We start from the raw sequence: 115,343 nt of genomic DNA, 5'->3' as shown, positions 1-115,343 counted from the left end.
TGTTTTTTGGTCATGTTTTTTACAGGTTTTGTGCTCGCAGTGGTCATGTACTTATCCCTGTAAGGTCTGTAATTTTTCAGCTAATTCTGTCAGTTGCAGGCGTTTGCTGGCATCTTCACGAACCGAAAGCTGTTTTTCCAGCTTTTTAATTTGGGTGCGTAGTTTTGCCAGTTCAATCGTGGTTTTAGAATCTAGCGTAATCGGAGTATTCGCCGGCTTATTCACAACTTCAATCACAGGAAGCTGCTCATTTAAAGCAGAGAACTGGGCAAACAGGGCAGTATTGATTTCTGCACGGACGACTGGGCCCTTACGGTCAGTACGGCGTTTTTCTTCACGCTGGATATGCGCATAATAGCGCTGACGTAAATCGTCCTGTTCAGCAATACGCTGTGCTTCAGTCGGCAAAGGCTGTGGGTCTTCGACCAGATCGATACAGTCAACCGGACACGGTGGAATGCACAGTTCGCAACCAGTACACAAATCGGTCAGAATGGTATGCATCAGTTTGCCGGCGCCAATAATCGCATCGACCGGGCAGGCGCTAATACATTTGGTACAGCCAATACATTCATCTTCACGAATTACGGCTTTGATGCGCTGCGGGCGACCGTCGGCTTGAATGGGCCAGACACTTTCTTCTGCCACAAGTTCAGGACGATTTAATAATGCAGCCAAAGCATCGGCAACAGGCTGTCCGCCTGGTACACATTTATTGGCATTTTCACCCTCAGCAATCGACTGGGCATAAGGTAAACATCCGTCACGATGACCACAGAGTCCACATTGGGTTTGAGGGAGTAAAGCATCAATCGATTGGACCAGAGAAGTTGGCGAATTCATGAATAACCAGAGCTGCTCATGCTGAGCTTTGCAGTAAGTGAAACAAAATATGTCGAGTTATGCATTTTAACATATTTTTAAACTCCTAAGTCGTGCGCAATTAAAGGTCAAGTTATGCTTTATTATTAAGCATAAATCTGAATCTAAGCCTTGATTCAATTGGCATTTCCTAACATAGAAAAAATATTCATAATCAATATAAATATTTGTTATCAAATTAATTTTAAAGTATTTTCAAAAAAAGTATTGTAGATTAGTTACAAAAGATATTTAATATTTTGCGCCAAAATTTAACATTGATTGTAAATTTGACCAATTTTGATCCATTTTCTGCTGAGGATTAAGCGTTGAAATACAACACACTTAATGAGTTCCTAGATTACGTAAAATCACGTGATGCACACCAACCAGAATTTCTTCAAGCTGTCGAAGAAGTGATGACCAGTTTGTGGCCATTCATTCAAAAGAATCCACAATACGCAGCACATGGTTTGCTAGAACGTCTAGTTGAGCCAGAACGTGCGATCCAGTTCCGAGTTTCTTGGGTAGATGACCAAGGTCAAACTCAGGTAAACCGTGCGTTCCGCGTACAATACAACTCAGCGATCGGTCCATTTAAAGGTGGTATGCGTTTCCACCCTTCAGTGAATCTTTCAATCCTAAAATTCTTAGGCTTTGAGCAAACATTTAAAAATGCTTTAACCACACTTCCTATGGGTGGTGGTAAAGGCGGTTCTGATTTTGACCCTAAAGGCAAATCAGAAGGCGAAATCATGCGTTTCTGCCAAGCTTTAATGATCGAGCTATATCGTCACCTGGGTGCGAACACAGATATCCCTGCAGGTGATATTGGTGTGGGCGGTCGTGAAGTGGGCTATATGGCCGGCATGATGAAAAAATTAAGTAACGACACTGCATGTGTATTCACCGGTAAAGGTTTAACCTTCGGTGGTTCATTGGCGCGTCCGGAAGCAACGGGTTACGGTACTGTGTATTTCGCTGAGGAAATGCTCAAGTCTCGTGGCGAAAGCTTCAAAGACAAAGTTGTCGCAATTTCAGGTTCTGGTAACGTTGCGCAATATGCTGCTGACAAAGCGTTGTATCTGGGCGCGAAAGTGGTTTCACTTTCTGACTCTGCGGGTACGGTTCACGTCAAAGACGGTTTCACTGAAGCATTGCTTGCTGAAGTGATGGAACTTAAAAACGTAAAACGGGGTCGTATTTCAGAATTTGCCTCTAAACATGGTTTTGAATATCTGGAAGGACAACGTCCTTGGGGTATTCCATGTGATATCGCACTGCCATGCGCGACTCAAAACGAACTGGATGCGGAGGATGCTGAAAAGCTTCTCGCAAATGGCGTGATCTGTGTCGCTGAAGGTGCAAACATGCCTTCAACCTTGGCTGCTGTAGAGAAATTCATTGAAGCGAAAACGCTTTATGCGCCAGGTAAAGCATCAAATGCAGGTGGTGTTGCCACTTCTGGTCTGGAAATGTCGCAAAATGCATTGCGTTTAGGCTGGACCTTTGAGGAAGTTGATGAGCGTTTACATGCGATCATGAAAGAAATTCACCGTAACTGCGTAAAATTCGGTACCAAAGAAGACGGTACTGTGAACTATGTAGACGGTGCCAACATTGCAGGCTTCGTAAAAGTGGCTGATGCAATGCTTGCTCAAGGCGTATTCTAAGTCTGATTGAGTGTCGCTTTAAAAAAACCGAGGCCATAGCCTCGGTTTTTTTATGGATAGATATTTTATAATGAACCTTTCACGGCTTCGCGCTCGACTGCCATGTCATAAATATAAGCATATTTAGATTGATCTGCCGCAGGGTTCTTAATTTCAAAACGTTTTAGCCGAATAATCTGGCGTTCATTCGGTGAATGATGAAAACCTTCAATCTGGTCATAGAATAATGTCCAGTCCTTATCGACCTGGGTCTTCAGACCGTTTTGATCATATTTAACCTGTTTAACTTGCAAGCAGCTTTGCTGAGCCACACCGGTACATGATTTTGTATCTGGGGAAATTTCCAGAAAAATTGTTTCAGCTTGCCCCTGATATCTGGTTTCCGGAGTCATTTTCCCGGTAAATTCATATTTTTGACCATCGGCAGCGGAAAGCGTTAGGGTCGGCTGGTCAAGGTTCGTGGTATTGAGCGCAAAAGGAATTGCACGTTTTTGTAAAAGCTGGCTGACAAAGCGTTCCTGTTGCATCAGTGCGGTATCGCAGGCCATTTCGGTTCCTATGACTTCGCTGGTGCTGATAATATTATCTTTCACTGACCAGTTTGTACTGAGTCCATTACAGCCCGTCACGGCACTCAGGCGGCCTTGAGCATCGAAACTGAGCACGATTGGCCGTTCCAGCCCGCGATCTAGTTGCCAGTGGTAGGCAGAAAGAAGCTGATTTGCACTTTTTTGTTGTAGGGTAGCCACTGTACGATCTCCAGCCTGCTGGATATCACCCGACTGACAGGCTGCAAAAGTTAAAGGTAATAATGCCAGTACAATAAATTTTAATTTCATGGATTTATAATAAAGAACAAAGAATTGAAATGATAACGGATGCATTTCTAAAAGATATGGATACATATCGCAGATTTTGGTTGCAAAATGTATCCAAATTTAAAAGTTAAAATTTTGAGTTTTCAATCAAGATTAATCGAAGCGGTAGACATCCATGCCGAGAGAACCCATGCTAAAACTGCTATGCACCAGACTAAAGCGGCTTCCGGTCCCCATCGCAAAGAAGATCGGGGCAAAATGCTCCAGTGTTGGATGATTACGCGCCATGTGTGGAATATTGGACCAGTCCAGTATCGCATCATAATCGCTATGGGCCAGTTTATGGACGACAAAATTGCGGAAATCTGATGCCCATACCGGTACATCAGCCGCCGTTCCATCCCAAGACAGTTCACGTAGGTTATGCGTGATACTGCCTGAACCAATCAGCAGGATTTGCTGCTCACGTAGCGGTGCCAGACTTTGACCAATTTTATAGATTTCATCGGCACTCATCGACATGGGCAAGGAAATTTCAACCACTGGAATATCCGCATCCGGATACATATGCAGCAGCGGCATCCATACGCCATGATCACGTGGACGAGTACTATTGGCATGTGCAGCAAAACCGGCATTGGCCAGCAAACCCAAGATCTGCTCGGCCAGTTCAGGATTTCCTGGTGCAGGATAGCGTAATTGATACAGCTCTGGCGGAAAACCACGGAAATCATGCCAGGTCTCTGGTCGAATACCGCTACTGACTTCCAGTGCCTCACTTTCCCAGTGCGCTGACATGATAATAATCGCTTCCGGGCGTGGCAGGTTTTCGCTTAAACGATGCAAGGCAGGACCCACTTGCTCAGGATTCAGCGCCAGCATAGGAGAGCCATGAGAAATAAATAAGCCGGGCAACGTTTGTAAGTTCATAAGTCAAACCACATCTAGAAGATGTCTCAATAATGCATTAAAAATAGCGAAAAAAGCAGGAGGAATTATTCAACAAAACGTTGCATAAACAGAACGCTTCAGCAACGTCATTAACCTGCACGATGGTAGGGATGGTTATGGTTAATGGTCATTGCACGGTACAGTTGTTCAATCAGCATCACCCGAACCATGGGATGGGGAAGTGTGAGCTTAGACAGGGACCAATGCCATGCAGCAGCTTTACGTACTGCTTCCGAATGACCATCTGGCCCGCCAATCGCCAGTACCACATCATTGCCTTCCAGCATCCAGCCTTTCATGGTTTCAGCCAGTTTTTCGGTACTGAACTCACGTCCACCCACTTCTAGCGCAATCAGGATTTCGTTCTGCTTGAGTGCATTTAAAATGCTGTCACCCTCAATATTTCGATATTTCAGGATATCCGCTTCAGAATCGTTTTTGCCGCGCTTGGCCATGGGCAGTTCAATAATCTGGGTCTGTACAAAGGGCTGAATACGTTTGAAATAATCTTCAAAACCAGTCAGCACCCATGCTGGCATTTTTTGACCAATGGTCAGGATACGGATTTTCATACAGACAGATCAATAATTGGATACTTCATTATAACGATCAAACAACACGAAGTTGAGTCAGGAAACAAATTGAAATTGAAATGAAGGATTTAGTGCTGCTTTAATGTCCTGAGTTCAAGTCTCCGCTTGATAAAGGAATGGATAATAATAAATGCGGACTAAGGTCATCATAAAAGGATGTTGTACTTTGCTGCTGTTGGTCACCGGTCTAATCGGCTCAAGTCTCAGTACCGCCAATACCAACACACGCGCTCAAATTTCTCATCTGGAATTGTTTTTCAGCCAGATCATGAGTGTCGATGAATTTCGAAATTACAAGAATGTTAAAGAACTGAACCGAGTGTCTGCATGGATTAAAGGACAGATGCAGCGTTTTGGCATTCCCTGTCAGTTTCAGGTCTATGTAGTTAATAGCCTAAGCTATCGAAATGTCATTTGCCATTTAAATGCTCAGGCCAAAACCAAAATGGTCATGGGCACGCATTATGATGTCTTTAGTGATCGATATGGTGCTGACAATAATGCCTCGGGAGTGGCAGGTTTACTGGAAACCGCAAGATTATTGGCCTTGCAAAAATCCAAGCTCAAACATGAGATCGAATTTGCTTTTTATACCTTGGAAGAGCCGCCTTTTTTCAAGACAGAACATATGGGCAGCTATATTCATGCCAAGTCGCTCAAGAAAAAAAAGCAGAAGCTGAAAGGTGTGGTGATTCTGGATTCAATTGGCTATTTTGATGAAAATCTGGTGCAGACTTATCCGGTGGGGTTGAAATGGATTTATCCAGATCATGGGAACTTTATTGCTGCCATTGGTCATTTGGCCTCGACTGGCATGACCGGAGATTATTGTACTGCCATGCAAAGTCTTAACCGTCTGGAATGTCAACGTTTTATCAGCCCAACTTTTGCTCAGGACATGAATTTTTCTGGTTATCTGAATTATGCTAAATTCAATTATTCGACCATGTTAATTACCGATACGGCGCATTATCGTAACCCTTATTATAATACTGAGCTGGACACCTTGGATAAACTGGATCTGAGGAAGATGACCTATGTGATTGATGGGCTGGTAGCGATGGCCTTGCAACCTTAATCAATTTCTTTACACAATAAAAAACCCTGCCGGAGCAGGGTTTTGGCAAATCAGCTTATCTTAATGACGGGCTGCTTTCGCTTCTTCTTTGGTTTTTACAATCGGTGCTTTCACCAAGGCTTTTGGCAAAGAGATGAGGGCCAGCGGTAAAATCTCATCAATCGATTTCACGGCTTTAATCTCTAAACCATCTTTTACATTTTCAGGAATTTCCGCCAAATCACGTACGTTTTCCTGTGGAATGAAGACCAGCTTGATGCCACCACGATGGGCTGCAAGAAGTTTCTCTTTCAAACCGCCAATACGTAATGCACGACCACCCAGACTGGTTTCACCTGTCATCGCGATATCCGGACGAATCGGAATCCCGGTAAATGCAGATACCAATGCAGTGGTCAATGCCAAACCTGCGGATGGACCATCTTTCGGTGTCGCACCTTCCGGTAAATGCACGTGCACATCGGTTTCTTCAAAGCGGGACGCTTCGATGCCAAGCTCATCTGCACGGGTACGCACCACAGTCATGGCAGCGGTAATTGATTCTTTCATGACATCGCCAAGAGAACCGGTGGTAATGAACTTGCCTTTACCTGGAACGGCTGCAACCTCAATGGTCAGCAATTCGCCACCCACCGAAGTCCAAGCCAGACCATTGACACGGCCGATTTGTGCTTCTTCTTCCGCCATACCATAGTCAAATTTATGTGCGCCCAAGTAATCTGGAAGATTGCCTGCTGTCACTTCAATCTGAAGGTTTTTGGCTTTTTTGCTCACCGCTTCTTTGACCACTTTACGTGCAATTTTGGATACTTCACGCTCAAGGCTACGTACACCGGCTTCACGGGTATAACGGCGCACGATGTCACGAATCGCTTCTTCATGCACAGTTAACTCTTTAGCACGCAGGCCATTATTTTTAATGGCTTTTGGTACCAGATAACGATCTGCAATATTGACTTTTTCTTCTTCGGTATAACCCGGAAGACGAATCACTTCCATACGATCCAGCAAGGCTTCAGGAATGTTCATGCTGTTTGCGGTACAGATAAACATTACTTCAGACAGATCCAGATCCAGATCCAGGTAGTGATCACTGAACTTGTTGTTCTGTGATGGATCGAGGACTTCGAGCATCGCAGACGCCGGATCACCACGGTAATCTTGCGCCATCTTGTCGATTTCATCGAGCAAGAACAACGGGTTTTTCACCCCAACTTTAGTCAATGACTGCACGATTTTACCTGGCATCGCACCGATATAGGTACGACGATGACCACGAATCTCGGCTTCGTCACGTACACCACCCAGCGCCATACGTACAAATTCACGACCAGTTGCTTTGGCAATCGACTCACCCAGTGAGGTTTTACCAACACCCGGAGGGCCGACTAAACACAGAATCGGGCCACGCAATTTTTTCACACGCGACTGAACCGCAAGATATTCCACAATGCGATCTTTGACATCGTCCAGACCATAGTGGTCTGCATCCAGAATTTCCTGTGCTTTGTTCAGGTTAATGCTGACTTTGCTGGCTTTATTCCACGGTGTATCCAGAATCACTTCCAGATAGTTGCGAACAACTGCTGCTTCACTTGAGGCAGGCTGCATCGCTTTGAGTTTACGGAATTCGTTTTCAGCTTTCTTGCGTACATGCTCAGGCAGATCTGCTTCAGCAAGACGTTTTTCAATTTCAGCGACATCATCTTCCGCGCCGCCGTTCATGTCGGAAAGCTCGCGCTGAATGACTTTCATTTTTTCATTCAGGAAGTATTCGCGCTGGTTCTTTTCCATCTGACGTTTAACAGAGTCATGCAGGGTTTGCTCAATCTGCTGTTCTTCAGATTGTTGCAATAGATAAGTCATCAGCTCAGTTAAATGCGCTTCGAATTCATCATGTTCCAGGAATTTTTGTTTGACATCAATATTCAATGGAACACGGGTCGCCACGAAGAATAATAACTGTAACAGGTCTTCAATTTTGTTGGCTGCGGTAATCAGTTCACGCGCATTACGAAGTTTCGCTTCTGCATATTGAGCAAAAAGCGCACGTAATTCTTGCAAGCGCACGGCTTGAGTGTCTTCATCCACCGTAACGGTCATTGGGCTGAGTTCATGTTCTGCTGTCAGATACTCATTTTCGTCAATGATGGTTTTCAGTTTGGCACGGTGCAGACCTTCAATCAGGACTTTGATACAGTTTTCATCATTTTCGTGATTCACAACTTGCACAATCTTCGCGACAGTACCGTATTGATATAAATTGTCGTGATCAATTTCTTCTGTAAGCGAATCTTTTTGCGCAACTACAAATACTAGATTGTCACTGTTGCGAGCCACATCAACTGCATTGATCGATTTTTCACGACCGACAAACAGCGCAATTTGCATATGCGGATAAACCACCACATCACGCAGCGCCAAAAGGGGTAGTACACTTGGAACCTGAGGCTCTAAGGTTTCTTGATTCATAATAATTTCAGACATGAGCACTCCTAATGAGTGACAACGGTGTTGCCATGTTTTAATAGTGATGGGTAATTTAAAAAATACAAGGGGCGTTAAGATTAAATTGTATGAAAAATGACTAATTATGTGATTTTAAAGTAGTTCACAACAGGGAAATTGAGAAATTAGCGTTTGAAAGCTAAAAAAATTGTCGGGGTAATAAGAGCATCCAAGGGTTGGTCCCATTTTTCCCGTTTTAAGGACTGGCTAAGCAGTTGAAAGTCATGCGCCAGTCCCAGACGGAATGGAAGCCCGGGCGCAGAAGCCAGGGTTCGATCATAAAAACCGCCACCCATCCCAATGCGTGTCCCTGAATGATCACAGGCCAGCAGCGGCATGATCAATAAATCCAGCTTAGAAACATGAGTACCACGTGTCGTCATGGGCTCCCGCATTCCCAGCCGATGATAGGCAAAGCGCTTGTTGCGATATTGATGCTGGCTGATTCGGATCCAGACCAGCTGTTGATTCATGTCGCAAATCGCAGGCAGATAGACCTGTTTGCCCAGTTTAAAGCAGCGTTCAATAATGGTGTGGGTATGAATCTCACCAAAAGCATGCAGATAAATGCCGATGTGCTTGGCATGAATAAATTGCGGGCTACGTATAAGGCGATTTAAAACTTTTTGTGCAGCTTGCCTTTGCTCAAATTTAGAAAGATGACGACGTGTTTTACGCAGGTATCTTCTTAATTCTTGAATGGTCATAGGGCAAAAGCAGATCTGACAAAAGTGTGCTCTAGTCTAAGTGGGAATTCGGGAAAAGTAAAAAACAATTGTGATCTTGATTCTCATATGACGAGGTAGCAACTTGGTTAAGTTCAGCAAATTTCATAATGAATCTCATCTCTAAAAACTTGATTAAAATTGGTCAATTAAAGGCATTGAATTATTGGCTGCTTAAAATGTCATAATTTTTTTATTTTCTGTGAAGCATGCGTTTTTAAGTCATCATTTTGATGATCATGAAACAGATTTTGATTAATAAAGGTACAAATCTAAAATCGATTTTTTGTGTTTTTGAGTGAATTATAGATAAGGGATCAGATCTCTGATTAACCCAATAGATCTAACACATTGTGCCTAGGCAGAGCGCGTAAGACCTAAATCAATGGAGATTGAACATGATGAATATTGCGAAGAACACCATCTGCCTCTGGTATGATAATGACGCTGAAGCTGCTGCACGATTTTATGCCGAGACATTTCCTGACTCCTCAATTGGCGCGATCAACCTTGCACCCGGAGACTATCCTTCTGGAAAAGAAGGCGATGTCATCACCGTTGACTTTAGGGTGCTGGGTATTAGCTGCATTGGACTAAATGGTGGCCCGGCATTCCAGCATAACGAAGCATTCTCATTTCAGGTGGCAACTGAAGATCAGGAAGAAACCGACCGATACTGGAATGCAATTGTTGGCAATGGCGGTCAGGAAAGCGAGTGTGGCTGGTGTAAAGACAAGTGGGGCATTTCCTGGCAGATTACGCCAATTGTGCTTATTCAGGCAGTGACCAGTTCTGACCGTGCCGCCGCCAAACGCGCCTTTGATGCAATGATGACCATGAAGAAAATTGACATCTCCGCGATTGAAGCGGCATTTCGTGGTTGAGAGCCACGGATCTTATCTTTCATTCCAGTGGATCTGGCTGTGTAGCACAATCTTACCCAGCTGTTTGGAGGACTTCCCTTAATTGTTTTTTGAAGTATTTCAGACGAATATCCGACTCTCTTATTCATAGATTCTCTAGGTTTAGGATCATTCAGGTCTGATTTGCACGTAGAAGCTCATCAAAAGATGGGCTTTTATTTTGAACAGTATATGAAACCTTAAAACGGAGCTGTGCTTGGATGAACTACAACAATCCCTGAATCGAATGACTGATCAGAATTCTTTTAGCTCTTGTGCATCATGCTGCTACGACAAAAAAACAAATCTACTTCAAAACTGATAACCAATTCATAACCAGAAAAAACATCAAGCCACTAGTGGCATCTCTAATTGTTTTTTAAAGTAAGTCGATGACGATAAAAAATAACAAGAGATAAAAATGCCTATTCAGCCGGTTCACTTTTTTTTGCCTGGTGCAGGCTTGGCACTTCTGCTGGCGATGACGGCTTGTACTATGCCATCCAAGTCGCCAATTGCTGACAGTTATGGTTCCCAGCCACAGTTACCCAAACCAAAATCCAGCTTGCTGCCTACAGTCAATATTGCACCTGCCAAAGGTTGGCCTGAGGGCAAAATGCCCACTCCCGCTACAGGTTTAAAAGTTCAGGCATTTGCCAAAGGGTTGCAGCATCCGCGCTGGATCTATGTATTGCCAAATGGTGATGTGCTGGTGGCCGAAACCGATGCACCACCTAAGCCTGATGATAGCAAAGGAATTAAAGGCAAAATCATGAAATGGGTAATGCAGCGAGCCGGCTCATCGCATCCGAGTGCTAACCGCATTAGTCTGCTTCGTGACAATAATGGTGATGGAGTCGCTGAACAAAAAACTGTATTTTTACAGAATCTCAACTCTCCATTTGGCATGGTACTGGTCGGCAATATGTTGTATGTGGCCAATACTGATGCCCTGATGCGCTTTCCTTATCAAGCAGGTGCTACTCAAATTACTGCAACCGGCACCAAAGTACTGGATTTACCGGCGGGTCGTTTAAACCATCACTGGACCAAAAATGTCATTGCCAATCCTACGGGCAGCAAACTCTATATTACGGTAGGTTCCAACAGTAACGTAGCTGAAAATGGCTTGGATCAAGAAGAAGGTCGGGCACTGATCATGGAATTTGACCTGGCCAATACTCAAGCACGACCTTTTGCAACCGGACTTCGTAATCCGAATGGTATAGACTGGCAACCACAGAGTGGCAAACTCTGGACGGTAGTCAATGAGCGTGATGAGCTCGGCAATGATCTGGTTCCAGATTATCTCACCTCGGTTAAAGACGGTGCTTTTTATGGCTGGCCCTATAGTTATTATGGCCAACATGTAGATACACGGGTCAAGCCGCAAAACCCTGCACGGGTGGCACGGGCAATTCCACCAGACTATGCTTTGGGTAATCATACAGCATCATTGAGCTTAAGTTTTTATACAGCAGATCTAATGCCTCATTATCGAAATGGTGCACTGATTGGCCAGCATGGCTCATGGAACCGCAAACCGCATAGTGGCTATAAAGTGATTTTTGTTCCCTTTCAAAATGGCCAGCCTTTCGGTCAGCCTCAAGATGTCTTAACCGGATTTTTAAGCGAGCAGGGCAAAGCATTTGGGCGCCCTGTTGGTGTAACCGTAGATTCTGCAGGCGCTATTTTAGTGGCTGATGATGTCGGTGACGTGATTTGGCGGGTATCACCCTTGAATACGGCTGCCAAGTAGCAATCAGTTTTCACCTAAACAGCCCAAAGATGAGGGGTTTCAGTCGAGTGAAAAGCTGCTGGGCAGCGCGAGTGAAAGCAAGGTCTTTTTCATAAAAACGTCAAGACGATAATTGAAAATATAAGTTCGCTAAGCTGATTTAAAATAATTTTTAAGCTGCATTTAAGCTAACTTAATTAGGCTTTTGAGATGTTTTTTAGAATGATACAGCATGCATATTTTTTTTGATAACACTAAAAAGAGCGAACACAGAGTCCAGTAAAAACTGGATATTAAAATTGCAAACACGAACACAAGAGGGTATTTAAAATGAAGTTGATGATTGCCTTTATTTTCCCCTGGTCATTATTTATGACCATTCACAAACCGGTTGAAGCAACAATATGTCTCATGCTGCAGATTTCAATTTTAGGCTGGATTCCTGCCGCAATCTGGGCCATGTTTATTTTAGATCGAGATCAAATAACTTGAAAATTCAATGTGTATTTAAAAGAAAGTTAAAGCGATTTTCTTGTTAAGCATTTTATAGGCCTACCAGATAATGGCATGAATAAAATGAACTTTGAAAAATGACCGAGATAAATACTGAAATATAAAACTGAGAGAAAGTTTAGAAAGGATTTTAAGAGAATTACAAGTATATTTTAAGCAAAAAATTAAGTACTCCGAAGATGCCGCTGCATGTCGTTACCCTGAACCCGATGAGTTCAAGGTGGACGCGACGCATACTTGCTGGGTTTCCTGCACGAAGGCAGGCATACACTCTAAATATGCAGAACGCATCCGGAGATATAAGTATCGGCAGGGATATAGACCCGCTGGCGAACACCTCAGAGATAAGTTAATTATAAACGATAATGTCGGTGTGGCAACTCTATGCTGTTCATGAACTGTAAACAGTTCAGCCAAATGGCCGAAGTTTAAACAGAATATGAGATTATTCTGTTAGTTCCTCAACTTCTTCTAAAATGGTTTGTAACAAACGCTCGCAATGCGCATATTGTTGCAGTGATCTGTTCATGTTCAAGACTTCCTGCATCAGCTCAAGTGCCACCATGATAATCAGCTTGCTGGGTTCCATGCGTGGTGCTTTACGACGAAATTCATCGTATTTATCATTCAATAACTGTGCCGCGCGCTCTAATTCTTCCTGCTTGTCAGGAGTAGAGGCCAGACGGAAACTATGCCCCAATACTCTGAGATCAATTGCAATTTGTTCACTCATGATGAGGCTTCCTCAGTCACTTCAGTCGGATGGGCCAGTTGTTGGATTTCTTGTGCATGATGATCCTGCGCAGTACCGAGAATTGCCAGACGTTGAATAATCGCCTCAACTTTGGCTTTGGCATTTTCATTTTTCTGGGTTAAACGCTCAGATTCCTGATTGAGGCGCTGAATTTCCTGTTGGGCATGACGCTGCTCGATCAGCATCTTTTCCTTCAAAACCCGCAGTTCATTTCGTTCAGCCAGAATTTCCTGAAAACGGTTTTTCAGATCGGTACAGCTTTTTTCCAGACGGCCATAACGGTCTGCCAGTGCAGTTGCATCATTATTGAGCAGTTGAAACTGGGCACGAGAATCTGTCAGCTGTTCGGTCAGGTGTTCATTTTCTTGTTGTTTTTGCGCAATCACGCTGTTCTTTTGTTCAATTTGCTGTTGATGTTGCACCATGGAAGAGTCTTGCTCTTCGCGCAAACTGGAATTCTCACTTTCAAGCCGTGCGAGTCGCGTTTTTAACACGCCAATCTGCACTTGTAGACGCTGTAATTCTTCTAACATATCGAGGTCGCACAGTGTTGCAAACAGAGGTAATATATAAGCAGTATAGAGATTGGATAAACGAATGCAAGACGATATTTCAGGTTGGACCGAATGGCACCGCAATTTTTCTTCAATTGAGGAAATTTCTAGCCCGAGTGAACTGCATGGTTTGCTGACCGGGATTGTTTGTGTCACCCAGGCACCGAGCAGTGAAGAATGGTTACAGATTTTAGAAACACTGGATGTGCCTGAACTGGATGCCGAAGCATTAGAACTGTTGACTGGCGAAGCTGAAGATGTTTTCCATGCATTGTCTGAAGATGAACTGGATTATTTACCTTTGCTTCCAGATGATGAGCATGTGCTCTCAGAACGTGTGCAGGCATTGGCGGACTGGTGCGCAGGCGTGGTGTTAGGTTTTGGTCTGGCTTCTGGTCATATTCGTCAGGACGAAGTAGAACTGATTGAACATTTACAAGATGTTGCAGCGGTTGAATTTGAAGACTCAGACGATGATGCCGAAGGTGAAGAAAGCTATCAGGAATTGTATGAATTTGTGCGCCTGATTCCAGTGAGCCTGTCTTTGGGACGTAAAAAAGTAGAGGTTGAGGAAACGCCACTCTTGCAGCAATTGACACAAAAAGTGCAGCCTCAGGTTTCTGCTACAGAGGCGCAAAGCGTGGTCGAAATTTTCTCGCCTAAACGTCCAAGCTAACTAAATAGTTAGCTATGTCATCACACTGCTTGAAATCAGGCATATATTTTGCTGTTTCATTAGAATATATGTTCTGTTTTCAAGAGAATATTTCAATAAAAGCATGAATTGACAAGAAGTAAGGTGTAATGAAGAAATTAACACAAGCTGATTTTCAGGAACGTCGCAGTATTCTCGCAGGGGAAATTGGTTTACGCAGTATTGCGATTATCGCGACCAGTCCGGTGGCGATGCGTAACCGTGATGCAGATTATAAATACCGTGCGGACAGTAGTTTCTTCTATTTAACTGGATTTTCAGAACCTGAAGCTGTGGCTGTGATTGAAACCTTTGACACTGAAGAAGAAGGCTATAGCTATAGTTTATTCTGCCGGGAACGTAACCGGGAAATGGAAATCTGGAATGGCTATCGTGCAGGGATTGATGGGGCGATGCAGGATTATGATGCAGATGAAGCTTATGCGATTGATCTGCTAGATGAAGGAATTCTGGAAAAATTACAAAATAAAGACCAGTTATTTTATCGCATTGGCCACAACGCGGATTTTGATGCACGTGTAGCGAAATGGATTGCGACTGCAAGTGGTGAAAGCCGGCGTGGTACGTCTGCACCTGCTCAAGTGATTCAACTGGATCGTATTATTGACGAAATGCGTCTGCATAAAGATGACAATGAAATTGAACTGATGCAAATTGCTTCAGATATTTCGGCAGATGCACATACTCAAGCGATGCGAGCAGTACGTCCGGGCATGATGGAATATGCACTCGAAGCCGAGCTGAATTATATTTTCGGCAAGAATGGCGGTGTTCCGGCCTATAACAGTATTGTCGGTGGCGGTGAAAATGCCTGCATCCTGCACTACGTAGAAAATGATAAGGCACTGAAAGATGGTGATTTGGTACTGATTGATGCCGCGGCTGAATATCAGCTTTATGCTTCAGATATTACCCGTACCTTTCCAGTGAATGGTAAATTCAGTCCGGAACAGAAAGCCTTGTATAATGTGGTACTGGATGCTCAAATCGCTGCGATCAATGCTGTGCAAATTGGCAACTCCTATAAAGAACCGCACAATGTTGCTGTGCGCATCCTGGTGCAAGGTCTGCTTGATCTTGGCTTGATGCAAGGTGATATCGACGACATTATAGAAAAAGAAGCTTTCCGCCAGTTCTACATGCATGGCACGGGTCACTGGCTTGGTATGGATGTGCATGATGTTGGCGCGTATAAGGTCGATGGTGAATGGCGTCCGTATGAAGAAGGTATGGTGGTCACCGTTGAGCCGGGTTTATATATTGCACCTGATGATGAAACTGTGGATGCAAAATGGCGTGGCATTGGCATCCGGATTGAAGATGATGTCGTGGCCACTGCAAATGGCCCGCTGGTATTAACCGCGAAAGTCGTGAAAACGGTAGAAGACATTGAAGCATTAATGGCGAAAGCACAGGCTGCTTAATTTTAGAAGCATGAAAAGCCGATCCTTAGATCGGCTTTTTTTATGACTGCTTTAATAGATTTGAAGCCAGATCTTTTGAGAGATTGCGCAACGATAGTAAAAAAGATTGCAATTACATTTATCACGAACAAGTCAAATAAAACTCACCCAGTTAAAATTTGCAGCTTAAAAATTGACAGGAATTCAACACAGAAAATCGGTTTTTAGCATCAAAGCTACATATTAAATGCGCTTTGCTTCTCATACTTTCTCTGATCCTTAAATAAACTTAAAGAACAGCAGGAGAAGACTTATGAGACTAAATACGATTGACTGGATTGCTTATGCTTTAACAATTATTGGTGGCATCAATTGGGGTTTAATTGGTGCATTCGACTTTAATTTGGTTGCTGCAATCTTTGGTGATATGACTGCGCTTTCTCGAATTGTTTATGTACTGGTTGGTTTGTCGGCATTGTACCTGATCTATACTGGTACGAAATTAGGAAAAACAGTGCATCACACTGAGCCGAATAGCCGAGTGGTGCGTTAATACGCCAACGATTAATCTATATGACTTACATCCCTACAAGGTTGATTTTAAATAATTAAAATTCGGCTTGAGTGGATGGAATAGTTATCAATAAAACGGAGCTGAGGCTCCGTTTTATTATGATGATTTGAGCTAGATGACTGGCTGACAAAGACGGCATTTTGGGTGTTTGGATAGCCATAAAATAGCGGAGTTATGAGGAAAAAACGTCCATAAACAAATGAAGTTTTTTTACCTCCAAGCTGTAGATCTTAGTTCTCCTTAAAAGCTAAGCGACGATTTAAAAAAATAAATGTTGTGCCAATTTTAGTCATACAAAACTATAAATTTAGCTGAAAGTTACAGTTCTTATCTAAAATTTAAGTCTGCATTATTTACTATCATTCTGATTCATTGCATGATCTGAATGAGTCGAAAAATTAATCTTTAAAACTAAAAAAGCATATATCTGAATATCTTTGATTCTGAGTAAATAGCCCATGCTCTTAAACGCTCTACCGGTATTTAATCGAAATGTCGCGACTTTAATTGGTCTTTCTGCGGTCATCTTCTGGAGTACGAATGTTGGCTTAATTCGTAGTGTCAGTGAGAGTTTTGGAGCGGTCGCAGGTGCTGCCCTGATTTACAGTGTGGCATCCATTATTTTATTTTTTACCATCGGTCTACCCAAGCTTTCTACTATTCCAAAGCCTTATTTATGGTGGGGAAGTCTTTTATTTGTTGCTTATGAATTATGTTTTGCCCTTTCTATTGGTTATGCTCAAAATAGTCGGCAAGCCATTGAAGTCGGCATGATTAATTATCTATGGCCGACTTTTACCTTATTATTTGCAATCATTTTTAACAACGTTAAAGCCAATCTCTTAATTATTCCTGGTTGCCTATTGGCCTTGGTTGGGATTTGTTGGGTTTTAGGCGGAGATACCGGCTTTGATCTCTTACAAATATGGAGCAATTTGAAAGCTAATCCTCTTAGTTATGGTTTAGCTTTTGCTGCAGCGGTTTTGTGGGCTGCATATTGTTCCGTGACCGTAAAAACTTCTCAAGGTAAAAACTTGGTCACGATATTCTTTGCCCTTGCTGCGGTTGTGCTCTGGATCAAATATTTCCTGATGAATGGAGCAGCGCTTAATTTTACTTATGATAATACCGTCACTTTGATTATGGCAGCCGGAGCTTTAGGTTTGGGATATGGTGCCTGGAATATTGGAATTATTTCTGGAAACATGACATTAATGGCGGGTGCTTCCTATTTTACTCCGGTGTTATCTGCTTTATTTGCAGCATTATTGCTGAGTACGTCTTTGTCTTTTGGTTTTTGGCAGGGTGTGGCAATGGTTACGGCTGGAGCAATTCTGTGCTGGTTGGCCACCCGGAAACAATAAACATCAGAGGCGAGACACGCTATTTCATTATAAAAAAGAATTTTTTTGAGCTAATATAAAATCCATCATGATTATAAGTATCTATTGACTTAGATACGACATTGAAAGGATTACAGCATGCAACAAGAAGTCATCATTGTCGGTGGTGGTATGGTGGGCTTAAGCCTCGCACTGATGTTGGCGAAAACCAATATTGCAGTCAAACTTTTAGAAGCCATCAAATATCCAGATTATGATGATGAACATCTTGCCCCGTATCATTCCAGTTTTGATGCACGTAACAGTGCCTTGTCGCGCCGTAGTGTACAGATCTATCAGGAACTTGGCCTTTGGGATGCACTACAGCAACATGCCACACCAATTCTGGAAGTCAATATTACCGAACAAGGCAGCTTTGGTAAGGCATGCCTAAAAGCAGAACAGGAAAAAGTCGAAAGTTTCGGTCAGGTGATTGAAAATGCCTGGCTCGGCCGTGTGCTGCTGACCCAAGTGAAACAACAGCCGCTGATTGAACTGATTGATGGTGTACAAGTCACATTGCTGACCCAAGATGCCGATTGTGCTTATATTCAGGCGCAGCGTGGTGAATCTGAGCTGACTTTACAATCTAAACTGGTCATTGCCGCAGACGGTCGTGATTCTTTCTGCCGTAAAGCATTGGGCATTGGTACTTCAGAACACGATTATAATCAGGTCGCGATCGTGACTACAGTACAAACCTCGAAGCCCCATGGTCATGTCGGTTTTGAGCGTTTCAGTCATTTAGGCCCTTTGGCGTTATTGCCATTGCCGGGTGAATATCGCCGTTCCGTTGTCTGGCCGGTAAAAAAAGGCACAGAAGGTGAATGGTTGGGCGATGAAAATGATCAGCATTTTCTTGATGCCTTGCAGGACACTTATGGTGATCGTGCCGGAAAATTCCAGAAAACCGGTCGCCGTTTTAGCTTCCCACTCTCTCAAGTCCTGGCAGAAAAACAGGCCGTTGGCCGTGTGGTATTGATGGGCAATGCTGCCCATACCATCCATCCTGTCGCCGGACAGGGCTTTAACCTGTGTATGCGCGATGCTTATGTGCTTAATCGCTATTTGGCAGAGCAGCTTGAGCAGGGTGCTGATTTAGGCAATGCAGCCATGCTACAGGACTACGAAAAATCACGCCTGAAAGATCAGCAGCGGGTCATTAAATTCTGTGATTCAGTGGTACGCGGTTTTAGTAACCAGAATCCATTCCTCAAACTGATGCGTAACACAGGCTTAATCTGCTTTGAAAATATTCCAGGCATTAAACCTTTGGTTGCGAATTATGCCATGGGATTAAAAGCATGAGCTTAAATCAAAATAACGAAATCTTGGATGTGGTCATTATTGGCGGTGGACTGGTTGGTGGACTGACTGCACTTCTGCTGGCGCAAGGTGGTGTGCAGCCTACAGTTTTAGACGCTGCCCCAATTTTAGACGCAGATAAGACATTAGATGTGGCAAATCCACGTGTTTTGGCACTGAGTCAGGCAACCATTCATCTATTAAAAATAGTCGGCGTATGGAATAAACTGGCACGTCAGCAGCCTTATACCGGTATGCAGGTCTGGAATAAAAATGGCTATGGTGACATTAATTTCGGCCAGCCTTCAGAAAAAACACCCTCAGTAGAACAGGCCTTAGGCTCGATGGTAGAGCCGAGTATCCTGAATCTGGCTATTCAGCAAAAGATGCTTGACGATGTACAGGATTACCGTACTCAGGTTAAAGTCAGCCGGGTAGAACGTGGAGTCGGTGTCTGGATCATTCATCTGGCCGATGGCACACAGCTTAAAACCAAACTGGTGATTGGTGCAGATGGTGCCAACTCCTTTGTCCGTGAGCAAGCTTTCATTGATATTGATGTGCTGGATTACCAACAGGCCGGGATCAGCTGTGCGATTCAAACTGCACAGCCCCATCAGCATATGGCGCGCCAGATTTTTCTGGAAACCGGCCCTCTGGCTTTTTTACCGATGGCCAGCTTAAAAAAAGAAGAGCAGGGACATTGGCAATCCATCGTCTGGACTTTGCCGGATGATTATGCTGAAGAATATGCAGGGTTGTCAGATGCTGACTTTACACAGCTATTGACCCGTGAAAGTCATCATATGCTCGGTAAGGTCGTACAAGCGACACCACGTGCCACTTTTCCATTAAAAGCCCGCGCAGCCCAATACTATGTTCAAGATGGTCTGGCTTTGATTGGTGATGCTGCCCATGTGATTCATCCGCTGGCAGGTCAAGGGGTGAATATTGGCTGTCTGGATGCTGCCGTGCTTTGTGATGTATTGCTGCATGATCAGTCACGTGGTATTTGGGCACACGAGCAAAGCCTGAAGCGTTATGAGCACCGCCGTAAAGGACAAAACGATGCCATGATGCACAGCATGTCTGCGATTGGCTGGATGGAAACGACTTCATTTTTCCCGATGGTTTGGGCACGTAATTTCGGTCTGAAACAGGTGGAAAATCAGCCCATGTTAAAAGATGCATTTATGGCACAGGCCAATGGTCTGAGTTTACTTAAAGACACACGCTATGCAGCTTAACGTTGAAATGTAAATTTTTTAAACAAACATCCATAAAGAGTAACGATTTTGTTTAAAAAAAATACGATTTTTTAATATTTGGTACTAGGCGAATGCCACATAGATTGCTAAATTTCACTTAATTCGACACCTGGCTTTAAATACAAAGCGAGCGCTCATTTTGGGGGAGATGCAAATGACAGACATGAATGATTATGATGACGACGTTGAAGATTCAATCGTTGACGATGATGAAGCAAAAGCAGCTGAAAAAGGCGCAACAGAGAGTACAGAGGTCGTCAATGATAACGATCTTGCAGAAGCTGAAACTTTGACCGTGACTGCAAAGTTAAAGAAGCGTCAGGCACTTGAAGACGAAATTGCGGCTTTTCTCGCAAGTGGCGGCCGTATCGTTGAAGTACCGGCAGATGAGTCAGTAGCTAAAGAATAAGTCATTCCTTGACTTGGATTTATAAAAAAACACCACATCAGTTGTGGTGTTTTTTTGCAAAAATAAAAGTGATAGATAGCTAGAATATTAATCGTTGGCTGATGTCAGTTCTAAAGCACGTTGATAAGCCACTTTCTTTTTGATACCGGTTAAATCTGCTGCCAGTTGTGAAGCTGCTTTGACTGACAGATCCTGTAATAAGCGATTCAATAATTTATCCAGCTTTTCCTGATCCAGATCTTTTTCTTCGGTTGCTCCGCCAATCACCAGAACAATTTCACCTTTTTGCTGATTATGATCATTAGCAATGAATTCGACCAGTTCACCTAAAGTCATTTTCTTGATGGTTTCAAAAGTCTTGGTAATTTCACGCGCGAAGCCAACAGGACGGTCTGCTCCAAATATGCTCGCCATATCTTTAACGCATTCCAGAATCCGGTGCGGTGCTTCATAGAAAATCAGGGTTTGGGTTTCATCTTTGAGTTTTTCCAGATTCAGCAGGCGCTGACTTTGTCTGGATGGCAGAAAGCCTTCAAAACTGAAACGGTCACTTGGCAAGCCGACCGCACTTAAGGCCGCAATCGCAGCACAAGCACCGGGCACAGGAATAACACGGATATTATGCGCTTGAGCAGCCCGAACAAATTTAAAACCAGGATCGCTAATCAGGGGCGTGCCAGCATCACTGATCAGGGCCATATCTTCGCCGTTCAGTAGACGCTGGATCAGCTGCTCAATTTTGTTGCTTTCATTATGTTCATGACATGCAGTCAAAGGTGTTTGAATATTAAAGTGTTTAAGCAACTGTGCCGAAGTTCGTGTATCCTCAGCAGCAATCAGACTCACCGACTTCAACACCTGAATTGCACGATAACTAATATCATCTAAGTGCCCGATTGGAGTCGCAACAACAAATAACTGAGCACTCATAGGTTTCTCCATGTGGAATAAATTGAATAATAAAAAATGGAAGATTAACAATAAAATATTAGGCTTGTGTTTAGTCAGCTGCATCAGCAGCGTTCAAGCAGAAGTGTTGATCATTCTACCCGAATCCGGGCCTTTGGCGCGAGCTGCATCGAGTATCAAACAGGGTTTTCTCAGTGCCTATACCGCTTCAGGACACAAGATTCCGCTGAAATGGGTCAATGCCAATCAGAAAAACATCTCCCAGTTACTCAAACAGCATGTCAATAAAAAGACCAGAATGGTGGTGGGGCCGTTAGCACGTAGCGACGTGGAACAACTGCTGAACAGCAAACCCAAAGTACGTACCCTCAGCCTGAATGAAGTGGCTGATGCGTCTCCCAATGTCTGGCAGTTCAGCTTATCCAAGAAAGATGATGCCGCTGCCTTAAAAGCACTTTTATTCAAAGACGGGATTCGGCAACTGCTGATTTTACGCCAGCCGGGCAGTGAAGCAGAGCATGAACTGTTGTTGATGTCCTTGCTGAGCCAGAGTGATCTGAAATTCAAGATCGTAGATAAACCACCACGATTTTTAATGCCCAAGCAGGGATTATTGTTTCTGGGCAATGCAGAATGGATGGCTGTCATGCCTGAATTAAATCGTTCACGGATGTATACCGTAGCCAATGCCATGAGCGAACAGCACAAGCTGCCACAAGGGATCAAGTTTTGTGATGTTCCAGTGCTTTACTTAGCGGATTGGCCGGATGTGCTGCAAGCTTACGCCAAGGAACCGGTTAATCTGTCTTATCAGCGCCTGATTGCTTTTGGCGGCGATGCCTGGCATATCACCCAGCAGTATTTATCTCAACCGCGGCTGCAAGCGATTGAATTTCAGGGCAGAACCGGCCGGATTCAGATCACTGAACACGGTGTTCAGCGTACTCCGCAATGTTTTCAGTACAGTGGCACAGGTGTAAAGCTGCTCTAACAGGGAAAGAGAATAATGCGACAGCAATTAGGTACATGGGCAGAACAGCAAGCCGCCCAACTGATGCAACAGCAGGGATTTCAATTGCTTACAGCCAACTATCACAGCCGTTATGGTGAACTGGATCTGATTCTGGTACGTGAACAGGAGCTGATCTTTGTTGAAGTCAAAGCTCGTGCACACACCGGATATGCGCAAGCGATCGAGTCGGTGTCGAAAGCAAAACAGGGCAAGATGCTCAAGACGGCAATGTGCTTTATTCAGAAAAATCCACAATTTGCACACTATTACTATCGTTTTGACGTGATTTGTTTTGATTTTAAACAGCAATTTGCAAAAACCCTACAGCATGACTTTTCGCAATACCCTTATGATCTGGAATGGATTGAAAATGCTTTTACTTTTGATCAAGAGTTTATTAATCTGTGAATAAAATAAGGTCTAAAGATGCTTATATTTGCCTCAAGATCATTGTAAAGTTCAAGCAGAGTTGCCATGATCTGAGCTTAAAGACAGATTATTAGATTGAAAAAGACGTAATAAAATGAAGGAGTCTTGCTGAGTGGTTAAGCGTATTGCAATAACAATGCTGTGTGTCGCAAGTTTATCAGGTTGTGCCAGTTTTATTTCTAGCGGCACAGGTACGGCTCCTGTAGGAACTGAGAGTGGGGCGCGTACCTTGGGGCAGGTGTTTATTGATTCCTCGATTGTCCGTACTGCAAAAATTAATCTTTATAAACTAGATTCGCGCTTCAAACAGGCTCGGGTCAATATTGAAAGTTTTCATGGCAATGTCTTGCTGACCGGTCAGGTGCCCGATGCACATCTCAAGCAGCTGGCAGAAGACAATGTCAAATCTATGAGCGATGTCAAAGCGGTACATAATTTTATTACTGTAGGCAACCAGATCAGCTATAGCACCATCATGCAGGATACTGCGGTCACAGCGAATACTCGCGGCCTGATCATGAAAGCCACTGTGGTTGCGGACAGTAAAGTACATGTACATACTGAAGATGGCGTCCTGTATGTGATGGGACGTTTGAACAGCGCAGAAATTGCTGACCTGAATCAGGTATTGCAGCAAGTGGGCAATGTCACCAAAATTGTGACCCTGATTGACAATGTTGAACAGTCTTCAAATCTGAGCAGTCAGAACTTTGCAGCACCTGCTTATGCACAGCCCGGTATTGAACAGACGCCGGTTGCGATAGATCCTGATACGGTTGAACCAACCGATGCTCCATAAGGTCGGTCATTTTAAAAACCAATTGTCGAATCAGATTCTGGAAGTCCAGCAACGCTATAAAGCATTTAGACTCTATGATTTTGGCAGTTATGCGTTGAATCGTTTAACGCCTAAACAGGGTTACACGATCGAAACTCAGTTGGCTTATGGTCTAAAATCACGGCAACGCTTTGATCTGTTCCGTAGCCAGCAGCCTTTGCCCCATCGCCCCCTGATTGTTTTTGTACATGGCGGCGCGTGGTTGCATGGCGATAAAAAGGATTATCAGTTCATTGGTGAGGCCTTTGCCAAAGAAGGCTATGATGTGGTGGTGATGAATTATCATCTGGCACCACAACATATTTTCCCAGCCTATATTCATGATCTGCATTTATTATTGAACCACTTGCAGCAGTCTGCCGGCCGGTTAGATATCTGTGCTGAAAACCTGGTTTTGATGGGACATTCGGCTGGGGCATTCAATGTCATGTCTGCACTGTATCATCCGCAATCTGCCAGCATTGACCACAGTCTAATCCGTGCGATTATTGGTCTGGCGGGGCCTTATCATTTTGATTATAAAAATGATCCGATTTGTGCTGATGCTTTTGATCAGACGGTGCCATATCAGCAGGTCATGCCTTATTATTTTGTTAAAAATAGCCCAACCCGACATTATCTGTTTATTGCCGAAAAGGACAACATCGTTGACCATTTTAATAGTCAGGATCTAGATCGGGTATTGCGAGAAAAGGGCAATCATAGCCATTTGATTCATATTCCGAAACTTGGCCATATTACAATCGTAGGTTCATTATCTAGTTTGTTCAGTCGCTATTTCCAGACCAAAGCGCAGGTGCTTTGGGCACTCGAGGATGCATTTAGATCTCGAGACTGATAGCGGGATTTAACCCAGTAGTAAGGCATAAAAAAGAATCCAGGAGATTATCTCCCTTGGATTCTTTTTTTATTGGTTCAGCCAAACTTGAGCTCAATAAGAGCTAGAGCCAGGTCTTGGTATCGTCTGCGACAGCCGTACCTTGAGTCACATGCATAATCATGGCATGGGCAATACTGCCCTTGAACGGAATTTCAGGCAGCTGATCGAATTTAAAGAATCGCGCATCGCTAATTTCTTCTTGCTGTAATTCGATTTCACCCGCGGCATATTCAGCCTTGAAGGCAATCATCAGATTGCTTGGAAACGGCCAGGGCTGGCTAGCCAGATACTGAATATTCTTGAGCTCTAAACCGACTTCTTCCAGCGTTTCACGACGTACTGCCTCTTCCAACGTTTCGCCAACTTCAACAAAACCGGCAATCAGGCCATACATCTGGCTTTTGGTATTACGCGCGTTTTTGGCCAGTAAAATTTCGTCTTCACCCCGGGTAATGACAGTAATGACACAAGGCTGAACCCGTGGATACTGACGATAATTGCAGGATGGACAGAGCATCGCATGTTCAAGCGGATGTGCTTCGGTGGCCGTACCGCAATGACTACAAAATTTGTGATTCCGGCGCCATTCTAAAAGCTGTACCGCACGGCTGGCCTGTTCGAATTGCTGGGTATTCCAGAACTGTAATAACTGGCGGATGGGTACCAGTTGCAAGCCTGTAGGAATCGGCTCATCGGGAAGCAGGTCACGGGCAATCACTTGATCACCCGTGTGGAGTAACAAATCACTTGCGAGGGCTTCAACCTGTGGAAGCTGAAAATGTTGATCGACCAGCAGTTGCTGCTGCTGAAAAATATAAGCAAGTGATAATTTGGACATTAGGCAACTATTTTGAGTTTTTCACTACTGTCCAATGCTACCTTAAACATAGCCTGTAAAACAGGCTGTTTGTTCTTTAAGTTATCAATCATCATGTCAGCACTCGCCAGCGTATCCAGAGCACGATGAATCTCTTCCGGCGTTAATGCCATTGATAGATCAATACGGTTCTTGATGAATGCTGCAGTGGTGGTGAATGCAGTACGAACATGTTCTGCATTCAGGAACAGCATCGCCCCGCCAATTTCACAGAATTGTACTGGCACAGGTTCGAGTGCAGCCAAGTCCTGATCTTGCAGATAGTTGCTCAGAATCTGGCTGGAAAGCTCGATCAGGGCCTTGGTTTCAGTGAGTAAAGCAGCATGTGCTTCATCCAGGCGGTCCAGAGAAATATTCATGTTGTTGACACGCAGCTGCAAACGGCTCGAGGTGTGATGACGTTCCAGTACCCCAATCGAGTTCATGGCAGACAGAATCACATTCATCAACTGCTGGGCAAAACCCGGATCTTTCAGGATTTCAGTCTGGCTCAGTGAAGTAGCTTGACGGTTCAGGTCATGATAGGCTTCATTCAGGTTCAATACTTTGAAGATGTTGGCCAGATTATTGAGCTGTGCCTGCAATTCCTGAGTTTTTTCAGGACTCATGTTCTGATAGTTAAACTCGATGTCATTACGAATCTGCGCCATTTCTGTGGTCACCAGTTCGCTAATGGTATGCATGGTTTCAAAGTCTGGACCATACAGGTGGCGACTAAAGACCTGTAACTGCATATCGGTCAGCAGGTCTTCACCAATATTGAGCTGACTGCGGATATGTTGTGCAGTATCATCTTCCTGGCTGATACACAGACTCAGGACATTGGCCAGGTCTGCAAGTGAAGCCTTGAAGCTGTCCGGCGCGCCAAAATATTGTGCCATGTTGCGCTCGATACTCACCAGAGTGCGCAGACGTGGCTCATTAATCAGCAAGTGATCAATATTGCTGAATGCAACGAAAACCAGATTCCAGTACTGTTTGCTGGTGTGCGATTGAGCGAGCCCAGCCAGATAAGCCCCCACCAGTTTAATCGCCTGCAGATCCAGTTCACTTTCTTCCTGCTTAAGCAGCTTGTTCAGGGACAGCTTGTACAGGCGCTGAACATATTTGGATTTTTCCAGACCGGGTGCTTGTGGTAACTGAAAGTCAGGCGTGATCAGATCGAGCAGGGATTCAATATGCTGACCTTCACTGGTGAGCGGTTTACCCAGCGCAATTTCCAGACGGTTCAGGGTGTCGAGCAGGAACTGTGGAATTTTTACTTCACGCAGGCAGATAAATTCGATATAGCGTTTCAGCATGGTGGTGCCTTCACTCAAGGCAATGACGTCCTGCGTATTGACCTGTGCCGGGTTCCCCATAATCTTGCGCATCAGTTCTGCTGAATAATGAGCGACTTTTGCCAGGCTGGACATGTCGATGAGTGCCAGAACTTGGGCACATTGTTCGAACTGATTTAATGCATCATCAATGCCAAAAGGTAAAGTCTGATCTTCTACCAAGGTGCTTACTGCTGATTCGACTAACTTGATCGAGTTATCAACCTCATTTTTTATTATCAGTAAGGCTGTTGGATCAAAATGTATAGAGGTTTGGTAAGACATGGATCTGCACCTTTCCTGAAGTATTATCTATATATGAGCCCCGCTTAAAGCTGCGGAACCTCTTTGTATTTACTATAACTGAAGAACTGTAGTTTTTAACCTAAAGCATGCTCGGAAATGTAGATTTTATTTCGAGAAAAGGCAAGCAGTTCCATGTTTTTCTTCGAATTGTTTGATCCATTTCTCATGTTCCTGCAATTCTTGTTCTGAGGGGAGAATCACCGGCAGTTCAATTTCAACTCTGGCCATGCCTGAACGGTTGTTCTGATCGTCAGAATGAGACAAAGCATCGATATCAAAAGATACCTGTCCACCGGTCATCGCCAGATAAACATCAGACAGGATTTCCGCATCGAGCAAGGCACCGTGGAACGTACGGTCACGCTTTGGAATCTCGTAGCGGCGCACTAAGGCATCCAGCGAGTTTTTCTGCCCCGGATGCTTGGACTTGGCCATTGCCAGGGTATCGGTTACTTCACAAACTTCGGACAGGGCTTTAAAACCTGCCCGTTTGAATTCCATATCCAGGAAGTTCATATCGAAGCTGGCGTTATGCGCGATAATTTCGGCACCGTGCAAATAGTCAAACAATACTTGAGAGATTTCCTCAAATAACGGTTTGTCTTGCAGGAACTCATCGGTAATGCCGTGGACATTGACCGAGTCGCCGACCGGTGTTTTCGGATTGATATAGATATGAATCGAGCTGCCGGTCAGTTTGCGGTTGATCATTTCCAGCGCGCCAACTTCAATAATCCGGTCACCATCCTGATAATAAAAACCGGTGGTTTCGGTATCCAGAATCAATTGTCGCGGGCCATGCAATTGTAAGGTTGCGGGGGTAATCACAATCTGGGGATGTAGTTGCGAACTATTGGCAACGGTTGCATCCACCTCTTGAAGCGCTGGATCACTTTGCTCGGTGTCGGCAACTTCATTCAATTCAATGATTTCTTCTTCCTGCATATCGTCCAGCTCTTCTTCGCTCTCGGCCAGATCCAGACCAAAAGGATCATCTAGCAGCCAGTCGGGTTCAGATTTTTTTTTATCTTCAGATATTGAAGGGCTTTGCTTGGATTTTTTCAGGGTTTCATCGGCGCCCTGATTGGCCAGCTGATCGGCCATTTCATTGCCGGCATGCCCGGCGTGACCCTTGATCCAGTGCCACTCAATCTCTCGTCCCTGACAGACTGCATCCAGTTTTTGCCACAGGTCAGGGTTTTTGACGTCTTTCCAGTTTTTCTTTTTCCAGCCGTGAATCCATTCGGTAATGCCTTGTTTGACATAATTGGAATCGGTATAGATCACCAGCTTATCCTGTTTGTCACAGAACAGAATGCCTTCGATGGCAGCCGTCAGTTCCATGCGGTTATTGGTGGTATGGTCTTCACCGCCACAGATTTTGTGTTCTTGCTGGCCGTTAATAATGTACGCACCCCAACCGCCTAAACCCGGGTTGCCGCGACAAGCGCCATCAACATAAAGTGTGATAGTGTGTGACATAAATTAAAATCCGATCAAAAGAGAACACGCTGGAAGGCTTATTGTATAGCGCAAATGCAGTCGATCAATCTCTATGTCCCGGATTTTTTAATTTCTTGTAACATTTAACGTGAAATCACGGTAAATTATTGCCTTGTGTCTGCAACATGCTTCACTACAATGGCAGATCTAAAAAATAAATTTATATACGAGTTGTTTGGATTTCTTTATGTATAAACCAACCGCAATCTTGTGGCAGCCGACATTACCAACATTTTTAAAATTTTCTGTACTGGGAACTGCACTTGCTTCTCTGGGATTGACGGGCTGTTCATCTACGCAAAGTACATCCCAAACAGCAGCAAGCAAGCAAGTTGGATCGCAATATCTGGATGCAAGCGGTCTGGATGGACTGGAAGATCTGCTTTCTGCAACCGATATGCGTGCAGTCGAAGGCGACCGTTTACTGGTTCTGAAACATGGTGATGTCTGGAAGCGCATGACTGTGGGCTTCAAGATGGATTTAAGTGTGTGGAATCCGCGGATTGATGCGCAGCGCGGCTGGTTTATTTCACGTCAGCCTTATCTGGACCGTTTAAGTGCGCGTGCCTCACGTTATTTATATTACACGGTAAAAGAAGCAGAACGCCGTGGTATGCCGACCGAGCTGGCGCTATTACCGATTATTGAAAGTTCCTATGACCCGGCAGCGACCAGTAGTGCAGCAGCGGCAGGTTTATGGCAGTTTATTCCAAGCACAGGCCGTATTTATGGTTTAAAACAGACCCCTTTATACGACGGTCGTCGTGATGTGGTGGAATCGACTCGTGCAGCCTATGAGTTTTTAGGCAGTTTATATAACCAGTTTGGTTCTTGGGAGCTGGCGCTGGCGTCTTATAATGCCGGCCCGGGACGTATTCAGCAGGCGATTAACCGCAATAAAGCAGCAGGTCTGCCGACCGACTATTGGTCACTCAAATTGCCACAAGAAACCATGAGCTATGTGCCACGTTTCCTGGCAGTTGCACAAATTATTAAAACTCCAGGTCAGTATGGGGTGAGCCTGCCACCAATTGCCAACCGTCCGCATTTCCGTGAAGTGCCTGTAGGCGTGGCCAATTTAAATGAAATTGCAGCCATCACCGGTTTGAGCCGTGCGGAGCTGTATCAATTGAACCCGGGGCATCGTGGTGATCATATTGACCCTACCAGTCCGCGTCGTATTTTGATTCCTGCTGACCTCAGTCCTTCAGTCGATGAAAAGCTGAAAAAACTATCTGGTTCCGGCGGATTATCTGCGAGTAGTGCCAGCAACCTGCCGAAAAGTACCACCACAGTGGTGCCGACCAAAGCTGCGCCTCCCGTATTAAATGCGAAAGCGACTACGCCGGCAAAACAGACTCCACCCGTTCTTGCCAGTACTCGACCTGCAACGACTGCACCTGTGGTGACAACGGCAAATACAGTGGCACAGACCACGAAAAAGATTTCAACGCCTAGAGGCTCATCTGCCTTGGCCAGTTTTGCTGCCCAAAGTGATTTGCCGATTCCAAGTGCGCCACGTATTCCGGTCGCAGTGACACCGGCAGCGCCAGCGAAACAGATTCAGGTCGAACCACCGATTTCTGCAGCCGAGCGTCAGCAAGTTCAGCAGGTCATCACCGCGCAGGAAACTAACAAAACTGTGGATGAAGTTCTGCAGCCTGTTGCAACACCGGCAGAACAGGCTCAGGTAGTTGAAGAGCTGAAAGCATTGGCGCCGGCAGGCACAGAAATTGTCGATCCTTATGATGGTAAAATCAAGCTGACGGCTATTCAAACCAGCCTGTCTGTGGCTGAGCAGCAAGGCAAGGAACTTACCAAAGGCTTCTCTTATCCGAAAGAAGTTGCTGACAATACCACAGCGACTTCGGTCGAAGCCCAGTTGAACCAGGGTAAAAATTACGTCAAGACTGATTCTGAAGTGGTGGTGGTCGCGCCTAAGGGCAAGCGTAGTACCTATAAGGTTTTACCGGGGGATAATCTGGCACTGATTGCAGCAAAAAATGGGGTGAACTGGCGTGATGTAGCGAAATGGAACCAGATCGATCCAAACTCTACGCTATATGTAGGCACCACGATTTATTTGTATGATGCCAAGCCGGTGCAGGAACAAACCAAAGCCAAAGAAAAGCCGGAATCTTATGTGGTTCAGGCCAATGATTCTCTAACCAGTGTGGCAAGCCAGTTTGGTTTAAGTCTCAAACAGCTGGCTGATTTTAATGGTTTAAGTACCAACAGTGGTTTATTTGTCGGTCAGAAGCTGTCGCTGAAAGAAACGGCTGCAGCTAAAGCCAAAGTAGAAGATGCTAAAAAAGCTGAAGCTGCCAAAGTTCAAACCAAATCCTATACCGTCAAGCGCGGTGAATATCTGAAACTGATTGCCGATCGTTATGGACTGTCAAATGCTGAACTGGCGTCATTCACCTCAGGTTTAACTGCGGGTAGCAGTTTGATGGTGGGACAGAAAATCAATGTGCCACTTCAGGAAGTTGAAGCACTGACCGCATCGACCCAAAAGACTGAACAGACATTTGAAAATGTTAAAGTCGATCAGACAGCCACTGAAAATTATCAGGTCAAACGCGGTGAAACCCTGTATAGCATTGCCAGTCAAAGCAAGCTCAGTGTGTCTGAGCTGGCAGCTTTAAATGGTTTTGCTGCCAATAGCGGTTTACGTATAGGCCAGACCATCAAGATTCCAGCCGGCAGTCAGGTGCCTGAAACTTATACAGTTCAATCGGGTGATACCTTGACCGGCATTGCCGCAAAATACAATCTGTCGATGGATCAGGTGGCGAGTCTGAATGGTATTTCTCGTCATGCCGGCCTGCGCGTCGGTCAGCGTTTAAAGCTGACGGGTGAGGCAGCTGAACCCGTGCGTGAGTCTGTGGCTGAAACGGTGTCGAAACATGTGAAATCTGATTCGCATGTGGTGAAATCGGGTGAAACCTTAAGCTCTATTGCGCGTCAGTATCATCTTCAGGTCAAGTATCTGGCCGATTTAAATGGCCTGAATGCCAATGGCAACGTCCGTATTGGTCAGCGTTTAAAAATTGTGGGTGATGTTCCGACGGATAAAAAAGCAGAAGACGTGAAAGTGGCAGCTAAGCCTGTGTCTTCTAGAGCAACTGAATCTTATACCGTCAAGTCAGGCGAATCCCTGAATGCGATTGCCAGCCGTTTAGGAATTACGGTCACCGAACTGGCCGAGTTAAATAATCTCAGTCCACGTGCCGGATTGCGTGTCAGTCAAACCATCCAGATTCCAAAACTGGTGACTGATTATAAAGTCAAACGCGGCGATACCTTGATCGGTCTGGCCTCACGTTACGGCATGAACAGCAATCAACTGGCGGAAATGAATGATCTCAAACCGAATACACAATTACGTATTGGGGATGTGATTAAAGTGCCAAACTAATTCATTCATCGTGAGATTTTTTAGTTTATTTGTTTTAAGCATGGTTGTCCCGCTGGTAATGAATACCAGTTGGGCAGCCCTGATCACCACACCTTATATTGCGCTACATAGCCCACCGAAATATAGCCATCTGCAATCCTTACCTTATGCCAATTCGCAAGCCCCCAAAGGTGGTGCACTGATTTTGGCGGCCGATGGCAGCTTTGATAATTTAAATAGCATGAATGGCAAAGGCAATGTCACTGAAGGGATCAACTATATTTTTGACAGTTTGCTGTCGAAATCACTGGATGAGCCCGGGGTGTATTATCCCTTGCTGGCGGAAAAAGTCAGTTTTGACCCCAAGAAAACCACCTTTATCATTTTCCATTTAAATCCGAAAGCGCGCTTTAGCAATGGTCAGCCCGTAACTGCGGAAGATGTCAAATATAGCTTTGAGCTTTATCAGACCCAGTCTAATTTCGGTCTGCAAATGTATCTGGCAGATTTAAACAAGCTGGAAGTATTATCAGCTTTACAAGTCAAAATGCATTTTAAATCCGGGCATAATCCGGAAATGGCCATGATTGTCGCGCAGATGCCCATTTATTCTAAACGGCAATGGCAAGGGCGTGATTTTAAAGACCTGACGCTGAAACCGATTCTGGGTTCAGGGCCCTATGTGATTGAACGCATAGATCCCGGCCGCAGTATTTCGTATCAGCGCAATCCTCAATACTGGGGCAAAAATCTATTGGTGAATCGCGGTCGTTATAATTTTGACCGGATCCAGTATCGTTATTATCGTAGTCCGGAAATCAAGTTCGAAGCCTTTAAATCGGGCCAATTTACTTTGCATGAGGAAAAACAGGTCAATCGCTGGATCAGGGATTATCAATTTCCTGCGGTTCGGCAAGGACAAGTCAAACGTTATCGTTTTCGGCATCAAAATCCGGTCCCGACCCAGAGTCTGGTCTTTAATACCCGGCGTCAGCCCTTTGCCGATATTCGCTTCCGTCAGGCCTTAAGTTTTGCTTACGATTTTGAATGGCTGAATAAAGCCATGTTCTATGGTGAATATCAACGCCTGAACAGCTTTTTTTCCAATAGCGAGCTGGCTTCTCGTGGACGGCCGAGTACCCAAGAGCTGCAAATTTTAAAGCCTCATTTGCAGAAGCTTCATCCGGTTCAGCGTCAGGCTGTACTTCAGGACTGGCAATATCCTCAATCCGATGCCTCAGGGTTTAACCGGCAGAATTTATTAAAAGCCCGTCAATTGCTGTTAAAAGCCGGTTATCGTTATCAACAGGGGCAGTTGGTCAATGCTTCCGGTCAAGCGGTCAAGATTGAATTTTTGCTGCATCAGGTGGAACAGCAGCGTCATCTGATGCCTTATTTACGTCATTTAAAACGTTTGGGGGTTCAGGCGAATATTCGTATGGTCGAAACCGCGCAGTATTATGAACGGCTACGAAATTACCAGTTTGATATGATTGTCGACAGCATGCCACAGTCCTTGACACCGGGGCAGGAACAAAAACAGTTCTGGAGCAGTCAGGCTGCCAAGCAGGTCGGCAACTATAATTATGCCGGTATTCAGAATCCTGCTATTGATACGGTGATTAAGCAAGTAATTCAGGCGCAGAACCGGGAGCAGGTGATTGACAGTACCCGAGCTTTAGACCGTTTGCTGCGGGCAGGTTATTATCATATTCCGACTTATGGTACGGGTGAATACTGGTATGCTTACTGGAACATGTATCAGCAGCCCAAGCTTAAACCTAAGCTCTCCGCGGGCATTGATTACTGGTGGGTCGATGCGGCAAAGGCTCAACATGTGGCCAATTATTTCAAACAGCATTAAGCTCCAAGCCTATCAGGGAGTGCCATGAGCACTTATATACTCAAGCGTCTGTTGCTGATGATTCCAACCTTGCTGATCATTTTGCTGATTAACTTTATGGTGATCCAGCTGGCACCGGGTGGGCCGGTGGAACAAGCGATTTATCAGGCACAACAGGTCAATGGCTTGACACATACCGGATTACAGTATCAGGGGCAGCAAGGCCTCACCCCTGAGATGATCGAGCAGATCAATATTCAATATGGTTTTGATCAGCCTGCCCATATCCGCTTTTGGGACATGCTAAGGCGCTATGCCCAGTTTGATCTGGGCACTAGTTTTTTTAAAGACAAGGCTGTGACTGAGCTGATCTGGGAAAAACTACCGGTATCGCTGTCTTTAGGCCTGTGGAGTACCTTAATCATCTATCTGGTGTCTATCCCTTTAGGCATCGGCAAAGCCAGAAAACATGGCAGTGTTTTTGATCAGATCACCTCTTTAATGCTGGCTGTGGGCTATGCCATTCCAGCCTTTATTTTTGCGATTTTACTGATTGTATTTTTTGCCGGTGGATCTTTTCTGCAATGGTTTCCCTTACAGGGACTCAGCTCTGAAAATTTTGCCGAACTCTCATTTTTTGGGAAAATTCAGGATTATTTTTGGCATATGGCATTGCCATTGTTGGCCATGGTGCTGGGCGGATTTGCCAGTTTGACTTATCTGGTGAAATTTTCCTTTGTGGAAGAGTTGAGTAAGCAATATGTTCTGGCTGCGCGGGCCAAAGGTTTAAATGAAAACGCAGTGCTGTATCGGCATGTGTTCCGAAATGCGATGTTAGTGTTGATCGCAGGTCTGCCAGAAGTATTAATTGGGGTGTTTTTCGTCGGCAACCTGTTTATTGAGATTATATTTAATCTCGATGGTTTAGGTGTTTTGGGTTTTGAGGCGATCATCCAGCGCGACTATCCGGTGATTTTCGGTACTCTGTTTATCTTTACTTTGCTTGGTCTGATATTGCGATTATTAAGCGATTTGCTGTATCAACTGATCGACCCACGGATTCATTTCAGTTCACGTCGGGGATCCTCCTAATGTCGTCCTTGATGCAATTAGGCTGGCAACGCTTTAAGCAGCACAAGCTGGGATTTGGCTGTTTTATTATGTTTGGCCTTATTTTTATCATGTCCTTGGGCGCAGAACTGATTGCCAATGATAAGCCCTTGCTGGTGAAATATGATCATGCAGTGTATTTGCCTATCTTAAAATCTTATCCGGAAACGGCATTTGGCGGTGTATTTGAAACCGAAGCCGAGTATAAAGATCCTGCCGTTCAACAGTTAATTGCAGAAAAAGGCTGGGCGATCTGGCCAATCATTCCATTTTCATATCAAAGCCCGAATCTGGAACTGGCTGTTCCGGTGCCTTCGCCACCAAGTACACAAAACTGGCTCGGAACAGATGATCAGGGTCGTGATGTGCTGGCGCGGATTCTGTATGGCTTGAGGGTTTCACTCTTATTTGGTTTTGCACTGACTTTATTGTCGGCGGCGATTGGAGTTTTGCTGGGGGCTGTGCAGGGCTATTATGGCGGCTGGATCGACCTGATCGGGCAACGCCTGCTTGAAGTCTGGAGCAGTTTGCCGATGCTATTTATGGTCATGGTGCTGGTCAGTCTGTTTAGTCCCAATATTTACTGGCTATTTCTGATCATGCTGTTGTTTGGCTGGACCACTCTGGTGGGCATGGTACGGGCTGAATTTCTGCGTGCACGCAATCTGGAATACGTCTGGGCGGCACGAAGTATGGGTGCAGGAGATGGGCGAATCATGTTCAGGCATATATTGCCGAATGTCATCGGTTCAAGTCTGTCACAACTTCCCTTTATGCTGACTGCCAATATTACCGCACTGACGGCTCTGGATTTTTTAGGCTATGGGCTACCACCGGAAACAGCCTCTTTAGGAGAGCTGTTGCTGCAAGCCAAAAATAATTTAAATGCGCCGTGGCTGGCTTTATCAGGTTTTTTTAGTCTGGCCATTGTGCTGAGTTTGCTGATGTATATTGGCGAAGCAGTACGTGATGCTTTTGATCCAAGACAATAAATCACGGAACTTTTTAATCATCGTAAAAATAAGCAGATGAAAATTGTGTAAATTTGACAAGTTGAATTGTCAATTATCCTGACTTGCGTTATAAACGAGTACAAAATAAAAGTAATATCAGGACAGATCATGACCCAATTGGCCGATTCCATTCAAATTCGTCATACCAATTTCAAAAACCGTATTATTAAAGGCGCTATGAGTGAGGCGCTGGCCAATGATGCCGGCCAGCCCAATCAGGCACATTTCAAGTTGTATGAAGCCTGGGCCAAAGGTGGACTGGGCTGTGCCATTACCGGCAATGTCATGGTGGACTTTCGTGCCAAGAATGAGCCGGGCGTGGTGGTGGTAGAAACCGAGCGTGATCTGGAGCAGCTTAAAGTCTGGGCGGAAGTGGGCAAGCAGCAGGGTATGGTACAACTGGTGCAGTTGTCACATCCGGGTCGTCAGTGTCCCAAAGGCTTAAATAAAGAAACAGTTGCGCCGTCGGCCGTGCCTTTTAGTCCGGCATTGGCCGTCAGCTTCGGCACACCGCGTGCGCTGACTGAAACTGAAATTCTGGAGATTATCCAGCGCTTTGCCACTTCAGCGCAAATTTGTGAAAAGGCCGGTTTTGAAGGCGTCCAGTTGCATGGGGCACATGGTTATCTGATTAGCCAGTTTCTGTCACCGCTGACCAATAAGCGTCAGGATCAATGGGGTGGCAGTATTGAAAACCGTACCCGTTTTCTGCTGGAAACCTATCAGGCTGTCCGTGCTGCAAGCTCAGAAAATTTCATTATTTCAGTCAAACTGAATTCCGCTGACTTTCAGCGCGGTGGTATGAGTGAAGAAGATGTGATCTATGTCTTTAAGGCGATGGATGCAGCCGGGATTGATATCATTGAAGTATCCGGCGGTAGTTATGAAGCGCCTGCCATGGCTGGTGTAAAAGAAGACAAACGCAAAGCTTCAACCATTGCCCGTGAAGCCTATTTCCTCGATTTTGCCGAAAAGATCCGTCAGGAAGTCAATTGCCATATCATGGTGACCGGTGGCTTTAGAACCGTCGACGGCATGAATGCTGCACTCGACAGTGGTGCGTGTGATTTTGTTGGCATCGCCCGACCTTTTGCGGTAGAGCCGGATCTGGGTGATCGTTTGATTGCAGGGCAAGATGTACGTTATGCGGTTGAGAAAATTAAAACCGGTATTCCGCTGGTTGACAAAATGGCGATTATGGAAATTATCTGGTATGCCGCGCAGTTTAAGGAAATTGCCAAAGGCAAACAGCCGAATCCAAAACTGTCACCGTTAAAAGTCTTTTTGAACTACCTCAAAGGCAATGTTAAAGCCGTAATTAAAGGGCAGTTGAATTCGCGTAAATCGGCTTAAATTTATCATCTAAGCATAAAAAACCGGGCAATTAGAATGCCCGGTTTTTTATTCATCACATAGTTAAGAATAATGCATCGCCTGGGTCTGGAAAGGAAATAATAACTGTCCCAGTTGACGAGTGGCCCATAAACCCACTTCAGTATGATGCATATGCGGTGAAGTATAGGGAATCAGCAAGTCAATTTTCTGTTCCGCACCTTCACAGCGCATAAAGCGATTTTTTAACTGATTTAAACGTTGTTGATCCATACGGCTTAAAGCAGGTTCAACTTTCGCCTGAGACGGCGCTGCGCTGCGTGAAGACAGCCGAGTCGCTAAAGTTGCCCCCTGAATCCAGTCTTTAATGATCTGTTTTTCAGTCGCATTAAACACACCAAACATTTTACCTTCAGGATGATCAATCATTTTCCAGAAACGGCTCTGTTCAACAGGAGCATCTTTAATAATCCAGCCTTTCTCAATCAGTACATTCAGGAACTTGAAAATTTGTGCCGGATCTGATAACCAGTCATTGATAGTCTTGCCACTAAACTGACATTTCTGGTTATGAATATATTGGCCAATCAGTGCCTTGTTCTGGAATACTTTTAAGGCCATGCGCTCAATATCTAGCTCTTTCACAATCTGGGAAGAACTTTTACCGACGTCATTGAGCAGATAGCCTTGCTTGATCAAATCAAGATAGGTCTCTGGATCTTCCGTATTCTCATAATGCTGGATAAAGGCTTGCAGGGATTTTTGTGCATGGCCATTGTGGGCATTATCAATCGTAATATGCACATTGAAATAATGGGGATCAATCCCGAGTTCAGCCAATTCGTAATTGGTAATGAGCAGATGCAGCGGCAACTGTTCATAGCCGAGATTAAAACCAATCACCAGAGGCAAGTATTTGGCCGGCGCATAAGCCAGTGCTAACTGTACCGCGGCCTGCTCATAATAACTGGCATCCAGTTGTTCGGCATAACTGTTCAGCTCATAGTGACTTAACAGGTGCTGATACATGGTGACATGATTGGCACGTGGATGTCCCAGACCCAGTTCTTCCAGATAGATATAGATCAAATCTTTCAGCTCGGGTTGATTGCAGTTATGTACGGTGGAATATAACCAAGAACCATCGACCAGTTTAACCGGTGCAACCTTGGACAGAAATTCGAAAGCATGTGAAACCGTTGGGAAATACTCCCGGGCCTGATGTTGTTTACGCCGTCCCAGATAAGCCTGAAACTTGGCACAAATTTGATGATGTTGTTCTAAAAGATGCTGTTCAACCTGTAACGGTTGATCCAGCCATCCGAATGGCTCTATATTGAGGTTTTTAATCAGATCGCTCAAATAGGATTCAGCTTGTTCGGTTTTGGTATTCGTCGAGATTTCAGTATCTTGAAAAAAGTCGACCCAATCCTTAAAGCTTTTAAATTGATAATTATGATTATTATTTGGCGATAAAGGCAAACTTAACTCTGTGCTGACGAACATAATCTGATCCTTGCAGATATCTCTTCAGTTACCTTAACGTGCGACTTGACGTCTAGATGTTGAATTTTTGTTCTAATTTATTGGTGTATTGCTTTAAATGAAAATGAACGGATATTTATATGAATAGAAATGTTAAAAGAATGCAAATTGTAAAATATGAATTACATGGCAGCCTATGTAACGAAGAGCATATTTTAATGAGTGATAAAAAATTATATTTAAAATTCAGAATACAGAAAAGCCCGAATCGCAATGCCCGGGCTTTTTTGTTGAGATGTTGCCATCTCGAATATGGCGTCCCTACGGGGATTCGAACCCCGGTTACCGCCGTGAAAGGGCGATGTCCTAGGCCTCTAGACGATAGGGACAGTACAGAAGATAAATTTTAAAACCTTTACTTTTAGCTTGAAGTAATGGCGTCCCTACGGGGATTCGAACCCCGGTTACCGCCGTGAAAGGGCGATGTCCTAGGCCTCTAGACGATAGGGACTTAATAAAATGTACTTCTGAAAATTGGCGTCCCTACGGGGATTCGAACCCCGGTTACCGCCGTGAAAGGGCGATGTCCTAGGCCTCTAGACGATAGGGACGTTTCAGAGGTGGGCGTATAATAGGGTGAAAATAGGGGGGTGTCAAACGCATTTCTATAAAAATTTTTATTTTCTGAATTGAGTGCATAAATTTAAAACAATATTGTTGAAATAATGGAAAATGACTTAAATTAAGCTGAATTTTTAAGCAATTCCAGCATGGCAGCTAACACTTGGGGATGCTGTAAATAGCCCGCAATATCATGTGGACGTTGTACAAAGGTACGAATTTCCTGATTGATAATGGCAGGCTGAAAATTAAATGAAGCTGCTGAGAGTGGAAATGCGGTGAGAAAATCATCATGTGAATAGAAATTTATCCAATCGCCTGAAATTGCAGCAGGTCTTATCATCGGTTGCGGAAGATGCGCCTGAATGACACGAAATTCCAGCGGTGATCCGAGGGTAATAAAACGCTGGATATTCAGTTCTGGATGTTGAAGCAAATAGTTATAGGCGATCACGCTACCCAGCGAATGTGCCACCAGAATCTGTGGTTTGCTGCTATGCAGTTGATGATGAATGCGCCGATGAACTTCCTGCATAAAAGTCGGATTGGCCAAATAAAGATAGGTTTCCAGCAGGAACTTATGCAAAAAACTGGCGTGTAAACTGGGGAAATAATTAATGAGTACCGCAAAATCCCGCAAGGCAATATCTTTGCTTAATGCTGTAATAAAATTCAGCTTTTGATCAAAGTTGAATGTCTTATCTGGATTTAACTGGGGCACATCACAAACTTGATATTTGCACTGATTGGTTGGTGGTACGGCTTGCCGCTGTGCCGGATGTAGAAAAGGGAAATGCGGCCATTGCTGCGGCATTAAGGTGCTGGCATTGAGTAGATTATGCAAATGATGTCGAGAGAGTAAATCACCATAAAAAGGGATACGGATATGCCGTTTTAAATAGCTAAAACGGGCTTGCTGTTGCGGGTTATTTCTGAGGCCTCTTTTGAGAAGATGCAGCCAATGTTGGCGTAATGAAGGCGCCGTATACTGTTGCTTGTTCATGCCGTGAATAAACACAATTTTCATCGACGCACCATTGAAGCTGCCCAATATACAATCAGTATAGACAAAAAAGAGCGACCGAAGTCGCTCTTTTAAAGCTGATGCTTAAGACTTGTTATGGTAGAACGCATAATAACTGGCATAGCAGGCTGCAATAAACAGCAGACAGCCAAAGAAGCTGATGCGCATTGATGGATCAAAGACCATACTGACACAGGTAATAAAACAGAACACGAAGCCTAAAATCGGCACAATCGGAAACAATGGTGCTGCAAAGCCCAGTTCTTTGACCGTGCGACCCTGTTTATACCACTGCCGGCGGAAGTTGAACTGACTTAAACAAATACTCATCCAGACCACCACCATGGTAAACGCCGCAATGCCCAGTAGGTTGGTAAAGATGGTTTCTGGCGCAAACTGTTCAGACAGCAGGCCTGGCAATGCACCGAGCATGGTCACTATGACTGCAATATACGGTACACCGCGAGCATTGAGTCTTGAGAATACGGCAGGTAACTGTTTGCTGTAGGACAATGACCACATCATACGAGAAGCGGCAAATAAGCCCGAGTTGGCAGCAGAAAGTAACGCAGTGATAATCACAAAGCGGATGATGTCTTCAGCATAAGGAATACCGATGTGCTGGAATACCGTTACGAATGGACTGCTACTGACACCTTCAGCGGCCAAGCCAGCTTCCTGATGCGGGAGTAAGGCCGTCACCACGATAATCGTTCCCACAAAGAAAATTAATAAGCGGAAAATCGCAGTATTAATGGCTTTAGGGACATTTTTCGCAGGATCTTCAGTTTCACCCGCCGCAACACCAATCAGCTCTGTACCCGAAAAGGCAAAGTTCACGATCAGCATGGTCGCAAAAATCGGGAATAGACCTTCAGGGAACCAGCCCTGGGCAGTCAGATTGGTGAATAGAGGTGCAGCTTCGTAGCCCTGATAGCCCAAAACACCAAAGATGGCCAGTAAGCCCAAAACAATAAAGGCAACAACAGTGACTACTTTCACCAGTGCCAACCAGAATTCGGATTCGGCAAACCATTTGGTCGAAATCATATTTAAGCTAAATACAAAGACACCAAAAATAATGGTCCATAACCACATGGAAATATCCGGGAACCATTCCTGCATCAGCAAGGCGGCTGCAGTAAATTCGGTTCCCAGAGTGACAGACCAGGTCAGCCAGTATAACCAGGTGATGGTATAGCCTGTACCCGGTCCAATATAACGTTTGGCATAAGCACCAAATGAACCAGATTCTGGCATATGAACAGCAAGTTCGCCCAGACAGAGCATAACCATGTAAGCGATAATGCCGCCCAGGAGATAAGCAATAATGGCACCTACAGGCCCCGTTTGTGCAATGACTTCACCCGACCCTAAAAATAGGCCTGTTCCGATTGCGCCACCAAGCGAAATCATGACCAGATGTCGAGTACTCATAGCGCGTTTTAAAGGCGCAGAATTGCCCTGATGCGTAGCATCATTCGGAGATGAGTGCATAGGAGTTGAAAAAAATCAGAAGAATGAAGCGAGTTATTGTAGTGAAAAACTACAAATCTGCAATGTATTAATAATAATTTTGAATAAGGCTTGATCGTATGCGATCGATAGATGGCGTCCCTACGGGGATTCGAACCCCGGTTACCGCCGTGAAAGGGCGATGTCCTAGGCCTCTAGACGATAGGGACGTTGCGAGGTGATGCGTATATTAAGGACTCAATTGGTTTTTGTCAAAAGGCTTTTATATAAAAAAGCGCTAAAAGTTCAAACATTAAACAGGAGTAATGCATTAATTTTATTGAGGGCTTAAATAAGTCGAATGATTGGGCTTATTTGCTCGTCATTTAGGCGGAAAATGAAACTCCCGCGGCTGGCAGGAGTTTAAAACAGCCAGATTTTAATGATCGGGTGTTTGGTATTCTGTCGAGTTATGCGCAGGAGCAGTCTGCTCGACAGGTGTTTCTACTTTCTCTTCACGGTTCACGATATAAAGATAAAGCAGTGAAGGAGCTAAAATCAGTAAAACCAGTAAGATCTTTTTTAACATGGCACATAGACAAAGTACGAAATTGCATTAATTATAGCCTAAGCAAATTAAAAAGAGCACCGGAGTGCTCTCTATAAAACTTAGAATTTGAAAGTGACATCGGCGATAAACTGGCGGCCGATTTCAGTCATAACTCTTGGTTTGCTTGCGATTGTTGATTTGGTGGTATACGTGTTGGTGCGGTTAGTTACATTGTTAATAGTTAAACCAAAGATTGCATGTAAATCTTTTGAAAGTTTCCAATCATAAGTTGTACGCATATCCCAGATAAATTTAGGTTTAATTTCAGAAGCAATATAAGTATCAAGAAGATTACCTTCATATTCTACTTTGTCATCTTTACTGGTCACTGTGATCATATCGTCGTAACTGTCTTTATAGCTAAAGAAGTTTGAAAGTTTTACTGGTGCGTGATCGAAAGCAATATCCCAATTTACACGGGCAGTCCATGGTTGGTTGAAGTTTTGTGCAGGACGCTCTGACCAATGCATAATTTTACCGTTATAGGACACGAGTTCATCTTGATCTGCGGTTATGAATTTGTCGGTATAATCGGTATAACTGCGGAATACATCGCTATAGTCAAAACCAAAAGCAATGAAATGCTGTGTACTAGCGAATTTCAAAGCTTCACGATTTTTTAATGTGAGTGTGTAGATGTCGGCTTCACCATGACCATCATTGCTATATTCATAAGAGAAGTTGAAACCATCTTTTGGGATATCGGTGTGGGTACGTGAAATTTCATCTTGGTATTTGCGATTCACCCACTTAAGACCTAAATCCCAAGAATGTAATTGGGTGTTGATACCCAAAACAGTTTCATCACTAAATGGTGTGTCTAGGTCAGAGCGACGTGTGGCATTTGCTGAGTTCGTTGCAGATGTGACCCAGTCCGCCTGCGGATTCTCACGTGAGAATTTATACATCAACTCACCAATACCATCGTTGAGTTCGGTGCCTAATGTTTGCTGACCATAGTAACGATTCCAGCCTGCTAAAAATTGCAGTTTGTCATTCGCAAAGGGCTTATAAGACACGGAACTACGTGGAGAAATATTGAAATTACCGCTTAAAGAGTCGTAGTCGGCACGGACACCTACTCGGGTCGATAATTGATCGTTCCATTGAATGTTGTCTTCAAGGAAAGCATTGAAGCGGTCTTGTTGAGCAGAGAATTGTCCAGCTTTATACAATGAACCTGCAGCGACATATTGTCCTGTCCAACCTTGAATCGTGGGTGTCGCATCGCATAAAGCATCATCAGCTAAACAGGTATTGTTAGCTAAATTTTTCATATTGACAGCTGAAACATTTGACATATATACATCAGAGGCACGTTTCCAATCCACTTCTGCATGAGTGTATCCTGTACCCGCTGTAATCTTATGCTGAGTCGTACCAATTTTGAATGGATCAAAGGCTGCTTTTAAGTCGTAGTTGAGCGCAGTTTGATTTTGTTCTAGCTGACCAAAAAGCGTACCTTCAGATACGGTTTTTGAGTCGGTCCAATCTTTACTGCCTTCAGCATAATGCCAAATAAAACCATAGTTGTTTTCTGAGTTTCGGACATTATCAGCACTTTGGAAGTTGAGTTTATGCGTTAATGTTACAGATCCTATGTGGTGTTCTAACTCTGAAAACATTGTTGTCGTTTCTGTGTCAAGCGTACTGGCTGAGTTGCGACGGCTTTCAGCATAATTCAAGCTGTCAAGTAAAGCATAATCAAATCCAAATTTAGCTTTCACTGTCTCGCTTGGGTTATAGAAGAAGGTTGAACCAATGTTGGTATTACTGCGTTCTTGATCAATTTTTTTCGGGTCATCAAAACCACTCATTACAGGAATAATAGATTTACGTTTTGATGCATAACTATTAAACCCCCATTGCTCTGAAAGCTTGCCATAAATATTGGCACTTAAACCTTGTTTGGTATATTCCTTTTGATAGGCTTCAGTCGGCTCTTCAAAGAGCTCTTCTTCTAATGGGCTAACAGCATTAAAGCGAGCCCAGTCACTTTCTGTGTAATCATATGTGACAGTACCATGAATCTTTCCGATTTCAGTTTGTGGTGCACAGGTCTTTGCATTGACCACGCCACCGGTAAACTGACCATATTCAGCAGAAATATTGCTGTCGAGTACTTCCAAATCACACAGTAAGTCTGTATTGACAGCCATCGCTTGAGAGCCAGTGCTAAATGTATTGTAGTTACTTGGACCATCAGCAGGGTTAATTAATAGGTTATTGGATACGCCATTCACAATAAAATTATTTTGGAAGGTTTGAGCACCATTGATAGAAATTTCAGAGGGTTTAAGTTCACCTTGTGAGCCTGCTGCTAACTGTGATTGGCTAAACTGCACATTCGGATTCACCTTTAAAAAATCAGTTATATTCTTTGAGCTATTCGGCGTTTTTGCTAAATCTTCTTTGCTATAAACCGTTTTCCCAACTTCATTTCCTTGCTGAGCTTCGACAATAATCGTGTTGAACTTAAGCGTTGCCTTATTGGGGACAGATTCTTGATAACTGGATTCTTCTGCGAAACTAGAGGTTGATAAAGCTGCCAATATAGCGAGTGAAAGTGAAGAGTAGGCAAAACGCATGGGAAGGTTAAATCTTTGAAAGATAATGAAAGCGATTATCATTAACTTGATTGCTATAATCAATAGTAATGAGAATTATTTGCATTAATTGGGCTTTAAATGTGTAAGATTTAAGCAGCTTAAGTCGCTGAAAAATAAAAATATGAAAAGGGAGGAAAATATATGGCGTCCCTACGGGGATTCGAACCCCGGTTACCGCCGTGAAAGGGCGATGTCCTAGGCCTCTAGACGATAGGGACGTTTAGAAGATGGCGGTATCTTATTGATCCGCCACCAGAGTGTCAAGCAGGTGAGGCGCGAGTTTGTTTAAAATATAGCAAAACAGTTCAGCCGTCTTCTGTGTGTCATATAACGCAGAGTGAGCTTCTTTGCCATCAAAATCGATCCCGGCCTGAATACAGGATTTCGCCAGTACGGTTTGACCAAACATCACCGCACTCAAGGTCACCGTGTCAAACACAGAAAAACTATGGAACGGGTTCTGGTTTTTGGTGCCGGTACGGGCAATTGCTGCCTGAACAAAACCTAAATCGAAATGTGCATTGTGACCCACCAAAACCGCATGGGTACAGTTTTGCTGACGGCGCACGTCATTGACCGATTTGAAAATACGCTTTAATGCGGTTTTTTCATCTTCAGCCATGGCAATCCGCATCGGATTTGACGGATCAATGCCGATGAATTCCAGTGACCTGCGATCGAGGTTGGCCCCTTCAAAAGGATTGATATGTGCATGGTAAGCTTGGCCCGGCACAAATTGGCCATCCTCATTATAAACAATCGGAATGGCCGCAATTTCCAGCAATGCATCAGTCTGTGCATTAAAACCTGCCGTCTCGACATCGACAACTACAGGTAAGAATCCACGAAAACGTTGACCAATGATTGGGAGGGTTTCATTTGTCACACTTTTCTCCATTGAATGGTTTTACCCGCATAGAGCGGAATAATCTGTTCACCATCCAAATAGTCTAAACTTTCAGGGATTACTTGATCTTCTTTAACCAGTGTAATGGTACTGGTATTACGTGGCAGGCCATAGAAGTCTGCACCAAAGTGGCTGGCAAAACCTTCCAGACGTTCAATTTTACCCACTTGATCAAATGCCTGAGCATACAGCTCAATGGCAGTCGGCGCACTATAACATCCTGCACAGCCACACGCATTTTCTTTTGCATTTTTTGAATGTGGTGCGCTGTCTGTGCCTAGGAAAAATTTAGGATTGCCACTAGTCGCCACTTCCAGCAAGGTTTGCTGATGGGTTTGACGTTTTAAAATTGGCAAGCAGTAGAAATGCGGCTTGATGCCACCCACCAGCATGTCATTACGGTTGAACAATAAATGTTGCGGCGTAATGGTTGCAGCGACATTACGGTCTTGCTCAAGCACAAAGTTTGCTGCTTCGCTGGTAGTAATGTGCTCTAACACCAGTTTCAGCTTAGGGAACTGTCTGAGCAAGGGTGCGAGGACTTCATCCAGAAAGCGCTTTTCACGGTCAAAAATATCGATATGGTTATGCGTCACTTCACCGTGCAGCAATAAAGGCACCTGATGTTCTTCAAGCTGCTCAATTACGCCATACACTTTACTCATGTCGCTGACACCACTATCAGAATTGGTGGTTGCACCCGCAGGATAGAGCTTGATGGCATTGACATGCGCAGATTCTTTGATCTTTTTAACTTCACTTGCCGGGGTGTTGTCTGTGAAATACAGCACCATACGCGGGTCGAAATTTATCCCTTCAGGTACGTGCGCCATGATGCGTTCACGATAGGCATTGGCCTCTTCAACGGTTTTAACGGGTGGTACCAGATTCGGCATACAGATTGCGCGAGAAAACTGTCTGGCTAAATCGGGAACAGTACGTTGAAGTGCTAAACCATCACGCAGGTGAACGTGCCAATCATCTGGCTGGAGAATCGTAATCGTATTCAAGGCAAATTCAGTCGAACAAATAAAACAAATGATAATCCATCTATAGCAAAAATGGTAATGAGAAAGGGCTACAAAATAAGGGATATCTATAAATTAATTTGAAAAAGTATGTTATTTTAAAATTACTAAAAAAATTACATAAATACTTGCAATGGAATACAAGTACAGTTTAGCGAAATTACAAGATGACAAGGAAAACATAGAAGAATTAATTACACGCCAAAGTCAGCGTGTAGGCCCGGTCTTCCCTCAACATCTGGAACAGGAATTCTGGACAAAAAATCTGGAACGTGCCCGCAAACATGTCGAAAAATATGTTTGGGGTGGGGTATTGGCTTATTTTATTTTTCTGGTGGTGATGATCCCCACAGATTACTGGATTATCAGTAAAGAATATTTCGTGCATGATTTTGTGCTGTCTATGTTCGGGCTACTGAATGGCAGTATGTCATTAATTCTCTTTTATATGTTTTCCTGTTTACCCAAGATCAAGCGCTTTTTTCCGCAAGCTTCAATGCTGCTGGTATTCTGGATGCTGGTGTCGATTTCCTGTATCACGATGTTGGTTAAAACCCCAGCGTTACAACACCAGTCGATGGCAATCGTCACCATTATTTATATTCTGGGTTATATCCTGACCGGTATTAAGCCTGTACAGATGCTGGTCACCGGACTGGTCGCTGCAGCAACGACCATTATTGTATTATCAATCATGGCCATAGACTTTAATCCGCTGGTTTTTGGGCGAATTCTGATTGGGAGTTGCTTACTGGGTTATGTAATTAGTCATATGATTTTCGCGCGTGAGCGTGTGATTTTTTTATACAGTATCCGGGCCAGAATCAGTGAGCAGATCCAGCGTATTCATACCACCGAATTATTACATTTAAGCCAGTATGATGAACTGACCAAGATTTCCAATCGGAGAACCTTCGATGAAACGCTTGAAGTGTATTTTGAACGGGCCCGTCGTGAAGACACTGCCTTGGCGATTCTGTTTATCGATGTGGACTTTTTTAAAAACTATAATGATTTTTATGGGCATCAGAAAGGCGATGATGTCATTTCAACCATTGCCAGAACCATCAAGAATGCGATCCGTCATATGGACTTTGTGGCGCGTTATGGCGGGGAAGAGTTTGTTGTGTTATTGCCAGAAACAGATGCACATGGTGCTTATGCCGTAGCTTCAAATATTTTCAAGGCGATTGACCGTCTGGAAATTCCCCATGAAAAATCTTTGGTTGCGAGACATATTACCATCAGTTTAGGCATTACCGTCTATCGTGGTGAAACAGATACTGATAAAGATATATTATTGGGAATTGCAGATCAGGCGTTGTATCGTGCCAAGCAGCTTGGGCGCAATCAGATTTATTATCAATCACTTCGTTCCGTCAATTCATATACCGCCAATGGCTCGATGCTTTAAACATCAAGAACAACTATCCATAAAAAAACCGCTCATCAAGAGCGGTTTTTTAACAAAAACAAAACTTAGTTTTTGTCTTTCAGTTGTGGCACTGCAGAGGCTGTACCCACTGCAAGCAAACCAGTTTCTGTATAGATGCCAAGTTTTGCGCGGGTATCGGTAATGTCCAGATTACGCATGGTCAACTGACCAATACGATCCATTGGAGAGAACATAGAATCACCTTTCTCCATAGTCAAACGCTCAGCTTCATAAGTGAGATTAGGAGATTCAGTGTTCATGATGGTGTAATCATTACCACGACGCAGTTCTAAAGTCACAGTACCGGTCACGGCTTTAGCCACCCAACGCTGTGAAGTTTCACGCAACATCAGCGCTTGAGAATCGAACCAGCGGCCTTGGTACAACAAACGGCCTAAACGTAAACCGTTGATGCGGTATTGTTCGATGGTATCTTCGTTATGAATACCGGTCACAAGACGCTCATAAGCAATATGAAGCAGCGCCATACCCGGAGCTTCATAAATACCGCGAGATTTTGCTTCGATAATACGGTTTTCGATTTGATCCGACATACCTAGACCATGACGGCCACCGATACGGTTTGCTTCAAGAATGAATTCAACTGGATCTTCGATACGTTGACCGTTGATCGCAACAGGGAAACCTTCTTCAAAAGTAATCGATACTTCTTCAGCTTTAACTTCTACGTCATCTTTCCAGAAGGCAACGCCCATGATTGGATCCACGATTTTGATGCCCGCATTCAGGTATTCAAGATCTTTGGCTTCATGGGTCGCACCCAACATGTTTGAATCTGTTGAGTAGGCTTTTTCTTTTGACATTTTATAGTCAAAACCGTTGTCGATCAGGAACTGCGACATTTCTGCACGGCCGCCAAGCTCATCGATAAAGGTTTGGTCTAGCCAAGGCTTGTAAATTTTAAGCGCAGGGTTGGTCAACAAACCATAACGGTAAAAACGTTCAATGTCGTTACCTTTGTAAGTAGAACCGTCACCCCAAATATTGACGTCATCTTCTTTCATGGCAGTGACAAGCATGGTACCTGTAACAGCACGACCAAGAGGAGTCGTATTAAAGTAAGGAACACCGCCAGTTGAAATGTGGAACGCGCCACATTGAATTGCAGCAATACCTTCTAATGCAAGCTGTAAACGGCAGTCGATTAAGCGTGCTTTTACTGCGCCATAAGCTTCAGCTTTTTTTGGAATCGCATCGTAATCGTCTTCGTCTGGCTGACCCAAGTTCGCTGTGTAAGCATAAGGTTCAGCGCCTTTTTGTTTCATCCACAAAAGAGCAGCAGAAGTATCTAGACCACCAGAGAAGGCAATACCAACTTTTTTACCTACTGGGACATTCTGCAAGATAGTTGCATTATCAGACATTGTTCATCCTAATGATATGAAATAGGCACGCCAGAATTGGTGGCCTGAAAAAATACATATTGTCTCAATTGTATCATTAATTTATTTAGGTTTGCTTTAGAAAAGAAAAACTCGTTTTAAAATCTATATTCAATAGGCTTAAATAATCATAAATTGCACGATTTTGAGCAGAATCCTGCTAAAAAATTAAAAATTCGCTATATTCAGCCGAATAAAGTTAAAAACTCAGATAAAACAGGAATAAATGCATGGCGACTCATATCCCACCCTTACCTAATTTAAATCCTAAAACCAAGAATGAAACGCTGGCACTGTTGCATGGGATTTATGCCGGTCTGATTGGTTTTAGTACACTGGTATTTTTATATCTGGAATATCAGCAAGCCAGTATTTCTACGCTGAGTTTAGGTATGGTGCTGCTGCTTTTAGGCGGCCTGGTATTTTTTAATATACAGGCCAGCATCAAAGTCAAACAGGGCAATGGTTCAGGACGGACTTTATCCAGAATTATGGCCATCCTGATGCTCCTGAGTTTTCCGATTGGTACAGTATTGGGCGTGATTGCATTATGGAAATCTAGCGCGCGACAATGGCAGGATTAATCCGCCAAATAGAAAGTGATCCTCTTCTAAAGATTGATATTTGTGCCTGAAAATGCTGAACTCCGGGTCATAAAAAGCCACTGAAAATCAGTTAAAGTAAGGGAATGACTTGCTCAGCCAAATATAATCAGGGATTTGTTATGACTACGACGCGCTATGCCAACATTTTAAAGCCACTGCATTTGGGTTTTACCACCATTAAGAACCGGGTGGTGATGGGGTCGATGCATACTGGCCTAGAAGATCGTTTTTATAATTATCCCAAACTGGCTGCGTATTTTGGTGAGCGTGCAAAGGGTGGCGCAGGTCTGCTGATTACGGGTGGAATATCGCCCAACCGTCAAGGCTGGTTGTTACCGGCGGGCGGTACCATGAATACTTTGGGGGACATTGCGCCGCATCGTTTGGTGACGCATGCAGTGCATAAGCATGGTGCCAAAATTCTGTTGCAGATTCTGCATGCCGGACGTTATGGCTATCAGCCTTTTGTGGTCTCGGCCAGCCCGATCAAGTCGCCGATTTCTCCCTTTAAACCACGTGAAATGTCAGATAAACAGATTCTGAATACCATTCAGGATTATGTCAGAACGGCCAGTATTGCCAAAAAAGCCGGCTATGATGGCGTAGAAATCATGGGTTCTGAAGGCTATTTGCTGAATCAGTTTTTAAGCCGGCATGTCAATCAGCGTGCTGACCGTTGGGGTGGCCCGATCGAAAACCGGATGCGTTTTGCCGTAGAAATTGTCAAAGCGATTCGTGAGGAAATTGGCGAAAAATTTATTATCTGTTTCCGTTTGTCGCTTCTGGATCTGGTACATGATGGCAATACCATGCAAGATGTGATTACCGTGGCTAAAGCTTTGGAAAAGGCGGGGATTACTTTACTCAATACCGGTATTGGCTGGCATGAAGCACGTATTCCCACCATTGTGACTTCTGTACCGCGTGCAGCTTTTGTCGATTATACCGCTGAAGTGAAAAAGCACGTGGCGGTGCCGGTCATTGCATCGAACCGGATCAATATGCCAGATACTGCTGAAGAAATTCTGGCTTCCGGCCAGGCAGACATGGTGCAGATGGCACGTCCATTCTTGGCAGATGCCTTCTGGGTCAATAAAACCGCGACCAATCGTGTTGATGAAATCAATACCTGTATTGCCTGTAATCAGGCCTGTCTGGATCATACCTTTAAAAACCAGCGCGCAACCTGTCTGGTCAATCCACGTGCCGGCTATGAAACCGAACTGGTCTATGTCAAAACCAAAAAAGCCAAAAGTATTGCAGTGGTCGGTGGTGGTGTTGCAGGGCTGTCTGCGGCCACAGTCGCAGCCAGTCGCGGGCATGATGTGACGCTGTTTGAGGCCAGTCATGAAGTGGGTGGACAGTTTAATCTGGCTAAAGTCATTCCGGGGAAAGAAGAGTTTCACGAAACGATTCGTTATTTTAAAGTCCAATTGGAAAAAACCGGCGTTGATGTGCGATTAAATACCCAAGTGAACCGTGAACAGCTGGAACGTGAAGGTTTTGATGAAGTCATTGTCGCGACTGGTGTCGTGCCGCGAGCGCTTAAGATCGAAGGCAGTCAGGCACCGCAAGTCTTGTCTTATGCAGAAGTACTACGCGGTGCGCCAGTCGGAGATCGTGTTGCGGTCATTGGTGCAGGCGGTATTGGTTTTGATGTGTCCGAGTTTTTGTTAAAGCCGCCTCATCAGGTACAGCCGCAACCTGTGAATGAATGGAAACGTGAATGGGGTGTAGACCCGAATCCAAATTATGTCAGTGAAGGCGGCATGCAAGGTGCAGAAATTGAAGCACCTATTCGTGAAATTTATTTATTACAACGTAAAAAGACACCGCTTGGCGCAGGCCTAGGCAAGACTTCAGGCTGGGTACATCGTGCCCAATTAAAAAAACACGCGGTGCGCATGTTGCGCGGTGTGCAATATAAATCTGTTACCGATGAAGGCTTATGGATTGAGGTGGATGGCCACGCTCAATTATTGCGTGTGGATAGTATTGTGGTGTGTGCAGGACAGGAGTCGGTAAAAGATTTGATGCCACTTGCCGGGGAAAATACCTTGGCACAATATCATATTATTGGTGGGGCTAAACTGGCTGCCGAGCTGGATGCCAAGCGTGCCATTCGTGAAGGAGCCGAATTGGCCGCCAAATTGTAGGGATTTGATGAAACTATATGCAGTTAATCAGATTCACTGTAACTTTCACTTGTCAGTTACATAAAAGCGCCGTATTATTGCGCCCATGGAAGCGTGGCAGAGCGGTTTAATGCACCGGTCTTGAAAACCGACGAGGGTGTGAGTCCTCCGTGAGTTCGAATCTCACCGCTTCCGCCAAATTTTAAAAACCCCAATCGAAAGATTGGGGTTTTTTTATTGCTGATGAATTTTACAGAATGATTTAAAATAAACGGATCTTAAAGAGGTTCGATATTTAAAAAGTCGATAATTTATAAACAGATATTCTTCAATCGCATACTTCAATCTTAATCAGAGCCAGAGCAATTCTTTCCACATGCTGATAAGCAGGTTGCTCTAATTCTTCACCAAAAATATCCGGATCAATTTCCTCATAAGACCAGTGAATATTTTGATGCTGCTGCATCAGGTCTTGCAGATACTGTAAAAATCGATTGCCATTTCGTGTGATGGTAGCGCCGGTATATAAAAATAAACGGCCGCCTGAATTTAGCCTTTGCAGGCCTTGTTTTATAATTTTAAAAGATAATTCATTGCCATCGAGCTCATTACCTCCGTGTCGATATTGCCGTTGCTCAGGATCAATTAAATAAGGTGGATTGGCAAAAATCAGGTCAAACTGACCTTCAAGATTGGAAAATAAATTGCTCTGTACAGGAGAGATTGAAGCAAAACCCGAAAAATCAATGTTGAGCTGACTATAGAGCAAGGCTTTGGGGTTTAGATCTGCTACAAAGATTTCCTCATGATCCGGAAAGTATTTGGCGATACTGATGGCAGCAGCAGAGGTGCCACAGCATATTTCAGCAGCCCGTTTGAAAGGGCGAGGTTCGGTGGCTAGATATTGCTTGAGATGATAGACAAAGCGATAAGTATCGGGACCAAAAAAAACAGCATCCTGTTGTGTGGTCGGAAAGGAAGAGTGAATAAAGAGTTCACCTTCCAGTGAAGCGACTCTGACCAGACTGGTGTATTGCTCATCCTGAACCTGTAGAAGTTGCTGTTTTGCCAGCAAGGAAAAAAGAACCGGATCAAGATCGGTTTTGCTAAATTCCAGATTCCAGCCAAATATATCCTGCAGGGTTATTTCCTGATTTTTCTCGTTTCTTTTACGATCTAAAATCCGTTGATGCGACAACGGGGTAATGGCTGTGAACTGATAGTTTTGTTGTTTTAAAAACGCTAGTAAAAAATGCAGAGCATGTTGCTGGTGATTCTGAATTTCTAAAATCTGGTTCATAAGCGTTGCTCTTTGGTTTATTTAAAATCAATACAAAGCTGGATAGACGTTGAATCCCATATAAGACCATGACCAGATCAGCCATTCGCGATGCGTTCATTCAATAGAAATGAATCAGCTTCATCTTCGCCTGAAATGCCAGAATTTTAAGTAAAAAACTGATGTGAATTGGTGTGATTTTTATAGCTGTTTTTAAAAAAATTATCTTCTGATAAAGCTTCTGTCTGCTTTTATTCTCGATTCATAAAAAATGGCTATTCATCAAAGTGATTAATAGCCATGATGGGTGAGAGCCTTAAAACTTAGTGAGGCACTTCTGGTAAATCAAACCAGATCACTTGCGCATCATCGATGGCTTGAATCGCTGAGTCATCCAGAAAAGCAATTGCACCACCCGCCTCAACTCTATGTTCTGCAATCTGCACAGTGCCAGAAACTACATGAATATAATTGATCTGCTGGGTGGCCTGCACTTGCAAACTTTGACCTTGCTGAATTACCGCAGTTTTGACTTCAGCATTCTGACGAATATGCATCGGCGCATTGTCATTCGGTCCACAAATTAAATGCCAATGGTTAGGCTGCTCATGCGGATCCAGACGAATTTGCTGATAATTCGGTTTGGCATCCTGTTCATTGGGAATAATCCAGATTTGCAGTAAATGTACCCGCTCATCGCCCTGATTCATTTCACTATGGCGAATACCTGTTCCGGCACTCATGAGCTGCCATTCACCCGCAGCAATACCGCCATGATTGCCCATGCTGTCCTGATGAGTAATGGTGCCTTTCAGTACGCAGGTCAGGATTTCCATATTGTCATGGGGATGGGTTCCAAAACCCTGATGCCCATCGATTAAATCATCATTAATAACACGTAAGGCACTGATCCCCATATACTTGGGATCATACCAGTTACCAAATGAGAAGCTGTGCTTAGACTCCAGCCAGCCCATTTTTACATGACCACGATTTTCGCTAGGATGTAGAAAAGCCTTCATGATTTCATCTCGATCTTATTTTCAACTTGAGATCATCATACTGTTGTTTTAAGCTCAAAAAAATCTCAAATAGGCGACATATCATTGCATTTTTGCAACGATATATCAGCTTAAAATCAAGTCATAAAAAAGCCCACTGAAAAGCGGGCCGTTTTATTCAAAGCATTTTACGGATCATTATTCTAAGAAACGAACAGTTACGCCAGATTTGACTTTACGGCCAAGATCATTGGCATCCCAGTTGGTCAGACGGATACAACCGTGTGAATAGGATTTAGAAATCATGGACGGATTCGGTGTGCCGTGAATACCAAATGATTTTTTGTTGAGACCAATCCAGACATTACCGACCGGGCCGTTTGGACCTGGTGGTAGAGACAGTGGTTTGGTGTTTTTACCTTGAACAAAGTTACTTGGCGAGTAGCTATACCAAGGATTTGGTGCAACGCCGGTGATTTTATAAGTACCCGTTGGTGAAGGCGTACTGGTATTGCCGATACTGGCAGGGAATGAGCCGATCATTTGATTTTTACTGTTAAATAAGTACAGTTGTTTGGCACCTTTATGTGCAACAATCAAGTGAATACCTTCTGGTAGCTCATTACGAACATTGGTCACCAGAATCTTTTGGCCGACTTTGTTAAAATTAGCACCTGGATTCAACTTCTTCAGGAAGTTTTCATCCATATGGAACTTTTCACTGAGCATTTCAGATGCGCTGGTGTAGTACAAACCTTTCATTTTCGCCTGTAGCGCATAATCTGAAGGAATCGATTTGGCAAATGGTCCTGCCAGATCTTTTTCAGTAATGGTGTACTCTACAAAGGTCGGCTTGGAACCCTGACGTGCCACCAGTTTGTCCCAGGTTTCCTGCGTCAGTACGCCATTTGGCTTGATGCCATTCATTTGCTGGAAAGAGGCAATTGCTTTCAGTGTGTTCTTGCCGCTGGTACCATCAATCGCACCCGGTGAAGCGTGGGCATTGTTGAGCATGACATGTGCACGTGCGTAGACCGGAAATTGACCTGCACCAATGTTTTCATACCACTGGGCATTGTTTAAGCCGTCTAAAGTCCACGAAGCTTTGGTCGCAGCAGAGTTCGTCGGGGCCTTGGTATTTGGCGCTGCACCAATATCAGCAGATTGGTCTTCGGTATCTTGTAGCTCATTCAGTGCTTCAGAGGCCTGATTTAAGTCTTGTTGTTCTTGCGCCGTAATTTTGGCTTCAGCCGGTGCTTGGGCGGCTGAAGCTTCAGTCGCGAGTGGATCAATTGGATCCTGGACTGAAACATCGGTAACAACTTGCGGGTTCAATGGTTGTTCAGCAGTAGACGCAGCAAAAACAGTACCTGCGAAAATGCAACCTAAACTCACAGCGAGCATTGTGCGAACGAACATGTAAATCAACCTTAAAATTATTTCTTTAAAAATGTGAAAAAACACTATAAGTATTACAGAAAAAATGTGGAGATGCAGTAGTTGTTTTGTGTAAAACATCACATTTGGTCGCTTAAGCTGATCGGTTTTTAAAGTCAGCAGAAGTTATTAAAAATACAACCTTTTTGTTATGATATGGCGAATATCAAAGATAGATAGGAAAGTAAATGACGACCTTAAAAAATGATCGTTTTCTGCGCGCCTTGTTGCGTGAACCTGTAGATGCCACTCCGGTATGGATGATGCGTCAGGCGGGCCGTTATTTACCAGAATATCGCGCAACGCGTGCTCAGGCAGGAGATTTCCTTTCTCTTTGCAAAAATACTGAACTGGCCTGTGAAGTGACCTTACAGCCTTTACGCCGTTATGATCTGGACGCCGCGATTTTGTTCTCTGACATTTTGACAGTGCCTGATGCTTTAGGTTTAGGATTGTATTTTGAAGTGGGTGAAGGGCCTAAATTTCATAAAACTGTCCGTACCGAGCAGGATGTCGCAAATCTGCCGGCCTTTAATGCAAAATCGGATCTGGATTATGTGATGAATGCAGTGTCGACCATTCGTTCGGCCTTGGGTGGCCAGGTTCCTCTGATCGGTTTCTCTGGCAGTCCGTGGACCTTGGCGACTTATATGGTGGAAGGTGGTTCAAGCAAGGATTTCCGTTTCACCAAAAATATGATGTATGCACAGCCTGAAGTGCTGCATGCTTTGCTGGAACGTCTAGCCGATGCCGTGATTGATTATCTGAATGCGCAGATTGATGCAGGTGCACAAGCGGTACAGATTTTTGATAGTTGGGGCGGCGCACTGGCACATCGTGAATATATTGAATTCTCGCTCAACTATATGAAGAAGATTGTTACTGGCTTGCACCGTGAAAAAGATGGCCGCAAGATTCCAGTAATTCTGTTTACCAAAGGTGGCGGTCAGTGGTTGGAACCGATGATCGCTACAGGCGCAGATGCCTTTGGTCTGGACTGGACCACACCACTGGATGTAGCACGTCAAACCGTTGCGGGTCGTGCTGCGCTTCAGGGTAACCTCGACCCTGCGACCTTATATGGTTCATCGGAAACTATTATTAAGGCGACCAAAGCCATGCTGGATGATGCTTATGCCAATGGTGAAAAAACCGGTTATGTAGCAAACCTCGGCCACGGCATTACCCAGTGGGTCGATCCAGCCAATCCAAAAGCCTTTATTGATACCGTACATGAGTATAGTGCTAAATATCTTTAGGATTTAAACCTTGATCGATCTATTCAAATCAGGGTTTGAATTTACCTATAAGGCAGCTTCGGCTGCCTTATTTGGGATTCTACTCCTGCTGGCGTTTGCACTCACTGCTGCCATGGGCAGTGATCTGTTTTACGGTTTTTACCGTTATGACTATCTGTTATTTTTTGCCCTGCTCATTCAGGTGCTGCTGCTTTATACCAAACAGGAATCCTGGGCCGAAGCCAAAGTGATTGCGCTGTTTCATCTCATGGCCATGGTGATGGAAATCTTTCTGACCCATCCTGCGATTGCCTCCTGGTATTATCCACAACCGGCAATCTTTAAAATTATGACCGTGCCTTTATTTGCCGGTTTTATGTATTCTGCGGTCGGCAGTTTTTTTGCGCGTTCCTTGCGTTTATATCAGGTCTCATTTGAAAAGTTGCCAGGCTTTCGCCATATGTTGCTGCTGGCGGTGTTGTCTTATATCAACTTTATGAGCAAGTTTTTTATTCCTGACTATCGCATGCTTTTATTTGTCTGGAGCGTGCTGATGTTCTGGAAAACTAAAATTCGTTTTCAGTTGAATCAGCACGCTTTTCAGTTGCCAATGTTACCGATCTTGCTGCTGCTGGCCTTTATCATCTGGATTGCCGAGAACATCAGTACCTTTTATCAGATCTGGCTCTATCCAAGTCAGATTGAACAATGGCATATGGTGGGCTGGGGCAAACTCGGGTCCTGGTATTTGTTGTTATTGCTGAGTCTGGTCTTGGTACTGAAGATTTTAGGGCAGCGCAATTTACATGGCGACTGGACGCTGAAAGAGTAATGGAATTATTCAGGTTATGTTTATGTAAAGCATGCATTTTTTCGATTGCGCCAAACCTGACTTATCGCTACTCTGCTGAGTGTGTAAGTCAAATTACATAATGAGAGTAATAACAAAGATTGCATGAGAATAACTGGAGAATAAGTATGTTGAAAAAAATTATGCTGGCGGCAGTATTAGCGACTGGTTCAAGTATGGCAATGGCTGACCGAGATGTCGGCTGTGGTATCGGAAGTCAGGTGTGGGCCGGTCAGACTGGTATTATTCCTAAACTTTTAGCAGGTACCACCAACGTTCTTTTCACGAATCAATGGCTCGGGATCACGTTTGGTACTTTAGGTTGTAGCCAGGGTGGCACAGTCACCGCTCAAGTGGTGACTTTTACCAATGAAAATGCTGAAGCACTGGCGCGTGATATGGCAGTGGGTGAAGGTGAAAGCCTGAATGTTCTGGCTGAACTTCTGAATATCAAATCTGAAGACAAAGGCCATTTTTTTAACATTTCCAAGCAGAATTTTTCTGAAATCTATTCCGAACAAAACCAGAATACCCTTCAAGTTCTGAGTTCATTACAAACAGTGATGGCCAAAGATGAAGTATTGAAATCTTACATCTGATCCGCACTTTGAAAACCCTGCTATTCTGGCAGGGTTTTCTTATGACTCAAAGAAATTGACGAGAATAAGTTAACTGAATGAAATATGCGTTCTTCATGTTGGGTCTGGCCTTCAGTCCCTTAAGTTTTGCAAACGAAATTAATCCGGATATCCAGCATTATCTCGATCAGGCCAAAAGCAAACGCCTAGATCAGAGCACCACCTGGCAGCGTCTGATGTATGCTAATTCTAAAGGCCACAGCGAGGTCGATTATTCAGGCTATTTTCTGGCAGAGCAGGGAAAGACTGATCTCAAAAAAGAAATACAGCATAATATTCAGGCCTTATTTGGCAGTACAGAACCGAATCAGTCCATCCGTTGTAAGTTTCCGGCCCGAAGCAGCTGGTTAATGCAGCAGCTGGATATTTCCGAACAGCAATTACCTGAAGTGAGTTGTCCGGATTTTGATCGATGGATTGCTGAGGTCAAGCCCTATCAGGCCACGCTGATTTATGCCACAGATTTTATGGGCAATCCCAGTTCGATGTTCGGGCATACCTTGTTGCGTCTAGATCCCAAAGATCAACAGCAGCTCAACCTGATTTCCTATGCCGTCAACTATGCCGCAACCGTCGACGGCAATGACAACTGGTCATTTGCCTGGAAAGGACTGACCGGACAATATCTGGGTGAATATTCCCTGATGCCGTATTATCGCAAGGTCAAAGAATATGGCGACTTTGAAAGCCGGGATTTATGGGAATATGAATTAAATTTAACTCCACAAGAGACCCGGTTTCTGGTGCAGCATCTTTGGGAAATGCAAAAGGTGAGTTTCCCTTATTATTTTATCAATGATAATTGTGCTTATCGCCTGCTGGGGCTATTTGATCTGGTGCGTCCTGAGTTAAATTTACAAAAACAGTTTAATTCGACTGCCATTCCGATCGAAACCTTGAAAGTGGTAGAACAGCAGGGCTTGATCAAACAGAAAGTTTATCGTCCTGCCCTGGAAACACAGTTGCTGGCTCAATCTAGACAGCATGGCAAAGCTTTGGCAAAAAAGGCTCATCAGCTGGCTTATGCAGAAACAGGTACCATGCCTTCAATGTTGCAAACTTATCCGGCAGAGGATCAGGCCAAAGTGCTGGAAATGGCCTATGATCATCTATATCTGGATTTTCTCAGACAGAAAGTAGATGAGTCCTTTGCCCAGCCACGTTTTCGCAAGTTATTGGGCTTAAGAAGTCAGCTGGCTATCGAGAAACAGCGTCAAGCACCTGAGCGTCCGAAAACAGATCCAGTACAAAGTCATCATGCACGAAATATCAGTTTTGAGGCCGGACAGGTTCAGGGTGAATCCTTTGTTCAGCTTGGGCATCGGCATGCCTATCATGATTTAATCGATCCACAGGGTGGTTTGCGTACCGGCACACAACTGCTGTTTCTGGATGGGGCATTACAATATCGTAATAGTGAACTCAAACTGGAACATCTGGATTTACTGGCCGTCAATTCCTATAACCCGATTAATCCATTTAATACGCCCTTATCTTGGGGTTTTAATCTGGGCTGGACACAGGAAGCCTTAGACCGTCATGGCCAGTTTAGCGAAGAGCAACAGCATGGCGTCGCCGGTTTTAAGACCCAAGCGGGCTATAGCTGGGCAAATGCGAGCCGCGAACATTTGTGCTATGCACAAATGCAAACTCACGTTCAGGCGGGCAAGGCGCTCGATCAGGGTTGGCGCGTAGGAGCAGGGCCAACTTTGGGCTGCCAGAATATCTGGACTGATCAGATCAACAGTCTGGTGCAAGTGGAACTGCCTTATTGGGAAGATTCGCATCGCTGGCATCTGAAGCTAAATACCCAATTGCAATATGCCTTTACTGCACAGAATGCGGTTCGATTGTCTTGGGAATATCAGCAACAACAGGCGAAAGACTGGGATCAATGGAGTTTGGGCCTGATCCGTTATTTTTAAACGGCTTATATATTTTAAGGGCTAGTTTACGAAACTTTTCCTGTGAATCATCGATCAGTATAATTGGAATAATCTTGTCGATATTTTAGTTAATGCACCCGAATTTTGTTATATTTGTCACATAATGTTAGTGCAAATTGCAGTGTTTTGGGGAATGGGGCGTATGAATAATGAATGCATGGCAATGCTGGCCGAACAATGGAGGCAGATCTGTCAGAATTATTCAGCAGATGATCTATTGCATGCATTTCATTTTGTTCAGGAACATTCTGTTATTCTGGTCGAAGAATTCTATAAGAATATGCTCTTAGAAAAAGAATCGGCCCAGTTCCTGACCGAACAGATGGTTCAGCAGCGTTTGCGTAATACCCTGATTCAATGGCTGTCAGAAAGTTTTAGCGTACCGATCAACAAGAGTTATGTGCAAGCCGTACAAAAGCAGGCGATGGTTGGACATGTACATGCCCGGGTCGGTATACCTTCTTGGTTAATCATGCGTGGTGTTCGCGAAATTGAACGCAAGGTTTTTGAACTGTTGCAAGCATCTTCTCAAAACAGCATGTTGACCGCCTGCAGTTATATTGTGCAAATCATGGGCTTTGCCACAGAAATCATGTGCCGTTCTTATGAAGCCAAAACAGCCATGAATCAGGAAATCAAACACAGTTACCGTGTTTTTTCAGCCATGCAGGATGTAGCGGTACAAAAAGACAAACAGCGCAGCTCATTGCTGGACTGGGAAAATGAACTGATGTTTAAGGTCTTTTCGAGCCCTGACAATTTAAAGCATCCGATGTTGTCCAAATCCGAGTTCGGTTTATGGTTTATCCATAAAGCCTCTTATGCTTTTACCGGTTCGGACCAGGTCGATTTAATCATTGAGCGGATTTATCAGATTGATGCAATTAATCAGACCATCATGGATTGTACGGATAAAAATAATGTCTTGGGGCTGATTCAACAAATCCGTGACTTAAACCGTGAAATTCAACTGCTGGTCGATCAGTTATTTCAGGTTGCGGAATATATTGAATCAGGCAATGATTCATTGACCCAGTTGTTAAATCGCCGTTATTTAAATACGGTGATTTCCCGTGAAATCACTTTTTCCCGTAAAAATCATACACCTTTGTCTTTACTTGCGATGGATGCCGATTTCTTTAAAAGTATCAATGATAAATTTGGACATGCCGCAGGTGATCTGGCACTTAAATTTATTGCCGAAGCGCTGCAAAAATACAGTCAGGGCAGTGATTATGCCTTCCGGGTCGGTGGGGAAGAATTCTTATTGTTGCTGGTCGATACAGATAAACAACGTGCCTTAAGTATTGCCGAAAGTATTCGTAAATATGTTGAAAATGGCATGATTAAAACCGCGCAAGGACAACAGTTTAAAATCACGATCAGTATTGGATGTACGCTCTATGACGGGCATCCGGATTATCAGCGATTTTTAGATGCTGCGGATGCCGCACTGTATATGGCGAAAAATACCGGTCGTAACCGGGTCTATATGGCACAGTCGCCCTCAAATCCGGTAGGGCAGCAATGATCCAGCTAGCTTAAAAGTTCTATTCATCTGCCATGTGTTGCTGGATAAATTCCTGAAATTTTCGCTTTTGCTGAATATAGTCTGGATGGTTTTTCGCATCATTCCATTTTTGTTTAAAAATGTTGGCGGCCGCTGCTTTGACCGGATCTTCGTGGCTGCGTGGCAATTCTGAACGGCCATGTGCGCCGCTTAAGCCTTTCTTATCTTCCGGAACCGGCCCATCATATTTTTTACCACCTTTATGGTTGGCGTAACGGCGGGCACGGGTATAACCCATCTGTAAAAACTTGCGTGCCATGTCCGCACCGATAAAATCATCTTGTTTTAAATAAGCTAGGAATAGCTGATAAATTTTGTCACTGCTGGCTTGGGCTTTTTCTTCATCCGCAAAGCGCCAGTGCGGCAGAATTTCAAATTTATAAGGCTCCACCAATAATACGCCTTGTTCTCCTCGGCCAATTCGGTACAACTCGGGCCGTTTGCGAAAATTAATCTTTTCGAAGTCCAGAGAATAATCAAAACTATTCGACACCACCCGTGACTGACGTTTTGGCGGCGGATTTTTGGCTGCTGGACTCATATCTTTGCCTTATATTTAGAAGGGTCGGTATCACTCAATAAAGAACACACTAAAAAATATAAAATAATTCTACTGATCTACTCACCCGAGATCAGGATCAAGAAAAGCCCCAGTCATGGGGCTTGGATTTTACTTTGACTTTTTCGAACTGGTCTTCGAGGTTTTGGCTTTATCAGACTTGCTCTTGGGCGAAGTGCTTGACTGCTTTTTGGCCGGTGCTGATTTTTTTGAAGAAGATTTTTTCGTCTTGCTGTCTTCATCTTTGCTCTTATTGCTGCTTTTCGCTTTAGCCGGTTTTTTCGCTGAAGATGTTTTCAGGTCTTTGGCTTTATCGCTGCCTTTAGAACTCGCACTTTTCTTCGCCTTTACTTTTTCATCTTTACTGGCATTCTCTTTTTTAGAAGATGCTGCTTTAGATTTAGCACTTTCAGCTTTTTTGCTGACTTTGCGATCGCTGTCCTTGTCACTGCTTTTGTTCGACTTCTTCAGTTTTTCATCTTGCGTCTTTTTAGCAGTTTTTGCAGATTTCTTGCTGTCTTTGTCCTGATTGTTTTTGCTATTCGCCATGGTCATTTTCCTTGTCATTAAAAATCAAGCAGAAAGATATAAAGCTGTTTGCTGTATATCAACGTCAATTTACTTTAAGCGAGGACTAACTGGATTAAAACTTTATCATGTATCTAAATGTAGGCTTGTTGCAAAGATAAGCAGCAATTGTTTAGCTGCAAGTATAACGAATGCAAATTTGGTCAACAGCAGCTGTGATATCGATATTCTCTGACCAGAGCAGTTTATAAGAAATTAAAAGAACCCCGAATGATCGAGGCTTTAAATAATTGGCTTTTAAGGCTTAGTAGCTTTCTGGCACTGCACTTAAAAACTCACGGCGGGTTTCTTTATCAGTTTTAAAATCACCAATAAAAGAGACTGTACGTGTGGTCGATTCCTGTTTGCCCACACCACGCATCATCATGCACATATGTGCAGAATCAATCATCACGGCGACACCACGTGCTTTGGTGATTTCCGCCACTGCTTCTGCAATTTGCTGGGTCAAGTTTTCCTGGATTTGCAAACGACGCGCAAACATTTCAGTAATACGGGCAAATTTGGACAGGCCCAAGACATGACCTTCTGGTAAATAGGCGATATGGACACGGCCATAAAATGGTAATAAATGATGTTCACATAAGGAATAGAATTCGATGTTTTTGACCAGCACCATTTCACGGTTGTCGGAAGGAAAGACCGCTTTGTTGGTGACTTCTTCAAGTGTCTGACTATAACCCGAGGTTAAATATGAAAATGCTTTGGCAGCACGCACAGGCGTATCTTTGAGACCAGGGCGATTGAGATCTTCGCCAACGGCAGTAAGAATGTTTGCGTAGGATTGCTGCATAGTCATATGACGTATTCACTTAAACTGAGAATGAACAAGGACGGCATTGTAGCAGAAAACTTTTACAATGCCTTGTTTTGAGGCGAAAACCGGTTACTGTTTAAACTTTGGATTCTTTTCTGCACGTTTTAGCAGAACCAGAACTGCACCAGTACCGCCTTGTTTTTCAGGCGCACTGACAAAAGCCAAAACATCGCGATGCTGACGCAGCCAACCATTCACATAGGTTTTTAAAATCGCTTCCGGGCCTTTACCGTGTACGATCTTAATCACGTTCTGGTTTTCATCTTTGGCGATCTGGATAATTTGTAGCACCGCCTGACGCGCTTCTTCCACGGTACAGCCATGCAGATCCACAGCTTCAAACCAGCGTAAATTGCCGGCTTTTAAGTCTTCAAACACTTTATGCTGCAAGGTGGCAATGCGATAGCTCAAGTTGGCCTGACTCCCGACAGGATTGAGCATGGCCTGCGTGTCCGATAATGCCATGGCATCTGTTTCCATCGGGCCAGTCGCCGCTGCACGCTTTGCCAGGACTTGTGCATCCGGTTTTTTCTTGCGCGGTTTGTCCAATTGAACGGTATTTCCCGATTCAATTTTTTGCACGCCCTGCATTTGTTTGCGGAATAATTCCAGTTCTTCTAAAGCTTCTTGCTCGACAGTCTTTTCAACGGGTGCAGCAACAACCGCAGGGCTATGCGGCTGTGTAATTTGCTTCTTAAAAGATTTCAGCAGGTTGTACTGATCTTTAGATAATGAAGAATCGTGTTTACTCATAATGTAAAAACAAGGAAGATGCGGAATTTAACAGAATTATAGTCTGAAAATAGATAAAGGAGAAATGAATTGCTTGCATGGCATGTCTCGGTATTTATGAATTCACATGATGCTATTTCTTTTCTTATCAATCCTGAAAATAAAAAAGCCCAATCCTGAGATTGGGCTTGGTCTAAGTATTAAACTAGTCAATAGTTAAACCGATTCAGGCTCACCAAACAGGTTACGGAATGCATGATCAGGTCGAGGCTGTTTCATAAAACTTTCACCGACCAGAAAGGCATGAATATCATGCTGTTGCATCATCGCCACATCGGCAGGAGTAGCAATACCACTTTCAGTGACTAACAGGCGAGAGGGATCGAGTAAGTTCTTTAAACGAATCGAGGTATCTAAATCGACATCGAAGGTTTTTAAATTACGGTTATTCACACCCAGCAAGCAGCGATCTGAAAGTTTCAGCGCACGTTCCAGTTCAGCTTCATCATGTACTTCAACTAAAACATCTAAATTATGCTCAAAAGCAGTCTTCGACATTTCTTCCAGTTGCTGATCTGACAGACATGCCACAATCAGTAAAATACAATCTGCATCTAAGGCACGTGCTTCAATGACTCCATAAGGATCGATCAGGAAATCTTTGCGCAGCGCCGGCAGGTCACAATGCGAACGGGCAATCTGAATATTTTCATCTGCACCCTGAAAAAAGTCCACATCGGTCAGGACAGATAAACATGCGGCACCAGCATCTTGATACTGTGCTGCAATTTCCGCAGGATTAAAATTCTCACGAATAATCCCCTTAGATGGCGAGGCTTTCTTGATTTCAGCAATTACACCCGGACGTTTTGACATTAAAGACTGGGCAAAACCACGCACAGCTGATGCACCTTGAGCCAGCTCTTCCAGATCTTTATAGCTTTTCTGCTTTAAACGTAGAGCAAATTCTTCCGTTTTACGGTCAACAATCTTGCCTAAAATTGTATTTGCGATATCCACCATGATCAAAATTCCTGACCGAATTAAGCTTCGTATTGTTTAATGGTTTTGGTAAATTCAGACAGCACACTCATTTTCTCCAGAGCCTGGCCGCCATAAATAATGTCATGTGCCAATGCAACACCATGTTTATAGCTGCTGGTCAAACCGGAGACATAAATACCTGCACCCGCGTTGAGGGCAATCATATTGGCCGCTTTATCACCGATCTCTGATTTTTTCTTGCCCAATGCATCCTTGATTAATGCCAGACTCTGTGCAGAATCTTCTACAATTAAACCAGTCAAGGTTTGGGATTCGATATTAACCAATTCAGGGGTAATTTCCCATTCAGTCACTTCGCCATTTTTTAGCTCTGCCACATACGTTGCAGAGGCAAGACTGATCTCATCCAGCCCGTCGCGAGAATGCACCACCATCACATGTTCAGCACCGAGCTGTTTCATTACTTCTGCAATTGGACGGCACAGTTCATTGGAAAACACGCCAATGACTAAGCGATTGACGCCGGCCGGATTGGTCAGCGGGCCAAGTAAATTGAAAATGCTGCGAATCCCCAATTCTTTACGCGGGCCGATTGCATATTTCATGGCTGTATGATGATTCGGTGCGAACAGAAACCCGACCCCCACATCACGGATACAACGCTCGGTTTGCTGCATATTCAGGTCAAGATTAATCCCAGCCTGTTCCAGTAAATCTGACGAGCCTGATTTGGTTGAAACGCCACGGTTGCCATGTTTAGCAATGGTTGCGCCTGCTGCTGCAATCACAAATGCAGACGCGGTAGAGACGTTAAACAGGTTTTGACCATCACCGCCTGTACCGACAATATCGACTAAATAGGGAATATCGCTGACATCAATTTTGGTAGCCAGTTCACGCATGACCCGTGCGGCTGCGGTAATTTCATCAATGCTTTCACCTTTAAGGCGTAAACCCATCAGCAGGGCACCAATCTGGGCATCAGTGGTTTCACCTGACATGATGGCACGCATCACGTCTTGCATTTGATCCTGAGTCAGGTGAATGTTTTTGGTAATATTGTTTAAAGCTTGTTGAATATTCATAAGATGTTCTTAGGCATAAATTTCGAGAAAGTTTTTAAAGATTTGATGGCCATGCTGGCTCAGGATCGATTCAGGATGGAACTGCACGCCTTCGACCGGCAATGTCTTATGTTTTACCCCCATAATTTCTTCCATAGAGCCATCGGCTTCATTGGTCCAGCAGGTCACTTCCAGACATTCAGGCAAGGTGGCTTGATCAATCACCAGGGAATGATAGCGCGTTGCAGGAAATGGCGACGGAAGATTGCTGAAAATCCCGGTATCGCTGTGGTACATATCCGACAGACGGCCGTGCATGACACGTTTGGCACGTATGATGTCACCGCCAAATGCCTGACCAATACTCTGATGGCCGAGACAAACGCCCAATAACGGAATTTTTCCAGCAAAATGCTGAATCGCAGGAATCGAAATGCCTGCTTCACTCGGCGAGCATGGGCCGGGGCCAATCACTAAATACTTGGGTTGCCATCGCTCTATATCTTCCAATGTCACGGCATCATTACGGACTACTTTTACTTCTTGATTCAATTCGCCAAAATATTGAACGATGTTGTAAGTAAAGGAGTCATAGTTGTCGACCATTAAAAGCATGAGCTTAACCTATTGAAATTAATGCACTTAACTGTGCTAAAGTTGTCCAGATCGTACTTTATTTGCGCTTATTGCAAGCACAGGTGTGACACGACTAAATCATTGATTTCATTGTGTGAAAATAAAGCACTATTCATCATAGCAAAAAATAGCCGTATTCGGCGCAACAATTTTGCTCAATTTATTTGCTTTAAAAGCATCTGTATCAACTGGAATAAAATTTTAATCATGATTTAAAGTAATAGACTTACTTAAGGAAACTTTAGAATTTATATTTTTTAGGGAAAAATTGATAAGTTAAAAATAATCAGCAATATTGATCTAAAATCTGTTGAAAAAAGCATCACTTGAATAATAGAAATTTATATAGACTATGGTATAGAAAGTATATTTAAAGAAAATGCATCAAAATATTCACTGAGCAACTGCATGTTGCAGATTTCTGTTTGCCTCAGACCATGAGAAAAGAGTCAATTTTTAGCAACATATGGGTGTTTTTTTAAACAAATACACGAAAAAGTAGCAAATTTTATATAAAAAACTATGTTTTTAATACACTTCTATAGGTGATTGCACTATTTAGGTGCGCTAAAAAATAAAGCCGAAATAAAATAAATGAAGAATGCCTGAATATAGTGCATTTAGTTTCTCAACTAGTATAATAGTCGCAAAGTATTTTTGTCACTTCATGATTTCTTATATAGATTTCAAGATTTTATCTATACTTTGAATAGTTGGTACGGTAATTGCTTAATGACTACCAACTACTAACACGCACGTAACGAGTGCAACAAAAATTCATCGGAGCAAAATGAGCATGGCGAACAAAGTCCTTCAACTCATCCAAGAAAGTGGCGCGAAATGGGTCGATTTCCGTTTTACGGATACTAAAGGTAAAGAACAACATGTGACTTACCCAGCAGATACAATCGACGAAGATACTTTTGAAGACGGTAAAATGTTCGACGGTTCTTCAATTGCTGGTTGGAAGGGCATCGAAGCATCTGACATGATTTTACGCCCAGATGCAGAAACCGGTTTCATCGACCCGTTCTTTGCCGAGCCTACAGTTGTTGTGACTTGTGATGTGATTGAGCCTTCTACAGGTCAGGGTTATGACCGTGACCCACGTTCGATTGCTCGCCGTGCTGAAGAATACCTAAAATCAACAGGTATTGGTGATACAGCATTCTTTGGCCCAGAACCAGAATTCTTCGTATTTGACGAAGTAAAATGGGAAATCGATATGTCTGGCGCGCGCCATACATTGATCGCTGAAGAAGCGGCCTGGTCAACCAACAATGACTACGAAGGTGGTAACTCTGGTCACCGTCCACGCGTAAAAGGTGGTTACTTCCCGGTTCCTCCAGTTGATTCTTCACATGATATGCGTGCAGATATGTGTGCCAAAATTGAAGACATCATGGGCCCAGGTCGTGTAGAAGTACATCACCATGAAGTTGCATCTTGCCAGTTGGAAATTGGTGTAAGCTTCAACACCATGGTTCGTAAAGCGGACGAAGTTCAACAGTTTAAATATGCGGTTTGGAACGTTGCGCATCAATATGCGAAAACAGCAACCTTTATGCCTAAACCAATGGTTGGCGATAACGGTTCTGGTATGCACGTTCACATGTCGATCTCTAAAGATGGCAAGAACTTGTTTGCTGGTGATGAATATGCAGGCCTTTCAGAAATGGCATTGTACTTCATTGGCGGTATTATCAAACATGCGCGTTCATTGAATGCATTAACCAACCCTTCTACAAACTCGTACAAGCGTCTGGTTCCGCATTTCGAAGCACCGATTATGCTGGCTTACTCAGCGCGTAACCGTTCTGCATCTATCCGTATTCCTTACGTGTCAAGCCCGAAAGGCAAGCGTATTGAAGCTCGCTTCCCAGATCCAATGATGAACCCGTATCTCGGTTTCGCGGCATTGTTGATGGCAGGTATCGACGGTATCCAAAACAAGATTCATCCAGGTGAAGCGGCTGACAAAAACCTGTACGATCTTCCTCCTGAAGAAGAAGCGAAAATCCCGACTGTGGCGCATAGTCTGGATATGGCGCTTGAAGCACTTGAAGCAGATCATGATTACCTGCTGAAAGGTGGCGTGTTCACGAAAGACATGCTTGATGCCTATATCGAACTTAAAACTGAAGAAGTGCGTCGTTTAAACACGACCACTCACCCAGTTGAATTCGAGATGTACTACAGCCTGTAATTCTTTCAAGAATTTCACTGTAAAAAACCCGCGCATGTCGCGGGTTTTTTCTATACTGGGTTAATATAAAGCAAAGAATGTTGAATTAGATTGTTATGACTAAACCACGTAAAAAACATACCGGATTTTTTCCTTGGAATGATCCTAAAGACCATGCGCAAGGTTTTAAGTTAAATTTTTCTGAAGTTACGTATTTGGAAGTAGGGCGTACCATTGAAGGTTATAAACAAGTACAGTTTGTTGAACTGAAAAATCCTGAACTGGCACTTACATTTGACTATCCAAAAGAGTTTTATTTAAGCGCTGAAGGCTTAATTTTAATTAAAACACCCCAAGGCAAATTTGAAGTGATTGCTAAAGCAGATAACTGTTAAACATGACGTATTTTTCTAAAAATCAGCATGCCTTGATGCCCACTATGTCTGCTGAGCTAAAACCATGGCTGTATGCATCAGGTTCTCTGACACAGCAATTGACCGGCTTGGCGCAGGGACAATTTCATGTTGAGCCTATTCAAGAGCATTTTCAGCGTTTAAGCTTCGCCAATGCCAAATGGATGCAGATGTCACATCAGCATACTTCCTGGGTGCGGGAAAGCTATCTCTATGGTTCAGAACAGTCGCCCTGGGTGAAAGCAAAGAGTATTTTTCCAATTTTAAGCCTGCAAAAAAAAGCCCGAATCTTTCAGCATATTGGGACTAAGCCAATTGGCTGGTTCCTGTTTCAACGGACGAATCCACTCTGCCAGCGTCGGGTCATTCTTTTAGAAGAGGGTTGGACGCGTCAGAGCTGCTATACTTGGCACGGCTGTAAATTTATCGTACAAGAAACATTTTTACCGGCATTTGAAAACTTTATACAAAATTCAAGGGCTTGACTTTATATGGCAACTGCACAAGCAATAACCTGGCGTGAGCGTCTTGGCGCCTATTATTATCTTTGTCGTTTTGATAAACCGATTGGTACTGAACTGGTCTTTTGGCCAACCTTGTGGGCGTTATGGATTGCGGCTCAGGGGATGCCACGCATTGAAATTTTAATTCCCATGATTTTGGGTGTGATTTTTATGCGGGCGGCGGGTTGTGCCATCAATGATTTTGCTGACCGTAAAGTCGATGCGCATGTGGAGCGTACTAAAAACCGACCACTAGCGACCGGAGTCATCAGCGCCAAAGAAGCGGTGATGGTATTTCTGGTTTTGGTGGCTGCCAGCGCCTGTCTGCTATTTTTCTTGCCGATCGAAACTTTTTACTGGTCATTTGGGGCTTTGCTGTTAGCGTTTATTTATCCTTTTATGAAACGTTATACCCATTTGCCTCAGGTATTTTTGGGTGCAGCATTTTCCTGGGCCATACCCATGGCCTATACCGCTGTTGGGCAAACACCTGATCTGACTTGCTGGTTATTGTATTTTGGTAATCTGGCCTGGACTGTGGCCTACGATACTCAATATGCGATTGCAGACCGTGAATATGATTTAAAGATTGGAGTAAAATCAACCGCAATTCTGTTTGGTCGCTATGATATTCCAATCATTAGCACCTTGCAGGCGAGCAGTATTTTATTGATAGGTGCTGCACTTTGGCTGGAAAATTTATTGATTCCATTTGGCTTGTTAGCACTTTTGCTGGTTGCTGCTGATTTTATTTACCAATGGTTTAAAACTCGCGATAAAAATCCACAGCTATGTTTTTGGGCATTCCGTCATAACCGTTGGATTGGCCTCATTATTTTTGTGGGAATATTGTTTGCTCTAAGATAATTACCGTATGTCGGATAACAACAAAAGCATCCTATAAAGGATGCTTTTTTTATGATTAATTTTGAGTGATCTCGATTAAGAGATAGGGAATAACAATAAAAGGATAGAAATATGCAGAACAGTTATAAGAAATTGATGTTAGGTGTGCTGTGTTCCTCGGTACTATTTTTATCTGCGTGTAACGATGATGATAATAATGATTTCTTTGTCCCGCAGCCTCAGGTTTTTCTCGGTGAACAAACGTATACCCAAGATGTTATGTCTCAAGCATCAAGTATTCGGGTTATGCGCTATAACATGCCAAATGTACAGAATAGGACTGCAGAAGCTACTGCCTTGGTAATTTATCCGCGAACACAACAACCACGAGATGGTTGGCGTGTTGTTGTCTGGGAGCACGGTACAGTAGGGAGCGGTGATAGTTGTGCGCCAAGTCGAAATACTTTTAACCCACGCTTTAAAGCCATGGCTGAGAGTCTGCTTGCCAAAGGCTATGTGATTGTTGCTCCTGATTATGAAGGATTGGGTACACAGGGCATTCATCCTTATTTACATTTAGAGAGTGCGGCACAATCTGCAATTTATGCAGTGAAAGGATTTAAGCAACAGCAAGGGAATAGATTTAATGGAGCTTGGGTTTCTGTGGGTCAATCACAAGGGGGGCATGCTTCGCTTGCAACGGCAGAATTTGCAGGAAATGATCCAAACTATAAGGCAGCGGTTGCTGCGGCACCAGCCTCCAGCCTAGGTTATATTATTGGTACAGTTGCCCCACAAGCTTTAAATCGATTAGTTTTGGGCGAGGGTGCTGGTGTTGTTCCGGCAGGAACTGCCAAAGCTGTGTATTCAGAATTACTTGCTTATGCAGCATATGTGGCAGTTGGAATTAAAGCTTATGAGCCAAATTTTGTATATCAGAATATTTTTGAATCCAGTGCAAAACTGGTTGCTGAGCGTGCAGAAGGAACCACTGGTGAAAATGGCTTGTGTCTAGGCGATTTAATGACAGAGTTTAGTGCAGATATCGATCAATGGTTGCGGCAGAATCCTGGAAGAACAGTAGCTGAATATCCGGGGTTGATAGATGCTTTTGATCAAAACAGATCTGTGAAAGAATTTTTGGTGGAGAACCAACCCGCGACTAAAAAAATCAGTGTACCAGTCATGATTATTCAGGGTAAGGAAGATATGGCAGTACCTTATGATGTTACAGATGTTTTGCAAAAGAATTTGGCAGCTTTGGGTACAGACGTGACTTTCCTAGGGGTTGAGGGCGCAGGACATACTCAAGCAATTGTAGAAAAGAATGCTGAACTGGTTGCATTTATTGAAGAGCATATGCCAGCTAAGTAAAGAATAGAGTTATTAAGATCTACAAAGGAGCTTCGGCTCCTTTTTTACAGTAAAACTTTTCAAAGACTTGAGCTATGACTTTATTTTGTTATATTGAGCAGTGCAATTAAGTGAAGAAATTAAAGTAGGTTTGTTATGTCTGAGCAGCCGCAGCCCCGCAGTGTTAAAAAGCTGGTAATTTTAGGTGCGCTGGTATTATGTATACCGATATTTTTGGTGAGTATGGCTTTTCTTGCGGTAAATAGTGATGCTAAAAATCAGGAAAAATATAAACAGCAGCAGGCAGAAATGATTGCGCGCATCGAAGCGCGAGAAGCTGCGGAAAAGCTCAAAGCAGAGCAAGATACAAATTCAACCCAAGCTGCATCCGAAAGCGCAGTAACCTTACCTTAAATTATCTCAAATCTCTTTGCAGTTGTCTGATGCTTGGAATCTGAGTGTATCGAATCACGGTATAGCCTGCTGCAATCAGCATAGCATCCCGTTCAGCATCTTCCTGCTCTTTGCCAATGTGGCTGGGATCATCCAGTTCAATAATGGCCAGTACATTATAGTCACGATCAAGCACCACAAAATCTGTAACTTTACGATTGAACTGATTACGCATGTTCATCTGGTCATGCGTAATCAAGGCGCTAAAGGCAACCTGAGCCAGAATATGATGATGAGGAAAGGCTTCTTTTAGGCGTGTAAACATCCTGCTTTCAAAAGCAGTAATCACACGCTTCGGATAGAATTTTTTTTGACGGGTGAACAGATGCGGGAAGAGCAGGCAAACTAACGCAAAAGTTGCCAGGCAGCCAATCACAAAAAATATAAACTGACTCAAATTAAACACAGATCACAAATAGGGAAGAATAAAAAAACCCACTTCGCAATGAGTGGGTTTTTTCAGAATCTTGGCTCTCCCACCTGGGCTCGAACCAGGGACCTGCGGATTAACAGTCCGTCGCTCTACCGACTGAGCTATGGGAGAATAGATTGGCTCTCCAACCTGGGCTCGAACCAGGGACCTGCGGATTAACAGTCCGTCGCTCTACCGACTGAGCTATTGGAGAATCTGACAGCGATTATAGAGAGATTTGAAAAGGGGTCAAGGCACTTTTAGAAAAAAGCCGAAGAAATTGAATCAAGTGTTTTAAAAATAGTCGAAAAGGCTTGGAGTTCAAACTGTTATGTTTATGTAAACAGTCGGAGCAGTCAGATTGTTATCAGCCTTAATTTTTATAAGTGATCTGGCTCAGAGAATATAAGGTAGCTAATTGTATATACAGATATCACTACCGATCTCAATTTAAAAAAGCAGATATAAAAAAACCCACTTCGCAATGAGTGGGTTTTTTAGAATTTTGGCTCTTCCACCTGGGTTCGAACCAGGGACCTGCGGATTAACAGTCCGTCGCTCTACCGACTGAGCTATGGAAGAATAGATGGCTCTCCAACCTGGGCTCGAACCAGGGACCTGCGGATTAACAGTCCGTCGCTCTACCGACTGAGCTATTGGAGAATCTGATCGGCATTTTAGGCAGGAAACCCAAGGTCGTCAATCAATTAATGTAAAGAAATGAATTGTTTGCTTTATAAATATTCATTTGGGGCTTAAAAATAAAAAAATCACCCGAAATGGGTGATTTTTTAGCAAAGAAATAAAGAATTATTTCTCAACACCTGCAGGCTGACCTGCATATTTCGCATTTGCATAATCCCAGTTTACTAGGCTTTCCAGGAAAGTAGAGATGTATTTAGGACGTGCATTACGGAAGTCGATGTAATAAGCATGTTCCCAAACGTCAATCGTCAATACTGCAACTTTACCGTGCGCCATTGGCGTATCAGCATTTGAAGTTTTCATGATTGACAGTTGACCGTTTACTTGGTCAGCCACTAACCAAGCCCAACCTGAACCGAACTGAGTGGTTGCAGCAGCAGCAAATTCTTCAGCAAATTTTTCGTAAGAACCGAAAGCTTCATCAATTTTTGCAGCCAAAGTACCCGTTGCTTTACCGCCACCGTTTTTAGCCATACAGTTCCAGTAGAACGTGTGGTTCCAAACTTGAGCAGCGTTATTGAAAATACCTGCTTTAGACGCATCACCAGCAGTTGCTGTAATGATTTCTTCTAGAGTTTTGCCTTCAAGCTCAGTACCAGCGATCAGGTTGTTCAGGTTAACCACATAAGTATTGTGGTGTTTGTCGTGATGGTATTCTAAAGTTTCTTTGCTGATGTGTGGAGCAAGATCTTCGTAGCCATAAGGTAATGCTGGTAAAGTAATGGTTGTCATGTTCTCAATTCCTTGCATTTAGCTGGGTTTTAACAATAAGTGGCTTTATTGTAATAGATAATCGGACCAAATGGGCATTGCGTATAAATAACAATACACAATAAATCCTGAAAATATATAAATAAAGCTCGTGGAAAATGCTGTCAGCGAGAATTAAATCGGATTGTTTAATTCGTAATAAGCATACTCAATATTAAACTGTTCTGAAATCGCTTTGGCCAGGCGCTGTACACCATATTTTTCAGTGGCATGATGGCCACAGGCATAATAATGTACATTCAGTTCCTGAGCTTCATAGAAGGTGCGTTCGCTCACTTCACCAGAAATATAAGCATCACACTCTTGTAGCGCTGCTTTATGAATATAATCCTGCGCACCACCGGTACAGAAACCGACTTTATGGATTTGAGTTTTGTCCGCAGGAAGATGAATTGCATCAAAGCCAAGTTTTTCTGAAATATGGTTTTTAAAATATTCAGGACGCATCGGTTGTTTTAAATAGCCAATATTGCCAATCGGATGGCGTTCACTCGGATCCAACTGTTCAATATTTTCCAGTTCTAATAAATCTGCAATCGCCGCATTATTGCCTAAAGTTGGATGACTGTCTAAAGGCAGATGATAGCCAACCAGAGAGATATCATTTTGAATTAAGGCTCTAATCCGTTTACCGCGCATACCAGTGATCGGATAGGCTTCACCTTTCCAGAAATAGCCATGATGAACCAGCAGTAAATCTGCGCCTTGCTCAATTGCCGCTTCGATCGCACTTTGCGAAGCACTCACGGCACACAGGATTTTATTGACCTCAGATTTACCTTCAATCTGCAAGCCATTCGGTGCATAGTCCTTAAATTCACGTGCTGCCAAAGTCTGTTCACACCACTGAATAATATCGTTTAAATTCGCCATAAAATTCCTGTTCGTTTAAAAATTTGCCAATATTTATCTTTATATTTAATTGTAACTAAAGCTGCACAAAACTCTGTGGAATTTTTTGTGTTTAGTTATGTATTTCGCATTACAATAGAACACAAATTACTTAGTCATCAACGAATTAAAATATTTTAGAGGATAACAACGTGCGCCGCACCTTTACATGGTTACCCTGGGTGTTACTGATTTTGGTCATTATCGGTTTTTTGGGGTGGCAACAACTACAAAAACCAAAAGCACCGGTTGCACCAGATGGTGTCAAGATGCCTGCTGAAAAAGTAGAGCCGTTGATTGATACGTCGCGCTCAGGAGGCGTGGTCTCCTATAGTGCTGCGGTAAGAGTGGCAGCGCCGGCTGTAGTCAATATCTTTACCACTCAAAAAGTCAAACAGCAGGCTCATCCTTTGCTGACCGATCCGGTCTTCCGTGAGTTTTTTGGCGATCAGTTGCCTGACCAGTATGGACAAAGTCCGAATGAGAACAGTTTAGGTTCCGGGGTGATTGTACGTCCTGATGGTTATATCCTGACCAATAATCATGTGATTGCACAGGCAGACCAGATTGTGGTGGCATTGCAGGATGGACGACGTGCTGAAGCAAAAGTTGTGGGAATGGATCCAGATACCGATCTGGCAGTGATTAAAATTGAACTGGATCAATTACCCGTGTTGCCTTTTAAATTGAGTGGCAATGAAGTCGGTGACGTCGTTTTGGCCATTGGTAACCCATTTGGTGTGGGTCAAACCGTAACGCAAGGGATTATTTCAGCAACAGGGCGTTCAGATCTGGGCATTAATACCTATGAAGACTTTGTGCAAACCGACGCTGCAATTAACCCGGGAAATTCAGGCGGAGCCTTGATCGATGTCGCAGGTAACCTGATTGGGGTGAATACGGCAATTTTCTCGCAAACTGGTGGTTCACTGGGGATTGGTTTCGCCATTCCAGCCAAAATCTGCCAGCAGGTGATGAATGCTATTCTGAAAGATGGCCGTGTCGTTCGTGGCTGGTTAGGAATCAGTTTATTACCGACAGAACGTGATGATGTACTGCAACCTAAAGAGAAAGGGGTGACTGTCGCAGAAGTGCTGGCAGATGGACCGGCAGCGAAAGCGGGCATCCAGCGTGGCGACAAAATTATGAAAGTGAATGAGGAAGAGATTAGTTCGGCTTCGCATTTAATTAATTTTGTTGCCCTGCAAAAGCCGAATAGTACCATTCAGATTGAAGTAGAGCGTGCTGGAAAAACCATGATGCTGGATGTAGTAGTGACTGAGCGTAAAGCACAAAACAGTTCTTCCCAATATATTCCACTGCCCGGTCAGTAAGTTTCTATTTAAAAAATCCCTCTGCAGAGGGATTTTTTTTGCCTGTTATTTTTTAGTTACCTGATACAAAAATGAAATACGGCTTTTGGTTTAAATCATTTAACTTGATGAAATTACATCAAAAGAGAAAATAAAAAATGACTTTTATGACGGCGGATCAGGCCAAGGTTTTATCAGATGTGGCCAATTTGAATATTGAGGTCTATAAGCCGCGTCTAGCCAAGCTAATTGAAGAAAATGCGAAACAGGGCAATACCGCAGTCATTACTGTATTTCCCAAACATTTGCCTTTGGAAGATATTCGGGCTTTATCAGCCGAGTTGACTGAACTGGGCTATAACGTACGTTTTGAAGTGCTGGAGTTTTATTATAGCTTTAATGTGTACTGGCTCTAGTGTGAATCTTCATTGAACTAAGGCTTATTTTGAGCCACTATTTTACTGGATCTGTCTGATCTTGATCTTATGAGTGATCGGGTTGTATGTGATCAAAGACGCGAGTTTTTATAAGTAGGTGCTCAACTCTAAAAAATCTATCAGTTTTATTTTAGAATCATTAGTGTAATGTACCGAGAATCTACAACTTCTCGGTACATATTCATTTGACGGATAGGCTGAGATCAGGGTAAGCAACTAAAATCAGCTGAGCTTTATTTAGCCTAAGTAACTTATGAATCATCTGCAAAATTAAATTGTGAGCTTATTTCTAAAACGGCTCAATTTCATCTGCAACCAAATTATTCCTGATTCACCTGATATTCCTGGATCACTTCAAGTGCCGCCCGAAATGCTTCCTGAGTTGCCGGTGCGCCGCAATATGGCAGGCTATGGAGTAACACTTCCTGAATTTCCTCAACCGTCGCACCGTTGTTAAGAGCGCCCCGAACATGGCCTTTTAGTTCAGTGGGGCTTTTTTGAGCCGTAAGGAAAGCAATGGTAATTAAAGAACGATATTTACGTGGCAATACACCTTCACGTTGCCAGGTTGAACCCCAGGCATGTTCATTAATCCAGTCTTGTAGAGGCTGGGTAAAAGGCACGGTATTTTCCTGTGCACGTTTGACAAAGCTTTCACCCATGACGTCAGTACGGACTTTCAGGCCATTTTCATAATCTTGTTGTGACATGGTTTACCCTCAATTTTCTTATAGCTCTAGCTTAGTGCTTTTTATGCGAAATACCATCGTGCCATAGTCGTAAAAAAGTGGCTAAAAAGCCACTTGGAAAGGTTCTAAAGTGAAATATTCAACTGCGATCCCACTTTGGAATTTATGACACCTTTGGTCAAAGTTTGATTTAAGGCGAAGTTGAGTGTAAAGGATCGGTTTGAACAGAAGTATCGGTTCCTGTCGCATCTGCTTTACGAATATGGGGGTTCTCCAGCTCCAATACTTCCTGTAAATGCAGATCAAAGACATCTGTCAGCATGCTGTCATAACGACGTGCATTATAGTGAAGCAGTTTTTCTGCTTCTCCATCATTAATAAAGCCATGTTGCTGTGCATCTGTCACATGCTCGGCAAAGCTTAAACCTTTAAACTGACCTTTGTTTTCAGCTTTTTTAAAGCGATCCCAAAGCTGTTCAATATCCAGTAGCAAAGCGAAAGTCGATTCCATGCGTCCAGTGACATCAGTTTCATGGGTATTGTAATAGACATGCTTTTTCAATACCTGACGGAATGCGTTATCTTCCATCATGCTATTTGCAACCTGCTGTTTAAGCTGGTCTGAGGGTTTGTGTACAGGACGGCCAAATGGGAAACATAACAGCTTGACCATGCCTGCTGCTGCACCGGCCGGGAAGTTAGCAAACAGATCATAAAATGCTTCCTGCGCTGTATAGAGTGACTTTTCTATTGCAAGCTGTGCATGCAAACGTTCAGCTTCAGTCTTTTTGCTATGCTCAAAATACTTCAGAATAGAGGAGGCAATAAACAGGTGAGCATGAATATCGGCGAGATGTCCGGACAGCATTTCTTTGCGTTTGATATCGCCTGCCAGCAAACCCAGACACATGTCTGCGGTTAAGGCAAAGTTGGCGCTCAGCCGGTTAATGACCTTGTAATAAGGTCGGGTAAACTCAACTGCACTTTGAGGTGCTGTACTTGAACCACCCGTAAATGCGTAGGCAAAGGAACGGGCGGTACGGTTAAAGGTATAACCCAGATGTTTAAACAGCAAATGATCAAAAGGGTTGAGTGCTGCTGCCGGGTCTTCAGCCTGTAAGAGTTGTAATTCTTCATAGAGATAAGGATGACAGCGCATTGAACCCTGACCGAAAATCATCAGGGAACGACTGAGAATATTTGCACCTTCAACGGTAATGGAGACAGGAATCGCTTGATAATAAGGTGCCAGAAAATTACGTGGCCCCATCTGAATGGCGCGGCCACCGACCACATCCATCCCGTGATTCACCACCTTACGCATTCCCTCCGTGGCATAGTATTTGGCAATCGCTGTCATTACAGCAGGCTTGCCGCCCTGATTAAGGCCACAAGTCACCAGATAACGGAAAGCTTCCAGCATATAGGTATCACTGGCAATTTCACTATTGGCTTCCTGAACACCTTCAAACTTGCCGACTGAAATTTTAAATTGTTGACGGATTCGGGAAAAAGCCCCGACATTTAAATAAGTCATTTCTGCCGCAGAAGTAGACAGTGCCGGTAGGGAAATGCCACGACCCACAGCCAGACATTCCATCAGCATGCGCCAGCCCTTACCGGCATTTTTTACGCCACCAATAATCCAGTCCAGAGGAATAAATACATCTTTACCTTCAACTGTACCATTCATGAATGGTGGGCCGGGATTATGACGAGGACCTACTTGCACCCCTTCGTGACTGGCAGGTAGCAGGGCACAGGTAATACCATATTCTGTCTGCTCGCCCAAAAGATGATCCGGGTCATACATTTTAAAGGCCAGACCTACCACTGTTGCAATGGGTGCCAGCGTAATCCAGCGTTTGGAAAAATTCATTCGCAAGCCTAGGACTTCCTGACCTTCAAACTGGCCATAGCAGACCACGCCAGTATCGGGAATAGCGCCTGCATCAGAGCCGGCTTCAGGACTGGTCAGGCCGAAACAGGGAATTTCTTCACCTCGCGCCAGGCCCGGCAGGTAACGGTTTTTCTGTTCCTCAGTACCATAATGCAGCAATAGTTCACCCGGGCCGAGAGAATTCGGTACCATGCAACTCACGGCCGTGGTGAGGGAGCGAGAGGAAATCTTGCTCATCACCCGGCTTTGGGCAAAAGAACTAAATGCGCGACCACCATATTCTTTGGGGATAATCAGGCCTAAAAAACCATGCTCCTTAATATATTGCCAGACATGATCAGGCAGCGCTTTCTGCTCGTGAATTTCCCATTCATCCAGCATGCTGCACAAGGTCTCAACTTCATTGTCCAGAAAAGCCTGTTCTTCTAGCGATAATTTGGGATAAGGATAGCTATTAAAGGTTTCCCAGTTCGGTGCACCCATAAACAGTTCTTTTTCCCACCAGCTGGTTCCGGAGTCCAGTGCTTCACGCTCTGTCGGACTGATGCTCGGCATGGCATTGGCCAGCGCTTTATAGGCCGGTCTGGAAATAAACGACATGCGCAAAGGGTCGATTATCACCACGAGGCTGATCAGGATGAGTGGGATACCAAGAATCAGTGACCACGGACTAAGAAAGGCACAGACCACTGACACGACCATCAGCACGATTGCACCCGCACTACGCGAGAGCTGAAAATAGAAAACTGCCCATAAACTCAGTAATAGCAGTAGCACAGCGAAAATAAATGACATTGTTATATTTCTCCAGATTTATACAACACTGGCTTTGTCTGGATTTCTCGGATATTTCACCACCGTTCATTCATTTTTAGTCGTTCGAGAATCAGACAGGTTTAGCATTGGATTTGTGAGAATGATCTTTTTAAGTATGGCAACGATATGTTTAAGTCTTGCATCTATTTTGAGGTTGTTGGAAAAATGATCAATCTTCAAGTGAGAACGCGCAAAGAAATGTGAAGATAAGTAATGACTTAATCTTTATCTAAAATAAAAAATGGGGTTTAACGCTCAGTAAAATTTTAATATGGATATTAAAAAGCCCTCTACTGGAGAGTAAAGCTGATCAGTTAAAGAATTTAGAAATAGACTCTTTAACTGCTTAGTCGTTCAAGATGGAGTCTTAACTTTTTAAATCAAATATTTGTAAATCATTTGTTACTTTGGTTTCGCCCAAATGAGAAGCGAAACTTCGCAAGGAAGGCATCTTGTGATCCCTCACCGCAAAACTCGTCAGCCACCATCCACTAGTAAATTTGTCATGGAAACCATCATTTTTTTAATATTGCCGTGCAATATACCTCATGCTTCAAACAGTTGCGGATAACTTTGCTATCTATCAAATATAATACTGAATTTAAAAAATAAAATGCCAGTCAATTGCTTAACTGACTGGCATTACTCTACTTGAGAGGGCTTTTATTTCATTGGTTTAAACAGGACTAAGCTTCAATGGCCTGAACAGCAATTTTCTTGGCAGGGTCAGTTTTACGACGCACTGCTGGAACCGGTTCGCCGTAGTATTGACGATCGGCAAAGTAGCTTGAACGAACCATGGGTGCTGCCCAGATATTGCGGAAGCCCAGTTTTTGGCCATGTTCGGTATAACGTTCGAATTCTTCAGGGGTCACAAAGCGATCAATCGCTGCATGTTCTTTAGAAGGCTGTAGATACTGACCAATCGTCACATAGTCCACGCCGTGTGCATGCAAATCGTCAAGTAAGGCAAGCACTTCTTCTTCAGTCTCACCAATACCGACCATCAGGCCACATTTGGTTGGAATATCCGGGCAATATTCTTTAAACATTTTTAACAGGTTTAAAGAGTGCTGATAATCAGAACCTGGACGCATCGCCTTATATAAACGCGGTACTGTTTCAATATTATGATTAAACACATCGGGTGGACATTCGGTCATGATGCGCAGTGCAATATCCATACGGCCACGGAAGTCCGGTACCAGAATTTCAAGCAAAGTTTTTGGACTTAAAGCACGTGCTTCTTTAATACAATCGACAAAATGCTGCGCACCACCATCGAGTAAGTCATCACGGTCTACAGAGGTAATCACGGCATATTTCAACCCAAGATTAGCAATGGTTTCGGCCATGTGGCGCGGTTCATCTGCATCCAGGGCATTTGGCCGACCATGTGCTACATCGCAAAATGGACAGCGACGGGTACAGATATCACCCATAATCATAAAGGTTGCGGTACCGCCACCAAAACATTCAGGCAGGTTTGGACAGGCTGCTTCTTCACAGACAGTATGTAGTTTTTGCTCGCGAAGCGTTGTTTTAATCCGTTGTACTTCTTCCGGCGCTGCCATCTTTACGCGAATCCAGTCCGGCTTACGTGGTGTTTCAACCGTAGGGATCACTTTTACAGGAATACGAGCGACTTTCTCTGCGCCACGAAGTTTGACACCCTGTTCAGGTTTACGGTTTTCAGACATATTCAACTTTTCCACTGTTTTTGAAGGGGGAGATGATCAAAGATAGCGCGTTTATTATAACGAACTTAGCTATAAATAGGGCAAAAAGGGGTATTCATTTAAAAAATGTTCTCATCAACCAATATATGTGAGTTAAATACACAAAATCAACAGGATTTACGTCATAATAAGCAGGTAGATTAAAGTGAATTTTTTAATTTTGAGGAGCGTTGAATGCCACGTAAAAAAGAGGTCGTTAGTGGGACTTTCGTTAAATATGATGCGGTAGTTCTAGGTTCGGGCCCTGCGGGCGAAGGCGCGGCAATGAAACTTGCCAAATCTGGTAAGCGTGTTGCAATCGTTGAGATGCGTGAACAGCTAGGTGGTAACTGTACCCATGTGGGTACCATTCCAAGTAAAGCATTGCGTCAAACGGTATCCAGTATTATCCGTTATCAACGTGATCCACTGTTTCAGAAAGTTGGGGACTGGAAACAGTTCACCATGAAGCAAGTATTGCGTCATGCGCATAAAGTGATTCAACAACAAGTAGATACACATTCACGGTTCTATGACCGTAACAAGATCGATATCTATCATGGTCGAGCCTATGTTCAGGATCAAAATACTATTTTTGTATTTAGTCCAGACGGCATTAAAGAAACCTTGATGTTTAAGCAACTGGTCATTGCCAGCGGTTCGCGTCCGTATCGCCCAGAAATTCTTGATTTTAATCATCCACGTGTATTTGATTCAGATAAAATTCTGGATCTGGACTTTTCTATCCAGAAAATCATTATTTATGGCGCAGGTGTAATTGGCTGTGAATATGCATCGATTTTTATTGGTCTTGGGCATAAAGTTGATTTGATCAATACCCAGCACAAACTGTTAAGCTATCTGGATGATGAAATTTCCGATGCGCTGTCTTATCACTTGCGTGAGCAAGGGGTGCTGATTCGTCACAATGAACAGATCGACTTCCTGGAAACATTTGATGATCACGTGGTGATGCACACGCAAAGCGGCAAAAAAATTAAAGCCGATGCAATTTTGTGGTGTAACGGCCGTTCAGGCAATACCGATGGTTTAGGTCTTGAAAATGTAGGTCTGAAACCAAACAGCCGTGGTCAATTGACTGTAAATGATCAATATCAGACTGAAGTTGAAAATATTTATGCTGCCGGTGATGTAATCGGTTGGCCGTCGCTTGCATCTGCTGCTTATGACCAAGGTCGTTGCGCGGGTGCCAATATGAGCGGTGAGCCAGACGTTGCCCCCGTTACTGATATTCCAACCGGAATTTATACCATTCCCGAGATTTCTTCGATTGGTAAAACTGAGCAGCAGTTGACTGAAGAAAAAATTCCGTATGAAGTCGGTCAGGCCTCGTTCCGTCATTTGGCGCGTGCGCAAATTACCGGTGACACTATGGGCGAATTAAAGATTTTGTTCCATCGTGAAACGCTGGAAGTTTTGGGTGTACATTGCTTCGGTAATAATGCATCTGAAATTATCCACATTGGTCAGGCGGTGATGAACAGTCCAAACAATACGATCAAGTATTTTGTGGAAACCACGTTTAACTATCCGACCATGGCGGAAGCCTACCGTGTAGCGACACTCAATGGTATGAATCGTTTATTCTAAGCGAGATGTTTGCCTTGGATTTAAAAAACCCGTAAGTGAAGGCTTGCGGGTTTTTTGTTTTAAATGCTTTAAATCAGCTAGAAGATAAAGCATTGACCAATTCAATTCAATTCGGATGAAGATAAAGTTGATTAACTTGCTTTTTAAGCAGCCATTTTTCGGCATTCTTCTGCACAACGGCGACAGGCTTCTGCACATTGCTGACAATGTTCATGTTGGTGCTGACTGCATTCTTCTGCGCAATAATCACAAGCCTTGGCACACAGCTCGCAGATTTCCTGCATAAAAGGCGATTGCTTCTGCTCCATACGCGCGCAGAGCTGACAAATATCGGCACAATCCAGACAACGCTGGATGCATTCACGCATCATTTCTACATGTTCTTCTTTTAAGCAGGCAGCTGCACAAGCAGTACAGGTGAGGGAGCAGCTCATACAGGTTTGAACACAATCTGACAAATGACTGGTATTCATCTTTTTCTCCTTAAGGCGATAAACATATTCATGACTGAATACGCTAAGCAGAAAAAGGAAAACACACTAGGTTAATTAGGTGAGAAAAAGTAAAGAATAACTTGGTTATGTAAAAGGATATACGAAAGAATCTTATATTCATCAAGCTTGAAAAATAAAATTCACTCGAGCAGAACTGGCAATATCCCAAAAATAAAACACCATTGAGGTGGTTAGTTCCTCAATGGTGAAAGTGTATACCTCGCTGATCTAATTATTCTGGAAGGCTGGATCGTCCTTTTTTTATTATGATGTTTCTCATTAATACAGGCGACTACCGGCAAGACTGATCCGTTTGAGTAAATGGTGCTGATCGGCTGGAAAAGGACGACTGGAATGTAAAGTCTCGGAATTTTCTTGTTCATGAGCATCTAAGAAAATTGCCGATTGAAACAAAATTAAAAAAGTAATGATCGAAAGTTTATAAATAACCTTGTATTTTTATTATTCTATTGATTATGAATCATTTAAGGTATTGTGCTGTGAATTGTGTTTATTTAGCTGAGTAAATTTCAGCAGTTTAATGCGCACAAAAGGCCTGATTAAAGTATTCAAACAGCTGCGGTGTCTGGATCCATAATGCCACCGACAGAGCAAATAAAAGCAAGAGCGCCACAGCAATCGAGATTTTGAGTATGAGCATAGAATCAGTCATGCACAATTTGCTCCTCATTGACCCAGAAATGTACCAATACGCCAAAAATGCTTAAGGCAATCGACAGCATCCAGACAGCATTATAATTACCACTCAAGTCATGATTGACTCCGCCAAGATAACCACCGAAAAACGAGCCGACCTGATGGGTAAAAAACACGATACCACTGAGCATGGTCAGGTATTTCACCCCGAACATATTCGCCACAATGCCGTTGGTGAGCGGAACGGTCGATAGCCAGAGTAATCCCATAATGACACCAAAGGCATAGACTGTCCATGTGCTCAGTGGCAGCATGAGAAAGGCAATAATTGCGATCCCGCGTAAGCCATAGAGACCCATCAACAAATGCGGCTTGGAATATTTACCCCCGAGCCAGCCCGCAGTATAGGTGCCGACCACATTAAATAGACCCACCAATGCCAGAAAAATAGTCCCTGTGGTGGCATTAAAACCGTGATCAATCAGATAACCCGGCAGGTGAATGCCAATAAATACCACCTGGAAACCGCAGACAAAAAAGCCCATAGACAGAAACCAGAAGGGTTTATGATTTTTCACTACCAGCAGAATCTGTTTAAAACTGAGGGACACTTTATTGGGTGTAGATGCTGCATTTGGATGAATATACATTGGTGCTTTCAGCATCCAGGCCAGTGGTACAATCAGGGCAATCAAAATCGCACTGACCACCAATGCTCCTGACCAACCGACATTCTGTAACAGCAACAGGGTCGAAGGCAGCATGATAAACTGGCCAAAAGATCCGGCAGCACTGGCAATACCCATCGCCAGACTGCGTTTTTCTGGTGGTGCAGCACGTCCTACAGCAGACAGTAAAACCGGGAAAGATGTTGCAGACAGGGCCAGACCTAAAATCAGGCCCACACTCAGATTTAACAGCAGTCCAGTAGAACTGATCGCCATGAGTAGCAAGCCCACGGCATAGAGTGCCCCACCTAAGGCAACGACAATCTTGCTGCCATATTTATCTGCGAAGGCTCCAGTAATGGGTTGTACTGCTCCCCAGATCAGGTTTTGCATGGCAATCGCCAAGCTAAAAACATTATGTCCCCAACCAAATTCATCACTCATCGGCACCAGATAAAGACCAAATGCATGACGTACGCCCAATGACAATGCCAGAATGATAGCGGAGCCAATCAGCATAAAAATAAGCGCTTTGGAAAATGGAGTATCGGACATAGGGCAGGCAGGCAGATAAAGTCAGCGCTTATAGTATTCGATTCAGGTAAAGGAGGCGATAAAATAAAAATTGATCGAAAGATAAATTTTTTTTATCAATATTTTAAGCCTAAAAAAACGGCCGAAGCCGTTTTTCTGAAACCTGATATTGAACTTAGAAACGCATGCCAATACCTGCATAGGCCAGAATCGGATTAATCTCAATATCTGCCTTGGAACGAATCAGTTCGCCCAACGTACTATCAGTGACGGTAATGGTTGTATCATTTTTCAGATGTGCGTAGGAGACTGAGCCGACCGCAAACCAGGTATCATTAAAGTCATAACTGAAGCCAACCGTAGCGACAGGGGCAAAGACATCTGAGGCTTCAAGTTTTACTTTAGGATCGGCTTCACTTAGCTTACCTTCAAGGGAAGCACCAGCATTGCCTTGTTTAATATTGGCAATCATATGTCCAGCAGCAATCAGGTCCTGCTCGGTACGCGAGTTGATTTCCAGTTCATTAAAATAGGCATACATCACACCTAAGCCGACATAAGGACGAAATTTATTCACTCCGGTTTTACCAAAGTGATACTGGAATTCAACGGCAGGTGTCCAGGCACGGGCCGAGGCAGCAGGGCCATAGGCTTCCAAGTCTGTAATCAGAAGATCATTGGCCAATTCAAGGTTGCCTAAGGCACCCCCCAGGGGGGTTGCGATGGCCGAAAATGGGGCATAGATTTTACCACTGCCTTGTAAATCCACTTTGGGTGGAATACCAGCTTTCACTTCAAAGGAAATATGATCAGTAAAATAGTAATTGGTCATGATGCCTAAAGTCGTAACATCATCGGCTTCCAGACCAGTCCCTGGATTATTCCATTGTTCTAAACCTTGAATGGTGGCTTGCCCACTGAGGGGAGCCGAGATTTCGGGTAGGTTTAAAGCTAAATCGAGTAAAGGCGGGATTTTATAACCTTCACGAATATTGTCGCGTACAGTACTTGACTTGACTGCCCCGACATCACTTACTTCACCATTTTTGACCGCAGTATTGACTGCAAAAGATTGGGCCTTACCTTGTGGCATCACATGCAGTGCACCCACAGACACAGAAAAGCGTTTAAAGCCATCTCCATCCTGTAGACTAAAATAAGGCGAATCTGCGTGGGCGACCATAGGTAAAGTGGCAAGGCCTGCCATACATGCCAGCATTGTTTTCATTGATTTGGAACTCCATGTCCAGTGTATTTATTCGTTTTTCTAGTTCACTAATTATGTGAACTTCATTAAAAAATTCAGTTATAGAACAATAGATCAAAGGTTAACCATCGGTTAAGATTGGTAGCTTTTGTGTGTTTTTTGTATACAAGGTTTGAGCTGTTAACAAAGAAACATCTGTAAAATAAGTCTTTTAAAATGTAGACAGTTAGTTTAAGTAGAGAAAAATCTGGTTTTTATCTCAGCAGAATTTCGATTTTTTAAGTCCTCAATATAGGTTTTTGTTCCTGAATGAGGCCGATTTTTGCAGCAAGTCGTTTAGGAATGAATTGATTTTTGCTTTCCGTGCTTGAGCTCCAAATAGTACTAACAGAATTTATCCAAGATCCTGCTACCCAGTTGCCTGAGTTTTTTTGTACAATAGGCGCATATATTATTGAGTGAATCATATGAGCACCCAAACGCCTCCCAAAAAAAAGCCTCTGGTTAATTTACCTTTCCCGATCAAACAAGCGGAGCAAAATGCTGCGGAAGAAGTTCTGGAAGATTTAAGACCAAGACCGCAGCGTTATGCTGACCGTACCTGGATGCCGCCACGCGGTACGCGTCGTTCAATGGGTAAACGTTAATTGGTCGAACTCAAAAAGCTATGATGAGTCATGGCTTTTTTTGTGTAAATTTTTAGATATTCAGCAATTAATATTTCATCTATTTCCTTATTTCTCGAGCAGATAAAACCTTGGTCAGATTTTTCTCATTTCTCATTTCTCATTTCTCATTTCTCATTTCTCATTTCTCATTTCTCATGTGCATGATCTTGATCGAATACATGCAACATCTCAAAAAGCTCATCGCTAAGCAGAATAAAATAATTAGTTGATCTATTGACCTTGCACATCTTATGCCCATAAAAAAAGCCAATTCAGAAATTGGCTTTTAGAGAGATAAGTTATTAGCGAATGCTTTTACGTGCTTTATTTTCCGGTTTTGGTGGGGCAATTTCTCGCTGTTCTTGCCAGACATCAATAAAGTCTTTTTCATTAATATTATACAGCTCAAGTAGCGCTAAAATTACACCCCCAAACAGCATGGCACCTTCCGAATGACTCTGAAAATCGACCAGTTTGGTATTTAGATTATGCAGGATATCTTCAATTTCGAAGACCCGTTCCCGCCCATTGCTGTCGGTCGGATAGATCTGGGTATTTAAAATAATCCTCGCCAGACTTTTTTCATTTTCGGTCAATGGCAATTCTTCAATCAGCTCATCAGTCGCAGGATTTAAAATGACTGAATCGCGAAAAATCGTATGTAGGAAGTTTGCGCTTAATTTGGGTAGAGGCTTTTCCACAAAAGGGCGGAAAGATTGCGGGAAAATGACATTGCGTGAAATGCCTTTAAACATCGGTGCAATTTCTTCGACTTTATAACCTGCGATCCCGCATCCTAAAGACGTAATAAAATATTTATTTTTAGAATGGTTTTTGGTGTAAATCTTGAAGTCATCGATATAGTGCTGGATTTGTGACAGCGGCATTTGCTGCAAATGCTCGTTCATGGTTGGAATGGCATAGCTTTGACCCGACCAGCCACGACCGACGCCCATGACTGCACCAAAATGCTCAAGCGCTGTTCTTGCTGCGCCTGCGCTATGCTGACCCGCCAGATTGCTGCCAAAAACAAACACGGTATTTTCCGGAAGGGATTTAACAATATTTTCATCGTGATAGTGGTAAGTCATAATTGTCTATTCGAGGCCATCCTGATCTTCATGTTGCCTTTGATCGGGGTTGGGGTCAAGTAAAAAGCAGGGATGGCCTGAATGTTGAAAGACTGACTAAATATGAGAATTCTCAACATATTTCTCGACTGTCATCATCTGTTGGATTTCGGTATTTTGGCTATGGAATCTGCTCCGGCAAGTCTGAAATCTGCTAAAATTCCTGATCCGCATTCGAGTTGAGACATGTAGCTGTGACTGATAAGCAACCCTTTGAATTAGTAACCAGTTATCAACCCGCAGGTGATCAGCCACAGGCCATTGAAAAGCTGGTCAAGGGTATTGAACAGGGCTTTCATGATCAGCTTTTACTGGGCGTTACCGGGTCGGGTAAGACTTATACCATGGCCAATGTAATTGCACAGACCCAGCGTCCGACCATTGTCATGGCACATAACAAAACGCTGGCTGCACAGCTTTATGGCGAATTTAAAGCATTTTTCCCGAATAACGCCGTCGAGTATTTTGTCAGTTATTATGATTATTATCAGCCGGAAGCTTATGTGCCATCTTCAGATACTTTTATCGAGAAAGATGCCGCAATTAATGACCATATTGACCAGATGCGTCTTTCCGCGACCCGATCATTATTAGAACGTCGTGATGCAATTATTGTCGCATCAGTTTCTGCAATTTATGGTTTGGGTGATCCGAATGCCTACATGAGCATGTTGCTGCATGTGGTGGAAGGCGACCGCATTGGTCGTGATGACATTATCCGCCGTCTGGTCGAAATGCAGTATTCGCGTAATGAACTGGAATTCCTGCGCGGTACTTATCGTATTCGTGGGGAAATTATCGATATTTTTCCGGCAGAATCGGATCAGGATGCCATCCGGATTGAACTGTTTGATGATGAAGTCGACTCCATCCGCTGGTTTGATCCACTGACCGGAAAAATGGTGCGCAAAGTCCCGCGGGTGACGATTTATCCCAAAAGTCACTATGTCACGCCAAAAGACAATTTATCCCGCGCGATTGAAACCATTCGGGAAGAACTCAAAGAACGACTGGTGTTCTTTCGTGAAAATGACAAATTGCTGGAAGCGCAGCGGATTGAACAGCGTACCCGTTATGATCTGGAAATGATGCAGCAGTTGGGCTATACCAATGGCATCGAAAACTACTCGCGTCATTTGTCTGGACGTCCTTCAGGCGAGGCGCCGCCAACCTTGTTCGATTATATTCCCGATGATGCCTTGCTGATTATTGATGAATCGCATGTGACTGTGCCACAAATTGGTGCCATGTATAAAGGCGACCGTTCGCGCAAAGAAAATCTGGTGAATTACGGCTTCCGTTTGCCAAGCGCGCTAGATAACCGCCCGATGAAATTTGAAGAATGGGAACGCATTGTCCCGACCACCGTTTATGTCAGCGCAACGCCAGCACGTTATGAACTGGAAAAATCGCAGCAGATTGTCGAGCAGGTGGTACGTCCGACCGGTCTGATCGATCCTGAAATTGAAATTCGTCCGGTACTGACGCAAGTCGATGATGTACTTTCAGAAATTAATCTGCGCAAAGATATCAATGAGCGGGTACTGGTCACCACCTTGACCAAGCGCATGGCAGAAGACCTGACCTCTTATTTAAAAGAGTACGGGATTAAGGTCGCTTATTTACACTCGGATATCGACACCGTTGAGCGCGTCAAGATTATTCATGAGCTGCGTACTGGCGTACACGATGTGCTGGTCGGGATTAACCTGCTGCGTGAAGGTCTGGATATGCCGGAAGTGTCACTGGTTGCGATTCTGGATGCCGATAAAGAAGGTTTCCTGCGTTCTGAGCGTTCTCTCATTCAGACTATCGGGCGTGCTGCGCGTAACCTGAAAGGGAGGGCGATTTTGTATGCAGATCGAATAACTGACTCAATGCAAAAAGCCATTGATGAGACAGATCGACGTCGTGCCAAGCAGATTCAGTTTAATGAAGAGCATGGTATTACTCCGCGTAGCGCAGTCCGTCAGGTAATCAAGGAAATCGATACCGGTGAAATATTGGATGATGATTCAATTGAATTGAAAGCTTCTGATCAGGCGCGCGCGATCAGTGCAGATGAACGACATATCATGGCAGACCCGAAAATGTTTGCGAAGCATATTAACAAGCTTGAAAAGGAAATGCTGAAAGCCTCTAAAGAGTTACAGTTTGAGCAGGCTGCACGTCTGCGTGATGAAATTTTGCGCTTAAAAGCCCAGATGTTTGATTGATTTTTTTTACATGAAGTTTTATTTCGATGACCTAAAGTCAATCATAAACCAAACATAATGTAACAAATCAAGTGCTTGGATAAGGCTATTGTAAGAACAGAAAATTTTTAAATAAATATTTTGTGAACATATAATAGGTATTTTTATGACAACTCAAAATTCTTCAGGTAATGGATTGAAGCTGGCAAAAATTGCTGTGGGTAGTGCGGTTCTTCTTGGTTTTGGCGCGGCGACGATGGCCTATGCGCAAAATGAGCCATTAGCCACTGTTGAAAAAGTAGAACTGGACCGTTATTTGGGGACTTGGTATGAAGTGGCGCGCAAGCCTTTGTCTTTTCAAAATAAATGCGATCGTGATGTCACTGCAACCTATACCTTAAATGAAAATGGCAATATTGTGGTCGATAACCGCTGTATGAAAAAAGATGGTCAGCCCACCCAATCCTTGGGTGAGGCATTTGTGCAAGATCCACCGCAAAATACCAAATTAAAAGTCAGTTTCCTGCCCGAATTTATTCGCTGGATTCCGGTCGGGCGTGGCGATTATTGGGTCTTAAAACTGGATGAAAATTATCAAACTGTTCTGGTCGGTGAGCCTAAACGTAAATATATGTGGATACTCTCACGTAATCCACAACTGGATAAAAATGTGGTGAATGAATATTTACAATATGCACAGTCGGTGGGTTATGACCTGAGCGATGTGATTCATACCAAACAAACTCAAAGATAAAAATATCGTCTTAATGGAAACCATGCTACGGCATGGTTTTTTTATTTTATATGTCGAAAGGCAATCTAAAATCGAGAGATAGCTGCATTTTAAATAGATGAAGCATCAAGCTTTCTATTGTACTAATCGTTATAATGCCGGCGAACGAAAGTAGAGTTTAAATATGTATAAAGGCATCGCGTTATCTGTCTTGGCCTCCGTGGTTTTTGGAGTGCTCTATGTATTTACGCCTTTTTTACAGCCTTTAGATAGTGAACAGACCTTTGCATGGCGCATGCTAGCGACCTTGCCATTCCTTACAGCCTTCATGTGGTGGTCGGGTGATCTGAAACATATTAGCAGTATTTTTAAACGGGTGTTGCAACAGCCTTCGTTTTTGATCTGGTTGCTGATCAGCTCCTTGTTATGTACCACGCAGTTATGGCTGTTTTTGTGGGGTCCCATTAATGGGCGTGGTCTCGAAGTTTCACTCGGTTATTTTCTCCTGCCTCTGGTGATGGTGCTGGTCGGCTGTGTGCTTTATAAAGAAAAATTATCATCCTTTCAGATGGTTGCTGTTGCTCTGGCAGTGTTGGGAGTAGGACATGAAATCTGGCGGATCGGTTCAATCGCATGGGAAACGGTTTATGTCGCTTTAGCTTATCCACTTTATTTTTTTATGCGGCGTAAATTTGCGACCGATCATCTTGGTGGATTCTGGTGGGATCTATTTCTGATTTTGCCCGCTGCATTTTATCTGGGTTTTATTTATAGCGACTCGATGCAGCTCATGTTAAATCATTCTCATTTAATCTGGGCAGTATTGGTATTGGGTTTTTTGAGCGCACTGGGACTCGGTAGCTATATTCTCGCCAGCCGATATTTACCCTTTGTGATCTTTGGATTGTTGAGTTATCTGGAACCTGTGCTGTTGGCCTTTGCCTCGATGGCTTTGGGGGAGCGTGTCGAAGCTGGCGAGTGGCTGACTTATATTCCAATTTGGCTTGCCGTATTGGTGCTGGTGATTGAAGGAATTCTGCATCTATTTAAGCAGCGTAAACAGCAATTAGCGCTTAAAAAAAATCTGGCAAACTATCAGGATCGACTAGACTCTTAAAATTAAAAAGAGATCGAATGAATAAACAACATTTAACAAATTTCTGCTCCGTACGGGAAAACGCATGCTTTTAAAATTTTTGAATGCAAAATCATTTAGCTAATTGCAACTATTTCCCAGATTTATAGTGAATATACGTTAAAAACCACTCGTCTCGGTGAGCTTTTGATTCAAAGTTGCCTCCAATTCCATTACAATTATGGGGTTTTGAAATTTATGCCTAGATTTACAATTAATTAGAGGACGTATCTGTGAGCAAAGACACTATCGTTGCCCTACATGCAGAGCACCAAGGTCGCTGGAAAAACCGTGAAGAACTTGCGGAACGCATGATTGCCCTTGTTGGTCAGTTATATCGTGAAAAAAATATTGTAGCTACAGTTTATGGTCGCTCTTTAATTAACCGTTCTGTGATTCAGATCTTGAAAGCACACCGCCGTACTCGCGTACTCGATGTTGAACTTTCGGTTGTAAATACATTCCCAATTCTTGAAGCATTGGCGAAAGTTGAGAACATCGGTTCTGCTGAAGTTGATCTAGGTAAACTTGCTGTTGAATTTAAAGAAAAAGGCGGCGACATCGATGCATTTGTTGCAGACGCTGTTAAATCTCTAGAAGGTAATGCTGCTGCTGTAGAACATAAAGACGTAGTTCTTTATGGTTTCGGTCGTATCGGTCGTATCCTGGCACGTTTGATGATTGGTCAATCAGGTCTGGGTCGCGGTCTTAGCCTGAAAGCAATCGTGGTTCGTAAATCATCTGATGGTGATTTGGAAAAACGTGCATCTCTACTGCGTCGTGACTCGATTCATGGCCCATTTGCAGGCACGATTTCTGTAGATGAAGAAAACGAAGCAATTATTGCAAACGGTAACTTCATTAAAGTGATCTATGCGTCTAATCCTTCTGAAGTGGATTACACAGCATATGGTATTAACAATGCACTTGTGATCGACAACACTGGTAAATGGCGTGATGCTGAAGGTCTTGCTCAACACCTGAAATGCCCGGGCGCTGCTCGTGTTATTTTGACTGCACCTGGTAAAGGTGACATGAAGAATGTGGTTTACGGTGTGAACCAGGCGGACATCCTTGCTGAAGATAGCATCATCTCTGCTGCAAGCTGTACGACTAACGCAATTACTCCAACACTGAAAGTATTGCATGATAAATACACCGTGTTAAATGGTCATGTTGAAACAGTTCACTCGTTCACAAACGACCAGAACTTGATCGATAACTACCATAAAGCGGACCGTCGTGGCCGTGCTGCAACATTGAACATGGTTATTACTGAAACTGGCGCAGCGAAAGCAGTTGCTAAAGCGCTGCCAGCACTTCAAGGTAAATTGACAGGTAATTCTGTACGTGTTCCTACGCCAAATGTATCACTTGCAATTCTTAACCTGACTTTAGGTCAAGACGTTGATCGTGATGAAGTAAACGAATATATTCGTCAGATTTCAATCGGTTCGATCCTTCAAGGTCAAATCGGTTATACCAACTCGACTGAAGTGGTCTCTTCTGACTTTATTGGTTCACGCACTGCAGGTGTATTTGACGCGCAAGCAACAATCACTTCAGGCAACCGTTTAACTGCTTATGTTTGGTACGATAACGAAGTGGGTTATAGCTGCCAGGTATTACGTATTGCTGAACAAATGGGCGGCGTAAGCTATCCTAAAGTTCCTGCAGAAACAAATGCATAATTTGTTGATGTAGTTTAAAAAAGAGTCTCTATGGAGGCTCTTTTTTTATACTTATTTTTTATTGAAGTCGGGTGGATTCGATTCAATCACGAAATGTAAATCAGCTTGCTGACGAAATATTAATCTGTTAGCTTACAAAGAGTAAGTATATTAAAATCAGTAAGTAATAAAATCCCGAGATAGATTTATGACAAATTATGCAATTAGTCCGTTACTAGGGCAGGTTTTATCAACTGAATGTCCATCACGTGAAATATTGGAACATCTTGCCAATAAATGGTCGGTCTTGGTGTTGCGTTGCCTGAGTGAAGGTGTGCATCGTTTTAGTGAACTGAAACAACGGATTGAAGGGGTGAGTGAAAAGATGCTCTCCCAGACTTTAAAAGTGCTGGAACAAGATGGTTTTGTGCTCAGAACGGTTTATCCGGTTGTGCCACCAAAAGTGGAATATCAGTTGACCATTACCGGTTCACAAGCTGCAGATAAAGTGATGCAAATGATTCACTGGATTGAACGTGGTTTACCAGAAATTTTAGAAAATAAACAACGTGTTGCCAAATAGAAGCTAAATTGCTTTTGGGGTAGCAAGAGATGGAAAAGTCAGAAAATCTGTTGGCTACTTTACTGGCAGTGTATGCAATCATTTTAGTTTTATGCATTGCGATTTATGCAATCTTCAAACTTTTAGATGTTGATATTGCTTTAGCGACCAATCTCTTGCTTTGGTCAGCAACGATCTTTGCACCGCTTGCAATATTAATGACCTATACCAGTTGGCGAGAGCAGAAAGGGGTAGAAGTAATTGCTAATTATTGTAAAGGACTAGTTATTCAACTTGTTGAGCTTGAGCATCTTAGTAATCAAATATGTAATTATTTAATTTATAAACCTGATCGAAATGAAAGTATAAAAATATTGAATAAAAAATTTATATCTATATTTAATGAGCAAGAAGATGCTTTTAAATTTTTAGGTAAAGCAATATCTGATGGAGAATTAAAAGACCAAATTAGGAGATTTCAAAATCAATGTTTGCTTAACTATGTAAGATATAACGCACTGGTTGGTAGTGAAAATTTGGAACATATCGCGAATATTACACCTCAATTAGGTAGTATTCATCGAGAACAAAATTCTAATCTTAGAACAGAGTTAATGAAGTATGTACTTTACCAAAAGGAATAAACCGATCGATTTATTCCTTTGTGAATCAAGCATTTTGCATTTTCTTAAAATCCAAGCGATCAATCAGTAAAATTCCAATCGAGAAAATAAAGCCAAGGATCACGCAACCGATCCATTCAAACTGCTCCCAGGCATAGACTGCACCAAGCGAACCTAAAGCGGCACCACTAAAGTAAATCGTCATATAGACTGCATTAATACGTGAACGCGATTTAAGATCAATCCGATAAACCAGATTCTGATTCAAAACATGGAAGGCTGTCAGACCAAAGTAGGCCATCAGCACACCAATCGCATAGATTACAATATTGTGCTGGGCAAAATATAAGGGCAGTGTAGAGCCGAACATCAGGACAATGCATAGCTTGGCGACCAGATTTTCTCTACCTTGTCCTACGGTTTTGCCTGACCAGCTTGATGAATAAATCCCGATCACGCCTAGTAAGCCAAATAACCCAATTTCGAAATCGGTGAAATAATAAGGTGCATTGCCTAATACAAAAGTCATCGAGGTAAAGATCATCGATAAAATTCCAAAACCCAAGGCACCCGCACAGGCACGCCGGATTAAATGTGGATTCTGACATGCAAGGCTAAACAAAGAGCGGTAAATGTCACCAATAGTTAAGCCTGCCTGAGCTTGAGTATCGGGTAGTTTTTTCCACATGAGTGCTGCAAAGAGCAAGGTGATCACACCGCTGGATAAATACACACCTTCCCAAGACCAGTAAGTGGAAACAAAGCCGGCAAAGGTACGTGACAGAATAATTCCCATCACCAACCCACTCATCAGCTTACCCACTGTAGCAGCGCTGGATTCAGGTGGGCTAATGGTCGATGCAAAAGGAATTAAGATCTGCGCCGAGATTGCGCCAAAGGTGGCACACAAGGTAAACAGATATAACATTGATAAAGTCGTACTGAATGAAAGCAATATCTGCGAAATGGCTGCAAAGACCATCAGGTTAACGATCAGTTTGCGTTTATTCAGAAAGTCTCCCAAAGGAACCAAAAGCATTAAGCCGAGGACATAACCAATCTGTGCAATCACCACGGCAAAACCGGCCTGACTGGTACTAATGCCCAGACTTTTCTCGATTGAATAGATCAGAGGCTGGTTAAAATAGGCAGAGCCTGCACATAAGCCACATGCCATTGCCATCAATAATACAAATTGTGATGACAATGGACTGACAGATTTCCTTTCTGAATTGCTCATAGGCCCGACTCTTTTAACATTGCCTGCACTATAGGCAGTTGCACGACAAAGCAGAAATAATTAAAAACAATCAAGTGATCATTAAAAAGTATATTAAAACAAAAGCATAGAGCTTAGTTTTGAAACTTATCAAAAATTAATGGCTGTTCAATAACATGACAGGATTAAATAAGCGATCTTCATGGAATAGCATATAAATATAGTCGAGAAATTCTTTAAAATATGGCAGAATATGGGGTTTTAAAGTTTTTAGAGGATTGGCAATATGCGCTTTGTTGATGAAGCAGTCATTACCGTAGAGGCTGGCGACGGTGGCAATGGCGTAGCCAGTTTTCGCCGTGAAAAATTCGTGCCATTTGGTGGTCCAGATGGTGGTGATGGTGGTCGTGGTGGCAGTATTTATATACAGGCTGACGACAACACCAGTACGCTAGTTGATTATCGTTATACACGTAAATTCCGTGCAGAACGAGCAAAAAATGGCCGTGGGGCGAACTGTGCTGGTCGTGGCGGTGAAGACACCGTATTAAAAGTTCCAGTCGGAACAACAATTGTAGATGTTGAGTCTGGCGACATTATTGGCGATTTGATCGAAGATGGTCAACGCGTGAAAGTGGCAGCAGGCGGTGACGGTGGTTTAGGAAATACGCACTTTAAATCATCGACCAACCGTTCACCACGTAAGTGTACGCATGGTCAAAAAGGCGAATTCCGTGAAATCCGTCTGGAGCTTAAAGTTCTGGCAGATGTGGGCTTGCTGGGTATGCCAAATGCGGGTAAATCAACCTTCATTCGTGCAGTATCGGCGGCAAAACCAAAAGTGGCAGATTATCCATTTACCACCATGGTGCCAAACCTGGGTGTGGTCGATGCCGATAGTCACCGTTCATTCGTGATGGCCGATATTCCGGGTCTGATTGAAGGCGCATCTGAAGGTGCAGGTCTGGGGATTCGCTTCCTGAAGCATCTGGCACGTACCCGTATCTTGTTACACATCGTTGATGTACAACCGATTGATGGCTCAGATCCGGCACATAATGCTAAAGCAATTATGAAAGAGTTAGAAAATTTCTCCCCAACACTTTCAAAACTGCCGATCGTATTGGTGCTGAATAAAGTCGACCAATTGGCTGAAGAAACACGTGAAGAATGGTGTACTCATATTCTTGAAGAATTGCAGTGGGAAGGCCCGGTTTTTGAAACTTCTGGCTTAACCGCTGAAGGTACCAAAGACGTGGTTTACTACCTGATGGATCAGATCGAAGAGCAGCGTGAACGCGAAGCTGAAGATCAAGAATATGCAGCAGAAATGAAAGCATTCCGTGATCAGCTTGAAGCTGAAACACGTGAACAAACCATCGCTGCAAAAGAAGCGTATCGTGAGATGCGTCGTCAGCAACGTCTTGCCGGTATTCTGGGCGACGATGAAGATGATGAAGATGGCGATAATGATAGTGATGTGGAAGTGTACTACGTACGCTAATCTCTGAGAGAAGAGTCTGAGGACAAGATGATAGAAGTGGTAGATGGGCAGCGTCAGCTCAAGGGTTGTAAACGAATCGTTGTTAAAATCGGATCATCTTTACTCACAGCAAACGGACAAGGTTTAGATTTAGATGCCATCTCGCACTGGGCGGGACAAATCGCAGATCTACACAATGCAGGACACGAGATTATTCTGGTGTCTTCCGGTGCTGTGGCTGAAGGTATGGTGCGAATGAAACTTGAGAATCGACCCACCGATCTACCCAGTCTTCAGGCTTGTGCTGCCATTGGTCAGATGGGCCTGATTCATACCTGGTCAAGCGTACTGGAGAAACACCAGATTCGAACGGCGCAGGTATTATTGACCCATGATGATCTGGCAGATCGTCGCCGCTATCTCAATTCATGTGATGCTTTGCAGAACCTGATTGACTGGCGCGTGATTCCAGTGATCAATGAAAATGATACCGTTTCTACCGATGAAATCCGCTTTGGTGATAACGACACGCTGGCTGCCATGGTGGCAGGTCAGGTGCATGCCGATCTTCTGATTATCTTAACGGATCAGGAAGGTATGTTTGACTCAGATCCACGCTCGAATCCAGATGCCAAACTGTTCCATACGGTACGTGCGATGGATGAGAGCCTGTTTGATATGGCCGGTGGTGGTGGTAAATTTGGTCGCGGCGGCATGTTGACCAAAGTTCGTGCTGCACGACTGGCGGCAAAGTCCGGTTGTCCGACCTTAATTGCAAGCGGTGATAGTGATGCTGTGCTATCTCGTCTGATGTCTGGTGAATTGTTAGGAACCTTGTTTGTGACTGACAAAGATCGGATGACCGCGCATCAGCAATGGTTGGCAGCACACCTGCAAACGGCAGGTCGTTTGGTGATTGATGATGGTGCGGTAAAGGCCATTAAAGACAATCATCGTAGCTTGTTGCCTGTCGGCGTCAAAGCGGTTGAAGGACATTTTGAGCGCGGTGATGTGGTGGAATGTGTGGATACACAAGGTCACCGAATTGCAGTCGGTCGTGTTAACTTTAGTTCGCGTTCGGCAGATATTGTACGTGGTCTGGCTTCTGATAAAGTGCATCAGGTTTTAGGTGAAGCGCGTTCACTCGAGATGATTCACCGCAATCATATGGCGATCTACTAAGTCATTCAGATTTAAATTTCAATCATAAAAAATCCCGCTTTCGAGCGGGATTTTTTATGACATCTTAATGCGATTTATTTAATCCAGCCCATCCGGATTAATGGCGCAAACAGTGACTGATGAATAGTTAAAATAAACTGCATGAGTTTATCCTGATATTTCCACCACAATGGTAATCCAGCTAAATTTACTGTTATTGCAATCAGGAATGCACCCAGCATATCCATCGGAAAATGCACACCGACATAAACACGTGACCAAGCTACTAGCCAAGCTGTCCAGATTAGAATTCTTCCCAAATCACGTTGTGATGAAAAATAACAAGATAGGGCAATCCCACTAAAAATACTCATATGATTGCTGGGAAAAGAACCTGTAGGTGCATGTTCGATCAGGGTGCGACCAATATCTATTACAAACGGACGTGGGGTATTCAGGATCGCGGACAATACCTCGCTGATCGACAAGGTAATTGCTGTAAAAATAAATGCCTTGATAATGCCAGTTTTTACTTCATAACTGCCACGGAACCAGGCAATAGCAAAAATCAGCAGAAAGAGATAAACCAGATCATGCGCAATCAGGGAGGCATATTGGATCATCCAGATCGAGGCGTGTTCAGGTACATTTAGGATATGAAACAGGTAAAGATTCAGTTGGTCAAGAGACATGAGCAGAGAGGATTGGTACAAATGTCCGTTACTCTAAACCGGTCAAACCTCAATTCCTACCTGAGTTTGTATGAATTTGTAGCCTTGATTATTAAAGAATATTCAAATGATAGAAAACCACCCAAAAGGGTGGTTCTTAAAAATCCGAATAATATGATGAAATCTTATTTAAACTGAATCGCACCATTGGCACTCACCGTCATTTGCGATTCACCCGCAGCAACTTCCTGCTCTGGAACAGCCATATCCGCCGATGCAGCTTTCATCATGGCCATACGCGGTACAGGTTGTGGTGAATAGTTATTGGTATTCAGATTTAAGTTTACCAGTTGATAACTCGGTTTGTTCCAGGCTTGAGTCAGTGCCTGTGCGCGTTGCTGGAAGTTTTTAGAGGCTTCAATCATCAGCTCATTTTCGACTTTTTTGCGCTTTTCGTCTGAAACTTTGAAGTTAATCGACTGGGTCTGGAAGTGCTGTTGTAATTCAGCAATCAGTTGAGACGCCGCTTTAAAATCTTTCGATTCCAGACGAATCTGGGCACGTCCACGCCATTCTTTCAATTTGCGGTTATCATTGTCATAAATAGGGTAAGTGCTTTGTGCGCCCGTCTCGATTTTCACATTTGGATATTTGCGCGCTGTGGTAATGGCCTGATTCATTAGCTGGTTAATTTGTGTAGCCAATTCAGCTGGCTGTTTGTTGGATTTTTCAATATAAAGCACGGCATGCATTTCATCATTTGAGATTTCACGACTGGCCTCTGCTGAAAGATTCACAACATTGTAATTCAGCGATTCAGCCGGAGCTGCAAATGCGCCTGTGGCCAAGGTAGATGCAAGGATAAAACTGGTAAGTGCTAAGAGACGCATGAAATTGTCCTGTTTTTCTTAAAATTGGCCATCTAAGCCGTTGTTAAAATATTAAATCTCAATTGTGATCTTTTTACGAAATATTTGTGGTAAGAGTGTTAAATTTTCTTTCATTTTACACTCTTACTTGATTTATGTTTATCGTTAATAATTAAGTGCTTAATGGTGGATTTTAAGCTTTTTTGCCTGAATGTTAGCTGTGCTACAAAAAAGCATAAAAGAACCCGCTTTTCTTTCTGCTGTCACACTGTAAGATGATCATTCAGGTTATAGGTTGGTGTGATGTTTTTTTTCGATAAAGATTAGGACAAAATGCAACTGAAAGTTGTTTATTTTCCTGAAAAATTCGGTATCATCCGCCTCCTAGTTATTTAAATACAAACTGCTAGCTAGAACCTCTTTATAAAGCGCCGAGTCAAAGGACCAAACGTCACCAGACTTATTTCTTTCACCCATATCAGAGATGGTAATTCGATATGAGCGTTACTTCTGTAAACCCTGCCACCAATTCCACAAACGAATACTACTTGACTCGCCAAAGTCAGATGGAATCGAATGTGCGTAGTTATCCACGTAAATTACCGTTAGCGATAGCGAAAGCACAAGGTTGCTGGGTTACCGATGTTGAAGGTACTGAGTACCTTGATTGTTTAGCTGGGGCAGGGACGTTGGCATTGGGCCATAATCATCCTGCAGTCATTCAAAGTATCCAGGATACAATTGCAAGCGGCTTGCCATTGCATACACTGGATTTAACTACGCCTTTAAAAGATGCTTTTACTGAAGCACTTCTTTCTTATCTTCCAGGTGGTCAAGAAGAATACTGCTTGCAGTTCTGTGGCCCATCCGGTGCAGATGCAACAGAAGCAGCCATCAAACTTGCGAAAACCTTTACCGGTCGTAGCTCGGTGATCAGCTTCTCTGGTGGCTATCACGGTATGACGCATGGTGCATTGGCCATGACCGGTAACCTGTCTGCGAAAAACGCAGTTAACGGTTTGATGCCAGGCGTTCAATTCATGCCGTATCCGCATGAATACCGTTGCCCATTGGGTCTTGGTGGTGAAGCGGGTGTTGACGCTTTAACGTATTTCTTTGAAAACTTCATTGAAGATGTAGAAAGCGGCGTGACTAAACCGGCAGCTGTGATTCTTGAAGCAATTCAAGGGGAAGGCGGTGTGGTAACTGCACCTGTGAAATGGTTGAAGAAAATCCGTGAAGTGACTGAAAAGCACAACATCGTGTTGATTCTTGATGAAGTTCAAGCGGGCTTTGCACGTTCAGGTAAAATGTTTGCCTTTGAACATGCGGGCATCGAACCTGATGTGGTGGTGATGTCTAAAGCTGTTGGTGGTAGCTTGCCGCTCGCAGTACTCGGTATTAAACGTAAGTTTGATGCTTGGCAGCCAGCAGGTCATACCGGTACGTTCCGTGGTAACCAGTTGGCAATGGGTACAGGTCTTGCAACGATCAATACCATTAAAGAACAAAACCTGGCGCAAAATGCCCAAGAACGCGGTGATTTCCTGCAAGCTGAGATTAAAAAATTAGCTGCCGAATTCCCATGTATTGGTAACGTGCGCGGTCGCGGTTTGATGATTGGTGTTGAAATTGTGGACGAGCGCCAAAAGGCAGATCACATGGGTTCTTTACCTGCTGATGGTCAGTTGGCAGCAGCGATCCAGACGGCATGTTTCAACAATAAATTATTGCTTGAGAAAGGTGGTCGTAACGGTACGGTAATTCGTTTACTTTGCCCATTGATCATCACACATGACGAATGTGTTGAAGTGATTGCTCGCTTTAAGAAAGCAGTTGCTGAAGCTCTTGTTGCAGTTCGAGGCGCATAATTCATGGTAGATTTTGCAGAACATCGTAAAGCTTTACTTTGTAATGATGCTGCATCCATCGCTGACTACCAGTCAGCCATGGATCAAGCGACCAAAGCGGTTGCAGCATGGTTGCAAAATGACAAAATGTACACGGGTGGCAGCATTAACGAGCTGCGCAGCGCGATTGCGTTTAATCCTTCTAAACAGGGGTTGGGTGTAGAGAAATCTTTAGAGCGTATGGTTGAACTTTTTCTGAATAAAAGTTTAAAAGTTCATCATCCGCATTCGCTTGCGCATTTGCATTGTCCAACCATGGTGACCAGCCAGATTGCGGAAGTACTGATTAACGCAACCAACCAGTCAATGGACTCATGGGATCAAAGCCCGGCCGGTTCATTGATGGAAGTTCAGTTAATCGACTGGTTACGTCAAAAAGTAGGCTATGGCGCAGGTCAGGCAGGCGTATTCACCTCTGGTGGTACACAGTCTAACCTGATGGGCGTACTGCTGGCACGTGATGCTTGCATCGCGAAAAACTGGAAAGACGAAAACGGTAAGCCGTGGTCGGTTCAACGTGATGGTATTCCTGCGGATGCGATGCGTAATGTCAAAGTCATCTGTTCTGAAAATGCACATTTCTCTGTGCAAAAGAACATGGCGATGATGGGCATGGGTTTCCAGTCAGTGGTGACTGTTCCTGTCGATGAAAATGCGCGCATGGACATGGACGCACTGGAAAAAACCATGGCGCACCTTCAAAACGAAGGCAAAATCGTGGCATGTGTGGTGGCAACTGCGGGTACTACCGATGCAGGTGCAATCGATCCACTGAAGAAAGTCCGTGAAATCACCAACCAATATGGCGCGTGGATGCACATCGATGCAGCTTGGGGTGGTGCTTTAATTCTGTCTAATGATCATCGCGATATGTTAGATGGTATCGAGCTGTCTGATTCGATTACGCTCGATTTCCATAAGCATTATTTCCAGACCATTTCGTGTGGCGCGTTCTTGCTGAAAGACGAAGCAAACTATCGTTTCATGCATTATGAAGCGGAGTACTTGAACTCTGCCTATGATGAAGAACATGGTGTGCCGAACCTGGTATCGAAGTCACTACAAACCACGCGTCGTTTTGATGCCTTGAAATTGTGGATGACGGTGGAAGCATTAGGTGAAGAGCTTTATGGTTCGATGATCGATCATGGGGTTGGCTTAACGCGTGATGTAGCAGACTACATTAAAGCGACTGACGGTCTGGAGCTTCTGCTTGAGCCGCAATTTGCCTCTGTGCTGTTCCGTGTGGTTCCAGCGGGCTATCCGGTTGAACTTTTAGATACACTGAACCAGAACGTAGCAGATGAACTATTTGCACGTGGTGAAGCGAATATTGGTGTGACGAAAGTCGGTCAGGTTCAGTCTCTGAAAATGACCACTTTAAGCCCGGTTGCAACGCTGGATAACGTGAAGAACTTGCTGGCACTGGTGCTTGCAGAAGCGGATCGTATCAAAGATTCAATCGCTGATGGGACTTATACGCCACCCATTGCATAAGTAATGGTGGTGTGAAAAAGGAGATCGAAATGATCTCCTTTTTTTATTTTTGAGTCATAGAATGATCAATTCTATAGGTAGATTCATCAGAAAAATACCGAGTATATGTACTTATTTTAAGCTGTTATAAAATCGTCATCTAATTATGTAACGCTAGGGAGCAGGATTTATCCTGAGTTCAGGTTTATAAAAATTGTTACATGTCATTGGTCTAAAATTTTTTATTGAAGTGAATGACAAAAAGAACTTAATCATTGAAATCCATAAAAATTTAATCAAGAAAAAACTGCTAGATTAAAAATCACTAAATCGTAATAAAGCTGTAACTTATCTGTCATATTCTAAAATCAAAATGCAGGTATCGAAAGAAGTACAAAACTGAATAAAAAGTGGCGTACTCCAAATTGTATAAATGAGAGAGATACTAGAATGCGCTTTACAAATATAGCTTTAGCATTAGCATTAACAGGGGCAGCTGCTGTAACGACTGCACATGCAGCTCGTGACACGATTCAAATTGCAGGTTCTTCAACTGTACTTCCATATGCCAGTATCGTGGCGGAAGAATTCGGTAATACTTTTCCACAGTTTAAAACACCAGTTGTCGGTTCTGGCGGTTCGTCAGGCGGTTTGAAGCAGTTCTGTAATGGCGTGGGTGATAACACCATTGATATCGCGAATTCTTCGCGTCAAATCAAATCTACCGAGCTGGCTGAATGTAAAAAGAACGGCGTTAACCAAGTATTAGAAATCAAAATCGGTTATGACGGTATCGTATTTGCTTCAAATGCCAATAAAGCGGCTTATAAGTTGCGTCCACAGCATGTCTTTGCTGCACTTGCTGCACAACTTCCATCAAATGGCAAAATGGTCGCCAATCCGTATACACGCTGGAACCAAATTGACAAAGCACTTCCGAATGAGCCGATCACGCTGGTGATTCCTGCTTCGAATCATGGCACGCGCGAAGTGTTCCAGGAGAAAATGGTGGATGCAGGTTGTGAATCGTATGCTGCAATTAAGTCTCTAGACAAAGATGCCAAGAAAAAAGCCTGTACCACATTCCGTAAAGATGGCCGTGTAGTTGAAATTGCAGGCGACTATACCGAAACACTGGCACGTTTGAAAACTTCTCCAAGTGCAGTCGGGGTGTTTGGTCTGGGCTTCTATGACCAGAACCGTGACCGCTTACGTGTTGCAACTGTGAACAATGTAGCACCTTCTGAAAAAACGATTTTGAATGGTGCTTATCCGGTATCACGCCCATTGTTCTTCTACGTGAAAGGCGAGCACTTGAAATCAATCAAAGGCTTACCGCAATTCACAGAATACTTTCTGAACAAGAAAGTATCTGGCAAAGGCTCTAAGCTGGAAAAAGCAGGTCTGATTTCAATGTCTGATAAAGAACGTGCAGCAGTCCTGGCAAATTTCAAGGCTGGTAAAGCGGTTGTAGTGAAGTAATAAATGATTTTGAAAATGCTGGTGGTAGGGTCAACCTACCATCGGCTTTTTGCGATAAACAAGTTTTTTCAAACCATGAAAATTGAGAAAACAGTGGAGAATACATGAATCTGCTACTTATAGGTGTGTTATTGGCGATTATGGCCATAGCCTATCAAATCGGATTAAGTAAAAGCCGTAACTTAGCAGGTAAGGGAAGCAATTCTGCAAACTTACACTCGCGTCCCGGATATTATGGTGCACTGGTTGCACTGTGGTGTGGTATCCCTGCGTTTTTAATTTTGATTGTTTGGAATATGGTTGAGCCAAGTTTTCTGGAGCAAGTGGTACTCAACCATTTGCCGCAGGATATTTCGGCCAATCTGGATCCGGCAAGTCTGGGCGTTGTTGTTGATCGCGTTCAGGCACTTGCCTCAGGTTTCGGTGTCAGTGATACACCTGCAGCCTATGAACTGGCCGCAGCAGAACAGTTAGCTAAATTTTCGACCATTGGGACTTTTGCCAAATTGGCAGTGGTGATTTCGGCTGCACTGGCAGGTCTGGTCTGGGCCAAAAAACGTATTAGCCAGGAATTCCGCGCACGTAACCAAGTCGAGAAAATGATTAATATCGGCTTGGCATTGTGTTCGGGTGTGGCAATTCTAACCACGCTCGGGATTGTCATGTCGATGTTTGGTGAAGCGATGCGCTTCTTCAGCTTCGTCAGTCCACTGGATTTCTTCTTTGGTACCGAATGGAACCCGGGTTTTAGTACTTCTGGCAGTGCCGAGGGCAGTTACGGTTTATTGCCACTGCTGTGGGGTACGCTCATGGTCAGTGCGATCGCACTTTTGGTCGCGGTACCGGTCGGCCTGATGATTGCGATCTATCTGGCAGAATATGCATCACCGCGCTTCCGTTCTTGGGCAAAACCGACCATTGAAGTGTTGGCGGGTATTCCTACGATTGTTTATGGTGTCTTTGCCTTGATGATCATCGGTCCATTTCTTAAAGCCATGGGTGCCATGGTCGGACTCGAAATTAATGCCACCAGTGCGCTGACCGCGGGTCTGGTGATGGGCATCATGATTATTCCATTCGTATCTTCTCTATCCGATGACATTATTACCCAGGTGCCACGTGCCTTACGTGATGGTTCTCTGGGGCTAGGTGCAACCAAATCTGAAACGATCCGTCAGGTGGTTTTACCTGCAGCTTTGCCGGGTATTATTGGTGCTTTCCTGTTGGCAGCATCCCGTGCGATTGGTGAAACCATGATCGTGGTACTTGCAGCGGGGAACAGTCCGCAGCTGCATGCCAATCCACTTGAAGCCGTGTCTACGGTCACCATTACCATCGTCAATCAATTAACAGGTGATACCGACTTTGCCAGTCCGCAAGCACTGGTGGCCTTTGCCCTGGGACTGACCTTATTTGTGATTACCCTAGGTTTGAACATTGTTGCACTGATCATCGTGCGTAAATATCGTGAGCAATACGACTAATGAGTACTTCAAATACAACGCCTGTGGATCAGCGTGTTGATCCATCCGTCGCTGCCGAGCTGCGTGAAAAGCGTAAGAAGACCATTCAAAGCTCTTTGGGGCGACGTCATCGTAAAGAAAAAACATTCCGTCTATTTGGTTTCTCTGCGGTATTGGCCGGTCTGTTCTTTGTGGTATTGCTCTTCGGCAGTATTTTATCCAAAGGTTTGCCTGCCTTCTGGCAAAGCAGCATGAGTTTGCCGATTCATTTCGATCCGGCCATTGTAGAGATTGGTCCAAAACCCAAGCCAGCTGCGGGAGAGTCTCCGGCGCAGTTTGAAGAGCGTATGATTGCCTGGCAAATGGATGTCGGCATGGTGGACTGGGATGCACTGATCATCAACGGCATGATCGCCAGAGACAGCAAGCTGGAAAGTCAGCGTGATGAACTGGGTTATTTATATACCAGTTCTGAGGCTTATCGCTTACGTGACATGGTCATGAATGATCCAAGTCTGGTCGGTCAAAGCACAGAGGTTAAAATTCTGGCAGATGCCAATGTCGATGTCTGGCTGGCGGGTAATATTGATCGTTCGTTACCAGCAGAACAGCAGCAGCTCAGTCCTGAAGTACGCCAGGTGGCGGACGAGATGAAAGCCTCAGGTGTAATCGAAAACAGTTTCAATACTAATATTTTTACCAGCCCTGACTCGCGTAGTTCACCGGCAACGTCAGGTCTGGCAGGCGCTTTCATGGGCTCGCTGTTCATGATGATGATCGTGATTTTTATCTCGATTCCAATTGGGGTGGCATCTGCGATCTATCTGGAAGAGTTTGCGCCGAAAAACTGGATTACCGATATTGTCGAAGTCAACATCAACAACCTGGCAGCAGTCCCATCGATTGTGTTTGGTTTGCTGGGTGCCGCGATCTTTATTGGCTGGATGCATTTACCGCTATCGGCCCCTCTGGTCGGTGGTCTAGTGCTGAGTCTGATGACTTTGCCAACTGTCATCATTACCACACGTGCATCGCTTAAAGCGGTTCCACCTTCGATTCGTCAGGCAGCGTTGGGCTTGGGTGCTTCACGACTGCAAACGGTTTTTCATCATGTCTTGCCATTGGCTTTGCCGGGTATTTTAACTGGCGCCATTATCGGAGTTGCGCAGGCATTAGGGGAAACCGCACCCTTGTTATTAATCGGGATGAGTGCTTTCGTTGCCAGCGTTCCAGCCACACCATTTGATCAGTCTACAGCGTTACCTGTGCAGATTTTCTTATGGCAGGGCAATGAGTTACGTAACTTCTTTGAAGGGCGTACCGCAGCAGCAATTATTGTACTTCTGGCCATGATGATCAGCTTGAACAGTCTGGCCATCTGGTTACGTAAAAAGTTTGAAGTCCGTTGGTAATAGGGGCAGAATCATGAACACAACTGTTATTCAAAACTCCTTAAAAAAGGATCAATCCGTGAATCCACAACAGACACAATTCACTAATGATGAGGCTACACCAAAGCCAGCAACATCGTTTGTCTCCCAATTCGATACGCAAAGTAGCAGCAAAAAAGATGAAAAGTCGACAAATGTGAAACTGAGTACATCTGATGTGCATGTGTACTATGGGGAAGCGGAAGCGATTAAAGGCATTGACCTGAACATTTATGAAAATGAAGTGATTGCCTTTATTGGCCCATCAGGCTGTGGTAAATCAACCTTTCTGCGTACCTTAAACCGCATGAACGACACCATTGACAGTTGCCGTGTGACCGGTAAAGTCATGCTGGACAATCAGGACATTTATGATCCAAACCTGGATGTGGTCTTGCTACGTGCTCAGGTGGGTATGGTATTCCAGAAGCCAAACCCGTTTCCAAAGTCTATTTTTGATAACGTTGCCTATGGCCCGAAACTGCATGGCTTGGCGCGTGACAAATACGATCTTGAAGAAATTGTCGAAGGCAGTTTACGTAAAGCCGGTTTATGGGAAGAAGTGAAAGACCGTTTAAACCAGCCGGGTACAGGCTTGTCGGGTGGTCAGCAACAGCGTTTGTGTATTGCACGTACCATTGCCGTTTCTCCTGAAGTGATTCTGATGGATGAGCCATGTTCTGCACTCGATCCAATTGCAACAGCAAAAGTGGAAGAGCTGATTTCTGAACTTTCAACGCAATACACCATTGCGATTGTAACGCACTCCATGCAACAGGCAGCGCGTGTCTCTGATCGTACTGCGTATTTCCATCTGGGTGATTTGATTGAAGTGAATGCGACCGAAAAAGTTTTTACCCAGCCAGATCATCAGTTGACTGAAGCCTATATTACCGGGCGTTTTGGTTAATCAATATTTAACGAAATCTTTTAAAACAGAATCTTAGGATTCTGTTTTTTTTGTTATGCTATATGTGAGCTTTGAAAACTATAAATCAAATCCAGATGCGTAATTATAATTTGACCAAGAAAGAGGGAAAGGTTGTTGCCCAAGCACAGCAAGAGTTATATCGAGCATTATTCGGCTCAGTGAATTTTCCAAGAAATCTAAGCATCTTTTTAGTTGGTGTTAGTCTTTTTATAGCGACTTTGGTTCTGCATGAGGGCTGGTTTCCAACCTCGCAAAGTCGAGGCATGACCAATTATCATCGATGGTTATATGATGTTTATGTGATGGTATCCGTATTCATTGTGCCTCTCATCTATCTGCGTTTTAGGCAACTCAGAGGCTCTGTCGCTTTCCGAAGAAAATGGAACTCATATATTCGAGCTTATGCACAGTATCAATTCAAGTTGAAACATGTGGTTGAAAGTGTAGATATAGATGTGGTTGAAAGTGTAGATATAGATAATGATTGGTCTGGTCAGCAAAAAATGACGAATTCATTTCTACGATATTTTTTGAAACATCCATGGTTTCAATATCTAGTGATTGGTGTCGTGATTTATGGTTGTATTGCAATGTATGTTTGGGTTACACCATTTACGAGTAGCAGAGGGTCGAGTTTTTGGATTCTTGCGTGGTGGCCAATCAATGCTTTGATTATAGGTGTACTCTATTATAGCCAATTTCCTTTATTTATAAGATTGTTGTCGATTGCTGAAGTACATCGGCAATATCAAATTTTGCAACTAAAAGCAGTGCGAGAGAATTCAGTTAATAATATGGTTGAAAAAATACCAAAGTGACCTAATCTAAAGCTATAAGCCGAATTAAATAGAGAATAGATTTTTTATGTTATTTCATAGTCCGAAACTGCCCGCTGAAATCCGTATCAGTCATTTAAATGCGCGTATCAATGAACAACGAAAAAAAATAGCGCAAACGACTGCATCTAAATTCGAGCTGTTACAGCTGTCACAGCAGCTGTCTAAAGAAGCACGTGCCCGTAAGAAAACCAATCAGAAAATCTATGTCTTGGACTTTAAAGGCGATATGGCTGCTTCTGCGGTCGAAAGTTTACGTGAAGAAATTACCCTGATCTTATCCACGGCTAAAGCGGGACGTGACCGTGTTGTGGTACGTTTAGAAAGCCCGGGTGGTATGGTGCATGGCTATGGTTTGGCTGCTGCTCAACTGGTACGTTTACGTGATGCCGGTTTTCACTTGACCATCTGTGTCGATAAAGTCGCGGCCAGTGGCGGTTATATGATGGCCTGTATCGCCAATGAAATTATTTCTGCACCATTTGCGATTGTGGGTTCAATTGGTGTAGTTGCTCAAGTGCCGAACTTTAACCGTCTGCTCAAAGAAAACAAGATTGATTTCGAACTCTATACCGCAGGTCAGTATAAACGTACCGTGACCATGTTTGGTGAAAACACCAAAGAGGGCAAAGCCAAGTTTGAGGAAGAATTGCAGCAGACTCATGCTTTATTCAAACACTTTGTTGAGAAGTATCGCCCGCAGCTGAATGTTGAAAAAGTGGCCACTGGCGAGCACTGGTATGGCCGTGATGCACTGGATCTGAATCTGGTAGATAAACTGCAAACTTCAGATGAATATTTACTGAACTTGCTAACCCAGCATGATGTTTATTCGATCCAGACCCGCAAGAAACCAACCTTAGGTGAAAAACTGGGCCTGCAAGCAGCGCAAATTGCAGATTCACTGGTGCCGACCGTAATGAATAAGGTCATGGAAAGCTTAAGCAAAGCCAATGCGAATCTGGTGCAAATGCGCGATCCGAAACTTTAATTTATTGCTCTGTAAATGATATGGAAAGCTCACTCTGGTGGGCTTTTTTGTTTTTTAAATCAAATCATTATGATATAAGTGAAGTATTTTGGTTGAGTCTAGGCTCATATGCTCACGTTTATTTTATTATTGGGATTTTTTAGCATCGTGTTTATTCCGATGTTATCTATGCTCTATGCTGAAGCCAAATTCATAAAAGACGATTCAAAGAAGATTTTGTTTTGGCTAAGCTTTCTACCCGGCGCATGCATTTTTCTATTATATGGTGTTTTAAAGCCAAATAATCCTCCCGTTACTCCATCGAAAGAATGTGGTGTGGTGCAGTCTTATCAGGTATATAAAACTCGAGGCGGAACTCAGCATGAAAACGTGATCATTCGCTTTAATGGTGCCAAGTATAGTCGTTATTTATATTTCGATAAGCATTTTGAGAAAATGCCGAAAGGTCAAAAGATCTGTTTTGAATACTTAGATAAGTTTAAATACCCCCACTTGCCAAAGTCTAAGTTTGTTAAATGGATTGACCCGACTGAAATGCCGACCATTGCTGAAGCTAATCAGATAAAATAAAGCATATTTTACTGTTAGAGCAGAAACATGGCTGTAGCTGAAGCATATCTTGCAACGCAAAACTGTTATTTTAATTATGAGTTTGAAGAATTGGATCTGGATGATTTTCCTGAGGAGTTATCTGCGTCACTGCGTGGCATGATGTTCCGCCATGAAATCCAATATCCTGATGCAAGCTATTTCATTTATTACAGTGAAATGTTGAGCGGGAGTGAATTGCAGAAAATGAAAGATGACTGGACGCGCTATTGCCCACTCCCATGATTGCAAAATATAAATGTCATGAAAGATGTGATCACAAACTTTGATTCAATGAAATTCTGATTTTAAAAGTTCACTTCGGTGGGCTTTTTATTTTTTGTAAAAGCAGGATACTACCGGTAAATATCGCGCCTAATGTGGCAAGCAGGATATCTTTATGCGCATCCCAGCTATCACCTTGCTGTCCATTATAGTTCTCCGCTTCTGCGGGAGATAAGCCAATCGCAATCAACCATTCCAGCCATTCATAGAGCATGCTGCTGGCCACTACAAACTGAATCACCAGCAGGAAAATGACCACAGGTTTTTGCTGCGGTAACCAGACCTGAAACAGGCGATAGAAAACGGGGTAGAGTAATAATCCATAGGCCAGATGAACAAAACGGTCAAACATATTGCGTGACCAGTGCATCGCTTCATTCAGATTAAAACCAAAAATCTGCTCAATCCACTGGTTATAAGGCACATAGGAATACAGGTAGTGTGCGGCAATCACATGAACAATCAGGAAAAGAATATACAGGTTAAAACTTAAAAAATTCAGCCCAATTTTATACAGACAGAGCAGCAGCATGATGATCATGAAAACCGTGCCGGCCTGATGCAAGAGATACGCTTCCAGTTCTAAAGGATGAATACTGGCAAGCAGAATCGCCAGAATTAAAATACCCATGCTCGCATAATGCTTGGCGGAAAGTCGCTGCTCAATCATGTCGTTATGATGAAATATCGTTTTTAGAATAAAACACATTACGCCAATCTCAACTTAAAATGAGTTTTTCGAGTTGAATTGGCGAATGGTCAAGCTTCTTATTCAAAACAACGCAGACGGTGTGTGACAGAATCTTTCTGATAAAGCGATGTGATAAATGCCATAAATCTTTTGCTCTTACTTTTTGGATATTAAAGCGATCTACCAACTGGCCAATGACGGTCTCAATTTTTCTTCTAGCCTTCATCAACACTCTCATTGATTCTTTAGGTCTGAGATCAAGCATATTCTTTCTAAATGGTGTCTGTAAATCAACATATTGAAATTTATAGTATTCGATTAAGCTTGGTCTTAAATAGCCTTTATCTGCTCCCAATAATCCATGAATGTGTGTTGTAATTTCTGGTGCAATAT

The 115,343-nt window shown here is 43.6% G+C and carries 104 protein-coding genes, 10 tRNA genes, 1 other RNA gene and 1 pseudogene (1 of these 116 running past the window's edge); 58 read left to right on the top strand and 58 right to left on the bottom strand.

Annotated features, from left to right (window positions below; all coding sequences use genetic code 11):
* Positions 1 to 47: the start of an endonuclease III gene (gene nth, locus CWI32_RS00575; RefSeq protein ID WP_100534397.1), read on the bottom strand. 667 nt of this gene lie to the left of the window's left edge; only the first 47 of its 714 coding nucleotides appear in the window; it begins with the start codon at positions 45 to 47; the stop codon falls past the left edge of the window.
* A gap of 4 nt (positions 48 to 51) precedes the next feature.
* Positions 52 to 843: an RnfABCDGE type electron transport complex subunit B gene (locus CWI32_RS00570; RefSeq protein ID WP_100534396.1), complete on the bottom strand. Its 792-nt coding sequence runs from the start codon at positions 841 to 843 to the stop codon at positions 52 to 54.
* A 347-nt stretch (positions 844 to 1,190) separates the two neighbouring features.
* Here CWI32_RS00570 and gdhA point away from each other — a divergent pair, with 347 nt between their 5' ends.
* A complete protein-coding gene (gdhA, locus tag CWI32_RS00565) occupies positions 1,191 to 2,534 on the top strand; it encodes an NADP-specific glutamate dehydrogenase (protein ID WP_074383062.1) in 1,344 nt (447 codons plus the stop codon).
* 65 nt (positions 2,535 to 2,599) lie between these two features.
* Here the strand turns inward: gdhA and CWI32_RS00560 are convergent, their stop codons facing one another.
* The 3 genes from CWI32_RS00560 to rlmH all read right to left on the bottom strand — a co-directional run bounded on the left by CWI32_RS00560 (position 2,600) and on the right by rlmH (position 4,875).
* Complete coding sequence (locus CWI32_RS00560; RefSeq protein WP_167381252.1) at positions 2,600 to 3,373, bottom strand: META and DUF4377 domain-containing protein; 774 nt, start codon at positions 3,371 to 3,373, stop codon at positions 2,600 to 2,602.
* Between the two features lie 132 nt (positions 3,374 to 3,505).
* Positions 3,506 to 4,282 carry a DODA-type extradiol aromatic ring-opening family dioxygenase gene (locus tag CWI32_RS00555; protein WP_005096339.1) on the bottom strand — a complete coding sequence of 259 codons (777 nt, stop codon included), beginning with the start codon at positions 4,280 to 4,282 and terminating at the stop codon, positions 3,506 to 3,508.
* Positions 4,283 to 4,392: 110 nt separating this feature from the next.
* Entirely contained in the window at positions 4,393 to 4,875 is a 483-nt protein-coding gene (rlmH, locus tag CWI32_RS00550; protein ID WP_005096341.1) for a 23S rRNA (pseudouridine(1915)-N(3))-methyltransferase RlmH, read from the bottom strand.
* 151 nt (positions 4,876 to 5,026) lie between these two features.
* Between rlmH and CWI32_RS00545 the strand changes: the two genes are divergently transcribed.
* A complete protein-coding gene (locus CWI32_RS00545; RefSeq protein ID WP_100534394.1) occupies positions 5,027 to 5,974 on the top strand; it encodes a M28 family peptidase in 948 nt (315 codons plus the stop codon).
* Between the two features lie 60 nt (positions 5,975 to 6,034).
* Here the strand turns inward: CWI32_RS00545 and lon are convergent, their stop codons facing one another.
* A complete protein-coding gene (gene lon, locus CWI32_RS00540) occupies positions 6,035 to 8,461 on the bottom strand; it encodes an endopeptidase La (protein ID WP_100328791.1) in 2,427 nt (808 codons plus the stop codon).
* A gap of 146 nt (positions 8,462 to 8,607) precedes the next feature.
* A complete protein-coding gene (locus tag CWI32_RS00535) occupies positions 8,608 to 9,189 on the bottom strand; it encodes a 5-formyltetrahydrofolate cyclo-ligase (RefSeq protein ID WP_100534393.1) in 582 nt (193 codons plus the stop codon).
* A 419-nt stretch (positions 9,190 to 9,608) separates the two neighbouring features.
* Between CWI32_RS00535 and CWI32_RS00530 the strand changes: the two genes are divergently transcribed.
* The 3 genes from CWI32_RS00530 to CWI32_RS00520 all read left to right on the top strand — a co-directional run bounded on the left by CWI32_RS00530 (position 9,609) and on the right by CWI32_RS00520 (position 12,339).
* Positions 9,609 to 10,091 (top strand): VOC family protein, encoded by a 483-nt coding sequence (locus CWI32_RS00530; RefSeq protein ID WP_171063357.1) that lies wholly within the window; start codon positions 9,609 to 9,611, stop codon positions 10,089 to 10,091.
* Positions 10,092 to 10,590: 499 nt separating this feature from the next.
* Complete coding sequence (locus CWI32_RS00525; RefSeq protein WP_252146090.1) at positions 10,591 to 11,868, top strand: PQQ-dependent sugar dehydrogenase; 1,278 nt, start codon at positions 10,591 to 10,593, stop codon at positions 11,866 to 11,868.
* A gap of 309 nt (positions 11,869 to 12,177) precedes the next feature.
* Positions 12,178 to 12,339 carry a YqaE/Pmp3 family membrane protein gene (locus CWI32_RS00520; protein ID WP_005096350.1) on the top strand — a complete coding sequence of 54 codons (162 nt, stop codon included), beginning with the start codon at positions 12,178 to 12,180 and terminating at the stop codon, positions 12,337 to 12,339.
* A gap of 187 nt (positions 12,340 to 12,526) precedes the next feature.
* On the opposite strand, the gene ssrS is transcribed toward CWI32_RS00520, so the two are convergent.
* The 3 genes from ssrS to CWI32_RS00505 form a co-directional block, all read right to left on the bottom strand.
* A non-coding RNA gene (gene ssrS, locus CWI32_RS00515) (6S RNA) lies at positions 12,527 to 12,708 on the bottom strand.
* Between the two features lie 97 nt (positions 12,709 to 12,805).
* Positions 12,806 to 13,093, bottom strand: coding sequence for a cell division protein ZapA (locus tag CWI32_RS00510; protein WP_004279505.1), 288 nt, complete (start codon positions 13,091 to 13,093; stop codon positions 12,806 to 12,808).
* Positions 13,090 to 13,647: a hypothetical protein gene (locus tag CWI32_RS00505; protein WP_100328787.1), complete on the bottom strand. Its 558-nt coding sequence runs from the start codon at positions 13,645 to 13,647 to the stop codon at positions 13,090 to 13,092. The genes CWI32_RS00510 and CWI32_RS00505 overlap by 4 nt, the downstream gene beginning before the upstream one ends.
* A 64-nt stretch (positions 13,648 to 13,711) precedes the next feature.
* Here CWI32_RS00505 and CWI32_RS00500 point away from each other — a divergent pair, with 64 nt between their 5' ends.
* From CWI32_RS00500 to CWI32_RS00470, 7 genes are all read left to right on the top strand, one after another.
* Positions 13,712 to 14,344 (top strand): UPF0149 family protein, encoded by a 633-nt coding sequence (locus CWI32_RS00500; protein WP_005096352.1) that lies wholly within the window; start codon positions 13,712 to 13,714, stop codon positions 14,342 to 14,344.
* A 128-nt stretch (positions 14,345 to 14,472) separates the two neighbouring features.
* On the top strand, positions 14,473 to 15,807 hold the full coding sequence (gene pepP / locus CWI32_RS00495; protein WP_100534391.1) for a Xaa-Pro aminopeptidase: 1,335 nt from the start codon (positions 14,473 to 14,475) through the stop codon (positions 15,805 to 15,807).
* Between the two features lie 292 nt (positions 15,808 to 16,099).
* Positions 16,100 to 16,339: a DUF378 domain-containing protein gene (locus tag CWI32_RS00490; RefSeq protein ID WP_005171875.1), complete on the top strand. Its 240-nt coding sequence runs from the start codon at positions 16,100 to 16,102 to the stop codon at positions 16,337 to 16,339.
* A 479-nt stretch (positions 16,340 to 16,818) separates the two neighbouring features.
* Positions 16,819 to 17,724 (top strand): aromatic amino acid DMT transporter YddG, encoded by a 906-nt coding sequence (gene yddG, locus CWI32_RS00485; RefSeq protein ID WP_100534390.1) that lies wholly within the window; start codon positions 16,819 to 16,821, stop codon positions 17,722 to 17,724.
* A 117-nt stretch (positions 17,725 to 17,841) separates the two neighbouring features.
* Entirely contained in the window at positions 17,842 to 19,050 is a 1,209-nt protein-coding gene (locus CWI32_RS00480) for an FAD-dependent monooxygenase (protein ID WP_100534389.1), read from the top strand.
* The gene (locus tag CWI32_RS00475) at positions 19,047 to 20,294 is read left to right on the top strand and encodes an FAD-dependent monooxygenase (RefSeq protein ID WP_100534388.1); all 1,248 of its coding nucleotides are present in this window, start codon (positions 19,047 to 19,049) and stop codon (positions 20,292 to 20,294) included. The genes CWI32_RS00480 and CWI32_RS00475 overlap by 4 nt, the downstream gene beginning before the upstream one ends.
* Before the next feature lie 175 nt (positions 20,295 to 20,469).
* Positions 20,470 to 20,724, top strand: coding sequence for a hypothetical protein (locus tag CWI32_RS00470; protein WP_005171865.1), 255 nt, complete (start codon positions 20,470 to 20,472; stop codon positions 20,722 to 20,724).
* 87 nt (positions 20,725 to 20,811) lie between these two features.
* Here CWI32_RS00470 and rsmI read toward each other — a convergent pair whose 3' ends face one another.
* The gene (gene rsmI / locus CWI32_RS00465) at positions 20,812 to 21,654 is read right to left on the bottom strand and encodes a 16S rRNA (cytidine(1402)-2'-O)-methyltransferase (protein WP_005096362.1); all 843 of its coding nucleotides are present in this window, start codon (positions 21,652 to 21,654) and stop codon (positions 20,812 to 20,814) included.
* A 10-nt stretch (positions 21,655 to 21,664) separates the two neighbouring features.
* Here rsmI and CWI32_RS00460 point away from each other — a divergent pair, with 10 nt between their 5' ends.
* From CWI32_RS00460 to CWI32_RS00445, 4 genes are all read left to right on the top strand, one after another.
* Positions 21,665 to 22,624, top strand: a complete 960-nt coding sequence (locus CWI32_RS00460) for a penicillin-binding protein activator (RefSeq protein WP_100534387.1) — start codon at positions 21,665 to 21,667, stop codon at positions 22,622 to 22,624.
* 15 nt (positions 22,625 to 22,639) lie between these two features.
* Positions 22,640 to 23,053: a YraN family protein gene (locus CWI32_RS00455; protein WP_005096365.1), complete on the top strand. Its 414-nt coding sequence runs from the start codon at positions 22,640 to 22,642 to the stop codon at positions 23,051 to 23,053.
* Between the two features lie 133 nt (positions 23,054 to 23,186).
* Complete coding sequence (locus CWI32_RS00450) at positions 23,187 to 23,873, top strand: BON domain-containing protein (RefSeq protein WP_005096366.1); 687 nt, start codon at positions 23,187 to 23,189, stop codon at positions 23,871 to 23,873.
* Positions 23,863 to 24,750: an alpha/beta hydrolase gene (locus tag CWI32_RS00445; RefSeq protein WP_100534386.1), complete on the top strand. Its 888-nt coding sequence runs from the start codon at positions 23,863 to 23,865 to the stop codon at positions 24,748 to 24,750. The genes CWI32_RS00450 and CWI32_RS00445 overlap by 11 nt, the downstream gene beginning before the upstream one ends.
* A 103-nt stretch (positions 24,751 to 24,853) precedes the next feature.
* On the opposite strand, the gene nudC is transcribed toward CWI32_RS00445, so the two are convergent.
* From nudC to dnaQ, 3 genes are all read right to left on the bottom strand, one after another.
* Positions 24,854 to 25,630 (bottom strand): NAD(+) diphosphatase, encoded by a 777-nt coding sequence (nudC, locus tag CWI32_RS00440; RefSeq protein ID WP_100357231.1) that lies wholly within the window; start codon positions 25,628 to 25,630, stop codon positions 24,854 to 24,856.
* Positions 25,630 to 27,273: a hypothetical protein gene (locus tag CWI32_RS00435; protein WP_005171853.1), complete on the bottom strand. Its 1,644-nt coding sequence runs from the start codon at positions 27,271 to 27,273 to the stop codon at positions 25,630 to 25,632. Before CWI32_RS00435 ends, nudC begins: the two co-directional genes overlap by 1 nt.
* Positions 27,274 to 27,399: 126 nt before the next feature.
* The gene (gene dnaQ / locus CWI32_RS00430) at positions 27,400 to 28,776 is read right to left on the bottom strand and encodes a DNA polymerase III subunit epsilon (protein ID WP_100328781.1); all 1,377 of its coding nucleotides are present in this window, start codon (positions 28,774 to 28,776) and stop codon (positions 27,400 to 27,402) included.
* A gap of 208 nt (positions 28,777 to 28,984) precedes the next feature.
* Here dnaQ and CWI32_RS00425 point away from each other — a divergent pair, with 208 nt between their 5' ends.
* From CWI32_RS00425 to CWI32_RS00405, 5 genes are all read left to right on the top strand, one after another.
* Positions 28,985 to 32,218 (top strand): LysM peptidoglycan-binding domain-containing protein, encoded by a 3,234-nt coding sequence (locus CWI32_RS00425; protein WP_100534385.1) that lies wholly within the window; start codon positions 28,985 to 28,987, stop codon positions 32,216 to 32,218.
* 40 nt (positions 32,219 to 32,258) lie between these two features.
* Complete coding sequence (locus CWI32_RS00420; protein ID WP_100534384.1) at positions 32,259 to 34,061, top strand: extracellular solute-binding protein; 1,803 nt, start codon at positions 32,259 to 32,261, stop codon at positions 34,059 to 34,061.
* A gap of 24 nt (positions 34,062 to 34,085) precedes the next feature.
* The gene (locus tag CWI32_RS00415; protein WP_100355250.1) at positions 34,086 to 35,132 is read left to right on the top strand and encodes an ABC transporter permease subunit; all 1,047 of its coding nucleotides are present in this window, start codon (positions 34,086 to 34,088) and stop codon (positions 35,130 to 35,132) included.
* On the top strand, positions 35,132 to 36,142 hold the full coding sequence (locus CWI32_RS00410) for an ABC transporter permease (protein WP_100534383.1): 1,011 nt from the start codon (positions 35,132 to 35,134) through the stop codon (positions 36,140 to 36,142). Before CWI32_RS00415 ends, CWI32_RS00410 begins: the two co-directional genes overlap by 1 nt.
* A gap of 129 nt (positions 36,143 to 36,271) precedes the next feature.
* Positions 36,272 to 37,516 carry an NADH:flavin oxidoreductase/NADH oxidase family protein gene (locus tag CWI32_RS00405; protein WP_074383045.1) on the top strand — a complete coding sequence of 415 codons (1,245 nt, stop codon included), beginning with the start codon at positions 36,272 to 36,274 and terminating at the stop codon, positions 37,514 to 37,516.
* Positions 37,517 to 37,579: 63 nt separating this feature from the next.
* Here CWI32_RS00405 and CWI32_RS00400 read toward each other — a convergent pair whose 3' ends face one another.
* The 12 genes from CWI32_RS00400 to pyrC all read right to left on the bottom strand — a co-directional run bounded on the left by CWI32_RS00400 (position 37,580) and on the right by pyrC (position 47,216).
* Entirely contained in the window at positions 37,580 to 39,001 is a 1,422-nt protein-coding gene (locus tag CWI32_RS00400) for an iron-containing redox enzyme family protein (RefSeq protein ID WP_100534382.1), read from the bottom strand.
* A 292-nt stretch (positions 39,002 to 39,293) separates the two neighbouring features.
* Positions 39,294 to 39,369, bottom strand: a tRNA-Glu gene (locus tag CWI32_RS00395).
* Between the two features lie 46 nt (positions 39,370 to 39,415).
* A tRNA-Glu gene (locus tag CWI32_RS00390) sits at positions 39,416 to 39,491 on the bottom strand.
* A gap of 24 nt (positions 39,492 to 39,515) precedes the next feature.
* Positions 39,516 to 39,591 (bottom strand) — tRNA-Glu (locus tag CWI32_RS00385).
* A gap of 131 nt (positions 39,592 to 39,722) precedes the next feature.
* A complete protein-coding gene (locus CWI32_RS00380) occupies positions 39,723 to 40,628 on the bottom strand; it encodes an alpha/beta fold hydrolase (RefSeq protein ID WP_100534381.1) in 906 nt (301 codons plus the stop codon).
* Between the two features lie 81 nt (positions 40,629 to 40,709).
* The gene (locus CWI32_RS00375; RefSeq protein ID WP_074383042.1) at positions 40,710 to 42,122 is read right to left on the bottom strand and encodes an amino acid permease; all 1,413 of its coding nucleotides are present in this window, start codon (positions 42,120 to 42,122) and stop codon (positions 40,710 to 40,712) included.
* A 112-nt stretch (positions 42,123 to 42,234) separates the two neighbouring features.
* Positions 42,235 to 42,310, bottom strand: a tRNA-Glu gene (locus CWI32_RS00370).
* Between the two features lie 209 nt (positions 42,311 to 42,519).
* Entirely contained in the window at positions 42,520 to 42,669 is a 150-nt protein-coding gene (locus CWI32_RS15115) for a hypothetical protein (protein WP_167381251.1), read from the bottom strand.
* 80 nt (positions 42,670 to 42,749) lie between these two features.
* The gene (locus CWI32_RS00365) at positions 42,750 to 45,278 is read right to left on the bottom strand and encodes a TonB-dependent receptor plug domain-containing protein (RefSeq protein WP_100534380.1); all 2,529 of its coding nucleotides are present in this window, start codon (positions 45,276 to 45,278) and stop codon (positions 42,750 to 42,752) included.
* A 163-nt stretch (positions 45,279 to 45,441) separates the two neighbouring features.
* Positions 45,442 to 45,517 (bottom strand) — tRNA-Glu (locus tag CWI32_RS00360).
* 20 nt (positions 45,518 to 45,537) lie between these two features.
* Complete coding sequence (rnt, locus tag CWI32_RS00355; protein ID WP_034608604.1) at positions 45,538 to 46,197, bottom strand: ribonuclease T; 660 nt, start codon at positions 46,195 to 46,197, stop codon at positions 45,538 to 45,540.
* Positions 46,182 to 47,216 carry a dihydroorotase gene (gene pyrC / locus CWI32_RS00350; RefSeq protein ID WP_100534379.1) on the bottom strand — a complete coding sequence of 345 codons (1,035 nt, stop codon included), beginning with the start codon at positions 47,214 to 47,216 and terminating at the stop codon, positions 46,182 to 46,184. Before pyrC ends, rnt begins: the two co-directional genes overlap by 16 nt.
* Before the next feature lie 151 nt (positions 47,217 to 47,367).
* Here pyrC and CWI32_RS00345 point away from each other — a divergent pair, with 151 nt between their 5' ends.
* A complete protein-coding gene (locus CWI32_RS00345; protein WP_100534378.1) occupies positions 47,368 to 48,648 on the top strand; it encodes a GGDEF domain-containing protein in 1,281 nt (426 codons plus the stop codon).
* A gap of 65 nt (positions 48,649 to 48,713) precedes the next feature.
* On the opposite strand, the gene argG is transcribed toward CWI32_RS00345, so the two are convergent.
* A complete protein-coding gene (gene argG / locus CWI32_RS00340; RefSeq protein ID WP_100328771.1) occupies positions 48,714 to 50,054 on the bottom strand; it encodes an argininosuccinate synthase in 1,341 nt (446 codons plus the stop codon).
* A 248-nt stretch (positions 50,055 to 50,302) separates the two neighbouring features.
* Here argG and CWI32_RS00335 point away from each other — a divergent pair, with 248 nt between their 5' ends.
* From CWI32_RS00335 to CWI32_RS00325, 3 genes are all read left to right on the top strand, one after another.
* Positions 50,303 to 50,656, top strand: a complete 354-nt coding sequence (locus CWI32_RS00335) for a hypothetical protein (RefSeq protein ID WP_100534377.1) — start codon at positions 50,303 to 50,305, stop codon at positions 50,654 to 50,656.
* 140 nt (positions 50,657 to 50,796) lie between these two features.
* The gene (locus tag CWI32_RS00330; protein ID WP_100357220.1) at positions 50,797 to 52,833 is read left to right on the top strand and encodes an NADPH-dependent 2,4-dienoyl-CoA reductase; all 2,037 of its coding nucleotides are present in this window, start codon (positions 50,797 to 50,799) and stop codon (positions 52,831 to 52,833) included.
* An 87-nt stretch (positions 52,834 to 52,920) separates the two neighbouring features.
* A tRNA-Ser gene (locus CWI32_RS00325) sits at positions 52,921 to 53,010 on the top strand.
* Between the two features lie 130 nt (positions 53,011 to 53,140).
* Here CWI32_RS00325 and CWI32_RS00320 read toward each other — a convergent pair.
* The 3 genes from CWI32_RS00320 to CWI32_RS00310 form a co-directional block, all read right to left on the bottom strand.
* The gene (locus CWI32_RS00320; protein ID WP_005096395.1) at positions 53,141 to 54,112 is read right to left on the bottom strand and encodes a methyltransferase; all 972 of its coding nucleotides are present in this window, start codon (positions 54,110 to 54,112) and stop codon (positions 53,141 to 53,143) included.
* A 302-nt stretch (positions 54,113 to 54,414) separates the two neighbouring features.
* Positions 54,415 to 55,113, bottom strand: a complete 699-nt coding sequence (locus CWI32_RS00315; protein ID WP_100534376.1) for a pirin family protein — start codon at positions 55,111 to 55,113, stop codon at positions 54,415 to 54,417.
* A 177-nt stretch (positions 55,114 to 55,290) separates the two neighbouring features.
* On the bottom strand, positions 55,291 to 56,511 hold the full coding sequence (locus tag CWI32_RS00310; RefSeq protein ID WP_005171817.1) for a L,D-transpeptidase family protein: 1,221 nt from the start codon (positions 56,509 to 56,511) through the stop codon (positions 55,291 to 55,293).
* Between the two features lie 206 nt (positions 56,512 to 56,717).
* On the opposite strand from CWI32_RS00310, the gene hemE reads away from it, so the two are divergent.
* From hemE to CWI32_RS00285, 5 genes are all read left to right on the top strand, one after another.
* Complete coding sequence (gene hemE / locus CWI32_RS00305; RefSeq protein ID WP_005096398.1) at positions 56,718 to 57,788, top strand: uroporphyrinogen decarboxylase; 1,071 nt, start codon at positions 56,718 to 56,720, stop codon at positions 57,786 to 57,788.
* A gap of 10 nt (positions 57,789 to 57,798) precedes the next feature.
* Entirely contained in the window at positions 57,799 to 58,599 is an 801-nt protein-coding gene (locus tag CWI32_RS00300) for a DUF817 family protein (RefSeq protein ID WP_100534375.1), read from the top strand.
* Positions 58,600 to 58,745: 146 nt separating this feature from the next.
* The gene (locus tag CWI32_RS00295; protein ID WP_005096400.1) at positions 58,746 to 59,216 is read left to right on the top strand and encodes a DUF3015 family protein; all 471 of its coding nucleotides are present in this window, start codon (positions 58,746 to 58,748) and stop codon (positions 59,214 to 59,216) included.
* 77 nt (positions 59,217 to 59,293) lie between these two features.
* On the top strand, positions 59,294 to 61,180 hold the full coding sequence (locus CWI32_RS00290) for an Lnb N-terminal periplasmic domain-containing protein (RefSeq protein WP_100534374.1): 1,887 nt from the start codon (positions 59,294 to 59,296) through the stop codon (positions 61,178 to 61,180).
* A gap of 163 nt (positions 61,181 to 61,343) precedes the next feature.
* Complete coding sequence (locus CWI32_RS00285) at positions 61,344 to 62,732, top strand: diguanylate cyclase (protein ID WP_100534738.1); 1,389 nt, start codon at positions 61,344 to 61,346, stop codon at positions 62,730 to 62,732.
* Between the two features lie 19 nt (positions 62,733 to 62,751).
* Here CWI32_RS00285 and CWI32_RS00280 read toward each other — a convergent pair whose 3' ends face one another.
* The 7 genes from CWI32_RS00280 to CWI32_RS00250 form a co-directional block, all read right to left on the bottom strand.
* The gene (locus CWI32_RS00280) at positions 62,752 to 63,312 is read right to left on the bottom strand and encodes a DUF4385 domain-containing protein (RefSeq protein ID WP_100534373.1); all 561 of its coding nucleotides are present in this window, start codon (positions 63,310 to 63,312) and stop codon (positions 62,752 to 62,754) included.
* 129 nt (positions 63,313 to 63,441) lie between these two features.
* The gene (locus CWI32_RS00275) at positions 63,442 to 63,879 is read right to left on the bottom strand and encodes a hypothetical protein (protein WP_100534372.1); all 438 of its coding nucleotides are present in this window, start codon (positions 63,877 to 63,879) and stop codon (positions 63,442 to 63,444) included.
* Positions 63,880 to 64,162: 283 nt separating this feature from the next.
* Complete coding sequence (gene folE, locus CWI32_RS00270) at positions 64,163 to 64,711, bottom strand: GTP cyclohydrolase I FolE (RefSeq protein WP_005096407.1); 549 nt, start codon at positions 64,709 to 64,711, stop codon at positions 64,163 to 64,165.
* A gap of 93 nt (positions 64,712 to 64,804) precedes the next feature.
* The gene (locus tag CWI32_RS00265; protein WP_005096408.1) at positions 64,805 to 65,488 is read right to left on the bottom strand and encodes a Smr/MutS family protein; all 684 of its coding nucleotides are present in this window, start codon (positions 65,486 to 65,488) and stop codon (positions 64,805 to 64,807) included.
* Between the two features lie 195 nt (positions 65,489 to 65,683).
* A complete protein-coding gene (gene trpC / locus CWI32_RS00260) occupies positions 65,684 to 66,490 on the bottom strand; it encodes an indole-3-glycerol phosphate synthase TrpC (RefSeq protein ID WP_005096409.1) in 807 nt (268 codons plus the stop codon).
* Between the two features lie 20 nt (positions 66,491 to 66,510).
* Positions 66,511 to 67,557: an anthranilate phosphoribosyltransferase gene (trpD, locus tag CWI32_RS00255; protein WP_005096410.1), complete on the bottom strand. Its 1,047-nt coding sequence runs from the start codon at positions 67,555 to 67,557 to the stop codon at positions 66,511 to 66,513.
* 9 nt (positions 67,558 to 67,566) lie between these two features.
* Entirely contained in the window at positions 67,567 to 68,151 is a 585-nt protein-coding gene (locus tag CWI32_RS00250; protein ID WP_005096412.1) for an anthranilate synthase component II, read from the bottom strand.
* An 811-nt stretch (positions 68,152 to 68,962) separates the two neighbouring features.
* Between CWI32_RS00250 and glnA the strand changes: the two genes are divergently transcribed.
* From glnA to CWI32_RS00220, 6 genes are all read left to right on the top strand, one after another.
* Positions 68,963 to 70,378, top strand: coding sequence for a type I glutamate--ammonia ligase (glnA, locus tag CWI32_RS00245; protein WP_171063330.1), 1,416 nt, complete (start codon positions 68,963 to 68,965; stop codon positions 70,376 to 70,378).
* Between the two features lie 95 nt (positions 70,379 to 70,473).
* Positions 70,474 to 70,752 (top strand): hypothetical protein, encoded by a 279-nt coding sequence (locus CWI32_RS00240; protein ID WP_100534371.1) that lies wholly within the window; start codon positions 70,474 to 70,476, stop codon positions 70,750 to 70,752.
* A gap of 35 nt (positions 70,753 to 70,787) precedes the next feature.
* A complete protein-coding gene (locus CWI32_RS00235; protein ID WP_035337906.1) occupies positions 70,788 to 71,255 on the top strand; it encodes a chorismate--pyruvate lyase family protein in 468 nt (155 codons plus the stop codon).
* Between the two features lie 6 nt (positions 71,256 to 71,261).
* Positions 71,262 to 72,140 (top strand): 4-hydroxybenzoate octaprenyltransferase, encoded by an 879-nt coding sequence (gene ubiA / locus CWI32_RS00230; RefSeq protein WP_005096418.1) that lies wholly within the window; start codon positions 71,262 to 71,264, stop codon positions 72,138 to 72,140.
* Between the two features lie 111 nt (positions 72,141 to 72,251).
* Complete coding sequence (locus CWI32_RS00225; protein WP_100534370.1) at positions 72,252 to 73,493, top strand: alpha/beta hydrolase family protein; 1,242 nt, start codon at positions 72,252 to 72,254, stop codon at positions 73,491 to 73,493.
* A gap of 135 nt (positions 73,494 to 73,628) precedes the next feature.
* Positions 73,629 to 73,886: a hypothetical protein gene (locus tag CWI32_RS00220; protein ID WP_005096421.1), complete on the top strand. Its 258-nt coding sequence runs from the start codon at positions 73,629 to 73,631 to the stop codon at positions 73,884 to 73,886.
* A gap of 1 nt (position 73,887) precedes the next feature.
* Here CWI32_RS00220 and CWI32_RS00215 read toward each other — a convergent pair whose 3' ends face one another.
* The 7 genes from CWI32_RS00215 to CWI32_RS00185 all read right to left on the bottom strand — a co-directional run bounded on the left by CWI32_RS00215 (position 73,888) and on the right by CWI32_RS00185 (position 76,686).
* The gene (locus CWI32_RS00215; protein ID WP_005096422.1) at positions 73,888 to 74,331 is read right to left on the bottom strand and encodes a DUF2726 domain-containing protein; all 444 of its coding nucleotides are present in this window, start codon (positions 74,329 to 74,331) and stop codon (positions 73,888 to 73,890) included.
* Between the two features lie 62 nt (positions 74,332 to 74,393).
* Positions 74,394 to 74,469: transfer RNA gene (locus CWI32_RS00210), tRNA-Asn, on the bottom strand.
* 6 nt (positions 74,470 to 74,475) lie between these two features.
* Positions 74,476 to 74,551, bottom strand: a tRNA-Asn gene (locus CWI32_RS00205).
* A gap of 292 nt (positions 74,552 to 74,843) precedes the next feature.
* A tRNA-Asn gene (locus CWI32_RS00200) sits at positions 74,844 to 74,919 on the bottom strand.
* A 5-nt stretch (positions 74,920 to 74,924) separates the two neighbouring features.
* A tRNA-Asn gene (locus CWI32_RS00195) sits at positions 74,925 to 75,000 on the bottom strand.
* Positions 75,001 to 75,147: 147 nt separating this feature from the next.
* Positions 75,148 to 75,774 carry a superoxide dismutase SodB gene (sodB, locus tag CWI32_RS00190; protein WP_005096423.1) on the bottom strand — a complete coding sequence of 209 codons (627 nt, stop codon included), beginning with the start codon at positions 75,772 to 75,774 and terminating at the stop codon, positions 75,148 to 75,150.
* A 153-nt stretch (positions 75,775 to 75,927) separates the two neighbouring features.
* Positions 75,928 to 76,686 carry a Nif3-like dinuclear metal center hexameric protein gene (locus CWI32_RS00185; RefSeq protein WP_100357212.1) on the bottom strand — a complete coding sequence of 253 codons (759 nt, stop codon included), beginning with the start codon at positions 76,684 to 76,686 and terminating at the stop codon, positions 75,928 to 75,930.
* Positions 76,687 to 76,856: 170 nt separating this feature from the next.
* Here CWI32_RS00185 and CWI32_RS00180 point away from each other — a divergent pair, with 170 nt between their 5' ends.
* Together CWI32_RS00180 and CWI32_RS00175 are read left to right on the top strand one after the other, a co-directional pair.
* On the top strand, positions 76,857 to 78,038 hold the full coding sequence (locus CWI32_RS00180; protein WP_005096426.1) for a trypsin-like peptidase domain-containing protein: 1,182 nt from the start codon (positions 76,857 to 76,859) through the stop codon (positions 78,036 to 78,038).
* A gap of 137 nt (positions 78,039 to 78,175) precedes the next feature.
* Positions 78,176 to 78,433, top strand: a complete 258-nt coding sequence (locus tag CWI32_RS00175) for a hypothetical protein (protein WP_005096427.1) — start codon at positions 78,176 to 78,178, stop codon at positions 78,431 to 78,433.
* A 341-nt stretch (positions 78,434 to 78,774) separates the two neighbouring features.
* Here the strand turns inward: CWI32_RS00175 and CWI32_RS00170 are convergent, their stop codons facing one another.
* From CWI32_RS00170 to lipA, 3 genes are all read right to left on the bottom strand, one after another.
* Positions 78,775 to 79,164, bottom strand: a complete 390-nt coding sequence (locus CWI32_RS00170) for a carboxymuconolactone decarboxylase family protein (RefSeq protein ID WP_100357211.1) — start codon at positions 79,162 to 79,164, stop codon at positions 78,775 to 78,777.
* 169 nt (positions 79,165 to 79,333) lie between these two features.
* Complete coding sequence (locus CWI32_RS00165) at positions 79,334 to 81,838, bottom strand: acyl-CoA dehydrogenase (RefSeq protein WP_100534369.1); 2,505 nt, start codon at positions 81,836 to 81,838, stop codon at positions 79,334 to 79,336.
* Between the two features lie 707 nt (positions 81,839 to 82,545).
* Positions 82,546 to 83,559: a lipoyl synthase gene (gene lipA, locus CWI32_RS00160; RefSeq protein WP_005096430.1), complete on the bottom strand. Its 1,014-nt coding sequence runs from the start codon at positions 83,557 to 83,559 to the stop codon at positions 82,546 to 82,548.
* Between the two features lie 213 nt (positions 83,560 to 83,772).
* On the opposite strand from lipA, the gene sthA reads away from it, so the two are divergent.
* Positions 83,773 to 85,188 carry a Si-specific NAD(P)(+) transhydrogenase gene (sthA, locus tag CWI32_RS00155; protein ID WP_005096431.1) on the top strand — a complete coding sequence of 472 codons (1,416 nt, stop codon included), beginning with the start codon at positions 83,773 to 83,775 and terminating at the stop codon, positions 85,186 to 85,188.
* 143 nt (positions 85,189 to 85,331) lie between these two features.
* On the opposite strand, the gene CWI32_RS00150 is transcribed toward sthA, so the two are convergent.
* From CWI32_RS00150 to CWI32_RS00135, 5 genes and pseudogenes are all read right to left on the bottom strand, one after another.
* Positions 85,332 to 85,661 carry a four-helix bundle copper-binding protein gene (locus CWI32_RS00150; protein ID WP_100534368.1) on the bottom strand — a complete coding sequence of 110 codons (330 nt, stop codon included), beginning with the start codon at positions 85,659 to 85,661 and terminating at the stop codon, positions 85,332 to 85,334.
* 300 nt (positions 85,662 to 85,961) lie between these two features.
* Positions 85,962 to 86,057, bottom strand: a pseudogene (locus CWI32_RS15285) (TauD/TfdA family dioxygenase); the annotation flags it as partial.
* 163 nt (positions 86,058 to 86,220) lie between these two features.
* Entirely contained in the window at positions 86,221 to 86,355 is a 135-nt protein-coding gene (locus CWI32_RS15455; RefSeq protein ID WP_005096435.1) for a hypothetical protein, read from the bottom strand.
* Positions 86,348 to 87,562, bottom strand: coding sequence for an MFS transporter (locus tag CWI32_RS00140; RefSeq protein WP_100534367.1), 1,215 nt, complete (start codon positions 87,560 to 87,562; stop codon positions 86,348 to 86,350). Before CWI32_RS00140 ends, CWI32_RS15455 begins: the two co-directional genes overlap by 8 nt.
* A 154-nt stretch (positions 87,563 to 87,716) precedes the next feature.
* Positions 87,717 to 88,769 carry an OmpW/AlkL family protein gene (locus tag CWI32_RS00135; RefSeq protein WP_100534366.1) on the bottom strand — a complete coding sequence of 351 codons (1,053 nt, stop codon included), beginning with the start codon at positions 88,767 to 88,769 and terminating at the stop codon, positions 87,717 to 87,719.
* 446 nt (positions 88,770 to 89,215) lie between these two features.
* Here CWI32_RS00135 and CWI32_RS00125 point away from each other — a divergent pair, with 446 nt between their 5' ends.
* The gene (locus CWI32_RS00125) at positions 89,216 to 89,395 is read left to right on the top strand and encodes a hypothetical protein (RefSeq protein WP_004646507.1); all 180 of its coding nucleotides are present in this window, start codon (positions 89,216 to 89,218) and stop codon (positions 89,393 to 89,395) included.
* Positions 89,396 to 89,718: 323 nt separating this feature from the next.
* On the opposite strand, the gene CWI32_RS00120 is transcribed toward CWI32_RS00125, so the two are convergent.
* Positions 89,719 to 90,507: an A1S_2505 family phage non-structural protein gene (locus CWI32_RS00120; protein WP_074383019.1), complete on the bottom strand. Its 789-nt coding sequence runs from the start codon at positions 90,505 to 90,507 to the stop codon at positions 89,719 to 89,721.
* Between the two features lie 233 nt (positions 90,508 to 90,740).
* Here CWI32_RS00120 and uvrB point away from each other — a divergent pair, with 233 nt between their 5' ends.
* From uvrB to CWI32_RS15280, 6 genes are all read left to right on the top strand, one after another.
* Positions 90,741 to 92,762 (top strand): excinuclease ABC subunit UvrB, encoded by a 2,022-nt coding sequence (gene uvrB / locus CWI32_RS00115; RefSeq protein WP_005096439.1) that lies wholly within the window; start codon positions 90,741 to 90,743, stop codon positions 92,760 to 92,762.
* A 145-nt stretch (positions 92,763 to 92,907) separates the two neighbouring features.
* Positions 92,908 to 93,495: a lipocalin family protein gene (locus tag CWI32_RS00110; RefSeq protein WP_100328754.1), complete on the top strand. Its 588-nt coding sequence runs from the start codon at positions 92,908 to 92,910 to the stop codon at positions 93,493 to 93,495.
* A 163-nt stretch (positions 93,496 to 93,658) separates the two neighbouring features.
* On the top strand, positions 93,659 to 94,591 hold the full coding sequence (gene rarD / locus CWI32_RS00105; RefSeq protein ID WP_100534364.1) for an EamA family transporter RarD: 933 nt from the start codon (positions 93,659 to 93,661) through the stop codon (positions 94,589 to 94,591).
* 251 nt (positions 94,592 to 94,842) lie between these two features.
* Complete coding sequence (locus CWI32_RS00100) at positions 94,843 to 96,300, top strand: glyceraldehyde-3-phosphate dehydrogenase (protein ID WP_005096443.1); 1,458 nt, start codon at positions 94,843 to 94,845, stop codon at positions 96,298 to 96,300.
* Positions 96,301 to 96,487: 187 nt separating this feature from the next.
* On the top strand, positions 96,488 to 96,862 hold the full coding sequence (locus CWI32_RS00095; protein ID WP_005171768.1) for a winged helix-turn-helix transcriptional regulator: 375 nt from the start codon (positions 96,488 to 96,490) through the stop codon (positions 96,860 to 96,862).
* A gap of 29 nt (positions 96,863 to 96,891) precedes the next feature.
* Positions 96,892 to 97,485 carry a hypothetical protein gene (locus tag CWI32_RS15280; RefSeq protein ID WP_252146082.1) on the top strand — a complete coding sequence of 198 codons (594 nt, stop codon included), beginning with the start codon at positions 96,892 to 96,894 and terminating at the stop codon, positions 97,483 to 97,485.
* A gap of 25 nt (positions 97,486 to 97,510) precedes the next feature.
* Here CWI32_RS15280 and CWI32_RS00085 read toward each other — a convergent pair whose 3' ends face one another.
* Positions 97,511 to 98,704, bottom strand: a complete 1,194-nt coding sequence (locus tag CWI32_RS00085) for an MFS transporter (protein ID WP_100534363.1) — start codon at positions 98,702 to 98,704, stop codon at positions 97,511 to 97,513.
* Between the two features lie 265 nt (positions 98,705 to 98,969).
* Between CWI32_RS00085 and cgtA the strand changes: the two genes are divergently transcribed.
* Positions 98,970 to 100,187, top strand: coding sequence for an Obg family GTPase CgtA (gene cgtA, locus CWI32_RS00080; RefSeq protein ID WP_100534362.1), 1,218 nt, complete (start codon positions 98,970 to 98,972; stop codon positions 100,185 to 100,187).
* A 27-nt stretch (positions 100,188 to 100,214) separates the two neighbouring features.
* Positions 100,215 to 101,348, top strand: a complete 1,134-nt coding sequence (gene proB / locus CWI32_RS00075; RefSeq protein ID WP_074383013.1) for a glutamate 5-kinase — start codon at positions 100,215 to 100,217, stop codon at positions 101,346 to 101,348.
* A 74-nt stretch (positions 101,349 to 101,422) separates the two neighbouring features.
* Here the strand turns inward: proB and CWI32_RS00070 are convergent, their stop codons facing one another.
* Together CWI32_RS00070 and CWI32_RS00065 are read right to left on the bottom strand one after the other, a co-directional pair.
* Positions 101,423 to 102,019: a phosphatase PAP2 family protein gene (locus CWI32_RS00070; protein ID WP_005096450.1), complete on the bottom strand. Its 597-nt coding sequence runs from the start codon at positions 102,017 to 102,019 to the stop codon at positions 101,423 to 101,425.
* A 164-nt stretch (positions 102,020 to 102,183) separates the two neighbouring features.
* Entirely contained in the window at positions 102,184 to 102,888 is a 705-nt protein-coding gene (locus CWI32_RS00065) for an SIMPL domain-containing protein (protein ID WP_100534361.1), read from the bottom strand.
* A 476-nt stretch (positions 102,889 to 103,364) separates the two neighbouring features.
* On the opposite strand from CWI32_RS00065, the gene CWI32_RS00060 reads away from it, so the two are divergent.
* From CWI32_RS00060 to CWI32_RS00015, 10 genes are all read left to right on the top strand, one after another.
* Positions 103,365 to 104,738 carry a diaminobutyrate--2-oxoglutarate transaminase gene (locus CWI32_RS00060; RefSeq protein ID WP_005096454.1) on the top strand — a complete coding sequence of 458 codons (1,374 nt, stop codon included), beginning with the start codon at positions 103,365 to 103,367 and terminating at the stop codon, positions 104,736 to 104,738.
* A 3-nt stretch (positions 104,739 to 104,741) separates the two neighbouring features.
* Entirely contained in the window at positions 104,742 to 106,274 is a 1,533-nt protein-coding gene (locus CWI32_RS00055) for a pyridoxal phosphate-dependent decarboxylase family protein (protein WP_100534360.1), read from the top strand.
* A 429-nt stretch (positions 106,275 to 106,703) separates the two neighbouring features.
* A complete protein-coding gene (locus tag CWI32_RS00050) occupies positions 106,704 to 107,735 on the top strand; it encodes a substrate-binding domain-containing protein (protein ID WP_074383001.1) in 1,032 nt (343 codons plus the stop codon).
* Positions 107,736 to 107,839: 104 nt separating this feature from the next.
* Entirely contained in the window at positions 107,840 to 109,219 is a 1,380-nt protein-coding gene (gene pstC, locus CWI32_RS00045; RefSeq protein WP_005096457.1) for a phosphate ABC transporter permease subunit PstC, read from the top strand.
* Positions 109,219 to 110,610 carry a phosphate ABC transporter permease PstA gene (gene pstA / locus CWI32_RS00040; RefSeq protein ID WP_005096458.1) on the top strand — a complete coding sequence of 464 codons (1,392 nt, stop codon included), beginning with the start codon at positions 109,219 to 109,221 and terminating at the stop codon, positions 110,608 to 110,610. Before pstC ends, pstA begins: the two co-directional genes overlap by 1 nt.
* A gap of 13 nt (positions 110,611 to 110,623) precedes the next feature.
* Positions 110,624 to 111,538 (top strand): phosphate ABC transporter ATP-binding protein PstB, encoded by a 915-nt coding sequence (gene pstB / locus CWI32_RS00035; protein WP_100534359.1) that lies wholly within the window; start codon positions 110,624 to 110,626, stop codon positions 111,536 to 111,538.
* A 95-nt stretch (positions 111,539 to 111,633) separates the two neighbouring features.
* Positions 111,634 to 112,377 carry a hypothetical protein gene (locus CWI32_RS00030; protein WP_100534737.1) on the top strand — a complete coding sequence of 248 codons (744 nt, stop codon included), beginning with the start codon at positions 111,634 to 111,636 and terminating at the stop codon, positions 112,375 to 112,377.
* A gap of 46 nt (positions 112,378 to 112,423) precedes the next feature.
* Positions 112,424 to 113,386 (top strand): protease SohB, encoded by a 963-nt coding sequence (gene sohB / locus CWI32_RS00025; protein WP_100534358.1) that lies wholly within the window; start codon positions 112,424 to 112,426, stop codon positions 113,384 to 113,386.
* A gap of 108 nt (positions 113,387 to 113,494) precedes the next feature.
* Positions 113,495 to 113,956: a hypothetical protein gene (locus tag CWI32_RS00020; protein WP_100534357.1), complete on the top strand. Its 462-nt coding sequence runs from the start codon at positions 113,495 to 113,497 to the stop codon at positions 113,954 to 113,956.
* 27 nt (positions 113,957 to 113,983) lie between these two features.
* Positions 113,984 to 114,220 carry a hypothetical protein gene (locus CWI32_RS00015; RefSeq protein WP_100534356.1) on the top strand — a complete coding sequence of 79 codons (237 nt, stop codon included), beginning with the start codon at positions 113,984 to 113,986 and terminating at the stop codon, positions 114,218 to 114,220.
* A gap of 70 nt (positions 114,221 to 114,290) precedes the next feature.
* Here CWI32_RS00015 and CWI32_RS00010 read toward each other — a convergent pair whose 3' ends face one another.
* Positions 114,291 to 114,929: a DUF2238 domain-containing protein gene (locus CWI32_RS00010; RefSeq protein ID WP_100534736.1), complete on the bottom strand. Its 639-nt coding sequence runs from the start codon at positions 114,927 to 114,929 to the stop codon at positions 114,291 to 114,293.
* A gap of 49 nt (positions 114,930 to 114,978) precedes the next feature.
* On the bottom strand, positions 114,979 to 115,343 hold a 365-nt coding region (locus CWI32_RS00005; RefSeq protein ID WP_213064368.1), incomplete at its 5' end, for a transposase.

The sequence above is a fragment of the Acinetobacter pseudolwoffii genome (genome assembly GCF_002803605.1).
GTDB classification, from domain to species: Bacteria; Pseudomonadota; Gammaproteobacteria; order Pseudomonadales; family Moraxellaceae; genus Acinetobacter; species Acinetobacter pseudolwoffii.
The sequence above is the reverse complement of the archived record's forward strand: the minus strand, read 5'-3'. Positions and strand labels throughout refer to the sequence as shown.

What these genes read in the sequence shown, in the direction of transcription:
- sodB (WP_005096423.1), bottom strand. Translation starts at nt 75,774, where the DNA reads ATGACAACCATTACTTTACCAGCATTACCTTATGGCTACGAAGATCTT.
- CWI32_RS00455 (WP_005096365.1), top strand. Translation starts at nt 22,640, where the DNA reads ATGCGACAGCAATTAGGTACATGGGCAGAACAGCAAGCCGCCCAACTG.
- CWI32_RS00320 (WP_005096395.1), bottom strand. Translation starts at nt 54,112, where the DNA reads ATGAACCAGATTTTAGAAATTCAGAATCACCAGCAACATGCTCTGCAT.
- lon (WP_100328791.1), bottom strand. Translation starts at nt 8,461, where the DNA reads ATGTCTGAAATTATTATGAATCAAGAAACCTTAGAGCCTCAGGTTCCA.
- CWI32_RS00345 (WP_100534378.1), top strand. Translation starts at nt 47,368, where the DNA reads ATGGAATACAAGTACAGTTTAGCGAAATTACAAGATGACAAGGAAAAC.
- CWI32_RS00510 (WP_004279505.1), bottom strand. Translation starts at nt 13,093, where the DNA reads ATGAGTGAACAAATTGCAATTGATCTCAGAGTATTGGGGCATAGTTTC.
- hemE (WP_005096398.1), top strand. Translation starts at nt 56,718, where the DNA reads ATGACGACCTTAAAAAATGATCGTTTTCTGCGCGCCTTGTTGCGTGAA.
- CWI32_RS00275 (WP_100534372.1), bottom strand. Translation starts at nt 63,879, where the DNA reads ATGGCGAATAGCAAAAACAATCAGGACAAAGACAGCAAGAAATCTGCA.
- CWI32_RS00220 (WP_005096421.1), top strand. Translation starts at nt 73,629, where the DNA reads ATGTCTGAGCAGCCGCAGCCCCGCAGTGTTAAAAAGCTGGTAATTTTA.
- CWI32_RS00490 (WP_005171875.1), top strand. Translation starts at nt 16,100, where the DNA reads ATGAGACTAAATACGATTGACTGGATTGCTTATGCTTTAACAATTATT.
- CWI32_RS00310 (WP_005171817.1), bottom strand. Translation starts at nt 56,511, where the DNA reads ATGTTCGTTCGCACAATGCTCGCTGTGAGTTTAGGTTGCATTTTCGCA.
- CWI32_RS00520 (WP_005096350.1), top strand. Translation starts at nt 12,178, where the DNA reads ATGAAGTTGATGATTGCCTTTATTTTCCCCTGGTCATTATTTATGACC.
- rnt (WP_034608604.1), bottom strand. Translation starts at nt 46,197, where the DNA reads ATGGAGAAAAGTGTGACAAATGAAACCCTCCCAATCATTGGTCAACGT.
- CWI32_RS00315 (WP_100534376.1), bottom strand. Translation starts at nt 55,113, where the DNA reads ATGAAGGCTTTTCTACATCCTAGCGAAAATCGTGGTCATGTAAAAATG.
- CWI32_RS00065 (WP_100534361.1), bottom strand. Translation starts at nt 102,888, where the DNA reads ATGCGTCTCTTAGCACTTACCAGTTTTATCCTTGCATCTACCTTGGCC.
- pstA (WP_005096458.1), top strand. Translation starts at nt 109,219, where the DNA reads ATGAGTACTTCAAATACAACGCCTGTGGATCAGCGTGTTGATCCATCC.
- CWI32_RS15115 (WP_167381251.1), bottom strand. Translation starts at nt 42,669, where the DNA reads ATGTTAAAAAAGATCTTACTGGTTTTACTGATTTTAGCTCCTTCACTG.
- CWI32_RS00405 (WP_074383045.1), top strand. Translation starts at nt 36,272, where the DNA reads ATGACCCAATTGGCCGATTCCATTCAAATTCGTCATACCAATTTCAAA.
- CWI32_RS00335 (WP_100534377.1), top strand. Translation starts at nt 50,303, where the DNA reads ATGGCGACTCATATCCCACCCTTACCTAATTTAAATCCTAAAACCAAG.
- CWI32_RS00125 (WP_004646507.1), top strand. Translation starts at nt 89,216, where the DNA reads ATGAGCACCCAAACGCCTCCCAAAAAAAAGCCTCTGGTTAATTTACCT.
- CWI32_RS00265 (WP_005096408.1), bottom strand. Translation starts at nt 65,488, where the DNA reads ATGAGTAAACACGATTCTTCATTATCTAAAGATCAGTACAACCTGCTG.
- CWI32_RS00410 (WP_100534383.1), top strand. Translation starts at nt 35,132, where the DNA reads ATGTCGTCCTTGATGCAATTAGGCTGGCAACGCTTTAAGCAGCACAAG.
- CWI32_RS00120 (WP_074383019.1), bottom strand. Translation starts at nt 90,507, where the DNA reads ATGACTTACCACTATCACGATGAAAATATTGTTAAATCCCTTCCGGAA.
- sthA (WP_005096431.1), top strand. Translation starts at nt 83,773, where the DNA reads ATGCCACGTAAAAAAGAGGTCGTTAGTGGGACTTTCGTTAAATATGAT.
- CWI32_RS00415 (WP_100355250.1), top strand. Translation starts at nt 34,086, where the DNA reads ATGAGCACTTATATACTCAAGCGTCTGTTGCTGATGATTCCAACCTTG.
- CWI32_RS00420 (WP_100534384.1), top strand. Translation starts at nt 32,259, where the DNA reads ATGGTTGTCCCGCTGGTAATGAATACCAGTTGGGCAGCCCTGATCACC.
- CWI32_RS00445 (WP_100534386.1), top strand. Translation starts at nt 23,863, where the DNA reads ATGCTCCATAAGGTCGGTCATTTTAAAAACCAATTGTCGAATCAGATT.
- rarD (WP_100534364.1), top strand. Translation starts at nt 93,659, where the DNA reads ATGTATAAAGGCATCGCGTTATCTGTCTTGGCCTCCGTGGTTTTTGGA.
- CWI32_RS00015 (WP_100534356.1), top strand. Translation starts at nt 113,984, where the DNA reads ATGGCTGTAGCTGAAGCATATCTTGCAACGCAAAACTGTTATTTTAAT.
- proB (WP_074383013.1), top strand. Translation starts at nt 100,215, where the DNA reads ATGATAGAAGTGGTAGATGGGCAGCGTCAGCTCAAGGGTTGTAAACGA.
- pstB (WP_100534359.1), top strand. Translation starts at nt 110,624, where the DNA reads ATGAACACAACTGTTATTCAAAACTCCTTAAAAAAGGATCAATCCGTG.
- lipA (WP_005096430.1), bottom strand. Translation starts at nt 83,559, where the DNA reads ATGTCTGAAAACCGTAAACCTGAACAGGGTGTCAAACTTCGTGGCGCA.
- CWI32_RS00055 (WP_100534360.1), top strand. Translation starts at nt 104,742, where the DNA reads ATGGTAGATTTTGCAGAACATCGTAAAGCTTTACTTTGTAATGATGCT.
- CWI32_RS00375 (WP_074383042.1), bottom strand. Translation starts at nt 42,122, where the DNA reads ATGCACTCATCTCCGAATGATGCTACGCATCAGGGCAATTCTGCGCCT.
- CWI32_RS00240 (WP_100534371.1), top strand. Translation starts at nt 70,474, where the DNA reads ATGACTAAACCACGTAAAAAACATACCGGATTTTTTCCTTGGAATGAT.
- CWI32_RS00545 (WP_100534394.1), top strand. Translation starts at nt 5,027, where the DNA reads ATGCGGACTAAGGTCATCATAAAAGGATGTTGTACTTTGCTGCTGTTG.
- CWI32_RS00475 (WP_100534388.1), top strand. Translation starts at nt 19,047, where the DNA reads ATGAGCTTAAATCAAAATAACGAAATCTTGGATGTGGTCATTATTGGC.
- CWI32_RS00330 (WP_100357220.1), top strand. Translation starts at nt 50,797, where the DNA reads ATGACTACGACGCGCTATGCCAACATTTTAAAGCCACTGCATTTGGGT.
- CWI32_RS00560 (WP_167381252.1), bottom strand. Translation starts at nt 3,373, where the DNA reads ATGAAATTAAAATTTATTGTACTGGCATTATTACCTTTAACTTTTGCA.
- pstC (WP_005096457.1), top strand. Translation starts at nt 107,840, where the DNA reads ATGAATCTGCTACTTATAGGTGTGTTATTGGCGATTATGGCCATAGCC.
- trpD (WP_005096410.1), bottom strand. Translation starts at nt 67,557, where the DNA reads ATGAATATTCAACAAGCTTTAAACAATATTACCAAAAACATTCACCTG.
- CWI32_RS00535 (WP_100534393.1), bottom strand. Translation starts at nt 9,189, where the DNA reads ATGACCATTCAAGAATTAAGAAGATACCTGCGTAAAACACGTCGTCAT.
- CWI32_RS00250 (WP_005096412.1), bottom strand. Translation starts at nt 68,151, where the DNA reads ATGCTTTTAATGGTCGACAACTATGACTCCTTTACTTACAACATCGTT.
- CWI32_RS00185 (WP_100357212.1), bottom strand. Translation starts at nt 76,686, where the DNA reads ATGGCGAATTTAAACGATATTATTCAGTGGTGTGAACAGACTTTGGCA.
- CWI32_RS00050 (WP_074383001.1), top strand. Translation starts at nt 106,704, where the DNA reads ATGCGCTTTACAAATATAGCTTTAGCATTAGCATTAACAGGGGCAGCT.
- CWI32_RS00140 (WP_100534367.1), bottom strand. Translation starts at nt 87,562, where the DNA reads ATGTCCGATACTCCATTTTCCAAAGCGCTTATTTTTATGCTGATTGGC.
- CWI32_RS15455 (WP_005096435.1), bottom strand. Translation starts at nt 86,355, where the DNA reads ATGACTGATTCTATGCTCATACTCAAAATCTCGATTGCTGTGGCGCTC.
- rlmH (WP_005096341.1), bottom strand. Translation starts at nt 4,875, where the DNA reads ATGAAAATCCGTATCCTGACCATTGGTCAAAAAATGCCAGCATGGGTG.
- glnA (WP_171063330.1), top strand. Translation starts at nt 68,963, where the DNA reads ATGAGCATGGCGAACAAAGTCCTTCAACTCATCCAAGAAAGTGGCGCG.
- CWI32_RS00400 (WP_100534382.1), bottom strand. Translation starts at nt 39,001, where the DNA reads ATGTTCGTCAGCACAGAGTTAAGTTTGCCTTTATCGCCAAATAATAAT.
- CWI32_RS00165 (WP_100534369.1), bottom strand. Translation starts at nt 81,838, where the DNA reads ATGTCATTTATTTTCGCTGTGCTACTGCTATTACTGAGTTTATGGGCA.
- trpC (WP_005096409.1), bottom strand. Translation starts at nt 66,490, where the DNA reads ATGGTGGATATCGCAAATACAATTTTAGGCAAGATTGTTGACCGTAAA.
- CWI32_RS00285 (WP_100534738.1), top strand. Translation starts at nt 61,344, where the DNA reads ATGAATAATGAATGCATGGCAATGCTGGCCGAACAATGGAGGCAGATC.
- CWI32_RS00060 (WP_005096454.1), top strand. Translation starts at nt 103,365, where the DNA reads ATGAGCGTTACTTCTGTAAACCCTGCCACCAATTCCACAAACGAATAC.
- rsmI (WP_005096362.1), bottom strand. Translation starts at nt 21,654, where the DNA reads ATGAGTGCTCAGTTATTTGTTGTTGCGACTCCAATCGGGCACTTAGAT.
- CWI32_RS00530 (WP_171063357.1), top strand. Translation starts at nt 9,609, where the DNA reads ATGAATATTGCGAAGAACACCATCTGCCTCTGGTATGATAATGACGCT.
- CWI32_RS00170 (WP_100357211.1), bottom strand. Translation starts at nt 79,164, where the DNA reads ATGTCACAACAAGATTATGAAAATGGCCTGAAAGTCCGTACTGACGTC.
- CWI32_RS00095 (WP_005171768.1), top strand. Translation starts at nt 96,488, where the DNA reads ATGACAAATTATGCAATTAGTCCGTTACTAGGGCAGGTTTTATCAACT.
- CWI32_RS00135 (WP_100534366.1), bottom strand. Translation starts at nt 88,769, where the DNA reads ATGAAAACAATGCTGGCATGTATGGCAGGCCTTGCCACTTTACCTATG.
- CWI32_RS00525 (WP_252146090.1), top strand. Translation starts at nt 10,591, where the DNA reads ATGACGGCTTGTACTATGCCATCCAAGTCGCCAATTGCTGACAGTTAT.
- CWI32_RS00225 (WP_100534370.1), top strand. Translation starts at nt 72,252, where the DNA reads ATGCAGAACAGTTATAAGAAATTGATGTTAGGTGTGCTGTGTTCCTCG.
- nudC (WP_100357231.1), bottom strand. Translation starts at nt 25,630, where the DNA reads ATGTCCAAATTATCACTTGCTTATATTTTTCAGCAGCAGCAACTGCTG.
- CWI32_RS00070 (WP_005096450.1), bottom strand. Translation starts at nt 102,019, where the DNA reads ATGTCTCTTGACCAACTGAATCTTTACCTGTTTCATATCCTAAATGTA.
- CWI32_RS00280 (WP_100534373.1), bottom strand. Translation starts at nt 63,312, where the DNA reads ATGAGTCCAGCAGCCAAAAATCCGCCGCCAAAACGTCAGTCACGGGTG.
- CWI32_RS00460 (WP_100534387.1), top strand. Translation starts at nt 21,665, where the DNA reads ATGTGGAATAAATTGAATAATAAAAAATGGAAGATTAACAATAAAATA.
- CWI32_RS00380 (WP_100534381.1), bottom strand. Translation starts at nt 40,628, where the DNA reads ATGAAAATTGTGTTTATTCACGGCATGAACAAGCAACAGTATACGGCG.
- CWI32_RS00435 (WP_005171853.1), bottom strand. Translation starts at nt 27,273, where the DNA reads ATGTCTTACCAAACCTCTATACATTTTGATCCAACAGCCTTACTGATA.
- CWI32_RS00110 (WP_100328754.1), top strand. Translation starts at nt 92,908, where the DNA reads ATGACAACTCAAAATTCTTCAGGTAATGGATTGAAGCTGGCAAAAATT.
- ubiA (WP_005096418.1), top strand. Translation starts at nt 71,262, where the DNA reads ATGGCAACTGCACAAGCAATAACCTGGCGTGAGCGTCTTGGCGCCTAT.
- CWI32_RS00480 (WP_100534389.1), top strand. Translation starts at nt 17,842, where the DNA reads ATGCAACAAGAAGTCATCATTGTCGGTGGTGGTATGGTGGGCTTAAGC.
- CWI32_RS00365 (WP_100534380.1), bottom strand. Translation starts at nt 45,278, where the DNA reads ATGCGTTTTGCCTACTCTTCACTTTCACTCGCTATATTGGCAGCTTTA.
- CWI32_RS00505 (WP_100328787.1), bottom strand. Translation starts at nt 13,647, where the DNA reads ATGTTAGAAGAATTACAGCGTCTACAAGTGCAGATTGGCGTGTTAAAA.
- CWI32_RS00150 (WP_100534368.1), bottom strand. Translation starts at nt 85,661, where the DNA reads ATGAATACCAGTCATTTGTCAGATTGTGTTCAAACCTGTATGAGCTGC.
- CWI32_RS00570 (WP_100534396.1), bottom strand. Translation starts at nt 843, where the DNA reads ATGAATTCGCCAACTTCTCTGGTCCAATCGATTGATGCTTTACTCCCT.
- CWI32_RS00020 (WP_100534357.1), top strand. Translation starts at nt 113,495, where the DNA reads ATGCTCACGTTTATTTTATTATTGGGATTTTTTAGCATCGTGTTTATT.
- CWI32_RS00555 (WP_005096339.1), bottom strand. Translation starts at nt 4,282, where the DNA reads ATGAACTTACAAACGTTGCCCGGCTTATTTATTTCTCATGGCTCTCCT.
- argG (WP_100328771.1), bottom strand. Translation starts at nt 50,054, where the DNA reads ATGTCTGATAATGCAACTATCTTGCAGAATGTCCCAGTAGGTAAAAAA.
- CWI32_RS15280 (WP_252146082.1), top strand. Translation starts at nt 96,892, where the DNA reads ATGGAAAAGTCAGAAAATCTGTTGGCTACTTTACTGGCAGTGTATGCA.
- CWI32_RS00010 (WP_100534736.1), bottom strand. Translation starts at nt 114,929, where the DNA reads ATGATTGAGCAGCGACTTTCCGCCAAGCATTATGCGAGCATGGGTATT.
- yddG (WP_100534390.1), top strand. Translation starts at nt 16,819, where the DNA reads ATGCTCTTAAACGCTCTACCGGTATTTAATCGAAATGTCGCGACTTTA.
- sohB (WP_100534358.1), top strand. Translation starts at nt 112,424, where the DNA reads ATGTTATTTCATAGTCCGAAACTGCCCGCTGAAATCCGTATCAGTCAT.
- CWI32_RS00030 (WP_100534737.1), top strand. Translation starts at nt 111,634, where the DNA reads ATGCGTAATTATAATTTGACCAAGAAAGAGGGAAAGGTTGTTGCCCAA.
- CWI32_RS00425 (WP_100534385.1), top strand. Translation starts at nt 28,985, where the DNA reads ATGTATAAACCAACCGCAATCTTGTGGCAGCCGACATTACCAACATTT.
- cgtA (WP_100534362.1), top strand. Translation starts at nt 98,970, where the DNA reads ATGCGCTTTGTTGATGAAGCAGTCATTACCGTAGAGGCTGGCGACGGT.
- CWI32_RS00470 (WP_005171865.1), top strand. Translation starts at nt 20,470, where the DNA reads ATGACAGACATGAATGATTATGATGACGACGTTGAAGATTCAATCGTT.
- CWI32_RS00290 (WP_100534374.1), top strand. Translation starts at nt 59,294, where the DNA reads ATGAAATATGCGTTCTTCATGTTGGGTCTGGCCTTCAGTCCCTTAAGT.
- CWI32_RS00500 (WP_005096352.1), top strand. Translation starts at nt 13,712, where the DNA reads ATGCAAGACGATATTTCAGGTTGGACCGAATGGCACCGCAATTTTTCT.
- dnaQ (WP_100328781.1), bottom strand. Translation starts at nt 28,776, where the DNA reads ATGTCACACACTATCACACTTTATGTTGATGGCGCTTGTCGCGGCAAC.
- CWI32_RS00295 (WP_005096400.1), top strand. Translation starts at nt 58,746, where the DNA reads ATGTTGAAAAAAATTATGCTGGCGGCAGTATTAGCGACTGGTTCAAGT.
- CWI32_RS00235 (WP_035337906.1), top strand. Translation starts at nt 70,788, where the DNA reads ATGCCCACTATGTCTGCTGAGCTAAAACCATGGCTGTATGCATCAGGT.
- folE (WP_005096407.1), bottom strand. Translation starts at nt 64,711, where the DNA reads ATGCAGCAATCCTACGCAAACATTCTTACTGCCGTTGGCGAAGATCTC.
- CWI32_RS00175 (WP_005096427.1), top strand. Translation starts at nt 78,176, where the DNA reads ATGACTTTTATGACGGCGGATCAGGCCAAGGTTTTATCAGATGTGGCC.
- pepP (WP_100534391.1), top strand. Translation starts at nt 14,473, where the DNA reads ATGAAGAAATTAACACAAGCTGATTTTCAGGAACGTCGCAGTATTCTC.
- CWI32_RS00085 (WP_100534363.1), bottom strand. Translation starts at nt 98,704, where the DNA reads ATGAGCAATTCAGAAAGGAAATCTGTCAGTCCATTGTCATCACAATTT.